The organism is Mesorhizobium sp. 01N446, assembly GCF_056399285.1.
The window spans coordinates 57,672-167,970 of the sequence record NZ_JBFTRA010000005.1 but is presented as its reverse complement, the minus strand read 5'-3'; the positions used below and the strand labels follow the sequence as shown (position 1 = coordinate 167,970).

Sequence of the window (110,299 nt, the reverse complement as noted above, 5' to 3'; positions counted from 1 at the left end):
CTGCCGTCGATGAGGCGGTCAGATCGAACGGCGTCATCAGGTCGCCGTTCTCCGCCAATGCTATCTCTGAAATGCTACTGTTTAAGGCGTCGACACCACCGCCCCCCGAAACCGCCAGCTTGTAATATTCGTATGTGGTGCTGTTCTGGAACTCATAGAAGCGCACTTCCGAGCCGGACCAACCGGTTTCCCCTGCTCGGCCATCCAGGGCGACATAGTTTACGCCGTCGTTTGACCCCAATAGCGTCCACTGCGTGGGCGTATCGGCTGTTGCTGCGACGTTGTTTGAGGCCGCGATCCAATAAGCATTCACAGCCCTGCCTTGTCCCGCAGGAAACTGATACTGGACGAAGCCATTGGCGGAGCTTGTGAGCACGACTTCCTGGGCTATATTGCGATCGAATGCCCTCCACGAGCTGATGCCTGTACCATCATCTGTAACAGTGCCGCTCGGGGCCGTAGCGGATGTCATCGGAGGGATGGCATGGCCGGTACTTGCCGGCGTCAGCGTCGTCGGCGTCGTATTGATTGGGTCGTAGGGACCGTCAAGAAATGTGAAGTCTGCCAGCGACCAACTGGTGTGAGCGGTGCGCGTCAGCACCTTTGGCGGATAGTCCTTGTGGGTGATCCACATCTGATCGGCCGACTGGACGTAGGCAAGCTCGAACAGATCAGCTTCGAGGTACGGGCTCGCCACCTCTACCCCAACATATGCGCCGTAGGCATAAACGCGAATATACTGGTCCCCGAATTCGAGCATATAGGCCTGCTCGGAAGAGAAGATGAACGGCACCCCGCGCGTCTTCTTTGCGGACGTCTTCACCTCAGCGCAGAAATAGGTGCCGCCGCGCTTGCGGATGCCACCATGCGGCAAGGTCACGAAGTTGAGGCACGTCGACAACGCGGCGCGGTAGAGATCGAGCGAGGCACGGGCATGCAGGCGCGGCGACACTTCCCCGCGCACAAAGGTGTCTTGGATCGGGTAGAGCGTCGCCATCAGCGCGGAGCCCTCCAGTCGCCCCGGGCTTGAGCCCAGGACGTCGTAGAGAACCGTCCGCCGCGTTGGATGGCGTGGGCGTTAAAAGCCGCATCCAGCGCCCTGTCGTAGGCGCCGCGAGCGATGTCGATCATTCCGGACTTATGCGTCAGAGGATGAGCAACCTTGATCGCTAGAGCGGCAACGACGACTTCCGTGAATAGCGCATCCCAGTCGTTCGGATCGGTCAGGTTCGCGATGTAGCGGATCACGCGCGGGCTCGACTGATCGGAATAGATGATATCGGCTTCTTGGCGCCAGGAGATCGGCACCCCGTCCGGCTCGCCATTGTGGGTCAAGGGCAGCGGCCGGAGGCAGTCGGCGGGAAGCTCATAGGCCCAGTTAAACGTACAATCGCCGGAACCGGTATCGCTACCGATTACCGATGCGCGCAGGACCGCGAACACCCAGGCATATTTGGTCAGTTCGGCCTCACACGTCAGGTCGAAATGCAGGTTCAGGAGGCGCGCCGCCTTAACGTCCTGATCGAGGCTGTCGATCGGGGCTTCATCGAGAACGGCAAGAGCCATGTTGGCGACATCGAGCGGCGTCGTCGGCATCGCGTCAGGCCTTAGTCGCAGTGATCGTCACATAGCGTGGCTCACGACGCGGACGGCCATGAGAGTCGAAAACCTGCACCGCCGGGTTGGGCACGAGCCGCATGGCGTGCTCACGGAACTGGCGACGGACCGCTTCCTTGCGGGTTTCGGCTGGCTTGCGTTTTCTCATGTGACCCTCGGAAAATTTCGCAAATTGCATGAAACGGTTGGCGCCCAGCGAAGTTGCCGCTTTGTGTCTTGGTGCAGGAGAACCGCCATGGTCATGTCGTTACTGCAGTTCCACAACCTCGCCGCGCGGCGGGGAGACGGGTTACGCCCCGAGTTCCTCAGCGGAAAGCGGTTCAACCCCGTGGGCGTCTGGGAGTTGCCAATAGAAAATTTGGGCGAGGACGCCCCAGAGACGCCTCGCCCAATTGCATTGCAGGAGGTTAAGCCTCGGTCGTCTTCAACGCGATGAACGTCATGTTCTTGACGCTCGACGCCGTGCGGTCCCAGTTCGCCGCCAGTGCCAACTCGGCATCCGTTGCAAACTCGCCGGCAGTGGACGCGTCAAGGAACCGCGTGCCGGGGACGTGCGGGACGAAGTGACGGCGGCCGACCATCTCGGTAACGCCGCCGCCGTGACCCTGACGGGGCTTGCGATCGAATTCGAGCGGGCCGCCTTCTGTGTTGACCGGAAGTTCGTTCCACATGATCGCTTTGTCCTTGAACAGGAACGCGGTGTACACGTTCGTCGCCACGGGGATGTCATCGTCCACGACGCACCGATAGCCCATGTAATACGGGATCAGCGAGCCGCCCTGCTGCGAGGACGGGATAAAGTCGATCAGATCAGCCAGCTTGAGAGCCTTCATCTGCTTCGAATGCATCCAGATGGACTTGAACTTGTCCGCGCGGTCGCCCTGGAGGTAGGCGGCCTCGATGATGTCGGTGTCGACGATGGACGCGCCAGTCGTGCGCACCATGTCGCCGCCATCATTGGCAACGTTGTCGGCGATCACACCCTTGAGGATGTTGATCAACGTGGCCTTGTTGGCGCGCTGCCAATATTCGGTCTGGCGCTGCACGATGATCTTTTGCGGATCGGAGCCGGCGAGGATGCTGGTCAGATCCGGAATACCCCATGCCTGGGCACGCACGTTGCGGGCCGCGACTTCACGCCGCGAACCGATCTTCTTCATCTCGATGCTGTCGGTCGGATCGTCGTTGACGGGTTCCGACGGATCGTTCCCGAGATCCTTCCAGCCGGGCATGTCGACGGAGCGACCGCCGAGGCTCAGCTTGGCGCTGATCGCGGGATCGTTGAAGAGGATGCCGGCCTGGTAGATTTCGAGGGACTGCACGTGTTCCTCGAATGAGTACTGCGCATAGACGGACGGGACGATCGAATCCGCAATGCGGGTATATGCGTCTGCCATTTTATTTCATTCCTTCAAGCAATGCGGAGCGGTGTCGGTCCCCGTCAAAGGGGATGGCTGGACACCCAGAGATCCGGGTTTTCACCGGCCTCGCGGGCAAGCCGCTTCGCGCGATCGGGGTCGCTTTTGACGAGGGCTGAGATTGCCGTCAGATTGCGTTCGCCGGCCGCGTTGCGCTTGAACGGGTTTTCACCCATGTTGACGCCGCCGCCTTCGATCGTGTCTTCCTTGAACATCGCCTCGCCGACCGCATGGAAAGCCCGCGCGATCTGCGGATCGGTCAGAGTGCCGTCAGGCAGAAGGATACCCTTCGCCTTATAGGCGTTGACCAGGCCAAGCTTCTTCAGTGCGCGGTTGGACACTTCGAGCTTCTGTTTGAAGCCGTCGCTGTCAACCGGACCCCAGTCCTTCACGAGTTCGGTGTGGGTGTCCTCGACCGACTTGACGAGAGCAGCCTGCGCCGCCTTCGCCTGTTCGGCCACATAGCCCACATACTTATCGTGATAGGCCTGCGCCACCTTCGGAGTAGCGCCCGCCTCGACAGCCCATTGCTTGGCTGCCGTGGCGAGTTCATCCGAATAGGGGACGTTTTCAGGGAGTCCTTCCGGGCGCTTGAATTCCAGCTTGTCAGGCGATGTCACCGGCCGCATCGTCTCGGGAAGTTTGGAGTTGAATTTCTCCCACTCCTCCGGCGCTGCGTCGGCTGCGGGAACCCGAAGGCTTTCGCCCTGCAATTTCTCGAGTTCCGCATAGGAKGACAGCACCTTCTCGATGCCGCCTTCCGGCTTGGTCCAGCCCTTTGTCTCAGCGAGTTTGCGGTTGCCTTCGGAAAGACCGTCAAACCAACTTTTGCCGGCTTCGGAGGTGGACCCGTTTTCCACCGTCGCCGCTGGCTTCTCCAGGTTGCCCGCCGGTGGATCGACCACCACGGACCCGGCTTCCGCCTGATCTGTCATAAGATGTTCCTTCGATAGAACGGCTCACCCAGCCGCAGGGATCATCAAACGTTGTCGCCCCAGTTCTCCCAGAGCAGCGTGATCGTGCCGGTGATCGCCAGCACGCCGTCCGCATCGATGTCGGTGCCGGTGGCAAACGACAGGTTGAGGTAGAGATCGACCGGCGTTGAAGTGCCGTCGAAGGTAGCAGCGGCGACAACATCGGCGGCCGATGCCGTGGAGAGTGCAGCGGCGGCGCCGTCGAGCGTGCGCGAGGTCACCGCGACGACGTTCTGCATGGTGGTCGCCAGCGTCGCGGCAGACGCGGCAGCGGTGCCAAGGCCCCATGTCAGCGCGGCGTTGTCGTTGATGGTCGATGCCCGGACACCGAGCACGGCAAACTGCATCTTGGCGGTACCGCCCTTGATCCTGATCTTCCCATCGAGGAAATCGAAGATCTTCTGCGAGGCATAGGCCAGCGCATCGGTCACCGGCACCTGCATGGCATTGAAGGTGAACACCGTCTTGAAGCCGCCGCCGTCACCCGTGGTGACAGCCTTTAGGCCGGCAACCGGAGGAGCAAGGCCAGCCGATCGAGCAGCGGCGCGCGAAAGGGTACGCGGAAGTCCACGTGGCATGATGATGATCCTTCGTTCTGGGGAGGGATTGATCGGCTGGACCCGCCGCGGGCAAACTCGCTACGCCTCCAGGCGCGCCGCTCTTTCGAGAGCTATCAATTGCTCATCGGTCAGCGTCAGGAACCGCATGATGTGCTGAACCACTTCGGCCCGAGCATTCGAGAGAGCGCTGTGGAGCTCGAAACCGTGCGGAGACTTGGTGTCTGCCATCCACTGGCCATAGGACGGCCGGCGATAGTAGCCGACCGTCGCCACCAGATCGGCCAGCACCATCTCACCGTCCTGTCCAGAGAAGACTCGGAGGTAGGCCTTCGTCAGCGCGTCCTGTGCTTTGGCAGGCCCGCCGACTTGCTTGGAGTGCGCGAACTGCTTCTCCTTCACTGCTGTGCACCCTGGCCGCCTTGCGGCATCATCTGCTGGAGTTTGTCCAAGAGGCCACTATCCTGAGCCTGCACCGCAGCCGGAATGGTGTCCTTCGCGACGCTTGCAGCGGCAGCAATGCCCGCCATGCCCTTCTGCGCTTGTGCAGCCTTGGCGCGGGCATCCCGCATCGCCTCGACATCCTCCTGTTTGCGGAAGATGCGCTGCGGGCTCCGGCCGGCGCTGTGGATGACGCGGATTGCTTCCTCGCCATCGATCGTGTCCATCACGCTTGGATCGAACTGGGCAACCTGTGCAGCCGCTTGGAGCACTTGCATCGTGTCCTTGGCCTCAGCCGAGCGGCGCAGCACGTCGAGCGGGCTGGTGAAGGTCGGGCGGACTTGCTTGCCGGCCAGGCTCTCGGGCGGCAGGAAGCGGCTGTCCTGATCGTATAGGCCCTTGTCTTCGAGGATGCCGAGTTCGCGATCGAGGTTCGTCGCAAAGCCGGCCTGAATGATCGAGCCCGAGGGACCGAGCAGTGATGCCTTCTCTTCGTTGCGGATCAGCGCTTCAGTAGCCGTCATCTGCGGGTTTTGAACGAGCACCTGAAACAGGTTCACGAACATCATGTCCCGCACTTCGTCGGCCCGCGTCTTCGCATAGTCGAAGGCAAACGTCGGATTGGCGCCGGTGTTGATCGGCACGATCTGCGGCCGACCGTTGTTGTCGATCATCCCCTCGTAATTCTGACCTGGATTGAGCACTGGAATGTAATCCAGGCGCGCAGCCGAAGCCGTCGGCGGATCAGTGATCTGCTGCAGCGCCCGAAGGCCAGAGCGGCGCACGGCGTTCTCTTCCTTCACCGTCACCAGTGCCTCGATCGTCGGCGAGATGCCGTAGGGATCGCTTTCGTATCGGCGCCAGCTGAAGGTCGAAATCGGGAATGTCCGGAACCCGCTTTCCTTCACGATCGCCTGTTCTTCTTCGACCAGGTGGTAGGAGACAAAGGCCGTATCGAGATAGTCGTATCGACCGGCGAGATTGTACATCTTGCGCTCGTCACGAGGCTGGATGCACTGGATAAGCGAGATCTTCGTGTCGCACTTCGTCGGATCGTCGACCAGCGACTTGATCTTGGGTGGCAACTTCTCATAGCCGAGGAGCTGCGCAGCCTGGCGTGCGGTCCGCTCGTACCTACGGTGGAATGTGTCGACGATGCCCCACCGGTTGCGCGACAGATAGCCCTCGACCACCGGGATCGAGGCATAGCGGATCAGTGTCGAGCCAAAGCCTTCCTCAGCATAGAGATACGCCGGTCCGTAGCGAACCACATTGCGTAGGCAGGCTTGAGTGGCCGGCACGAAGTTCGAATTCGCCGAGTAGCGCAGCGAGAACAGGAAGTCGCGCAGATCCTCCGCCCATTCCTTCTCTTCGTCGGTCTCCTCATCATTCATCGCCGCCGTCGATAGGCCATGCCATTTTTCCGACTGGGGAATGATCAGGCTCTCCAGCCCGGCAGCGAGACGATTGGCGGCGCTGTTGATCGTGTTGGCATACACCCGCGAGCCGCGACGCTCTTGACGTTCTGCCTGGCTGTCACGCCCCGTCACGGACGTGCGCCGGCCGCGCCAGACATCAGGGGCGTCAGGGTCGCAGAATTCCGCGACTTGCTCCCACACGGCTTCGTAAGCCGAACGCTCAGTTTCAAGGTCCGACTGGCGGGACAGGATATCGTTGGCGCGGGAATCGCTCATTCAGGTCTTCCGCTTGAGGCGATGGGCAATGCGACGCCAGATTGCCCAGGCGCGGCCAGCACGATCACGGAATGTGCGTTTCATCGCGCCCATGGTCAGACGCCCAACAGCACGCGCTTCTGTCCGACGATATCGGCAGGCGCCAAGTCGGTCTTCACCGTGCCAGCTGTGCCCTGTTGCTGGTTGAGCGCAGCACGGGCCGCATCCTCACGCGCCTTGACATCCTTGTCGTTTACCGTCGGCGGTGGCGGCAGCGGCTTCAGCTCCGGCGGCTTCTGAAATAGGCACATGGTTCCAAGTCTCCCGCGTCCAATCGAATAAAATGAAGTCTTCACCGTTCTTGCCGTATGCCGGCAGGCGGCAGCGTTCCGTGGCGCCGAGGCGAGTGAGCCAGCGCAGGGCCAGGTCATTCGATGCCAAAGCCCGAGCCTCGACCCGCCAGGCGCCCTTTGCAGCGACGTCCGGGCCGAGCACTTCCCAGAAGAATGTCGTGATCCGAGGGACGCAGCGCTTCATGCGCCGAGTGCCCCATGACCAGGCGATCCAGAGACCGGAGCGTAGTTCAGCAGCGCCGAAGGCTGCTTCAGGATTTCCATCGAGTTCGACCACATAGGCCGGCCCCTGCATGGCGTGCAGCGCCAGTGTTGCCGGCGACCAGCCGTCAAGCTGGCAATCGATCTCTGCCCTGTCTTCCGGCCGAAGGTTCGCGGCGATGTAACTCAGGTCGCGGATGGTGCCGCCGATAATGCGGACCGTCACAGCATCCCTGGAGAATTTACGCCGTGAGTGAGTTGCATTTTAGATTTCCTGATGATCAGCTAACCGTCCAACATCCGCTTGGAGAACGTTATGAGCAATATTTCAGAACCGTATGTCGTGATTTATCACGAGACCGAACGTGGGCTTGAATACAACCGGGAAGGATATGACTTGCCGGAGTTGGCAAATACAATCCCCGTCATAGGTGACTTCATTGTAGATCCTGGCATACCGGTCGGGGCTGAACGCGCAGTCGCGAGCAACCATACGGTTTATGAAGTGACCAAGCGCTACTTCAAGCCACAAACTTCAGACAAATACGGCGCGCGAGTAGTCCTTGTCGTGCGGAGTAGAGCCGGGATCGAGGCCGAAACCGATCTGCTCTATCGGTAATCGCCTAGAGGGTCGCTGTGGCGGGCCGACAGCCGTGTCCGTTCCATCGGCTCGATCTCGTCGACGCCATCGAAGGGAGAGCCCTTCGGCTTGCCTGGCTCACGCAAAGCAGGACGCTCTTGAAGCACCATACCGCTGGCGACATCGATCAGCACATAGTTGCCGGTCTCAGGATTGAAGCGTTGGACGCGAGCGCTCATGAATACCTCTTGGAACCATGACGAGTTTCAGTTCCGGTATGCCGCCAATGGATCGGACTGCCCATTGCTGCGCCGAGCGGCGCGGAACTCGGCAGGATCGACTAGAGATTCCCGGATCATCATGACGCCGTAGCGTGTCGCCGACATCAGATCGTCCCGCAGCTTGACGACTTCACCATCCTTGCGGTGGTACAGGCGGAATTCCTCGAACCAGTCGAGCAAGGTGTTGAAGACCCGCAACCGGCCCGACTGCATCCTGTCGAGCATGTCCATCAGACCGGCCTCGACCGAGACGGACTTGTCAGGGTATTGGGCCCAGGTCGGCAGCATGTTCAGGCCGGCTTCGCTGTATTGCTTAGCGAGCGCTACGCCCGCACCTTCCAGTGTGTCCCGCCGCCCGTCTTTCGGCCATGACCAGGGAAGCCATGCGCCCCACGGCTTCAGCGTGATCGCCTGCATTGCTGGTGTCTGTTGCGATGCTCGATGCGCTTTCGTGACATAGATCACGTCGGCTTCAGTATCCCATGCCAATTCGACCGCAGCTGAAGGGTGATCCCATCCGAAATCCAGAGCACCGAGGCGCGGCCAGAAGCGAGGTAGGCGGAACGGCTCGCAAGCGACAAGCTCTTCAGCAACCGGGAAGATGCGGCCAGAGCCAAGTACCGGGATGCCCTTCGCTCTGGCTTCACGCTCATGCTCGGGATAGGCGGCGATGATTTCGGCACGCTGCTCAGCGGTGTAGTGCTCCGCATCGTCGATGGTCATGAAAGTGACGTGGCGGCTCATTTTGAACTTTCTTCGCCCCGGGGAATTAGACTGCCATGGCTCGATACTTTTTCGACATTGGAGATAGCGAGACCGATTCGCCTCCTGGCGACCCTATCGACGTGCACGATGTGCGCGAACAAGGCATGAGGGCGCTGGTAAGATTGATGAATGAGACCAAATTGGACGAAGCTGGTCGCGAATTTTCCTTCAAGATCTGCGACGAAGCTGGGCGGCAATACATGCAGGTTACCGTTAAGCTTGAACGGCTGCATCCCTTTGACCGTCCTTCTTCAGTAACCCATTGACCTCATCAGACGTGAGGAACATCAGCACCACCTCAGACATACCGAGCAACGGCGTGAAGGTAATCATCGTGATGCCGCCCGTGGCGTTCGTGCGCGTCAGGCCTTCGCTGTAGATGTCGGCCGGCGGCTCCTCATCAAACCACACGCCGTCCAGCGTCGGACCCTGCCACTTCTCCCGGCCCTTCTCGTAAGACTTGAAGCCGAGGACGCTCCGGCCGGACTGGACGTCGCCACCACCGCCATGCTTGACCACTATGCTATCGAGCGCGTTGGGTATGCCGCGAGCCAGATAGGTCTCAGCGAACGCATCGCCCGGGATCATGCCGGTTCCCCAAGCGTCTTTCCGCTCAGCCTGGCCGATCAGCATCTTCTGCACTGTGTCGCGGGTGGATTCGCCGGTCAGACCGGCCGCCCACATCGCCACCGGCTTGTCGAAGACCTTGCCCTTCCACCAGTCAGGATATCGCCCCGTCAAGTGCATCGCCCATTCGGCGCCGCCGGCCAGCGTCTTGCCCAACTGGTTGCCGGCCATGAACAGCCGCTCACGATTGGTCGCGCCGGCTTCGTGAAATTGGCGCTGCTTGGAATATGGCCGATAACCGAGAAGCCTATTCCTCGCCTTCCGCCTTTCCCGTTCCTCCAGGAGCTGCGCCAGTTCCTGCTTTTCCGAGTAGCTCAGCGATGCGAGCATCAATCGCCTCTTCCGATACCGTGTTCAGCGTGCCCGCGACGTTCAGGTCCAGCTTCTCGCCATACTTCTTCGGATCCAGCTTGGCCGCTGCCCATTTGCGAGTGTCGACGCGAAGCTTCGAGCGCTGGACGTGCTCGGAGTTGAACGCCTCATAGGTCGACCCGTCAGGATTGGTCTTGGTCGAATAATCTTGTGAGCCGTCGTCGGCGATCTCGATCGTCTCGTCGAAGAGCTCGTCCGCCTGGATCGCGCGGGCGCACGCGTACTGGTCGCGAAACGCTTGGTGGATGGCGAGCCACCGACAGACCGTTGCCTTATCCGGCATATCGTCAGCGAGGCAGATTTTGCGGAGGCTCTTGCCATCGGCCAGCAACTCGCAAATCTTGTCTGCCATCGCCGGCGAATAATCGGTCGGTCGCGCCATCCTGTTACTCGGTCTCGGTCTTGTCGGTCGACGGGTCAACGGGCGGTTCGGCCGCCTGCTTGGTGTCCTTGCCCTTAGCCGGCCTACCGCGCTTCGGCTCTTTCGGTTCAGCGCGAGCGACACCAACAGCACGCTCACCGGCGCTTGCGGTGTTTTCCGGGAAGCCGAAGTCACCCACGGCACTGACAGGACCGCCGCGCACCATGCCAATCAGCACGCCGTCGGCGACCTTCTCAACCCTGCCGAAGCTCACTTGTGGTGCAGCGCCCTCGATCTGCGCTATATTCGAAACGACCTCCTGGCCGTCATCGTTCGGGATAATAGTCGCGTATCTCGTCGACATGCTAAGTCTCCATCGGATTAGGCATTGGGTGCCACACATGGCAAATGCGAAGTACTACGTCTTCAAAGAAGGTGAGCGCTGGAAGGTCCGCTACGACGGGGACGAATACCCGTACGTTTCGAATGTTGCCGCCGTCGTGGCGGCGATCAGAGGTGCGAAAGCAGCCGCGTCGCATGGCCACGACGCTGAGGTTCTAGTCCAAGGCATCGACGGCAAGTGGCGTACCGAATGGCCGAGTGAGTAGAACATCGGCGCATTCGCTTCCCCGGTCCAAGTCGCAACTTGCCCGCCGGGTTCTTTTCAGGAGCGAGCGAATGCCTTTGGCCGCGTGGCCGGGCTTAGCGTTGAAAAGCCGGGGCAAACGCGTCTTAACGGAGGAACATTAGCCCCGGATCAGATGTCCGCCTGGCCGCTGGATAAAACTTCGTCAGGGGTCGGGGTGGCGATCTACCCCTCATCGCCCCGGCTGGTGACTATGAAAGCCCCGCGCAGACAGGCATATCGCCAAATCAGTTGTAGGAATTTAGTCCTTTTTCGCGATCTTTGCAACCGGTCCGGAGGCAACAACCTTGCCTCCGAACATGTCGAGTAACACCCGCACGCTGTTGACGCTCTTGGCCGTCACCATCTGCGCATCCGCACCGGCAAACGCGCCCTCCAGCACGGTGACACCTTCGCCAGCCTTGAGGCGCAGGCCATGTTCGCGCATCTTGTCGAAGACGCCTTTTTCTTCTGCATCGCGGATACCCTTGATGTCCTCGCCAGAGATGGGCACGGGCTTGCCTTCGATGTCGCAGAGCACCCCGTTGCGCACCAGTCCATCACAGCTGTTGAGCGCTCCCCACTTCACATCGTGAGCCGGCGTGAAGACGTAGCCGAGGAACAGCGGGAAGTTCTTCACCAGCCAAGCCTTGGTCCGATGATGCCGGTACTCGTGCCGGTACTGAGGGATGTAGACCGGAATCCCCAGGCGCTGCATCTCGGTGACGGCGCGATATTCGCCGCCGGGCCTCGTCTGAACCGCCAGCCAGGCGGCCAGTTTCGTCTTCGTCTGTGCGTTCAACGTATTTCCTTCCAAGTTTCGCGCCGCGCTGGATCGGTCCGGCGCGGCGCAGATTTTCACGCCACCAGGCGCATCACCTGTCGCTTCTTCTTCGTCTTCCGAAACCAGATCATCCCGAGCGCCCTCCATTCCGGAATTCGCAAGGTCTTTGCTTGCACCCGCGCTTCATCCTCCGCCGTGAGGTAGAGGTCGCCGATTGCTTTCGTTAGATCCTCTGGGTCGAACTTCTGGGACAACTCCTTGTCCGACATGAGGTAGTCAGCCGCCTTGATGTGCAGGGCGGTGATCGGCGCGAGGTGGGCGTTCGCCAGCACTTCCAGAATGGTTCGTGCGCCCATTGAGGTGCGCCGCGTGACCAGCCCCCTGATGGCCTGAACCGCAATGGTATCACCGGCCTTGTAGCGGCCGGAGCCGGGTAGGCACTGCAACACGCGGACACCGGCGCGAGCGCAGACGTTCTGAACGTCGAGTGCGTTCTCTTCCAGCGCTAAGACTGCTGCCTGGTGCAGTTGGAGCGGTGTGATACCGAGGCGCTGCGTGTTCTGCCCTACGAATGCCGCCGCCTGTGCTTGCCTGTCCGGGGCGTCGACGATCATTACCGGGATCAAGTCAATGTGCGGGTTGCTGGCGGCCGCTATCGCCGTGTGCTGGCCGTCGAGCACCTTAAGGATCGTCTGACCGTCATGTTCGGCGTATGCGCAGATCGGCGGTTTGTATTTCGTCCAGCAGAAGTCCTCAATTATAAGGCGGATTTGGCGCTTCCCTCTTTCCCCGATCGTGCGCTGATATTCGTGATCGACATAGAGTGTCGACGGGTCGACACGCTCGCAAATCGGTTCGCCGGTCGACGGCTTTCGCGGCGTGAGGCCGGTGGTGGGGATTGCGGCAATGCGATTGAGCAGTTCCACTGAAGGTATCCTGTTACGCAGCTCAGCCTGAGCGGGGACGCCTCGACATGAGTGCGCGCCCGTTTGGTTGCAGCGCATGGCCTGGACCTCGACCGAGCCGAACAGGCTTTCCCCGACATACCCGGTCTCTGCCCACCGGTCGCCGAAAGATTGGTGAACAAATGCTTGCGAACCGCTCAATTTCGCTTTCCTTCGCGGGACGCTAGATACTCGGCGGGATCGATGTGGCGGACGGGTGAGGCCGCACCGAACGTCCCAAGCTGCGAATCCCGATACTTGCGTTTTCCGTGCGGATCGAAGTTCGCCGCTGCTATGGTGCGGAACCATGTCGGGGCCTTGGCAGCGTTGGCCTGCATCCCTTTGGCCTTCCGGTCTTTCGTCTTCCGATTCTTGGCCGCGCGCTTCTTCTGCTGCCGGGTGCGCTTCGGCACGATCGGCGCCGGGCCGCTCGACAGGATCTTGGTGGAAATCCAGTCAGCCCGCTTTTCGGCTGGCGATATCGGCGAGCCCTCGATGCGATCGGCCGCGCGCCAAGCTTCGGCGTTGGTCGGGAACGGTCCTGCCAACGTTTCGCCGCCAGACACCACTATCCAGCCGCTGCCTGGCGCTTCAACCACGGTCATGGCGCTGCCCGGTGTTGTCATTGGAAAGCGTCAGGGCGCGCGGGAATTCGCGGCGCAGATAATCCACCTCGTCAATGATGCGCCGCATTTCCGACCGGTCGATGTTGCCGGCGGCAATCCACTGCTCGAGGACGGGCTTCATCCTGTCCCAGGTCTTATTCGGCATCTCGACCCAGATCGCGACTACGGCTTCGCGCGCCGCCATGTAGATTTTGCGATGCTGAAGCAAGGCCTGTTCTACGGACCAAGGCAGGCGTTCGGCCCTCTCACGCTTGTTCGGCATCTTCAAACCTCCCGTTCTGGATGTTGAAGTTGATTTTCAGCTTGCAGGGATGGCCCAGCTCATCGAACCGGGTCTTCTTGTGAAAAATCACCGCGTCGGTGCAGCGCTGTCCCTCGTCGAACATCTTCGGGCGATGCACCACCAAGCCTTGGTCAACGCGGTTGTCCCAGTGTTTCGAGCCGGCGATGTCGTCGAGTTCTGGCGGCGTGCCTTTGCGCGGGCCGTCCATCTTCGAAGGGTGCGCAAGGATTTGGACGTGACAGCCCATGTCCTGGGAAAATTTGTATATCGCTGTCAGACAGCGACCGATGTATTCGGTTTCAGTCTCGCGCGCCTCACGCTGACTTTCGAGCCGGTTCCAAGGGTCGAGCTGCACGACCGATGCGCCGTGCCGGACAACCGCGGCCTCTGCCGTTTCGAGCAGCCAGCCGAGCGTTGGCGTTTGCTCTGGGTGCTGCATGAACAGGTAGTGGTCGTTTATCCACTGATCGGAATACCGGATTTCTTCCGGCGACATCTCCCGCTCGAGGCGGCCGGCGTGCAGTGTCCGCAAGATGCGCCGGTAATGCGGCTTGGCGCGCGTTTCAAACGTGGCTGTCGCGATAATCAGACCGTATTTGTCGGCGATGTCAGCCCAGACTTGCGCCATCACCGCCGTTTTGCCGTGGCCTGGGTGCCCGGTGACCACCGACATGGTGCCGGGCGCAAAAAGGATCTTGCCACGCCACGCAGGCATGCGCGGCACTTCCCAAGCCTTGATCGGCGGCAACTCGGGTAGTTCGCCCAAGGTATAGAGGCCTGCCACCGGCCACGGCAACGCGCCCTCCGTCACCAGTTCTTTCAACGGGCCAGGCCCGTCCGCGCGCAACATGTCGTTGGCGTCTTTGATCCCTTCCGGCCAGTCGATGAACCAGAATTTTGCCGCCCCGAGCAGATGCGCCATGTCAGCACGCAACGACAGGCCAGTGTCGTCCATGTCGCCGCACCAGATGAAACGCTTGTGCCTGCCCAGCCCGCGCGTCAAAGCCTGCTCGACATAATCGTAGCCGGCGGGCTCTGCCGGTTTCGGCTCGTCGGTTTCCTTCTTTTCCCTGCCGCCGTTCGGGACCGACAAAATTCGGTCGATCGGCAACCCGGCCTCCACCATCGCCGCGAGGTCCCATTCGCCTTCAACGATGAACACGTCTCCAGGCGGAGCGGCCAAAACACGGTCGAGGTTGAAGAAGCAGAGCTTGCCGCCCTTCTCCCCGATGAAATCTTTCTCCGGGAAGGCGCACGCCTTGTAGTTCACCCGCTTGCCGCCAAGCAGATACGGGAAGAAAACGGCTTCGCTCTTCCGCTCAAGACGCCGAGGGAAGTAGACCGTTCCGGAGGCGGCGCCGAGCAGCTCCAAAGTCGTCTCGCTTATAGCTCTGGTTGTCTTTGCGTAGGCCTTTGCCGCCGCGGACAGCTTGCCCGGAACGAACGCCGCCGTTGAAGCCGCAGTGGTGGCAGAAGTAGGTTGCTCCGTCTCCGTCGATCCTGACAGCAAGGCACTTGTCCTTTTTCTTGCGGCGGTGCGGCGAGCATGACGGGCATGTGGTCCGCTGTTCGCCATCACGCTCTGTGATAAAAATTCCGAGTTCGTTCAGCTCGCGCATCAGTTGCCGACCTGTTGTTTTTCGTCGTCGTAAAGACCGCCCGCGAACCGCCAATAGGTGCCCTCACGCTCAACCGGGTATCCCTGGGCGCGCGCGTCTGTGATCCATGCTGGCAGACGTGGGTTGGTCTTCAGCTTCGGTGTTCGGTGTTGACTAAGAATTCCGCCCAGATAAGCCTTCGGGTCTCTCGCGCCTGCGGCTCTGGTCGCGATGTCGATCAGTTGGCCGAAGTCGCCGCCAAGGTGTTCGCTGATCTGGAACAGCATCCCGCGCGGGACCCCGGCCCTTTGCCAGCCGGGGAGGTCGGAATAGAATCTCTCTTCAGCCGATCCGCGCCAGTCCGGCCCATCCACGCGATCTGGCTTTTTTTCTGCCGATTGGGGTTGATTGGGAACAGTGACGGGGGCAGAAGCCGAAGGCGCGCTGTTCTTCTTTTTCTTGTCTTCAATGCCTTTACTGTCTTCTTGTTTGTCTCGGGGTCGTCTCGCGGTCGTCTCGGCTGGTGTCTCGCCTGCTGTCTCGGATGGCAAGCTGACGCGCTGATAAGTGTCGTAATTACAGATAGTTATGACGCTCTGACCTGTCTCGACAGAGATGCTAATCATCGTCTCGGTTTTTAGCCGCTTCAAAAAGCGGTCCACACTGGACCGGTGCCATTGCCACCGATCGGCCATGAACCGGACTGACGTAGCAAGCTGTCCGCGCTTCAACGAGACCATGCCGTCCTTGACCCGGACCCGCCGCGCCTTCCATGCCGCTTCCCGGATCAACCAGACCCATGCTTCCCTTTCGGTAAACGGTTCGCCCGCAAAAAACCGATGCTCAAAAATGTCCCTAGAGACCGCGAAAACTCCACTGCTCACGGCTTCACCTTTGAGGCGTCGTACCCGTGAACACCGGCCGTCTCGAAGTTGGTCCGCGTGGCAGCGGCGCCATTGATCGCGGCCGACCATTTGGCGGCCGACCAGATCAAGCTATGGATCATGCTTTCTGCGGCAGTCTCTCCGCCAATGTCGTAAGCGCGGGCGAGTTCGCTGGCGATGACCTGATTTGCCCGCTCGTCCAAGCGGTCAAATTCCGTCTGGGGGGACGGAAATGCGATGACCGTCGCTGTCATTTTATGCCAATGCCCTCATGGCAATATCGGGCAGCTCGGGCGGGTACAGGTCCGGGCGCAGGCGCCCGCGATGAACCCCCGTCAGACGCTCAACCGCGATCACCCGCTCGCCTGGGATCTGTTCCCACTGGCTGACGGCCTGGGGCGATATCTTGAGCGCTTCGGCAAGGGCCTTGGCCGTTCCTCCCAGCGCTTCCACGGCCAGCTCCAAGCCGCTCTTTTCGTCGGTGTCATCACTCATCGAGGGGTCACCCGTTTGCTTGATAGGAGGTGACATTTAAAGCACGACTTAACCACAATTTCAAGCACAGCTTGCTTGAATTGATAAAGGCGCGCTTTATGATGCTGGCTGAAAACGGATTTTTGTTTATGTCGCTTGGTACGAAAATAAAGGCTGCGAGGGAGGCCAAGGCCTTTTCTCAAGCCCAGGTCGCCCAAATGCTGCACGTTTCAGTGCAGGCGATTTCCCAATGGGAGAATGACAAGACTATCCCGCGGGCCGATCGCTTGATGCTCTTGGCTGATATGCTCGATATGAGCCTTGCCGGAGAAGGCGACCTTTTGCCCGCGTATGGGATGCCATCTTCCGGGTCGCAATATGTGGCGCCGGTACTGACGCCCACTGAAGTCGCCAATTGGCGGAGCCAGCTCGCGTCGCCGCAACATTCGATAAAGCTTGTGGTCCATTGGAGGCCGACCGGACTGATTTTTGCGACCATGGTCCCTGACGACAGCATGGAGCCGGAGTTCAGGCAGGGCGAATTCGTGATTTTCGACGCTGGCTTGGCACCAGGCCCCGGGGACTATGTGATATTTGTACAAGGCCAAGGCGACGATGCGCTTTTCCGGCGGTTCAAGGCGAACTCTACCGGTCCTACTCTTCACGAGATCGAGATCGGGGACGTATCTAAGTACCCTGCTAATGACTTAGTGCCTCTAAATTCATTCTATCCAACCATCCCGACTTCCAGTTTCCGGTCGGGAGGGGAGATCATCGGTACTATGGTGGAACACCGTCGCTTTCGGCGAAGTAGATAAAGCTGGCTTGATATCAACATCAAGTAGCGCTTGACCAATCGAGTTAAGTCGTGCTTAAATCCGCTTCATCGAACCGATGGAGATGGAAATGGCTACCACTTTACCCGATGCCGAATTGCTTGCCTTGGGCATCGAATTTCGCAACGCCTGGTCCGCAGAGCGCGCCGCCTTCAATGCAGCCGAGATCGCGAGTATCGGGAACAGCACTCCGGAAATCGATAGTGCCCATGACCGGTGCGCCGAGCTGGCCCACCATATGGTCAGCCACCGCGCCCAGACGCTGGAAGGCGTTAAGGCGATGGCTATGGTGTGGGGCTGGCTGCACTACCTGTCATCGAAGCCAGGCGAGTACGAGGGGGCTGAACTCGGGAACACCACCGAAGAGCGGGCATCCTATGCAGTCATGTCCTTCCTGCTGAAGGATGTCGGCGCGTGACCTACTCCGGGTCAAATTTCCGTTTGCGCCGCGCAAGCACGTCCCTTGCGGCGCGTTCGACCGCTTCGGCGTCGTCCGGCGCGGAATCGATGGTTTCGGAAAGGCCTGGGTCGCTCTGGCGACGAGCCTCTCGTTCCACTCGGCGCTCCGCCCGCTCTTCCGTCTTCTTGGCCTCTGTCAGTTCGCGCATGGTGCCGGACATCGCTTGGAAGAACTGGCCCAGTGGCATGTCGACGGTCGGTGTTCCCGGCTTCAGGGCCTCCAGCCTGATTATGATCTGCGGCGGATGCTTCGGCCCTACAAATGACTGCTCCAGGCGCGCCACGATTTCAGCGGTCACGCTTCGCCCCAATTCCAGTGCGGCGTCTTCTAGCCGGAGCTTCAGGGAAGCCGGCATTCGAATGTTTATCTGTGGGTCTTCACGGGCCATCCACCGGATATATAGCACGGTGCTATTGCCGACAATAAAGCACGGTGCTATATTTCGCCATGGTTAATGGAAAGGGAAAGGGCATGAGTCGGGTGGACCCGAAATTTCTGGTGAGACTGCCAGCGGACGTGAAAGCCTTCATCGCATCGCAGGCCGCGCGCAACGGCAGCTCGCAAAACTCTGAAATCGTGCGGTGCATCCGCAATCGTATGGACGAAACGAAAACGGCGACCAGCGAGCCGGCAAGCTCAAACTGATCGCCGTTCCGAAATGAAACCGCCCGGCAAGGCGGCTCCCCAATGTCAATCAACCCTCGTGAGGTTTTCAATGACACGTGCATCACATAGCACCGCAGCGGCGAAAGTTCAAACCCGCCGCGCTTCGGCCAAGCAGCCGCACCCCGCCGACGACCTGTCGTTCATGCACCGGAAAGTGCCCGCCGGCACCGGTATTTGCTACTGGAACGTCGAACACACCGGGCGGTACAGCACCGACTGCGACAAGGGCCACGAGCTGGCGCATGAATACCTCAACTATATCGGCCGGCATCCGACCAACGGAAACGTTACGCTGCTCGGCTGCATCGTCAACGACATGTGCCGCGTGCGGCAGGAAGAACGCCTGCCTTCCCGGAACCATGTGACCGGCCTCGAAATCGGCTTCTTGATGGAGGTCAACCGCTACGTCATGGCGACGATGAAAGTCGTCGTGCAGACCATGGGCCAGGCCGAAGGCGGTGCAGCATGACCGCGACATTGACTACGCCCTTTGACCCTTCGAAGGCCGGGCCGTTCTGCTACGAGGTGGCCGCCTACACCGATGTCATTGGGGGAAACGTCCACGATACGAAATACGCGAAGGAATGCCTTACCATCGACCCCTTCGCCGAACTTGAAAACGGTTGCCTCGTCGTTTGGCAGTTGTGCGGCGGGCATGCCTACATGGAGCGGTGGCGGCGGACCAGAAAGGACCAGAACGGCCGGTTCATCAAGCCCGGCTCGGATTGCGAAGCCTTTGTTATTGGCAGTATCAGCTACACCACGGCTGATATTGGCAAGTCGGTCAACATTCTTGGTCGTGTCGTCGGCGCGGCTAGGGAATTCCCGAGAGAATCGCCCGCCGCATATGTTCGAGGGAAAGGCGGTGCGAAATGAGCGCCGCCACCAAGACCCACATGGACCTGGAAGGCGAAGTTCGAGACGCCGCCTTGGCTGCTCGCCTCGTCCTCGAATGGATCAATAGCCATTTCGAGACACCGGCAGAAAACAGCAACTACCGGGTTCATGAAAGTGACGCGGAACTGCTGGTTTTCGCGGGCCGGATTGCCCTGGAAAAGACCGAGGCAGCGTTGACCAAATGGGAGGCTGTCCATGCCGCAGGAGGCCGAAAATGAGCGCCGACGACGGTTTGGCCCTTTCCAGCAATTTTTGGAAAGCACCGCAATTTCGTAAAAACGGAACGGGTGAGTTCGGGTGAGCGTGCCAGATCCCTTCGAGGACTCGCCCTTGACCCTGAAGGAAGCTTGCCAACTGTTCTTCAGAGGCAGGATCACGCCGGCCACGTTGCGAGCGGAATCGCGCCGTGGCAGGCTTAGCATCATGCGTATAGGCAGGGCGGATTTTGTACTGCCCTCGTCGGTGAGAGGAATGATGACAAAATGCCAAGACCCGCCAAGGGAGCCCGGCTCTACCTCGACCCCAAACGAAAAGAATGGGTCATCCGAGATGTCGGCCAGGTCTTCGAACGCACAGGCTGCGGCGAGTCAGATCGCGCAGGAGCTGAAAAAAGGCTCGGCGAGTACATCGCGGAAAAATTCAAACCAGTCTCCCGGGAAAGTCATCTCGCTCGCCTCTCGGTCGCCGAAGTCCTGACCGCATACGGGCGCGAATATGCGCCACATAAGAAATCGTCCGAGCGCAGCGGTTACGCCATCGCGGCGCTTCTGCCGTTCTGGGGGACGAAGACGCTGGCAGACGTGCGCGGCGAAACATGCCGAGCCTACGCCAAGCAGCGCGGCGAGACGGTCAAGGATGGCACGATCAGGCGCGAACTTGCCGAACTGTCGAAAGCGATCAATCACTGGCACAAAGAGCATGGGCCGCTGGCGTCGGTGCCACTTGTGACGATGCCTGATGTCCCGCCGGCAAGGGACCGCTGCTTACCAGGACCGAAGCCGGGATGTTACTGGCTGGCGCCTTGGGCTGGTATTGCGAGTTCTGGTCTGATGTCGCCACCCGGCGCGTACATACCCGGTGGCGCCGGAATCGGTTCGCCATCAACCGCCATCTGGCGCGTTTCATGTTGCTCGGGCTCTACACGGGATCGCGGCGCGCAGCCATCTTCAACGTCCAATGGATGGCCAATACCACCGGCGGCTGGATCGACATCCAGCGCGGCGTTATGCATCGGCGCGGGGAGGGCGTTGCGGAAACGAAAAAGCGTCAGCCGCCGGTGCGCCTGGGAAAGCGAATCAGCGCACATTTGCGCCGATGGAGGATGCTCGACGATATCGCGCGTGACGAAGCCGCCAGGGAGGCCGGCGCACCCGTATCGGTCTATCTGCATGTCGTCAGCTATATGGGGCGCGGCGTGGCGTCGGTTCGAACGGCTTGGGACATGGCAATTGAGAATGCGTGGCTGGACCCAGCCGTCACCGGCCAGCCGGCGATTACGCCGCATGTGCTGCGCCACACGCGCGCAACTTGGATGATGTTCGCAGGCGTCGACATCTGGGAAGCAGCCGGCGCGCTCGGTATGTCGGCCAAAACGCTCGATAAGATCTATGGCCACCACCACGTAGATTTCCAAAAGAACGCGGCCGAGGTCTAACGCTTCGGCCCCGCCTTAGCCTTGGCTTCATCGTAGAGCCGGCGCAGTTTGCGGGACTCGCTGAGGCACTTGGCTCTATGATCCAAGATAGCCTTTTCCTGTTCGCGCGTCAGGTCAGGTCGACCCAATTCCACCGTGTCAAGGTTGATCGAATCCGCGAGCGTCTTCAGGTCGCGTTCATAGATTTCAAGAGCGGTCAGAGCTGACATATCGTGCCGTTTCTGTGCCGTTTCTGTGCCAAGCGGAGCAAGGGCTTAGCTAAGTTATTGAAAGGATGGTGGGCGTGACAGGGATYGAACCTGTGACCCCTGCAATGTCAATGCAGTGCTCTCCCGCTGAGCTACACGCCCATCCGAAGCCGCGCATACACCATTTTTGGTCCGGCGCGTCAATAGCGAGAAAAAGGAAAGAAGGCGTCGTCTCGCCGCAGCGGCGATGCCTCAGCGGAAGGCGGCTCAGGCCGCCTGCAGCATCTTCTCGACCTCGTTGACGAGATCGCGCAGATGGAAGGGCTTCGACAGCACCTTGGCGTCTTTCGGCGCCTTGGAATCCGGGTTCAGCGCAACGGCGGCGAAACCGGTGATGAACATGACCTTGAGGTCGGGATCGATCTCGGTGGCGCGTCGCGCCAGTTCGATGCCGTCCATCTCCGGCATGACGATATCGGTCAACAGCAGCGAGAACGGCTCCTCGCGCAGCCGCTCATAGGCGCTGGCGCCATTGTCGAAATCGCTGACCTGATATCCGGCGCGTTCCAGCGCCTTGACGAGGAACCGACGCATATCGTCGTCGTCTTCCGCCAGAAGAATGCGTGCCATGATATCCCGTCCGAATCACCCGCCCGAGACTGCCGCCCAGGCAGCCCGTTAACCATCCTGTATATGAGGAGGTGACGGTAAACATCAAGTGAACGCKGCGAAGCATTATCCGCATTCGGCAAGGCGAGGCGCGTGGCGAAATGCTGGACATGCGGCCAGCAAGGTGGCACTTTCATGCGATGATGCATCGGTGTTTTCGGGTTCGTGCAAATTGAAGACGGCAGCCGAGGATTTTTCGGTCGTTCAACCCTTCGAAATCCGATCGGGCGTCGAACAGCGCGTCCCCTTCCTGTTCAATTCACCGCATAGCGGCCGCTACTATCCCGAACGCTTCCTCGCCATGGCGCGGCTCGACCGCAACGCTATCCGCCGCTCGGAGGATTGCTACGTCGACGAGCTGTTCGGCGGCGCGGTGGCGCTCGGCGCGCCGATGCTGGCGGCGAATTTCCCGCGCGCCTATCTCGACGTCAATCGCGAGCCATGGGAACTCGACCCGCGCATGTTCGCCGAGCCGGTGCCGTCCTTCTGCAACATCCGCTCGGCGCGGGTGGCCGGCGGACTTGGCACCGTGCCCAAGCTGGTCGGCGAAGGGCTCGACATCTATTCCGGCCGCCTGCCGCTCGCCGAAGCCGTCGCCCGCATTGAGGCCGTCTACAAGCCCTATCATGAAACGCTGAAGCGGCTTTTGACCAGGACGCACGCCCGTTTCGGCTTTGCCGTGCTGATCGACTGCCATTCGATGCCGGCAAGCATCCGCGTCGGCGACAGCGGCCTGCGGCCGGACTTCATCATCGGCGACCGTTTCGGCATCTCGGCCACCGCTGCCTTGACCGAGACCGCGATCGGCCTGCTGACCGCAATGGGCTATACCGTCGCCCACAACAAGCCCTATGCCGGCGGCTTCATCACCGAACATTATGGCCGTCCGGCACGCCATCTGCATGCGCTGCAGATCGAGGTCAATCGCGGGCTCTACATGAATGAGCGGACGTTCGAGAAGACTGCCGGTTTCGACGCGCTGGCCGACGATCTGACGCGATTTTCGGCGGATCTGATGTCGATGCCCGACCATCACTTCATCGACCTGCCGCTGGCCGCGGAGTGAAATAGCCGGCCCGGGGCGCAGGGGGTAAAAAAAGACCGCATCGTTTGCACGATACGGTCGAAGTCTAGGGAGGAAACGCCCAAGGAGGGCATGGACAGGAAACCCTGTCCGAGGTCGAGGGTATTGTGCGGTGCACAAATGTCAAGCGACGTTCAGGCTTTTTTAATTCAGAGTGATGTGGAAATTGCGTTTCGATGACGCGGATGTGACATTTGGGCAACAAGTGTCGCTGCGAATAAATCGATAAACAGGCTTGTTTTGGCGGGAAAGTGTCGGCAGAGCCCGGTTGGGCACTCGGCAACGCGGGAGAATCAGTTGGACATCAGCATCGATTTCATGCGCCGCATCGCGCAGGCGGCAGCGGCCGAGACCTTGCCGCGCTTTCGTGCCCAGGGTGCCGTCGCCAACAAGGAAAAGGGCAGTTTCGACCCGGTCACGGAAGCCGACCGTGAGACCGAACGCGCCATCCGGGCGCTGATATCGGGTGAGTATCCCGACCATGGCATTCTCGGCGAGGAGCATGGCAGCGAAAACATCTCCAGCCGGCATGTCTGGGTGATCGATCCGATCGACGGTACGCGCGCCTTCATCTCCGGCCTGCCGGTGTGGGGGACGCTGGTCGGGCTGACGGTCGACGGCGACGCGGTTGCCGGCATGATGGCGCAGCCTTTCACCGGCGAGCTGTTCTACGCCAATGCCTCGGGCTCGCACTATGAGGGGCCGGGCGGACCGCGCAAGCTTTCTACCCGCAAGACAACCAGCCTTGCTGACGCAACGCTGTTCACCACCACGCCGGCGCTGTACAAGGGCGAGGCGCGCACGCGCTATGATGCGTTCGAGAAACAAGTGCAGCTCGCCCGCTACGGCGCCGATTGCTATGCCTTCGCCATGATCGCCTCGGGGAGCGTCGACATCGTCGCCGATCCCGGCCTGAAACCTTACGACATCGTCGCGCTGATCCCGATCATCGAGAAGGCGGGCGGCGTCGTCACCACCTTCGATGGCGGACCGGCCGAAAAGGGCGGCGACGTGTTGGCGGCGGCGACGCCGGAGCTTCACGCCGCCGCCATGGCTGCCCTGCGCGGCTGATATTTTCGTTTTCCCTGAGATGTCGCATCAGCGCGATCGGATCGAGCGCTGGAACTCCGCCGGAGTGCGGCCGTAGGCCTGTCTGAAAGACGCGCTGAAATGGCTGTGGCTGGAAAAGCCCAGATCCATGCCCAAAGTCGTCAGATTGTCGTAGCGGCCAAGCAGGTCGAGCGCGCGCGCCAGCCGCAGGCGAAGGTGATAGCGATAGAGCGGCATGGCCTCGACCTGCTGGAACATCTGCGTCAAGTAGACCGGCGAGACGCCGACCTCGGCGGCGATCTCGGCCAGCGTCCAGCGCCGCGACAGGTCCGACGCAAGCACCAGCTTGGCGCGGTCGACCAGCTTTTGCCGCCCGGGGCTGGCGCCCGCGACATGCGAAGTGCGCTCGCCGAGCGAGCGCCGTACCAAGGTTAGCGCCAGCGTCTCGGCCTCCAGCGTTTCGGCGACGCCGCGGCTCAGGCTGTGGCGCAGCAGCGCCACCAGCGCCTGCGCACGGGGATCGATGCGCCGGCGCTGGCGACGAAACCCCAGGAGGCCACCGGCGCGCAACTGCTCTTTCGGCGCCAGCTCGCGCAACTGGCCTTCCTCAATGACGAGGTCGAGGCAGGCGTCGCCGCCCTCGATGGGATGGCTGACCTGGTAAGGCTCGGCCTCGTTGAAGAACAGCAGCTGGTTGGCTTCAGCGACCGCGTCATTGCGGCCGACATGACGCACGAAGACGCCGCGGTAGGGAAACACCAGATGCGTCGCCGACGTGCATTCCTCATCGCTCCTGTGCCGACATTCGCCGCTGCAGACCACATCCCGCACCTTGACGATGCCGGTGTCCAGAAGGAGCTGAACCTTGAATTGCGACATGGCCATTGTGCTCATCCCTCAAACCGGAAAATGATCCCGGCATTGCGATGGGCATTTTACGCACGCAGCCTGTCCAATCCTGTCAGGAGACTTTCTCCGTGAGCTGCTCAGTCCCACGAACGGCGCCTGAATTCCGAATAGGCCTGGCCGCGCGACAGACCGATGTCCTTGAGCTGTTCATCTGTCATTTCCTGCAAGGCAAGCCGGCTTCGGCGCTTCTCCATCTGGCGGGCGATCCATCTCGCTGCCGCGATACACCGGGCGTGCAAGGCCCGCAGGCTCGTTTCGGTGCGGGCTGGCGGCGCCGGGGCCTGGCCAGCCAGGCGTTGTGCCGCTGCGTGATCGGTGCGCATGGCTCAACCCTCGCTCACGCTGGCCGCCGAGGCCCCGGCCTCGTTCAGCGCGGTCGCGCATTCCTCGCAGCAGACTTCGACGGACTTGCCGCCGACCTTGACGCGGATCGGGTTGGCATCGAGCTGGCAGTCGCAGGCGGCGCAGGTTTTCTCGGTCATGATCTCATCTCCATGGCGTTCAATTCGACGCATTGAGATGAGCATTTCGGAGCCGGCACGGGCTGTCAGAATCTTTAGCGGTTTGCGTGCCGCGAGGAGCGGCCGGTCGATCATCCTGACAACGGTGTGTCAGCTATGCCGATCCGTGAAGGAGCCGCGGCGCCGGTCAGGCCGTCGGGTCGTCCGAGCCGGGGATGAAGGCATCGAAGGCAGCGAGGAATTGTTCGCGGTAAAGGTCGACCTCCTGCAGGATTTCGTGCTTGGAGCCGTCGATCATCAGCAGCGAACCGAGCCTCAGGCTTCTGGCGTAGGCCTCGACCGCCCTGGTCGAGACGACCTTGTCGGCGCCGGCGGCGAAGATCAGCACAGGCACCTGGATCCTTGCCATGAAGTCTGGGTCGCTGACCACTTCCGACGCCTTCGCAGCCGCCTGCAGCCAGCGGATCGTCGGACCGCCGAGCGCCATTCGCGGATACTCTTCGTAGATGCGGGTGTTGCGGCGATAGCGCTGCGGATCCGACGTCACCTTGTTGGCTTCGAAAGGCAGCGTGTGTCTGGGCCGAGGACCCCAGGCGGCATAGAGCCGGCCCAGCCCCAAAGCGCAGAGAACCGAACAGACACGGCGGACGGTTCGGATCGAGACCGGCAGGTCAGGCAACGTCAGGAAAGGCGCGATCAGCACCATGCGCCGCACGCGGTTCACCATGGATGGCGCGGCAAGCAGCGCGATCACGGCTCCGGCTGAATGGGCGAGTATGTAATAAGGCCCGCGGCAATCGGGCAGCACGATCTCCTCGAAAAACTGCTCCAGATCGGCCGTGTAGTCGCGGAAGGAGCGGACATAGCCGCGCTGGCGATCGCGGATCAGCCGGTCGGAATCACCCTGGCCGCGCCAGTCGAGCGTGGCGACGCCAAAGCCCCGGGCCGCAAGGTCGCGGATGGTCTCGAAATATTTTTCGATGCACTCGTTGCGGCCGGACAGCAGTACCACGGTGCCCCGCAGCGGACGTGTCGCCGCCGCGAACAGGCCATAGCGGATCTTCTTGCGGTCGCGCGTGATGAAAAAGCCGCCGGTGGCGTTTTCCGGTCGCGGATTGCCCTCGGTTTCGTGGAAAAGCGGCGTGTCGTGGAGAAGGTCCGTCATGCGGCGCTTTGTGCTCGGCGTCTTCGGGTGCCAGTCTGTCGCGGCTGGCCTCGTCAAGGTGATAGACGCCAACGCACCAAAAGCAAAGCAAATCCGGCTTATGCCGGGACTGTAACGGGGAAGGCCGGAAGCCGCTCGAAGGCGTGCTTCCGGCCCCTGTCGATCCGGGAGGAAGGGACGTTAACACCCGGTTCGGCCTCGTTGCGGCGCCTGTGCAAGATCCAGCGCCGCCAATCCTTGATCTTGGGATCACTGTAGCGGCACCCGTCTGAACGCGCGCCGAAGGTCCGGTTCATCTGCCGTTCATCAAGGGGAAGGCGGCGCGGTTTTTTGCCACCCGGCGAAATCTTGAAATGCATTCGGGCGCTCCCCAAATGTGGAATGCGGTCGCCAATGTCGGGACCGCTGGTCTTCCCGAAACGCCGCTTACGGGTTTCGCACCGGCCATACGCAAACCATGTTGCTCAACAGGAGAACACCTCATGCGTCACGTTGATTTTTCCCCGCTTTACCGTTCGACCGTCGGCTTCGACCGTCTGTTCACCATGCTGGATTCGCTTGCGCAGCCCGATGGCGCGCAGACCTATCCGCCCTACAATATAGAGCGCACCGGTGAGGATTCGTACCGGATCTCCATGGCGGTCGCCGGCTTCTCGGACGAGGAAATCTCGATCGAAGCCCACCGCAACGTGCTGACCGTGAAGGGCGAGCGCAAGGACGAGGGTACTGGCGAAGGCTCCGAGCTGCTCTATCGCGGCATTGCCTCCAGGGCTTTCGAGCGCCGCTTCCAGCTTGCCGACCACGTTGAAGTCGTCGGCGCCGCGCTGAAGAACGGCCTGCTCTTCGTCGACCTCAAGCGCAACATTCCCGAGGAACTGAAGCCGCGCAAGATCGCGATCACCTCGGCTCCGGCCAAGGCCAAGCAGATCGAGGCCAAGACCGCTGCGTAATGTAGCCCAGGAATAGAAGTGTCTCCTCCCGAGACGAAAGCGGCGCCGAAAGGCGCCGCTTTTTTGTTGTTCGGGGACCGATTACCCGGCGATCAATTGGCCGAAGCGGTCGACTTCCTCGGCTGACGTGGCGAAGCTGGTGACGAAGCGGTAGAGGAGTTCGTCCTCGCCGACATGGCCGTCAAAGCCATGCGGCTTGTGCCAGTCGTAGAAGGCGGCGCCCGTCGCCTGCAGCCTCTCGGCTTCGGTCTTCTTGATCACCGCGAACACCTCGTTGGCCTGCGGCAGCCAGGCCAGCTTGGCGTGGGCCGAATCCTCGATCGCCGCGGCGAGGCGCGCGGCCATGGCGTTGGCGTGGCGCGCGGTGTCGAGCCACTGGCCGTCCTTGAAATAGGCTTCGAATTGCGCCGCGACGAAGCGCGACTTCGAAAACAGCTGGGCGGCACGCTTGCGCAGGAAGGCCAGTTCCCTGGCGCGGTCGAGGTCGAACAGCACGATCGCCTCGGCGCACCAGCAGCCATTCTTGGTGCCGCCGAAGGACAGGATGTCGACACCACGCTTCCAGGTCATTTCGGCCGGCGTCGTGTCGAGCGCGACCAGCGCATTGGCAAAGCGGGCGCCATCCATGTGCAGCGGCACGGAATGCCGTTTGGCGATGGCCGAAATCGTCTCGATCTCATTCAGGCCGTAGATGGTGCCAACCTCCGTCGACTGGGTGATCGAGACCGCCATTGGCCGTCCCCAGTGGACGATTTCGGGCGCGAAGCGGCCAATGGTCCGCTCCAGATTGTGCGCGTCGATCTTGCCCAGGGCGCCGTCGATGGCATGCAAGCGCGCGCCGGCGGAAAAATACTCGGGTGCGCCGCACTCGTCTTCGATGACATGCGATTCGCGGTGCGCGAATGAGATGCCGCCGGGCTTGTTGAAGGCGGTCAGCGACAGCGCGTTGGCGGCGGTGCCGGTCGCCACGAAGAACACCGCGACCTCACGCTCGAAAATCTCATTGAAGCGCTGGTAGACCGTCTGGTCGAGTGCGCTGTCGCCATAGGCGGTGGCAAAGCCGCCGGCCGCGGCCGACAGGCCGGCAACGATATTGGGATGGGCGCCTGCCCAATTGTCGGAAGCGAAGAACATGCAACTGCCTATGTCTGGGGAAGATCGGGGTTTTGGGGAAATCAGCGCGGAGTTGAACGGTTCCACGCGCCAACCGCAAGGGCCAGGCGCCGGAAAACCGTTAAAGCCAGCCAAGCCGAAGGGGTGGGGATCGGCGACTTAAGCTTACGTTTCCCCTCAACTTCACGTAATTTTATGTCGCTGAAAGCCCAAGTTTTTTGTGAATCGGTCTTGTGTGCGTCGGGGAATTCTGCCATAAAAATTTAGGACAGTAGTGCTGTCTTATTTTGTCGCACAAAATAGGCTGGATTGGCGTAACATATTGGCCTCTCCGGCTGTTGCTGCGAGCGACAGGTGGACGGCCAGACTCTGGCCTGTACGATACCAGATGCGAACCATGCGGAAAGCCGCCTGGTTCGGCAAGGATTTCGCAAGACGTGCCGCAAGGATCAGGGTGAGCCAAGCGCTTGCCGAGGCAAATTAGCGACCGAAGAACTGGCCAGCGCCTGAAGGGCTGGGAATGGAGGATAGGACAATGACGGACATGACGCTCTCTGCGACGAACGGCCAGGCCGCGCAGACGAAAGCGGCTGCCGTCAAAAATACGTCCCGAACCAACACTGGGCGAACCGAGACTGGCCGAACCGACATCGGCCAAACCGCTTTTGCCCCTCGGGGCCTCTACGATCCGCGCAACGAACATGATGCCTGCGGCGTCGGCTTCATCGTCAACATGAAGGGCGTGAAGTCGCACCAGATCGTCAAGGACGGCCTTGCCGTGCTTGAAAACCTGACGCATCGCGGCGCCGTCGGCGCCGACCCGCTGGTCGGCGACGGCGCCGGCGTGCTGGTGCAGCTTCCCGACCAGTTCTTCCGTGAGGAGATGGCCGCCCAGGGCGTCGAACTGCCGCCCGCGGGCCAATATGGCGTCGGACACTGGTTCATGCCGCAGGACGCGGCACTTCGCGCCCATATCGAGGACATCATCGCCGAATCGGCGCAGTCCGAAGGCCTGCCGCTCATCGGCTTCCGCGACGTGCCCGTCGACAATTCATCGCTGTCGAAGGCGCCCGACATCGTCGCGTCCGAGCCGTTCCACCGCCAGGTGTTCATCGGCCGTACGGCTGACATTCCCGATGACGAGGAATACGAGGCCCGGCTCTATCTGCTTCGCAAGGTCATCTCGGGCCGCATCTATGCCGAGAACGACAACAAGGACATCGGCGCCTATTGCGTGTCGCTGTCGGCGCGCACCATCGTCTACAAGGGCATGTTCCTGGCCTATCAGGTCGGCGCCTACTACAAGGACCTCAAGGATTCGCGCTTCGAGACCGCGCTGATTCTTGTCCACCAGCGTTTCTCGACCAACACCTTCCCGTCTTGGAAGCTGGCGCATCCCTACCGCATGGTCGCCCACAATGGCGAGATCAACACGGTGCGCGGCAACAACAACTGGATGGCGGCGCGCCAGGCATCAGTCGATTCCGAACTGTTCGGCAACAACATCTCGAAGCTCTGGCCGATCTCCTATGACGGCCAGTCCGACACGGCGTGCTTCGACAACGCGCTCGAGTTCCTGTTCCAGGGCGGCTACAGCCTCAGCCACGCCATGATGATGCTGATCCCGGAAGCCTGGGCCGGCAACAAGCTCATGGATGCCGACCGCAAGGCTTTCTACGAATACCATGCCGCCCTGATGGAGCCGTGGGACGGGCCGGCGGCGGTCGCCTTCACCGATGGCCGCCAGATCGGCGCCACGCTCGACCGCAACGGCCTGCGCCCGGCACGCTACATCGTCACCGACGATGACCGCGTCATCATGGCTTCCGAGGCCGGTGTGCTGCCGGTGCCGGAGGAGAGGATCGTCAAGAAGTGGCGGCTGCAGCCTGGCCGCATGCTGTTGATCGATCTTGCCAAGGGCCGCATCGTGCCCGACGAGGAGATCAAGTCGGAGATCGCCACCAGGCACCCTTACAAGACCTGGCTCGCCAACACGCAGCTCATCCTGGAAGATCTGAAGCCGGTCGAACCGCGCGCGCTGCGCAAGGATGTCAGCCTGCTCGATCGCCAGCAGGCGTTCGGCTACACCCAGGAAGACACCAAGCTGTTGATGTCGCCGATGGCGACCACCGGCCAGGAAGCCGTCGGTTCGATGGGCACCGACACGCCGATCTCGGCGATGTCGGACAAGTCGAAGCTGCTCTACACCTATTTCAAGCAGAACTTCGCCCAGGTCACCAACCCGCCGATCGACCCGATCCGCGAGGAACTGGTGATGAGCCTGGTGTCCTTCATCGGTCCCAGGCCGAACATCTTCGACCTGGTCGGTAATTCGCGCCGCAAGCGGCTCGAAGTGCGCCAGCCGATCCTGACCAATGGCGATCTGGAAAAGATCCGTTCCATCGGCCACACCGAGGACCGTTTCGACACCAAGACGATCGACATCACCTATGGCTCGAATGAGGGCGCTGCCGGCATGCAGGGCGCCATCGATCGCCTGTGCGAGCGGGCGGAGGCGGCGGTCGCCGGCGGCTACAACATCATCATTCTGTCCGATCGCCAGCTCGGCCCGGACCGCATCGCCATTCCCGCACTGCTGGCGACGGCGGCGGTGCATCATCACCTGATCCGCAAGGGGCTGCGCACCTCGGTCGGCCTGGTCGTGGAATCCGGCGAGCCGCGCGAAGTGCACCATTTCTGCTGCCTTGCCGGCTATGGCGCCGAAGCGATCAACCCCTATCTCGCCTTCGATACGTTGCTCGACATGCACAAGCGCGGCGAGCTGCCGGAAGAGGTCGACGCCTACGAGGTGGTGTCGCGCTACATCAAGTCGATCGGCAAGGGCATCCTCAAGGTGATGTCCAAGATGGGCATCTCGACCTACCAGTCCTATTGCGGCGCGCAGATCTTCGACGCCATCGGGCTGAAGACCGATTTCGTCGAGAAGTATTTCACCGGCACGGCGACGCTGATCGAAGGCGTCGGGCTGGACGAGGTCGCCGGCGAAACCGTCAGCCGCCACACGGACGGTTTCGGCAACGATCCGGTGCTGCGCAACAGCCTCGAAGTCGGCGGCGAATATCTCTTCCGCATGCGCGGCGAGGCGCATATGTGGTCGCCCGACGCGGTCGCCACCTTGCAGCACGCCGTGCGCCAGGGCTCGTGGGAGACGTTCAAGGACTATTCGGCGCAGATCGACAGCGAGACGGCGCGCGCGCAGACCATCCGCGGCCTGTTCAAGATCAGGCTGGCTGAGGACACCGGCCGCAACAAGGTCGCGCTCAGCGACGTCATGCCGGCGGCCGAGATCGTCAAGCGCTTCTCGACCGGGGCGATGTCGTTCGGTTCGATCTCCAGGGAGGCGCACACCACGCTGGCGCGCGCCATGAACCAGATCGGCGGCAAGTCGAACACCGGCGAGGGCGGCGAAGAGGCCGACCGCTATCTGCCGCTGCCCGGCGGCGGCAAGAACCCGGAACGCTCGGCGATCAAGCAGGTCGCCTCGGGTCGGTTCGGCGTGACGGCCGAATACCTCGTCAATTCCGACGTCATGCAGATCAAGGTGGCGCAGGGCGCCAAGCCCGGCGAGGGCGGGCAGTTGCCCGGCCACAAGGTCGACGCGACCATCGCCAAGGTCCGGCATTCGACGCCGGGCGTCGGCCTGATCTCGCCGCCGCCGCATCACGACATCTATTCGATCGAGGATCTGGCGCAGCTGATCTACGATCTGAAGAACGTCAACCCGGCGGCCGACGTGTCGGTCAAGCTGGTGTCGGAAGTCGGTGTCGGCACCGTCGCGGCCGGTGTCGCCAAGGCGCGCGCCGACCACATCACCATCTCGGGCTATGATGGCGGCACCGGCGCCTCGCCGCTGACCTCGCTCAAGCATGCCGGCAGCCCGTGGGAAATGGGCCTGGCCGAGACGCACCAGACGCTGGTGCTGAACGGCCTGCGTTCGCGCGTTGCGCTGCAGGTCGATGGCGGCCTGCGCACCGGGCGCGATGTCATCATCGGTGCGCTGCTCGGCGCCGACGAGTTCGGCTTCTCGACCGCGCCGCTGATCGCAGCGGGCTGCATCATGATGCGCAAGTGCCACCTCAACACCTGTCCGGTTGGCGTCGCCACGCAGGACCCGGTGCTGCGCAAGCGCTTCAAGGGCACGCCCGAGCACGTCATCAACTTCTTCTTCTACGTGGCGGAAGAGGTGAGGGGGCTGCTCGCCGAAATGGGTTACACCCATATCGACCAGATCATCGGCGACAGCGATCTGCTGGAAAAGCGCGACGTGATCCAGCACTGGAAGGCGCGCGGCCTCGACTTCGCGAAGATGTTCTACAAGCCCGATGCGCCGCATGAGGCGGTGCACTGGACCGAACGGCAGAAGCATCCGATCGACGACGTGCTCGACCGCAAGCTGATCGAGCTGGCCAAGCCGGCGCTTGAGGCCAAGCAGCCGGTCAAGATCGAGGTCGACATCCGCAATGTCGACCGTTCGACCGGCGCCATGCTGTCGGGCGAAGTGGCCAGGCGCTTCAAGCACAAGGGCCTGCGCGAGGACACCATCCAGGTGAAGCTGACCGGTACCGCCGGCCAGTCCTTCGGCGCCTTCTTGGCGCGCGGCATCTCGTTCGAACTCGTCGGCGCCGGCAATGACTATGTCGGCAAGGGCCTGTCGGGCGGGCGCATCGTCATCCGGCCGCCGGAAGAGGCCAGGATCGTCGCGGCCGACTCCATCATCGTCGGCAATACGGTGCTCTATGGCGCGACCGAGGGCGAAGCCTATTTCGCCGGTGTAGCCGGCGAGCGTTTCGCGGTGCGCAATTCGGGCGTTGCCGCCGTCGTCGAAGGCGTCGGCGACCATGGCTGCGAATACATGACCGGCGGTGTCGTCGTCGTCATCGGCAAGACCGGCCGCAACTTCGCCGCCGGCATGTCGGGCGGCGTCGCCTATGTGCTGGACGAGGCGGGCGATTTCGCCGAGCGCTGCAACATGGCCATGGTCGAGCTGGAGCCGGTACCGGAAGAAGACGATCTGATGGAAAGGCTGCTGCACCATGGCGGCGATCTCGACCACAAGGGCCGCGTCGACGTGTCCGGCGACATGACCAGCCATGACGAGGAACGGCTCTACCAGCTGATCTCGAACCACGTGCACTATACGGGTTCGGTGCGCGGCCGCGAGATTCTCGACGACTGGGCTACGTTCCGGCCGAAATTCCGCAAGATCATGCCGGTCGAATACCGCCGCGCGCTGATCGAGATGGAACGCATGCGCATGGGCGTCGCGGCCGAATAGATTTTAAGAGAATTGCCGGGGAGCCCAGGCTTCCCGGCCCCCTTCATCGACAGTTTGACCTCGGGCGCAAGGTTGCCATGGCTGCCTCAAGAGGTTAACGGGTGCGGCGAAAACCGCACCATCTGGACAGCAGGAACTGGACTATGGGCAAGGTAACAGGCTTTCTCGAAATCGACCGGCAGGTGCACAAGTACCAGCCGGCCTCCGACCGCATCCGGCACTTCCGCGAGTTCACGCTGCCGATGTCGGACAAGGAGGTCGAGAAACAGGCCGCGCGCTGCATGGATTGCGGCATTCCGTTCTGTCACGGGCCGACGGGCTGCCCGATCCACAACCAGATCCCGGACTGGAACGACCTCGTCTATAACAGGGACTGGGACAACGCGATCCGCAACCTGCATTCGACCAACAATTTCCCGGAGTTCACCGGCCGCATCTGCCCCGCGCCTTGCGAGGAAGCCTGCACGCTGAACCTCGAAGACATTCCGGTCGCCATCAAGACGGTGGAACAGGCAATCGCCGACAAGGCTTACGAGACCGGGCATATCAGGCCCTATCCGCCGGAGAAGAAGACCGGCAAGCGGGTCGCGATCATCGGCTCCGGCCCCGCCGGCATGGCCGCTGCCCAGCAGCTTGGCCGCGCCGGTCATGACGTGCATGTCTATGAGCGCGAGAGCCGCCCGGGCGGGCTGATGCGCTACGGCATTCCCGACTTCAAGATCGAGAAGCACTATATCGATCGGCGCATCGAACAGATGCAGGGTGAAGGCGTGACCTTCCATTGCGGCGTCAATGTCGGCGTCGACAAGCCCGTCGCCGAACTGCTCGCCGAACATGACGCCGTGCTCTATTGCGGTGGCTCGGAAACGCCGCGCGCGGCCAACATTCCGGGCGACGATCTCGGCGGCGTGCATGACGCCATGCCCTATCTGGTGCAGCAGAACCGCCGCGTCGGCGGCGAGCCGATCCAGTCGGTGGCGTGGCCGTCGCACCCGATCATTGCCGGCGGACAGCATGTCGTCGTCATCGGCGGTGGCGATACGGCGTCGGACTGCGTCGGCACCGCCTTCCGCCAGGGCGCGGTGCGCGTCACCCAGCTCGACATCCGCCCGCAGCCGCCGGAAAAGGAAGACAAGCTCGCCGTCTGGCCCTACTGGGCAACCAAGATGCGGACTTCGTCCTCGCAGGCCGAGGGTGCGGAGCGCGAGTTCCAGGTGGCGACGCTCGAATTCATCGGCGAGGACGGCCAGCTGACCGGCGTCAAGTGCTGCGAAGTCGACGACAAGCGCAAGCCGATCGCCGGCACCGAATTCGTCATCCGCGCCGATCTCGCCTTCATCGCCATCGGCTTTGCCGGACCGGCGGCGGAGGGCGTGGCGAAGGAACTCGAGGGCGAGATGAAAATCACCACCGACAGCCGCCGCTCCCGGAATGTCGAGGCCAATGACCGCGACTACAAGACCAGCGTCGACCGGCTCTATGCGGCGGGCGATGTGCGCCGCGGCCAGTCGCTGGTCGTCTGGGCGATCCGCGAAGGCCGCCAGGCGGCGCGCTCGATCGACGAGGCGCTGATGGGCTCAAGCGTCCTTCCCCGCTGAGCCCGTTGGTCTCGGAAGCTCCGCGCGATTAAGGGGTGATTGCCGTCGTCGTGTCGGTCGCGGCGGCCGTCGCCGGCGGCTCGGCCTTTGGCGGCCAGGAGAAATCGTCTGCGCGTCCGGGCGAAGCCTCCGGCGCCTTGCCTTCGATCACCAGTTTTTCACCGGGAAGAGCCGGATCGGCCTCTGCCGGCGGCGCGGCGCCGAGCAGTTCAGTGCCGCCGTCGAGTGCCGGATCGCTGAGCAGCATGGGTGCGGTGCGGTCGATGACGATGGGTGCCGCTGCCGGCGCCGGCGCCTCGACAGGCGCGCCCGCTGGTGCCGTCGCCGGGGCCACGCTGCCGGGCGCGGCCAGGCCCAGGATCTTGGCCAGCGGCTTTTCGGTGTAGAAGGCGAGCTTGCGCTTGCCGGCCTTGGAGACGTTGATGCCGTCATCGGCGCGCAGCCGCACCGGCTGGCCGTTCATGTCGGGGCCGGTGGTGACGAAGGCGCCGTTCTCATCGACGAAGCCGTCCCAGACGTCGACGAATTCGCCACCATGGTTTTCGGCGGCCTGATGGTAGATGTCGTTGAAGGCAAGCATGTCGGAGGTCATCTTCGGCACCCGGAAGGCCGGCATGCCGACCCACAGGAAAGGCACCTTTGCTGTGGCGATGGCCTTGCCGAGTTCGTCGGTGCGGCGCTCATATTCCTTGGTCCAGTTCTCGGACCGGGGTTGCTCGCGCACGTCGCCGACCTTCATCTGCTGGCGGTCGTTGGAACCCAGCATGACGACCACCGCTGCCGGTTTCTCGGTCTCGATCAGCGATTTGATCTGTTCGGGCCAGTTGTAGAAGTCATCGCGCACGAAGCCCGACGAGCCGTTGCTGCGCACGACGATCCTGACGCCGGGATTGTCGGCGAAGGCGGTGTCCAGGCCCTCGGCAAGGCCTGTGGCCATGAAGTCGCCGACCACCAGCACGGTGCGGGCGTCCGGCGTCTTTTCGACCACAGGGATTTCAGGCTGCTCCGGCGGACGCGGGGCGCGTTTTTTCGCCTTGGCCTTCGGTCTTGCCTTCTGGATGTCGAGCGGCGGTTCGACCCGCTCGCTGCGCCGTGGAAACAAGAGGTCGCGCAACGACCAGCCGCGATTTTGCTGCGGCTGCTCCTGCGCCATGGCCGGTGCATGGAAGGCATCGGCGGCGGCGATCGCCAGCAGGACGATCGCCAGAAAAAGGATCGGCGTGCGACGAACAAGGATCGCGATACGCGCGGCCGAAACCAATCACTCCTCCATCCCCTTGCGCCTGGTTCCGCAAACCGGAGCCGGTTTTGCGGCCGGGCGCAAGTTCAAAGTGCCAAGGCGCCGGATATGTGCGCCAAAAAAGCGCCCGGCGCCGTGGCCGGCGCTATTTCTGCCTGAGCCATTTGAGCACTTCCATGCTCGGGTAGCCGTCTTGGGTCAAGCCGACCTTCGCCTGATAGGCCATGATGGCGGTCTTGGAGCCGTCGCCGATCTTGCCGTCGAACTTGCCGTCGTAAAGCCCGTGCTGCGAAAGCCGCTTCTGCAGCTCCTGCCTTTCCTCGAAGGTGAGCTTGGTGAAGGGCCGCTTCCAGTCCTGGACCAGACCGTTGCCACCGGCGATCTCGTCGGCGAGGAGGCCAACCGCCAGGGCATATTTGTCGGCATTGTTGTAGGCCTTGATGACCGAGAAATTCCTGATCATCAGGAAGGCCGGCCCGCCACGGCCGTCCGGCACTTTCAGCGTCGCCTTGTCGGTGAGGTTCTTGAACGGCTTGCCGCTGGCCCTGACGACGCCAAGCGCCTGCCACTGCGCCAGTGTCTTCGATCCGCCCGGCAGCTTGCCAGCCGGTATCGCGACTTCGTAGCCCCAGGTCTTGCCGGCCTGCCAGCCATTCTTCTTCAGCAGATTGGCCGATGTGGCCAGCGCATCGGGGATGGAATTCCAGATGTCGCGCTTGCCGTTGCCGTCCATGTCGACGGCATAGTGCTGGTAACTGGTGGGGATGAACTGGGTCTGGCCCATGGCGCCGGCCCAGGAGCCCATCAGATGGCTTTCGTCGATGTCGCCGGTCTGCAGGATCTTCAGGGCCGCGACCAGCTGGGTGCGGGCATATTTCGACCGCTTCGGGTCGCCATAGCCCAAAGTCGCCAGCGACCGGATGACGTTGCGCATGATGTCGTCGCGCTTGAGGATCTCGCCATAGTTCGATTCCATCGACCAGATGGCCAGCAGAATGTAGCGGTCGACGCCGAACCTCGACTCGATCCTGTCCAGCCACGGCTTCCACTTCTTCGCCATCTGCTGCCCGACGGCGACCGACTGGTCATGCACGCGGTTGTCGAAATAATCCCAGGCGGGCGCGGTGAATTCGGGCTGGGTGCGCGCCTTTTCCAGCACCACCGGATCAGGCTCCTTGATATCCCTGAAAGCCTGGTCGTAGACAGCGCCGGAAACACCGCCGGCGACGGCGGTGGCGCGGAAGCTGGCGACCCATTGCCGGAAACCGGCGTCGGCGAAGGCGGGACCGGCAGGCATCAGCAGAGCGAGCGAGAGGCTGGCGGCCGTCATGACGCTGCTGAAACGTTTTGCGGCATTGCGAACGGACATGTTTTCCTCCTTCTCTGTCTCAGGAAAGACCATTCATCGCCGAACCGGGTTAGGAATTAGTTTACCATAGGCGTCGCCTGGAACGAAAAGACACCTCGATGCTTTAACCGGTGGAAGTTTCCCTCACCCGCCCCCCAGTAATCTTCAATTCCGGCGTGAAAATGTCGCCAGACGGGGATTGCGGAGCCGGGCAGCAAACGGATAATTGAAAGCATGAAGAGAGTTCGCAAGGCAGTTTTCCCGGTCGCCGGTCTCGGCACGCGGTTCCTCCCGGCCACCAAGGCTGTTCCCAAGGAGATGCTGACCGTCGTCGACCGGCCGGTCATCCAGTATGTGGTCGACGAGGCGCGCGAGGCGGGCATCGAGCATTTCATCTTCGTGACCGGCCGCAACAAGGCTGTCATCGAGGATCATTTCGATATCCAGTTCGAGCTCTATGACACGCTGGCCCAGCGCGGCAAGGACGAGCAGCTTGCTCGCCTGCAGCGGCTGCAGCCGGCGCCGGGGCAGACCAGCTTCACCCGCCAGCAGGTGCCGATGGGGCTCGGCCATGCCGTCTGGTGCGCGCGCGAGTTGGTCGGCGACGAGCCGTTCGCGCTGCTCTTGCCCGACATGATCATGCAGTCGGAAAAGAGCTGCATGAAGTCGATGGTCGAGCTCTACGAGGAAACCGGCAACAACATCATCGCCGTGCAGGAATGCGATCCGGCGGAGGCCCATAAATACGGCATCGTCGGCCGTGGCGAGGATACGCATCACGGCTTCCGCATCACCGAGATGGTGGAGAAGCCGAAGACCGGCACCGCACCCTCGAACCTCTACATCAACGGCCGCTACATCCTGCAGCCCGAGATTTTTAAGATCCTCGAAGACCAGGAAAAGGGCGCCGGCAACGAAATCCAGCTGACCGATGCGATGCTGAAGCTGGAAAAGCAGCAGGCCTTCTACGGCTACCACTATCAGGGCCGTACCTTCGATTGCGGTTCGCCGGAAGGTTTCGTCGAGGCCAATGTCGCCTTCGCGCTGTGGCGCAGCGACATGAAGGAGAACATGGCCGGCGTCATCCGCACGCTTCTCGACGAAATGACGCCGTCAGAGCGGCGAGTCGCGGCGTCTTAGCTGGATGGGGCATGCCAGCGCGAGCGGCTGACCACCCTTCCTGTGCAGACAAGTTTCAGCGCTGCACTTTCAGGCCGAGATAGATGCTGTTGGCGGTGTAGTCGCGGCCGGGCAGGTTGCTGGTCAGCTTTTCGGTTCTCACCCTTGTGGTGAGGCCAGCATAACGGTTCAGCCACCAGGTCAGCCCGGTCTCGGCGCTCAAGATCTGGTCATGGCCATCGATGCCGACATAGTCGCGCCAGTCGAGGCCGAGCGCCGCATTCGCGGTAAGGTTGGCGCGGATCTGCCGTTCACCGGTCAAGCGGCCGGAATAGAGGATGTCGCCGCTTTCACCCGCAGTGGTCGTGGTCTCGACGGTGGTCTTGCCAGTCAGGCCGATCGTGGTCCCGCGCTCCGGCGACCATTTGAGGTCGGCGTTGACGGTGGCGCCCGAAATCGCCCCCAGGCTCTTGTCGTCGATCGCTTCCCGCAGCCAGCCGGCCGAGAATTCGCCCGACAGCTTCTCGCCCATGTCGAGCTGCAGGCCGGCGCGAGCGCCGAGGCGCGTCGAGGAACGCTCGAAGCCCTCATTGTCGATGCGCTGATCATAGGCCCTGCGGCCGACCTCGATTTCGGTGAACGGGGTGAGGGCCGGGGAGATTTCGTAACCGGTGCGCAGGGTCGCCGTGTAGAGCGTGTTGTCCTGATCCTTCTGCGACAGCGTGGTGCCGTCCGAAAGCTCGGCGTCGCCATAGAAGTCGTGCGAGACCGCGCCGGTCAGCGTGTACTGCATCTTGCCGATGTGCTTTTCGATGCCGAGGCTGCCGTCGATCGTCTGCCGCAGCGGCTGGGTGCTGACGCCGGCAATGGCGTTGGGCGAGGACGCCGTTTCGGGCACGGCTTCATAGCCGAGCTTGGCGATGGCGCGCAGCTCATTGTCGAGGTCGACATTGAGCTGGCCTTCGATGCGGCCTTGCGCATTGTGAACCCGGTAGCCCGAAACGCTCTCGCGGAACAGGCCATAGCCGTCGATGGTGGCGGAGTTTTCGCGCCAGTCGGAAACCGCGGAAAAGCGCAATGCCGTCTCCGACAGCAGCGCTGATGTGCCGGCGCTGCTCGAATCGCCGTTCGTGGTGGCGGTCATGCCCTGTTCGATCGACGGGCGGATGACGAAGGACCCCCATTTGACGCCGGTGGGCGCAAACGGATCGTCCTCGGCCTTCTTGTTCTGGCCTTCGATGGCGGCGGTGCGCTCGGCGCCGGGGTCGAGCTTCTGCCTGTCGGCGCTGTCGACGGTGAGGGCGCGGCGGTTGGCCGTCTCCTCATCAGTGCCGGTCGTGCCGGCAGCGTCCGTCGTGGAGGCGGTCGTTGAAGCGGTGGTGTCAGCGGTTGCAGCCGTCGTCGTCTTCTTCTTTTTCGACTTGTCGGCCGTCTTGGTGCCCGCTTTGGTCCTGTCCTGATCAGTCGCTTTTTGCGCGGCCGTCGACGGATGGCGGCGCGGCTTGGGTGGCGTCGCATTGTCGGTGGACGTGTCGTCGGTCGCCTGCGGCGGATCGAAAATGCCGCCGGCGGCGGCATCCGTGCCGGTGTCGTCGGGGACGGCGCCGGCACTGGCTGGCAAATAGGTGCGCGGCGGCGTATCGTCCTGCGCGGTGTTGGCCGACTGTTGCTTGCCTTGGGTGGCAAGGGCGAGTTGCCTTGCCTTGCGCTGCTGGTCGGTCAGGATCGCCGATTCGGAAACCTCGCCGCGCAACTCCGTTTCCTGGGCATGGAGAGGTGCCGGGCGCAGCAAAGCGAACACACTGGTCGCCAGCAGCAGGGCGCACACCGCCTTGCCTCGTCGTCCTCTTGATTTTTCTGGCTGGGCCCCGGACATCGCCACCACTGCTTGCGCGGCGCTGTGCGCGCCATACTTACCGAACCGTAAATGGGGATGGTTAACGGAGGGTTGAGGTGGCGCTCATTCGCCCAGTCAAAGTGCCGCTGTTTGCAGGATCGCGTGGGCTGCCCGGGGCCTCCGCCATCCGGGCGCCAGCGCCATTTCTGTTGGACAGGCGGGCGGCAACGCGCTAATCGCATCATCCATGCATGCTAGATCCCTCGATAAGAAGCCCCTGGACAGGCAAGCGTCGATTGATTCGGCACTGAGAACGGTGACAACCGAACAGGCCGGGATCGCCGCCCTTGCCGAAGCGCTCGAGAACGGACTGGCCGCGCCTTTCGCGCAGGCCGTCGACATGATCTCGAAGATCGAAGGCCGGCTGATCGTCACCGGCGTCGGCAAAAGCGGCCATATCGGCTCGAAGATCGCAGCGACGCTGGCCTCCACAGGCACGCCGGCCTTCTTCGTCCATCCCGTCGAGGCCAACCATGGCGATCTCGGCATGATCGCCAAGGACGATGCCATCATCGCCATGTCGTGGTCGGGCGAAAGCCTCGAGCTCAAGGGCATCATTGCCTATTCCAGGCGCTTCTCCATTCCGCTTATCGCCATAACCGCCGGAGAGACATCGGCGCTGGCGCGTGCGGCCGACGTCGTGCTGCTTTTGCCGCGCACCCCGGAGGCCTGCCCGCACGGCCTGGCGCCGACGACATCGACATTGCTGCAACTGGTCATCGGCGATGCGCTGGCGATCGCGTTGCTCGAGGCGCGCGGCTTCACGCCGGACCATTTCCGCACTTTCCATCCCGGCGGCCAGCTTGGCGCCAACCTGACGCTGGTCTCCGAGATCATGCGGGTCGGCGACCAGATTCCGCTGGCGCTTCTCGGCACCAAGATGCCGGAAGCGGTGATGACGCTGTCGCAGAAGAAGGTCGGCTGCGTCCTCATCGTCGACACCAATGGCGAATTGGCCGGGATCATCACCGACGGCGATGTCGCGCGCAACCTGCACCGCCACCTGGCCGACGTCATCGTCGACGAGGTGATGACCCGTAAGCCCAAGACGGTCGATCCGCAGACGCTTGCCGGCACCGCGATCGCGCTGCTCAACGAGCACAATATCGGCGCGCTGGTGGTGACCAAGAACAACGTGCCGCTCGGCGTGGTGCACTTCCATGACCTGCTGCGCATCGGCGCTGCCTAGGTGTGCTGATATTCAGGTGAGGCCGGCCTGCAAATTGCTGATACCTGCGCCTCCCCGCTCTACTGCGACGCAGTAGAGCGGAGCTCACGTACGAAAAGTACGCTCCGCTCCAGTTCTCGTATCAGGCATTTTCGACTCGGCCTGACCTGAATCTCAACACACCTTGTGTGTCGGCGCCCAGGCTGAAAATTCAGACCCGTTCGACCGTCAGTTCCAGGTCGGTATCCGCGGCACTTGTCACCCGCACCTGCGTGCCGGCGGGCAGGTCCGGGCCGGAGACGCGCCATAGCGTATCGCCGAGCTTGATGCGGCCGCGGCCGTCCTTGATCGGCTCGGCAAGCGTCGCCATGCGGCCGACCATCTGAGCGCCGCGCCGGTTGAGCAGCGGCTGGTCGGTCGGCTGGTCGCGTCCGCCCATGAGTTTCTTGCCGACGAAGGCTGAAACCAGCGACAGCGCCAGGAAGGCGAGGACCTGAACCTGCCAGGTCCAGATCGCCGCATCCCAGATCAGCAGCGATACGGCGCCAATGATGAGCGCGGCGATGCCGATCCACAGCATGAAGAAGCCCGGCGCGATGACCTCCACGACCAGCAGCACGAAGCCCAGAACCATCCAGGTCCAAGGGCCGAGTTCGGAAATGATGCGATCGATCATAAGAGTGACCCCCTATGGACCTAGTTGTCGCTCGGCCGCACGACCGGTGGGCGGGCGGCCTGGCGCTGCGCACCGGCCGTGCCTTCGTTGCGGAAGACTTCCTTGGCAATTTCGCCGATGCCGCCGAGCGAGCCGATCAGCGACGACGCCTCGAAAGGCATCAGCACGATCTTGCTGTTGGTGGCCGTGCCGATCTTGCCCAACGCCTCGGTGTATTTCTGGGCGACGAAGTAGTTCAGCGCCTGCACGTCGCCCTTGGAAATCGCTTCCGACACCACCTGGGTCGCGCGGGCCTCGGCCTCGGCCGAACGCTCGCGCGCCTCGGCGTCGCGGAAGGCGGCTTCCTTGCGGCCCTCGGCTTCGAGAATCTGCGACTGCTTGAGGCCCTCGGCGGCCAGGATCTGCGCGCGCTTGTTACGTTCGGCGGTCATCTGGCGGCCCATCGATTCGATGAGGTTGGCCGGCGGATTGATGTCCTTGATCTCGACGCGGGTTATCTTGATGCCCCACGGATGCGCCGCCTCGTCGACGACGCGCAGCAGGCGCTCGTTGATGGCGTCGCGGTTGGACAGGAGCTCGTCGAGGTCCATTGAACCCATGACGGTACGGATGTTGGTCATCGTCAGGTTGAGGATGGCGTTCTGCAGGCCTGCAACCTGGTAGGCTGCCTGTGCCGCATTGAGGATCTGGTAGAAAGCGATGCCGTCGACGCCAACGATGGCGTTGTCGCGGGTGATGATCTCCTGGCTCGGAACGTCGAGCACCTGCTCCATCATGTTCATCTTTGCGCCGATGCGGTCGACGAAAGGCGTGATGATGTTGAGGCCGGGGCTCAGTGTCCTGGTGTAACGGCCAAAACGTTCGACGGTATAGTTGTAGCCTTGCGGAACTGTCTTGATGCCTTTGAACAGCACCAGCACGACAAGCGCGACAAGAACAATGACCGCAATATCGAAACCACTGAAATCCATTTGGCTCTCCCTCAGAAGCTGGCCCTGCGAGCCATTCCCGCGCAGCCGGCTTCACCAAAGACTTAAGTGTGTTTCAGGAGCGTTACAATCAGGTGATGAAGGATTGTTTGTGGGTTTGCACTCACCGGTTGAAGGCGAACAGCTCTGCATCCGTGTCGGCGAGCCCCTTGATCGAAGCCGAAATAATTTCGGAAGCGATGCGCGAGAAGGTGATGCCGTTGCCGCCRTAACCCATGACCGCATGGATCCGCGGGTGCCTGGGGATGGCGCCGATATAGGGCAGGCCGGTGCTGGTCGTGCCGAAGGAACCGGTCCAGGCGAATTCAGGCCTGACGTCGAGTTGCGGAAATATCAGGCCGAGTTTTTCAGCGATGCGCGCAGCCTTGTCGGGGATCAATTCATCGCGCCGCGTCTCGTCGGCAAAATCCTCGTCCTCGCCGCCGCAGATGACCCTGCCGTCGGCCGTCGCCCTGAGGTAGAGATACGGGTCCGACGCTTCCCAGATGAACGCTGGACCCGGCCAGAGCTTTCGCGGCTGCGGGCGCGTCGCGATCGCCCAGGTCGAGATGATCCGGTGGGCGGCGGCCGGCACGATGTCGACCAGTTCATAGCCGGTGGCCAGCACCACATGCCGAGCCGTGATGGTCGGGCCGTCCTTTGTGGCCACGACCACTTCGTCGGCGCTGTCCTCGATCGCCGTCGCTTCGACGGGCGCGTAAAGACGTGCCTTGCGTTCCAGCGCCTTGAGCAGCAGCCCGGCCGTCAGCTTGCGCGGGTCGAGCGCGATGTTGCCATGGCTGAGGATGGCGCCGCCGCGGTCGATACCGAATGTCACCGCCAGCGGCTGCGGCGTCAGATAGGTCGCGGCAATCCCCGCTTGCCGGCGCGCTTCGGCTTCCTCACGCAGTGCCGACGGGCCGAGCAGTGTGCCGGCCAGATAGAGCGACTGGGTGCGGCGCAGGCGGCAGTCGATCGCGAGATCCTCGATGCGGCCGGCGAGATTGGAAACGGCGAGCCGCGAGCGGCGCCAGGCCTGCTGCGCCTTCGTCTTGCCGATCATCTTCGAGAGCGTTGAAAGCGGCTGGTCGATTTCGAACTGGACCAGCGCCGTGGTTGCGGCGGTCGAGCCCTTCAGCGGGCCACGCCGGTCGATGCAGATCACTTCATGGCCGTCCGCCGTCAACGCCTCGGCCATCATCGCGCCGCTGATGCCCATGCCGACGATCAGCACATCGGTCTTGACGTCGCGGGTCAGCGCCGAAGTCGGCACGGCAGGCGCGCGGTAGGCGGACCAGACGGGCCGGCCGGTTCTGAGGTCCAGTTTGCGGGGCATCGAATTCTCCGGAGGTGCGCCTCAACGCCCCGGAGTGATCGTTGTTCCTGATATCAGACCCAACCGGACAGTTCGCGCCGCACCATTGCCTCGATCACCGCCATCCCCTCGGCGCTGTCGTTGAGGCAAGGGATGTGCGCAAAGTTCTTGCCGCCGGCGTGATGGAAAGTCTCGGCCGCTTCCCGGCCGATCTCGTCCAGCGTCTCGATGCAGTCGACGGAAAAGCCGGGATTGACGATGGCGATGGATTTGACGCCGTCCTTGCCCAGTTTCTCCACCGTCTTGTCCGTGTAGGGCTGCAGCCATTCCTGCGCGCCGAAGCGGGACTGGAAGGTGGTTATCAGCCTCTTCTCGTCCCAGCCGAGCCTGTCGCGCAGCAGCCGCGTCGTCTTGAGGCAGTGGCAATGGTAGGGATCACCCTTTTCGAAGTAGGGTCTTGGGATACCGTGGTAGGAGGCGATGACCACTTCCGGCTCGAAATCCAGCGTGGCGAGATTCTGTTCGATCGAACGCGCCAGCGCCTCGATATAGACGGGCTCGTCATAGTAAGGCGGCACACTGCGGATGGCGGGGGCCGCGCGCATTTTCATCAAGGCGCGAAACAGCTGGTCATTGGCGGTTGCCGTCGTCGTCGCGGAGTATTGTGGGTAGAGCGGGAACGAAAGAATGCGGTCGCAGCCCTGCGCGACCAGCCTTTCGGCGACACTCGCGGTCGAAGGATTGCCGTAGCGCATCGCCCAATCGACGACGACATCGGGCAGGTCGCGCAACGCCTCGGCCAGCTTTTCGCCCTGGGCGCGGGTGTAGGTGCGCAGCGGCGACTCGTTCCTTTCCTTGTTCCATATCCGGGCGTAATTGGCGCCGGACTTCTTCGGGCGGGTGGTGAGCACCAGGCCATAGAGGATCGGATACCAGATCGCCCTGTTCAGCTCGATGACGCGCGGATCGGACAGGAATTCCCTGAGATACCGCCACATCGGCTTGAAGTCGGTGCCGTCAGGCGTGCCGAGATTGATCAGCATGACACCAACCTTGCCGGTCTTGACCGGCGGATGCCCGGCCGGCCGGGGGCCGAGGGCCTTCGCGGCTTTGGGATCGACAGCGGTTGTAAGCGTCATAGGGGTTCTCCAGGAGACGCGAACCTAATCATCCTGCCCGGGGTTTCAATGCCGCGTCTGGCCGCACCTTAACGCGTGTTCGGCCGAAAACAGAACACCCGCCCGGTTTCCCTGGCGGGTGTTGGATGGAAGAGGCGAAAGCGCGTTACTTCGGCGGGATGGTCAGCGTTGCGCCCGGCATAAGCCGATGCGGCCTTTGACCCTTGTTGGCCTCATAGATGAGCCTCCATTTGGTCGCGTCGCCATAGGCCTTCTTGGCCAGGTCCCAGTAGGTATCGCCGGTGACGATGACATGGTTGCCCGTCGCCGGTGCTTCGGCCGGCTTTGCCGGTTCCGCGGGCTTGGCGGGTTCCGCCGGCGCCGGTGCGGGAGCAGCCTCGGCCGGTTTTGCCGGAGCAGCGGGAGCAGGCGCCGGGGCAGCGGGTGCCGGCGGCGGAGGTGCCGCCTCCGTCGATATGGCCGGTGGCGTGTTGGCGATATCGCCTGAATTGGCCGGCAATGCGGGCATTGCCGGTGCCGCTTCCGCAGGCTTTGCCGGTTCGGCAGGTTTCGCGGCCTCGGCTGGTTTGGCAGGTTCCGCCGGCGCGGGGGCCGGGGTTGCCTCGGCTGGCTTTGCCGGCTCTGCAGGCTTGGCAGGCTCGGCTGCCGGGGCCGCCGCGACAGTCGCGGCGATCTCGGTGATGCGGCCGTCGAGCTTGGGCGTGTAGGGCCGGTGGGCGCCGAGATAGTCGGCCACGACCTGTTCCAGACCGGGACCGTAGTCGTAGGGGTTCTTGGCCTTTTCGGCGAAGACCTTGTAGCCGTCGCCGCCCTGGCGCACGTAATTGTTGGTGGCGACCAGATAGTCCTTGTCGGGCTTGATCGGCGTCCAGGCGCCGTTCTCCATCACCTCGACGGATTTGACGCGGCCGGCATTGGGTGCGACCGACTTGTCGAAGGCGTATTTGAGGCCAGCAACCTGCGGGAAGCGGCCGGCGCCGTCCTCGATCTGGCTGACGCCGCCTTCCAGACCGGCGACCAGGTCCTTGCCGGAAATCTGGAAGGTCGCCAACGTGTTCTGGAACGGCAGCACGGTCAGCACCTCGCCCATTGTGACGGTGCCCTTGTCGATCGAGGCGCGCAGGCCGCCGCCATTGGAGATGACGATCTCGACGCCCTGTCCCTTGACGCGGTCGAGGATGGCGTCGGAGACGAGGTTGCCCATCGCGCATTCCTTGGTGCGGCAATTCTCGCGGCTGCCGTCGACAACGTCGGTGGTCTCGGCCACTTCCTTGTTCTTCAAAGCCTCGATCGGCGCACCGAGCTCCTTGATGCGGGCCAGCACGGCGGGATCGGGCGTAATCGACTTGTCGAGAAAGATCGGGTCGCCGCTGGCCGACTTGACGACGCCATTGTCGTCGAACACCACCTTGAACTCGCCGAGATATTTCGAATAGGAGGCCGCCTGCACCACCGGCACCTTGTAGCCGTCCGGGTTGTCGACCATCGTCGGGTAGGGGCCTGCCGCCTTCGGATCGGTGTTGGACAACAGCGTATGGCTGTGGCCGCCGACGACCACGTCGATGCCCGGGATCTTGGCGATGATGTCGCGCTCCCTGTTGTAGCCGATATGGGTCACCGCGATGATCTTGTTGACGCCCTGCGCCTTCAGCTTCTCGACTTCCGCGGTGATCGACTTGACGTCGTCGGCGATGGCGATGTTGGGGCCGGGGGAGGCGAGTTCGGGCGTATCGTTGGTGACGGCGCCGACAATGCCGATCTTCTGTCCGCCGACCTCGACGACGATCGACTGCTTGATCTTGCCGGCCGCGCCGGACTTGTCGTTGGGCAGGACATTGGCACTGACGATCGGGAACTTCGCCTTGTCGAGGTAAGGCACCAGCGCGCTCTCGCCGTCGTCGAATTCATGATTGCCGAGCGTCACCGCGTCGGGTTTCATCTGGTTGAGGAATTCCTCCTCCACGGTGCCCTTGTAGGTGGTGTAGAACAGCGATCCCTGGAAGCTGTCGCCCGCATTGAGCAGCAGCACGTTCTGGCCTTCGAGCTTCTTGCGTTCCTGGCCGATCGCCGTGATCAACCGGCCGGCGCCGCCGATGCATTCGCCCTTGGTCTCCTCGTCGGCCGAACAGGTCGATTCGTATTTGTTGTTGCCTTCGATGCGGCTGTGCCAGTCATTGAAATGCAGAATGTTCAATGTGTAGTCGGCAAAGGATGCGCCGGCCGACAGGCCAAGCGTCGATGCTGACAGGGCGGCAATGGCGGCAAGCTTCTTCATCTTCGTCTCCCGGTAGGCTGATCGGAGGCGTTTAACGCCCTTGCTTGACTGGGGTATAACAGCCAGCGTTTCGACCATGTTCCCATCGCGTTCCGGCTGACGCAAGCGGAAATGCCGCCAAGAGTTGCAAGCACAAAAAAGGACGGCGGCCAATCGGCCGCCGTCCTCGATGAGTCCGATGTCGCCGGTTCAGACGCGTCGCGTCAGCACGAAATTCTGGCCGGACGAGCTGGTGCAGTTCAGCTGGCTGGTGGAGATCAGCAGGCAGTTGAAGCTGACCGGCGTCTGGCGGATCAGCGACGTGCCGTTGATCTCGACCGACGTGGCGCCGGTCATGGTATAGCTGCCATCGGCGAGCTTCTGGCCGGTGTCGGTGGCGACGGTCGTGAACTTGCCGCCGGTGAAGGTCGACAGGCCGGTGCCCTTGGCATCGATCCACGAGCCCTCGACGCCTTTCGGCGCGGCCGCCATCGGCGGTGCGTCGGGACCGCTTGTGGTGCAGGCAGCAAGCATCATGGCAAAGGAACCCGCCACGCCCATCGAAAGAACTTTGCGCGCAATAGTCATCTGAAATCCTCTCCAAACGCATCGGCCCAAAAATCGGTTTCGATTTTGGCAGGCACGAGGCGAACGTCCAAAGTGCTGGAACGGGCGGGCGTCCCGCAAGACGCACGCTGCCCCAGGCCGCATCTCTTCAATCGCCCGATTTCCGGGCGATTGCAAGGCAATGGCGCATGGTGCGTAACGTGCTATCGGACGAGGATGTTGCGGAATTGCCACGGATCGCTGCGGTCGAGGTCTTCCGGGAACAGGCCCGGGCGTCTGTCGAGCGGCGTCCAGTCGGTGTAATAGCCTTTGACCGGTCCGAGATAGGGCGATTGCACCTCGAGGCAGCGCTTGTAGTCCATCTCGTCGGCCTCGACGATGCCGGCATCCGGATTTTCGAGCGCCCAGACCATGCCGGCCAGAACCGCAGAGGTAACCTGCATGCCGGTGGCGTTCTGATAGGGCGCCAGCTTGCGCGCCTCGGCGAGCGACAACTGCGAGCCATACCAGTAGGCATTCTTGTCGTGGCCGTAGAGCAGGACGCCGAGCTCGTCGACACCGTCGACCAGTTCGTTCTCGTCGAGCACGTGGTGCACCGGCTGAGGCTTGCCGGCGGCGCCGAACATCTCGTCCAGCGACAGTATCGCGTCGTTTGAGGGATGGTAGGCATAGTGGCAGGTCGGCCGGTACTGGACCTTGCCCTTCTTGGAGCGAACGGTGAAGAAATCGGCGATCGAGATCGCCTCGTTGTGCGTCACGAGCAGGCCGTATTGCGCGCCCGGCGTCGGGCACCAAGAGCGCACGCGCGTGTTGGCGCCGGGCTGCTCCAGATAGATCGCGGCCTTGGAGCCGTGCTTGTGCTTCTTGCCGTTCTTCGGCATCCACTTTTCATGCGTGCCCCAGCCGAGCTCGGCCGGCTGCAAGCCCTCGGAAATGAAGCCCTCGACCGACCAGGTGTTCCAGAACACCTCCATCGGCTTCGGCTTCTTGCTGCGCTGGGTGTCGCGCTCGGCGATGTGGATACCCTTGACGCCAGCCTTCTTCATCAGCTTGGCCCAGCCCTCGCGGTCTTCCTGCGCCGGCTCCGAGAACTCGAGGCCAAGATCAGTGGCGAGGTTGACCAGCGCCTGCTTGAYGAACCACGAGACCATGCCGGGATTGGCGCCGCAGGTGGAGACGGCGGTGGCGCCGCCGGGCTTGTCCTGCTTTTCCTGGATCATCGCCTCGCGCAGCGCATAGTTGGTGCGGCTGGCGTTGTCGGCCTTGGCGTCGAAATAGAAGCCGAGCCACGGCTCGACGACGGTGTCGATGTAGAGCACGCCGAGCTTGCGGCAGAGCCGCATCAGGTCGACCGAGCCGGTATCGACCGACAGGTTGACGCAAAAGCCCTGGCCGCCGCCATTGGTCAAAAGCGGCGTCAGAAGCTTCTTGTAGTTCTTCTCGGTCACCGCTTCCTGGACGAAGGCGATGCCGCGCTCGTCGAGCAGCTTGCGGTCGGTATCGCGTGGGTCGAGGACCGTCATGCGCGACTTGTCGAACTTGAAATGGCGTTCGATGAGCGGCAGCGTTCCCCGTCCGATCGAGCCGAAGCCGATCATCACCACAGGGCCGGTGATCTCACCGTAAACGGGCCAGTTTTCATTCGCCATTTTATCGAGCACTCCTTCAGACATATGCAAAGCCGGGCAAATACCCGCAAAACCCGGGGATTTTCGCCCAGCGGTCATGCGCTACATCACAGATCATTGTCATAAACCAGCGAAAAGCGCCAACCTGTGGCTAGCCGTCGCTCGCCATGTGGTTAAGGACGGCAATCAGCCGATCGCGGTCCGATGTCAGGCCCTTGTAGTCGAGCTGATCGAGATCGAGCGCTTCGAGCTGGGCGGCAAAGGACAATGCGAGCGTCGCCCGATCCGGATGCCGTGCCAGCACGGCGAGGGGATCGAGGTGGATGCGGATGGTGAACAGGATGTCGCGTGAGGACGGCAGCTTGCGCAGCGTCTGACGCTCGACGCGGATGAAGGCGTGCGCCTTGACGTCGCCATCGGGGAAGCGTGTCGGCCGGTTGGTGGCACGGTCGATGCGCTCGACATTGGACAGCGGATGGTAGAGCGCATTGTCGGCCTGGATCGACCAGTTGAAGCGTTCGACCGCTTGGCCCTGCAGGCCGTCGAACATGCGGTTGATCAATGCGGCCGGCCGCGTGCCCGGACCGAAGCCCGGCACGGGCTCATGGATCTGCTGCAGCGGCTTGCCGAATTTTTCGGTGAGCGACCAGGACGAGGGAAAGCACAGCGAGCCGGCGGCGAGCCGCCAGCCGCTGTCGTCGCGGCGCATCAGGATCAGGTCTTCCTGGACCAGCAGCGAGGCCGCGACCAGCGGCGCGTCGGCGAGACCGGAAGGCAAAGCGGGGTGGTTCGTAGCGCCCACCACCTCGATGCCCGCATCGGTGCGGCGGTGTGTGTGCGGAAATCGCTCCGGCAGATGCGCGCCGAGCAAGTCGAGCACTTCCCGCTGGGCGTCCCGCGTGCCGTCCTCCTCGACGAAAACCCGTTCAGGGATTTCGGCATAGAGCCTGCGCTTCTCGGCGAGGTAGGGCAGGAGATGGCCGTCGACCTCGATCCAGTTTGCCGGGTCTAGCGGCTTCAGCCCGATGTTGAACAGCTTCGATGAGCCGTCATAAGGGGTGTGGGTGGGCAGGGCTTCGACCAAGCTCATGCTTCCTTGAAAGCGTCGAAACCGGCGGCGGCCATCCTGGCCACGAATTCGGTGACTTCATAGTCCGCGGCGCCTGCCTTGGCGAAGGGGTCGGCAGCCAGCCTGGCGTCGAGGATCTCACGGGGGCATTGCGCGATGATGATGCCGCCGGTTCGCGGTTTCTTCGGCCCGGAAGCAACGAAAATACCCTCCGCATAGCAGGCCTTCAGCCACTCGATGTGCGCCGCCTGCAATTGATCGATCTCCGTCAGCGGCACTTTGTAATTCAGCGAAACGACGAACATGGCGTTCTCCTGGTTACACCAGCCTTGCGGGAATCAGGCCGCGCAGCGAATTGCCGACAAAGAGCGCCTTGGCCGACTTCAGATCGTCGTAGCTGTAGATTGCTTCTTGCGCTCGGCCTTCATCCAGAAGCTCGGCGCGCAATACGCCAGGCAGCAGGCCGCAATCGAGTCGGGGCGTTGTGAGCACGCCGTCGCCGAAATCGGCGAAGACATTGGTGATGGTGCCTTCGCAGATTTCGCCGCGCTCATTGGCCAGCAGCACCTCGTCGGCCTGGGTGACGAGATATTCGGAACGGGCATGGGTGTAGAGCTGGCGCCGGCTGGTCTTGTGGCGCAACAGCGTATTGCCGGAATCGAGCCGCGTCCGCGCCAGCCGCAGCAGCCAGACCTTGTCGGCGGCGAGCGGTTCGTAGGGCTGTGCCGAGGCCGTCGCGTCGCCGTTGCGCGCCAAGGCGAGCCGTGTGCGCATGGCGTTTCGGGCGCCGTCGACCGCCTTGCCCAGCACGGCGCCTATCGTCTGCGGATCGCAGGCAAAGCCAAGCTCCGCCGCCGAGCCATAGAGGCGCGCAAGGTGGCGATCGAAGCGCAGGAAGCCCGTCTCGGGCTGCCAGCGCATGGTCTCGATCAACTCGAAATCGGCGGTGTCCCCGTCGCGAAGCGGGCTTTGAGCAGACACTCCTGATACTCCTCCTCAGGCGTCGAATCGAAGACGATGCCGCCGCCGACATTGTAGACGGCCTCGCCGCTGGCAAAGAGCGAGATGGTGCGGATCGCCACGGAAAAGCGCATCGTGCCGCCGGGTGCGATCCAGCCAATGGCGCCGCAATAGACGTCGCGCGGCGTGCCCTCCAGATCGTGCAGGATCTCCATGGCGCGGATCTTCGGCGCGCCGGTGATCGAGCCGCAGGGAAAGAGCGCCGCGAAGATCTGGCGGATTCTGAGGCCCGGTAGCAGCTTCGCCCTGACGTCGCTCACCATCTGGTGCACGGTCGGGTAGCTCTCGATGCGGAACAGTTCCGGCACCTCCAGCGTGCCGACCTCGCTGATCAGCGAGATGTCGTTGCGCAGGAGGTCGACGATCATCCGGTTCTCGGCCTGGTTCTTCTCGTCATTGCGCAGGAAGGTCTTCTGCCGCTCGTCCTCGGCCTTGGTCGTGCCACGCGGGGCGGTACCCTTCATCGGATGCGTCTCGATCATCCCGGCGGCGTTGATCTCGAAGAACAGTTCGGGCGAGCGCGACAGCACGATCGGGTCACCCAGCGCGACCAGCGCGCCATACTTCACCGGCTGGCGTTCGGTCAGCGCGTCGAAGGCGGCAAGCGGGTCGCCCGACCATTGCGCATGCACCGGAAAGGTCAGGTTGCCCTGGTAGCAGTCGCCCTGCCTGATATGCTGGTGCAGCCGCGAGAAGCGTTTTTCATAGTCCTCGAACGACCAGGCCGCCCGTGCATCGAAGATCGGGCTGTTCGGGGTTGCCGCATTGCGCGGCGGCACCGCGTCTTCGACCGGGGCATCGAAGACGCCGAGGCAGACCAGCGGCGCGCAGCGCCGACCCGGCAGCAAGGGAGCGAGTTTCGGTTCGAGCAGATAACCGGCCTCGTAGGAGAAATAGCCGGCCAACCATTTGCCGGCGTCGTGCGCGGCCTGCGCGGCCTCCAGCGCGTGTCCGAAATCCCGGGCCTCATGCGCCACGATGATGTCGGCCGGCCGGTCGAACACGAGCTGACGCGCGCTTTCGTCGTTGCGGAAGATGGCGGCGGGCAGGGACATGGGGACCAGGATCGATGAAGCCGTCGATCGCTCTATATGGGGGGCGGCTCGCGTGCAATCGAGGGAACGTCACCTTGCCCCTCAAAGCCGACCTCCTGGCGGCCTGCCGGCAAAACAAAACCGGCGGCGCCATGCGCCGCCAGTCGCAATTTGTCCCGGCTCCGCCGCTCAGGTGTTGCTGGCGGTTCCCGCTGTCGGAAACTGCTTGGCGAACTCCTTCTCGTCGCCGGCGGCGAGCAGCTTGGCTTGCTCGATCCAGCGTTCGCGCGCGATGCGGCCGTCGAAGTTCATCACGTCCTCGATCCGTTTGATGTCGGCGGCGGTCCAGGCGGCGATCTGGGCGAAAGTGGTGACGCCTTGCGCCTTGAGCAGCTTCTCATTGACCGGGCCGATACCGATCAGCCGGCGCAGATTGTCTGATTTGCCCGCCGCAGGCTTGGCTGCTGCTGGTTTGGCTGCCGCCGGAGCGGCCTTCTTGGCGGCTGCCGGCTTGGGCGCGGCCGCGCTTTTGGTTGTCGAAGCGGCGGAGGCCGCGGGTTTGCTCGCGGCGGGCTTGGCGGCCGCCGGCTTCGGTGTCGCCGACTTGGCGGTGGCGGCTTTCGCCGGCGCTGCCTTCGCGGCCGGTTTGGCGGGCGCAGCCTTGGCCGCGGCAGGAGCGGATTTGGCCGCGGCCGGCGTTGACATCAGGGCGGCCGGCGCCGGACTGGCGGCCTTTGCTCCACCCGTCGAAGCCTGTGCGTCGCGCAACTGGCGCTCGAGGTCGGCGCGGGTCTTGCCGCATGCATTGAGTTCGCCGGTCAGCCGGTCGCTGTCGGCGCGCAACCGGTCGCGCTCGCTGCGGGTGCGGTCGAGGTCGCCGCGCAAACTGTCGAGCTCACCACGCAGGCGACCCCAGATGAACCAGCCAACCAAAACGCCTACAAGGAACGCCAGGACCACGTAGAAAAAAGTGCCCATTTTCTCTCTCCAGTCAGATCCGTCTGCCGTGGGTCATGACCTTCGGCGATGGACTACTCGATGATGGTTCCGCGGGTTCGCAGAACAGCCGGCTTCGGTTCGAGCTGTCGGCGATCGGCTTTTCCAGCCCATGGCCAACGGCCGTTGTCGCGTTCGCCTGAGCGTCACGGCCGGCTGAGATTTTCCCTCGCCGATCCGCACAGGCTCCGGCTGAGCTTGGAGCGAAGGCTATCATAGAGCTTGTGGAAAGCTATGGGAAAACTTCCGCCCAGAGTTCTTCAAGAACAAATATTTAGCGCAAGAACAGCGCCGTCCCCACATGCATTCCGGCTAAACTGTTCTTGCAAGTGAGAGGCGTCTCAGCCGTTGAGGGATTCCAGTTCATCGATCAGGCCGCTGATGACGCCGAGCCCGATCTGCCAGAAGGCGGGATCGGTGGCGTCGAGGCCGAAGGGCGCCAGAAGCTGCGAATGATGCTTGGTGCCGCCCGCGCGCAGCATTTCGAAATACTTGTCCTGAAAACCGCGCTCGGCGTTCTGGTAGACGGCGTAGAGCGAGTTCACCAGGCAGTCGCCGAACGCATAGGCGTAGACGTAGAAGGGCGAGTGGATGAAGTGCGGGATGTAGGTCCAGAACACCTCGTAACCCTCGCGCAGCTTGATCGCCGGGCCGAGGCTTTCAGCCTGCACTTCCAGCCAGAACTGACCGAGCCTGTCGGATGTCAGTTCGCCGTTGCGGCGCTCGGCATGCACCTTGCGCTCGAATTCGTAGAAGGCGATCTGGCGCACCACCGTGTTGATCATGTCCTCGACCTTCTGGGCGAGCATGGCCTTGCGCTCGCGCCGGTCGGTGGTCTGCTCGAGCAGCGAGCGGAAGGTCAGCATCTCGCCGAAGACTGAGGCCGTCTCGGCCAGCGTCAGCGGCGTCGAGGCCATCAGCGCACCCTGGCCGGCGGCCAGCACCTGATGCACGCCGTGGCCGAGTTCATGCGCCAGCGTCATCACGTCACGCGGCTTGCCCATGTAGTTGAGCAGCACATAGGGGTGGGCCGATGGCACGGTCGGATGGGCAAAGGCGCCTGGCGACTTGCCCGGGCGCACCGGCGCGTCGATCCAGTTGCGGTCGAAGAAGGTGCGCGCGATCTCGGCCATCTCCGGCGAGAAGCGCTGATAGGCCGACAGTACGGTGTTCCTCGCCTCGTCCCAGCCGATCACCGCTTGCGGCGTCTCCGGCAACGGGGCGTTGCGGTCCCAGTGGTTCATCACCTCCATGCCGAGCCAGCGCGCCTTCATCGCGTAGTAGCGATGCGACAGGCGCGGATAGGCCTCGCGCACCGCGCTGGCGAGCGCATCGACCACGCCGCGCTCGACGCGGTTGGCGAGATGGCGGGAATCGGCGATGTCCTCGAAGCCGCGCCAGCGGTCCGAGATTTCCTTGTCCTTGGCCAGTGTGTTGGTGATCAGGGTGAAGGTGCGCAAATTCTTGCGGAAGGTCGCGGCCAGCGCCTCGGAGGCGCGGCGGCGCACCTCGCCATCAGCATCCTGCAGGCGATTGAGGGCCGGCTCCAGCGTCAACTCCTCGCCGTCGATGTCGAAGCGAAGGTCGGTCATCGTCTCGTCGAACAGACGGTTCCAGGCGCCGCGTCCGGTTATCGACTTCTCATGGAAAAGCTGCTCGACGCGGTCCTCGAGCTGGTAGGGCTTGTCCATCCTGAGGTCGAGCACCCAGGGCCGGTAGTGGCCGAAAGCCGGATCGCCGGCGAGGGCGCTTTCGATCGCCGCGTCATCGATCAGGTTCAGTTCGAGCGCGAAGAACAGGAGATGCGCGCTGGCGTCGGTCATCTTCTCCTGGATGTCGCCATAGAGCTTGGCGCGCTGCGGATCGGCGGTGTTGCCGGCATAGACCAGGCCGGCATAGGAGACGATGCGGCCGATCAGTTCCTCCAGCGCCTCGTAGGCGACCAGCGCCTCGCCCAGTTTGCCGGCGGCGCCGCGTCCGGCCTCGGCGGCGAGCGTGCCCTTCCAGCGGGTCTCGAAGGCGATCGCGTCGGCGGCGGCTTTGGCGATGTCACGCTTCAGTTCCGGGGCTTCCATGCCGGCATAGAGGTCGGCAAGGTTCCATTCCGGCAGATCGCCAAGCTCGGCCGCGCCCTGACCGGACGCCGGTGCCGCAAGCCGCCGACCAAACATCATGCGCATCGACAATACCTTCCGTGAATTATGGGGTCAGAATCAAGCAGCAGAATCAGGGGGAACAGGCAAGCCGGTCAAATCCTAAGGAATTCGTTCACCGGGTTTTTTGAAACCTTATTTAGAACCCTGTGCCAAGATGATCCATGGGGATTTCGGGCGCGGGCAGTTCAAGACAGTCATGACAGGTTCCATACTCATAGTCGATGACGATCCCGTGCAGCGCCGGCTGCTCGAGGCGGCGGTGACGCGGTTCGGCCACACGGCAATCGTCGTTGACGGCGGTGCGGCCGGCCTCGACGTGCTCGATGGGCCCGGTGCCCGCGACATCTGCGTGGTCATCCTCGACCTGGTCATGCCCGGCCTCGATGGCATCGGCGTGCTGAAAGCGATGCGCGAGCGCGAGATCACCGTCCCGGTCATCGTGCAGACCGCCCAGGGCGGCATCGAAACCGTGGTGTCGGCGATGCGCCACGGCGCCTTCGATTTCGTCGTCAAGCCGGCGTCACCCGACAGGCTGCAAGCCTCGATCGCCAATGCGCTCAAGGTCGAGGCGGTCGAGGGCGAGGTCAAGCGCACGTCGCGCAAGCGCGGCGGCCTTTTGACCTTCAAGGATATGATCACCCACAGTTCGGCCATGGACAGGGTGATACGCCTTGGCCAGAAGGCGGCGGCTTCCAACATCCCGATCCTGATCGAAGGCGAATCCGGCGTCGGCAAGGAACTGGTGGCGCGCGCCATCCAGGGCAGCGGTGACCGCCGTTCGAAGCCCTTCGTCACCGTCAATTGCGGCGCCATTCCCGACAATCTGGTCGAATCGATCCTGTTTGGCCATGAGAGGGGCTCGTTCACCGGCGCCACCGACAAGCACACCGGCAAGTTCGTCGAAGCGCATTCGGGCACGCTGTTCCTCGACGAGATCGGCGACCTGCCGCTCGATGTGCAGGTCAAGCTGTTGCGCGCCGTGCAGGAGGGCGAGGTCGATCCGGTCGGCGGACGTTCGACCGTCAAGGTCGACATCAGGCTGATTTCGGCGACGCATCGCAACCTCCTGCAGCAGGTCAAGGACGGCAAGTTCCGCGAGGATTTGTTCTACCGGCTCAATGTCTACCCGATCTTCGTGCCGCCGCTGCGCGACCGCCGCGACGACATTCCGCATCTGGTCACGCATTTCATGGAGAAGGTGGCGCCCGCCGACCCGCGCCATCGCCTGCGCGGCATTTCGGCAGCAGCGCTTGCCGTGCTGCAGGCCTATGACTGGCCGGGCAACATAAGGCAGCTCGAGAACGCCGTCTTCCGCGCCTCGGTGCTGTGTGAAGGCGACGTGCTCGATGTCGATGATTTTCCGCAGATCCGCGCGCAGGTGGAAGGCACCGTCAATCTCGAAACGGACGACGCGGCACCTCGCCTCTCATCGCCTCCGGAGCTCCGCGACGAGGGAGGGGCGGCCGGCGACGCCGCTCCAGCCGCGGAGCCGGATCGGCCGGCTGTGCTTCAGCCCAGATTCGGCACGCTGCGGGCGCTCGACGAACGCGGCAATGTGCGCGCGCTTGCCGATGTCGAACTCGAGATGATCAAGCTCGCCATCGACCACTATAACGGCCAGATGAGCGAAGTCGCGCGCCGCCTAGGCATCGGCCGCTCGACGCTTTACCGCAAGCTCAAGGAATACGGTATCGACCCCGAGACGGGCCGCGTCGACCGCCTCGCGTCCTGAAGCACATCACGTAGAAGCGGATTCACGCGACGCGTTCTAGGTCGTTGTTCCTGCGCGTGTCGCTCCGCCAAAACGAGGCCCCTTTTTCGCGGTATGCCTTCGACGCAAGGCCGGGACCAGCTTGCAATGGCAGGTTTGGCGCTCTATCGAGGTTTCGGCCGGAATATGGCATGCCTGTGGACAGCTCTGTTCACGCATTAAGGCTAACGGTAACAGATCGTGTTCGGGTAAAGCCGGAATCCTGATCTAAACCAGCGGTTTACCAAGAAATCTTGTGAACAATTTTTGACGGGATATCGCCATGGTGTTACCGCATTTCGGCTTCAATAAGCGATGATTAACCATTAGGATCGATATTCGGATGTGAAAACGACACGTCCGTTTGGGCAAATCCGGGGACAAACGGCAGCCTGCAAGGCCTTTTGATTTGAACAGAATCGAACGACTCACAAACGGGCGTCATCATCATCTGAGCGTCTGGCCGAGATGGCTGGCAGCGATGATTGTCGCTTTTGGTTTTGTTGCCGCGGCGGCCACGGGCGCCAGCGCTGAAACGCGTTCGCTGAAGCTCTATCACCTGCACACGCACGAAAAGGCCGAGATCGTCTACAAGCGCAACGGCCGCTACGTTCCCGAGGGTCTGCGCAAGATCAACATCATCCTGCGTGACTGGCGCCGCAATGAGCCGACCAAGATGGATCCGCGCCTCCTTGACCTGGTCTGGGAAGCCTATCGCGAAAGCGGCGCCACCGACTATATCCAGGTCGTGTGCGGCTATCGTTCGCCGGCGACCAATTCGATGCTGCGCAGCCGCAGCCGCGGTGTCGCCGAAAAGAGCCAGCATATGCTCGGCAAGGCGATGGATTTCTACATTCCCGGCGTGCCGCTGAAGAAGCTGCGCAACATCGGCCTGAAGATGCAGGGCGGTGGCGTTGGCTACTATCCGACCTCCGGTTCGCCGTTCGTCCACATGGATGTCGGCAATGTGCGCCACTGGCCCGGCATCAGCCGCCAGGAACTGGTCAGCCTGTTCCCCAACGGCAAGACGCTGCATGTGCCGAGCGACGGCCGGCCGCTGCCCGGCTATGAGCAGGCGCTTGCCTCCTATAAGGCCCGCAAGGGTTCGGGCACGCCCAACATCGAACTGGCCAGCGCCGGCGGCGGCAGCGGCAAGAAATCCGGCGGCTTCCTTTCCGCTTTGTTCGGCGGTGGCGGCGACGACGAAGCCGATGACAGCGCCGATGTCGAGACCGCTTCGGCCGCCCCTGCGCCCAAGCCGAGAGACCTGAAGCCGACCGCGAGCGCCAAGAGCAGCAACCTGCCGGGCATCGCCATCGTGGCGCCCGAGAAGGCGCAGCGCGCCAACATTCCGCAGATTGCCGAGGAGCAGGCTCCGGAACCGGAAAAGGATACGCCGGAGACGATCATCGCCGCGCTGCCGGCCAAGGAGATTCCGCTGCCTGATTTCGCGCCGCGGCCGAAGGTCGACGTCGGCGCGCAGCCTGAGAACGTTCCGTTTGCCATGGCGGATGCGACCGCGACCACCGAGCAGGCCGTGGCGACCGCGCAGGCGCCGGCGAACATGCCGTTCGGCAAGGCTGACCCCGCAGCGCTCGCGGCTGCGGCTGCCGCCGATCCGGCGCAGGTTGCCGTCAACAACATTCCCTTGCCGACATGGCGTCCCGAACGCACGCTGCCGGCGGATCTCGCGCCGCCGCCCAGCAAGGATGTGCTGATGGCGCTGGCGGATACGGCCGAACAGGGCAAGACCGCGACGGATGCGTTCTCGGTGCTGCCCTCGGCACGGCCCGAGCCGGCCAAGCCGGACGCCGTCAAGGCCGTGCTCGAAGAGGCCAACGCGCAGGTCGGCAATGCCGTCGAATACAAGCAGGTCGGCAATGCCGACGAATACAAGGTTGCGTCGCTGGCCGAAGAGCCGCGCTCGGCCTTCAACGACCCGTCAGGTGTCGATGCCGCATCGCCGCGTCAGGCCGTTGCCGCCCGTCCCGCCGGGTCAGATCCGGCCGCCGCGATCGGCGCCGGCGTGAAGACGACCCGCAAGGAAGCCAGGGCCACCGCCCGCGACCAGAAGCCAGGTCCCAGGGCCATGGTGGTCGCCGCCGCGCCCCAGGCGGCCCGTTGGGCGCTGACCAGCGGCGACAAGGTCGCCGCCGTTTCGAGCGCGACGACGGCGCCTGGCTACGCCTACAATATCGTGCACACGCCGCCGAGCGAGGTCTATACGGCCGGCTTCCAGACCGACGCCCAGGCGCCAGACCCCAGCCGCTTCACCGGCAACGCCGTCAAGTTCCTGTCGGTCGCCCGCTTCCAGACGAAGTAACCGGCTGGCCAGATACGACAGAAGCCGCGCGGGGCAACCGGCGCGGCTTTTTGCTTTTCTGGGGATGGCAGATGCGATGCCGCGATCCTGGGGATCACAGGCGGCTGAACTTCTCGTGAGACCGGAACGGCTCCCTCATTTCCGGGTTGGGGTGCGTACGTTCCAACCTGGAGATATTCATGAAGACGATTCTACTGGCGTCAGTTCTGGCATTGGCGGCAGCTTCGGCCGCGATCGCTCCATCACAAGCCGAAACCGTGATCATCAAGAATGGCAAGCATCACTAAAGGACCAGGCTGGTCACGCACTGGGTTCACCACCACAGGATGGTCGAGAAGGTCAGGGTCTGCCACTGACACGATCCGGAACTGCCAGGATCCGGAAAAGCCCGGTCGGCGAGAGTCGGCCGGGCTTTTATGTGCCAGCTGACGCCACCTCTGGTTCCGAGCTTCAGTCAATTTCCAGCGTGGCTGCTTCGCCCCTGGCCAGAAGCCGCGCCGCGTCACGCGCCGGCGGCAGTCCAAAATGGCGCGCATATTCCCGGCTGAACTGGGATGCGCTTTCATAGCCGACGGCAAAGGCGACACGCGTGGCGCTGCCCGGCTCGGCGATCAGCAGATGACGCGCCTCCAGCAGCCGCACCTGTTTCTGATACTGGATCGGGCTCATGGCGGTTGCCGCCTTGAAGTGACGGTGAAACGAAGCGTTGCTCATATGTGCCAGCGCGGCCAGCTCCGATACGTCGATAGGCTCGTTGTAGTGCGATCGTATCCAGGCGGTGGCGCGGCGGATCTGTGACAGGCGGCCGTCGGCACGCGCAAGCTGGCGCAGCTTCGCGCCTTGCGGGCCTTGCAGCAGGCGGAATGCGATCTCGCGTTCGAGCATGGGCGCCAGCACCGGAATTTCGGCCGGGCGGTCGAGCAGCCGCAGCATGCGGCGCCATGCATCGAGCAGTTCGTCATCCAACCGGTTGGTCACGAAGCTATCGCCGTCGACCGCCGGTTTGTGGTCGATAAGCAGGCCGGCAATCAGTTCGATATCGAGGGCGAAGGCGATGGCCATGTAAGGGCGGGCGTTGCTCGCCTCGATCAGCTGGCTGGTGGCGGGCGTCTCCACGGCGTACACGAAATAGCTGCCGGCGCCATAGCGAAGCGTGCGGTCGCCGATCAGCACCGTTTTGGTCCCCTGCAGCACGAACAGCACAGTCGGTTGGCAAAGCTCGGGCAGAGGCGGGGTCGGAACCTCGCTGCGGCCGATGGTGACACGCGGTATGGCCGTTCTGGTGCGCCGCCCATGTGCATGGCGGCCGGCGACCGCGATCAATTCGTGCAGGGCTTCTTCCATGTCCTGAGCATTGCCGATCCATGCACGCCGCGCAACTGGTTGAGAGGATCAGGCAAGAGGGTGCGAGTATTCGGCGCGCGAAATCGGCCGGTGCACGTCATGTCTAGGCCATCAAGAAGGAGATCTGGACATGACGACGAACATGACTGCGCTGGTCACCGGCGCCAACAAGGGTATCGGCCTCGAGACCGCTCGCCGGCTTGCTGCCATGGGGTTCAAGGTATGGCTCGGCGCTCGCGATCCCGAGCGCGGGGAGGCCGCGGCCAAGGCGTTGCGCAATGAGGGGCTCGACGCCGAATGGCTCGCGCTTGATGTCGCCAGCGACGACAGCGTGGCGGCGGCGGCCAGAACCTTGATGGCGCGGGTATCCAGCCTCGACGCACTGGTCAACAATGCCGGCATCGCGCCCGGTTATGTCGACGCACTTGGTCCGGACGGCCGCTACGAACGGCCGCCGAGCCGCGAGGATGTCGCTGACATGAAGGCCACCTATGAGGTCAACGTCTTCGGCCCGGTTCGCGTCACCCAGGCTTTCCTGCCGCTGCTCCTGGCAGCGCCCGCCGCCCGCATCGTCATGGTCAGCAGCTATCTCGGCTCGATCGCGCGTGCCGCCGGCAACAGCCAGTCGCCCAATGTCATGGGTTATGGCAGTTCGAAAACCGCGCTCAATTCCATCACAGTGGCCTTCGCGCGGGAGCTGTCGCCGCGCGGCGTCATGGTCAACGCCGCCGCACCCGGCTACACCGCGACGGACCTCAATGCGCACAGAGGCGGCCGAACGGTGCAGCAGGCAGCCGGGGTCATCGTGCAACTGGCGACGCTGAAGGCCGGTGGACCGACCGGCGGCTATTTCGACGAGAACGGCCCTTTGCCCTGGTGAACGAGGACCCGATTATTTCCGGAGCTGGCTGGCGGCGCGTGCAAGCGCTTCGATCTCGTCCCATTTGCCGGCCTTGACCATGTCGTCGGGCGCGACCCAGGAGCCGCCGACGCAGATGACGTTGGGCAGGCTGAGATAGTCGGCGGCATTCTTGCCGGTGATGCCGCCGGTCGGGCAGAATTTGACGTCGGCGAGCGGCGAGGCGAAGGCCTTCAGCGAGGCGATGCCGCCGGACTGCTCGGCCGGAAAGAATTTCAGGAAGCGCAGGCCCGCCTCGCGCGCGGTCATGATCTCGCCGGGCGTGATGGCGCCGGGCAGCAGCGGAACCTCGCTGTCGGTTGCGGCCGCCAGAAGCTCGCGCGTGATGCCGGGGCTGACGATGAAGCGCGATCCGGCAGCGGCTGCTTCATCGAACTGTTTGCTGTCGAGAATGGTGCCGGCGCCAACGATGGCTTCCTCGACTTCGGCCGCCACGCGACGGATCGCTTCCAGCGCATCGGCGGTGCGCAGCGTGATCTCGATCGCCGGCAGGCCGCCGCGCGCCAGGGCTCGGGCCAAAGGCACCGCGTTGGCGACATCATTGATCTTCAGCACCGGAATGACCGGCTGGCCGTTGAGGAGCGACAGGAGTTTTTCGGTCTTGCTCGGCATCTGTCTCTCCATAGCCTGATGCATGTCGTCCAAAAATGATCTCGGTTTTGGACAACGACATACATAAAACAAAGATCTAAAGCGCGACGCGCTTTAGGGTGATTTCAACCGATTAGCAGACGGGTGTTTGCCTGTCCACGAAACCCGTCGCGTCGCGGTGTCACGCGCCGTCGGCCAGCTTACGGGCTCTTTGCCAACGGGGCTATGACACCGGCCAAAACCCGTTTCGCCTTGAATCGGCTTTTACGAGCGTCTAGTTGCTCTGGCAATGACACTGTCCGCCCCATCCCAGCCCGTCCGCGTCGCCGCGCTCTACCGGTTTGCCCGGCTCGACGCCTTCGAGACGCTGCGCGCGCCGCTAGCCGCCTTCTGCTGCGGGCGCGGCATCAAGGGCACGCTGCTTCTGGCGCATGAAGGCATCAACGGCACCGTCGCCGGCAGTGAGGCCGCGATCGCCGAGCTGATCGACTATATCGAAGCCATCGACGGCCTGGCGGGCCTCGAGGTCAAGTACAGCGCAGCCGCGGACATGCCGTTCCACCGTATGAAGGTACGGCTGAAACGCGAGATCGTCACTATGGGCGTCGAGGACATCGATCCGGTGGCGAGTGCCGGCACCTATGTCGTGCCGGCCGACTGGAACGCGCTGATTTCGCAACCCGACACGATCGTCATCGACACGCGCAATGCCTATGAGGTCTCAATCGGCACCTTCAAGGGCGCGCTCGATCCGGCGACCGCGAGCTTTCGCGAATTCCCAGCCTGGGTGGAAGCGCACCGGTCGGAACTCGAAGGCCGCAAGGTGGCGATGTTCTGCACCGGCGGCATTCGCTGCGAGAAGGCGACCGCCTACGTCAAGTCGCTCGGCTTCGAGGACGTGTTCCATCTCAAGGGCGGCATCCTCAAATATCTCGAAGAGGTGCCGGCCGAACAGAGCCTGTGGCAAGGCGAGTGCTTCGTTTTCGACGAGCGGGTTTCGGTGTCGCATGGTCTCGCCGAGGGTGACGCGCAACTCTGCCGCGCCTGCCGTCATCCGCTGACGGCAAGCGAACTGGTGTCGCCGAAATATGTCGCCGGCATCTCTTGCCCGCATTGTTTCGACGCCCGCACCGACGAGGACCGCCAGCGCTATGCCGAGCGTCAGCGGCAGGTCGAGCTTGCGCAGGCGCGGGGCAAGGGGCCGCATATCGGCTCCTGATCGGGCCAGCGGAACCCCCGGCAAAGCGGCGGCCTGTCATTGCAATGTCAGGTTTCGGGACCTACGTCTTCGGCGTTCGAAACCTGCCCGTTCGGCCGGGCACATGCTGGAGGCACTGAATGTTCGATCCCAAGAAGCTTCTCGACGATCTGCTCGGCTCGCAAATTCCCGGCACCAGCGGCACCGTCCGCGACAAGGCTGGACAAGCGGTGCAGATGGCCAAGGACAATCCGCTGGCCGCCGGCGCGCTTGCGGCAGTGCTGCTTGGAACAGGTGCCGGCCGCGAGGTGACCGGTGCCGCGGTGAAGCTGGGTGGGCTGGCCGCGATCGGCGGCCTCGCCTACAAGGCCTACCAGAACTACAAGGCCGGCAATGCGCCGGAGCAGGCGCGCGCCGACGGCGAACCGGAATTGCTGCCGCCGCCCAAGGACACCGCCTTCCACCCGTCGCAGGCGCCGCAAGGCGAGGACGAATTCACGCTGACCCTGGTGCGGGCAATGATCTCGGCGGCCAAGGCCGACGGCCATGTCGACGAGGAGGAGCGCAAGAAGATCGCCGGCAAGCTCAGCCTTTCGGGGATCGGCTCCGATGCCGAGAAATTCCTGATGGCGGAGCTGGAGCGGCCACTCGACCTCGACACGCTGGTGGCGGAGGCCAAGACCGACGCGCAGAAGCTCGAACTCTATACGGCGTCGCGCCTCACCATCGATCCCGACACGCGCGCCGAGCGCGGCTATCTCGACCTGCTCGCCGGCCGGCTCGGTTTGCCGGACGCGCTGGTCGACCATGTGGAGGCGACAGTTTCGGCGGCCAAGGTGCCAGCCAAAGCAGGGACATCGCCCAACCCGCGCTGGTAGGCCAAAAACGGCACAGGGAGACTTTTTCGGCGTTAACCTTTCGTTAACTCAGGAAGCGCATGATTCTACACAGTCGGATCGGCTTTTCCTCCTCCCAAGCCCGGTTCAGATCAGGGCGGTCGCCAATGACCGCCCTTTTTGTCGGCCCTTGCTGGGGCTTTCTCCGAAAGTCGAGCGTCATTTTCGCGGATATGCTCAAGCAGGTCCGCTTGCCATCGCTGCCGTCATTTGCGATGCCTTTGCCCGAGCCAAATCCTGAAAAATCAGTCGGGGATATCCGCCATGACCGAGCAAAGAACCGCCATCGTGACCGGCGCCGGCACGGGCATCGGCAAGAGCGTCGCCACGGCGCTACTCAAGGCCGGCTGGAACACGGTGTTCTGCGGCCGCCGCAAAGCGGTGCTGGACGCCGCGGTCGCCGAAGCCGGCCGGACCGAGGCCAAGGCCCTGGCGGTCGCTTGCGACATCAGCAAGGCCGGTGAAGTCGACGATCTGTTCGAGACGGTGGCGGAAGCCTTTGGCCGCGTCGACCTGCTCTTCAACAATGCCGGCATGGGCTACAAGTCGACGCCGATCGATGAGATCCCGGTCGAGGTGTGGAACGATATCGTCGGCGTCAATCTCACCGGCTCGTTCCTGTGCGCCCGCGCCGCCTTCGGCGCCATGCGCAAGCAGCGGCCGATGGGTGGGCGCATCATCAACAACGGTTCGGTGTCGGCCTATGCGCCGCGCCCGGGCTCGGTTCCCTATACGGCCACCAAGCATGCCATCACCGGACTGACCAAGACGCTGGCGCTCGACGGCCGTCCCTACGACATCGCCTGCGGCCAGATCGACATAGGCAACGCCCTGACCGACATGGCGCAGCCGATGACCGTCGGCGTGCCGCAGGCCAATGGCTCGATATCAGCCGAAGCGGTGATGGATGTCCAGCACGTCGCCGATGCCGTCGTCCATATGGCCAGCCTGCCGCTCGAGGCCAATGTGCTGTTCATGACGGTGATGGCGACCAAGATGCCGTTCGTCGGGCGCGGGTGAACAGCGGACGCTGGAGGCACCACCGGCCTATTTGCCTGCCAGCGGCACGCCGGGCTTGAAAAGCAGAATGGGTCGGATCTCGTAAACGGCGGTCGGATTGACGCGGCGAAGGTCGCGGGCGATGGCGATGGCCTCGTCCCGCGTGGCGCAGTCGACGACATAGAGGCCGAGCAATTGTTCCTTGGTCTCGGCGAAAGGACCGTCGATGACCACGCCGTCGCCTGGGCCGCGCAGTGTCACGGCATCCTGTGTCGCCCCCAGACGCGCGGACGGTCCAAGCGTGCCTGCCTCATGAAGCTGGGTGTTGATCTTCAGCAGCTCGGCCATCAACGCCGCATCCTCCTGCGGCGTCAGCGCCTTGATCGCATCTTCCACGTGGTAGGCAAGGATTGCATAGAACATCTAGGGCACCCCGGTTCGATCCTGATCTCAGGACCGTAACCATTCCAAACCTGTACGCCCAGTCTTGGCCGCGAGCCTCCGGACGGCTCATGACATCGACATGGCAGCCGGTCGAAAACCATCCGGAAGGGTTCCGGCCTGCTTTGAGGTCTACTTCGCCAGGAACGCCCCGATCCGTTCCAGCGCGCGCAAGATGTTCTCCTCGGAATTGGCGTAGGAGAGCCTGACATAGCCTTCGCCGAGAATGCCGAAATCAGGGCCGCCGATCAGCGCCACGCCGGCCTCGTCGAGCAAAGCGGAGGCGAGCTTCTTGGCCTTCCAGCCGGTCTTCGAGACATTGGGGAAGGCGTAGAACGCGCCCTTGGGGGTGATGCAGGAAATATTGGGCAGGGCGTTCAGGCCCTCGACGACGACCTTCCTGCGGCGGTCGAAAGCGCGCATCATGGTGTCGACGTCGTCCTGCGGGCCGTCGATGGCGGCGATGCCGGCGAACTGGCTCGGCGCGTTGACACAGGACCAGCAATTGACCGCGAGCTTGCGCACCTTGTCGTAGAGATGCGCGCCCTTGTCACCATTCGGCCAGATCGACCAACCCATGCGCCAGCCGGTCATCGCCCAGGTCTTGGACCAGCCATTGAGCACGATCAGCCGGTCGCGTATCTCGGGATAGCCGAGCAGCGAGCAATGCGTCTCGCCGTCATAGGTCATGACGTCGTAGATCTCGTCGGAAAGGATGGCGACATCGGGATGCTTCTCCAGCCCCTTGACCAGCTTTTCGATCTCGGCGCGCGGCGTCACACCGCCGGTCGGGTTGGCCGGCGAGTTGAGGATCAAGAGCCTGGTCTTGGAGGTGATCAGCGCCAGCGTCTCCTCGGCCGAGAAGGCAAAGCCGTTCTCCTCGCGCATCGGCACGGGAATGGGGGCCGCGCCGGTGAACTCGATCATCGAACGGTAGATCGGGAAGCCGGGATCCGGATAGAGGATCTCGGCGCCGGGTTCGCCGAACATCAGGATCGCCGCGAACATGGTCGGCTTGCCGCCGGGCAGGATCATCACGGTCTCGGGCGACACCTCGACGCCGGTGGTGGTCAGCGTGCGCCGCACCACCGCCTCGCGCGTCGCCAGCAGCCCGTTGGCCGGCGTGTAGCCATGGTGGCCGTCGCGCAGCGCCTTGATCGCGGCCTCGACGATGTGCTGCGGCGTCTTGAAGTCGGGCTGGCCGATGCCGAGATTGACGATGTCGCGGCCCTGTTGGGCAAGTGCGGTCGCCCTCGCGAGCACCGCGAAGGCATTTTCCTCGCCGAGACGGTCGAAGGCCGAAATCGTGTGGAGCATTTTTCCCGTCCGTGTGGTTCTTACTGTGGGGTTGCGTTTTTGTGAGCTTCGGCCCGCAAAAGTCAAACGGATTGGAGTCTTCGGTGTCGGAAAATCTCAAAGATTGGCAGCCGCGCCCGCGACCGGAGCGCAAGGCGATCGACGGCCGCTATGTCAGGCTTGAACCGCTGAGCGCCGCAAAACATGGTGACGGGCTCTATGAAGCGTCTTCCGTATCCGATGTCGACGGCCGCTTCGCCTGGCTGCCTGACTATCCGCCGGAAACGCGCGCGGCCTTCCAGCCGTGGCTGGACAAGGTCGAGGCGAGCGAGGACCCGCTCTTCTTTGCCGTCATCGACAAGGCCAGCGGCAAGGTCGCCGGACGTCAGACCCTGATGCGCATCGATCCCGCCTACGGCGTCATCGAGATCGGCAACATCTATTGGGGGCCGCTGATTTCGCGCAAGCCGGGCGCGACCGAAGCGCAGTTCCTGTTCATGAAATACATCTTCGACGAGCTCGGCTACCGCCGCTATGAATGGAAATGCAACAACCGCAACGAGCCGTCGAAGCGGGCCGCCGAACGGTTCGGCTTCAAGTTCGAAGGCATTTTCCGCCAGCACCTCATCGTCAAGGGTGAAAACCGCGACACCGCATGGTATTCGATCATCGACAAGGAATGGCCGGCCCTGCGCAAGGCCTATGTGGCGTGGCTCGATCCGGCCAATTTCGACGGCGACGGCCAGCAGAAGCGGCGGCTCGAGGATTGTCGCGCGGAATTCGGCGCTTAAGTCCGGCTTGGGGCGCATGACAGGAGCTGCCATTGGCGGACACCCACGACCATAGCGGGCATGATCCCGATGGACATGATCACGGGGGCGCCGGCCATGTGCATGGCGCGACCGACAAGAAGCGCGTGCTGATCGCTGCCTGCCTGACGGCGGGCTTCATGGTGGCGGAAGCGCTTGGCGGGCTCTTCACCGGGTCGCTGGCGCTGCTGGCCGATGCCGGCCACATGCTGGCCGACGCCATCGCGCTCGGCCTTGCCTGGTACGCCTTCCATCTTGCCGGGCGGCCGGCGACCGGCCAGCTCACCTACGGCTTCGGCCGCGTCAAGACGCTGGTCGCCTACACCAACGGCATCGCCATCTTCGTCATCGCGCTGTGGATCGTCTACGAGGCCTGGGCCCGTCTGCTGACTCCGGCGCCGGTGCTGGGGGGGCCGATGCTGGTGGTGGCGATCCTTGGCCTGCTGGTGAATATCGGCTCCTTCCTGGTGCTGCATGGCGGCGACCGCGAAAGCCTCAACATGCGCGGCGCCATCCTGCATGTGCTGGGCGACCTGCTCGGCTCGGCGGCGGCGATCGTGGCGGCAGTGGTGATCCTGGCGACCGGCTGGACGCCGATCGACCCGATCCTGTCGGTGCTGGTCTCGCTGCTGATCCTGTCGACGGCCTGTTCGCTGTTGCGCGCCGCCGCCCATGTGCTGCTCGAGGGCGTGCCGCCAACCCTCGACCGCGATCTCATCGCAAGGGACCTGGAAACCACGATCCAGGGCGTGCGCGAAGTACACCACATGCATGTCTGGTCGCTCGATGGCACCAGCAACATGGCGACGCTGCATGCCTGCCTCGATGAGGGCGTCGATGCGTATTGGGCCGTCAGCGCCATCAAGAAGCGGCTTGCCAGCGAGCACGGCATCAGCCATGCCACCGTGGAGCCGGAATTCGGCCAGTGCGCCGACGAGGCCGACGACCACGACCATGAGCATGATGCGGCCCCGCATCACGGCCACTACCACTAGGTTGCGTCCATCGATATCGACCGCCTTGTCCCAGGAGTTCCAAAATCTTGAAAGCCAGCCTGACGAATGCCCGCTGCCCCGGTGCCGCATGATGGACCGCGACACCAGGAATGCCGCCATCGCGGCGCTGTGGATCATGCTGCTGTTCGGCATCGCTGCCTTCTACCTGCCGACCATTATGTTGGCGCTCGGCAGCCTTTCGACGGTGCTCGCCGGCATTTTCGGCATTGTCTTCGTGCTGGCGTTTTTCCTCGTCTTCTGGCTGCGCGCGCGCAGCCAGCGCAAAAATCAGGGCAAGTAAGGGAATTCTGACATGCGTATTCTGATCACCGGCGCCGCGGGCATGGTCGGCCGCAAGCTCATCGCCCGGCTGGCCAAGGACGGCACGCTGCGGGCCGAAAAGATCACCGCGCTCGATCTGCACGACATCGTGCAGCCGCAGGCCCCGGCCATGGATGGCGTCAGCATCAACACCCATACCGGCGATCTTGCCGAGGCGGGTGCCGCCGAGAGCCTGGTCGCGTCGCGCCCCGATGTCGTCTTCCATCTCGCGGGCATCGTGTCGGGCGAGGCAGAGGCGAATTTCGATCTCGGCTACCGCGTCAATCTCGACGGCACGCGCGCCTTGTTCGATGCCATCCGCCTGGCGGACTTTGCGCCGCGCGTCGTCTTCACCTCGTCGATCGCCGTGTTCGGCGCGCCGTTCCCGGATGTCATCCCCGATGACTTCCATCCGACACCGCTGACCTCCTATGGCACGCAGAAGCAGATGAGCGAGGCACTGCTCGCCGACTATTCCAGGCGCGGCTTCTTCGACGGCATCGRCATCCGCCTGCCGACGATCTGCGTGCGGCCGGGCAAGCCGAACAAGGCGGCCTCCGGCTTCTTCTCCGGCATCATCCGCGAGCCGTTGAGCGGGCAAGAGGCGATCCTGCCGGTGCCGCGCTCGGTCGTGCACACTCATGCCAGCCCGCGCTCCGCGGTGAATTTCCTGATCCATGCGGCAAACATCGACAGCACCGCCGTCGGGCCGCGCCGCAATCTGACGATGCCCGGCGTCGCCGTCAGCGTCGGCGAGCAGATCGAGGCGCTGGAGCGCATCGCCGGGCCGAAGACGGTAGACCTGATCCGCGAGGTGCCGGACGAGACGGTCTGGGCGATCGTCAAGGGCTGGCCGACCCGCTTCGAGGCGAAGCGGTCACGGGAACTCGGCTTTACTGCTGAAAAGAGCTTCGACGAGATCATCCGCGCGCATATCGAGGATGAGCTGAATGGTCAGATTCCTGGCTAGGAGTTTGCCATCCCATTTCGATGGGATGTAGAAGGCTCAGACGCTGCCCGTCAAACTCGCCGACAGCAGCAACAATCCGAACAGGAAGACGAAGGCGGCGCCGCCGATCTCGACGATCGAATGGATGCGGTTGCCCATGCGGCCGTCGCCGGCGAAATACACCGCCCAGTTCTTGGCTGTCACGGCAAGCGTCGCCAGCGCCGAGACGGTGATGGCGGTTCCCAGCGACATGGCCAGCACCGACAGCAGGCCGCCGAGCCAGAGCCCGTTGAGCAAGGCGAAGCTCAGCACGATAAGCGCGCCGGAGCAGGGGCGTATGCCGACCGCCGCCACCGCCGACCAGGCGGTGCGCCAGTCGAAACGGTCGCCCGACAGCAGCGCCGGATCGGGCGCATGCGAGTGGCCGCAGGTTTCGCAGACTTCACCTGCCGCGTGATCGTGATGCGCATGGTCATGATGGGCATGATCGTGCGCGCCATGGTCGTGATGGTGGTCATGCGCGGCGTGGTCGTGATGGTCATGCGAGTGGCCATGCGCATGGTCGTGGTCGTCATGCCTATGCAGGGCGTGCGAATGGGCATGTGCCGAATGGCTGTGCGCGGCATGCGAATGGCCGGCATGGGAATGACTGGCGTGAGAGTGGCCGGCATGTGAGTGACCACCATGCGAATGGCCGGCGTGAGCCGCCGACAGGCTGTAGGCCGGCGCCTTGCCGAACAGGCGCAGGATCGACGGACCAAGCTTGCGCCACAGCAGCCAGGCGCCGAACAGGGTGACGAGGGCAAAGCTCATGATCTCCATGAACCAGGCCGCGTCGGTCATCGAGATGGTGGTGCCGCGCAGGACGAAATAGGCGAGCAGCATGACGGCGATCGCCGTCAGGCCCTGCAGCAGGGCCGACACGAAGGACAACAGGATGCCTCGCTTGAGCGCCACTTCATTGGCAACCATGTAGGACGAGATCACCGCCTTGCCGTGGCCGGGGCCGGCGGCATGGAAAATGCCATAGGCGAAGGACAGGCCGATGAGCACCCAGAGCTTGCTGTTGTCCTGGCGCATCGCCTTCATGGCCGTCGCCAGCGCGCGATAGAATTCCTGCTGTCTAAGGTTGATCCACATCAGGATGTGGGCGAACGGGCCGGTGGTGGGCGCCATGCCGTCATTGACGCCGATGCCGAGCGAGGACTGGGCGTGCGCGGCGTTGGCGAAATGCATTGCGGCAAAGGCGAGGGCCAACAGGCCGAATGCCAAACGCAGGGACGGTTTCGTCACCGGCTTCATCCTTCTGGCTGACAGGTCAGTTCGAGCTTTGTGGCAAAGATCTTGCTCATGTCGGTGCCTGTCGGGTCGTTGAAGAAGGCATCCGTCAAGGTCTTCTGGTTTTCCTTGATGGCTTCATCCGGGTCCGGCCGGACCACCTTGCTGGTGCAATTCGACGGCAGGCCTGCAACCGTGATGTTGGAATCCTCGGTGAAGTCGATCGCCGTGTAGAAGGTCGGGTCGTAGACGCCGATGTCGATCGTGCCGGTCAGCTTGATCGGCTCCTTGGGTTCGGACTCGAACAGGATGATCAGCTGGTCGTTGTCGAAATTGGCCATCAGATGCGGAGGCGGCACCATCGTCACGTCCTTGCCGTTCTGCGTGACGAGCTGGAAATAGTTGAATTCGGCAAGAGAGGCATGAACAGTGTCGGCGACCTCCTTCAGCTCCTTGTCGTCAAGCTTCAGGTCGGAGTTCTTGTCGAACTCCATCATCACCGTACTCGAAAACAGGTCGTCGAAGCGCCAGAGATGGCGCAGCGCTTTCACACTTTGGTGATCCGGGGAGAGGATGACGTCGAGGCGTGCCTCGGCGAAGACGTGCGGATGCACGTAAGCGGGACCCGTCGCGGCAAAGGTCGCGGTCAAGGCCGAAGCCAATATGATTGCGTGCCGTTTGAACTGCATTCCCGGTCGCGATTCCCTTGGCTTTGGAGAGAAACCGAAGGTTACCAGAAAGGGGGCGAAATTGGGACCGCCCGTGCGTGTCACCCAAAAGTGCGCAGCGATTTTGGGATCATGACACGCACAACTTCAAAGCGTGTCACCCAAAAGTGCGCAGCCATAGGCAGGTCAGGTGACCTCACGCGTCCTGAACCATTGCACCAGGAAGTCGACGAAAACACGGACCTTGGCCGGCAGATAGCGGCGGTGCGGGTAGACGGCGAAGATGCCGCCGCCCGACAGGATGCGGTCGTCGAGCGCCGTCACCAGCTGGCCGCTCTTGAGATCGGGCGAGGCTATGAAATCCGGCAGGATGCAAAATCCGAGCCCCGACAAGGCCGCGGCCCGCGCCGCCATCGGGCTGTTGACCTCGATCGGGCCTGTCACCGCGACGCTCAGCTGATCGTTGTTGTCGCCCTTGAACGCCCAGTTGTTCAGCCCGCGGCCATTGGTGTCGACGATGCAGGGCATGTGGCCGAGATCCTGCGGCCGCGTCGGCATGCCATGCTTGGCGATCAGTTCGGGCGAGGCGCAGAGTTTCACTGAAAACGGCGCCAGGCGTCTCGCGATCAACGACGAATTCTCCAGGCGCGAGATGCGCACGGCGAGGTCGAAGCCTTCCTCGACCAGGTCGACGAAGCGGTCGTCGAGTTGGATGTCGAGCACGATGTCGGGGTGCTGCTTGGCGAAGTCGATCAGCGACTGGCCGATCGGCGCATCGGCGAAGGTGCGCGGCGCCGACAGTTTGATCCGGCCGCGCACGTCGCCGGAGGATTCGCGCACGGCGTCGGCCAGGCTGTCGACCTCGCGCACGATCTCCGAGGCGCGCCGATAATAGGTGTGGCCGGCCTCGGTCATCGAGAATTGGCGCGTGGTGCGGTTGAGCAGCAGGGCGCCGAGCTCGTCCTCCAGCTCGCGCACATATTTCGACAGCAGCGCCTTGGAACGGCCGATCTTGCGCGCCGCCGCCGAAAAGCCCTCGGCCTCGACGACGTCGATGAAGGCGCGCATGCGGGTCAGTGTGTCCATGGTCAGGCCCTTTGTGCTGCGTCGAGAAGTTTTCGGCCGAGCCGTATCAGGGCAATGTCGCTACCGGAAGGGCCTAACAGCGACAGGCCGAACGGCGCGCCGGCGACGGAACCGATGCGCAAGGTGATCTGCGGAAAGCCGGAGAGGCCGGCGAGGCACAGAAGATGCAGGGCGCGCTCGCGATAGGCCTTGAACTGTTCCGGTGTCGAGTCAACATAGGGCGCCGGGCCCGGCACCGTGGGCAGGACAAGGAAGCCGTCCTTGCCGAGCAGGGCGCTGAGTTCACCACGGAAGGTCAGGCGGCGCACTTTTTCGGCCTGTGTCGTGCGGTCGTCGACGGCGCGGCCAAACCCGAAACGCTCCTCGACGCCGGGGCCAAGGTCGCGCTCGCCGCTGGTGATCCATTCGCCATGCACGCCCCAGGCTTCCCTGGCCTGCAGCCGGCGAAAGCACCAGTAGAGCTCGTCAGGGGAAGAGCTGAAGCTGGTCGTCGATATTGCCGGCGTACCGAAAACCGCGCCCGCCAGCGCCTTCATTCCGGCATATTCGGCAAGTACGGGGCGAGCGACCATCTCGTCCAGCCAGGGGAGCGATATCGGGCGGTCCAGGGAATGCTGATGCGGGTCGCGGCCAAGCAGCAGCTTGCCGACGGTCTCGTAGGTCTCGATGTCGTCGGCGAACCAGCCGAACGTGTCGAAGCTCGGCGCCAGCTTCATGGTGCCATCGAGGGCGATGCGGCCATGCGTGGTGCGCAGCCCGATCAGGCCGCAAAAACTTGCAGGCGCGCGGATCGAGCCGCCGGTGTCGGAGCCGGTGGCGATGTCGGCCAGCCTGCCGGCCACCGCCGATGCCGATCCGGAAGACGAGCCGCCGGTGACGCGGTCGGGTGCCGCCGGGTTCACCGGAAACGGAAAATGCGCGTTCTGGCCGAACAGCGCGAAGGCCAGCTCGTCGGTCTGCGTCTTGCCGACGAAGCGCGCGCCGGCATCGAGAATCGTCTGCACGGGCGGCGCCGTGCGCGAGGCGGCATTGCTTTCGGCGAATTTCCTGGAATTGCCGCAGCCGGTGCGATAGCCGGCGACGTCGTAAATGTCCTTGACGGCCAGCCGCAGGCCGGCGAGCGGGCCGAGTTCGGCATGGGCCACCGGCATCTGGCGAAGATCGAGGAAGGCGTTGTAGGGGCCGTGCGTGCCTGTCATCGTTCGATATCCGGATACGGTTGCACCTACATTGTTCGATGCCGGAAATTTTACAACCTTGGATACGATTTTTATTGATTGTGACGGCAACCAGCCATATATCGCGCTTGCCCAAAGTCGCACGTGCCTGTGGGTGTCCGCCGATCCTCGAATGGTGAGGGAAATCGGTAAGGTAACTGGAGCTAACCCCTCCAGTCGGTCTAGCGGCCAACCGCCAGCCCGAGGACACCTTGAAGCAACGACGGTGCGGGCCTTTCTGGTTCTCTGCCGGTTGTCCAAAGACCGGGGTTACTGAAGAGGCACACCTTCATTGCCGGCAGTGCGGAACGGGGTTCTCCCAATCCAAGCCAAGGCAGACAAAGCGGACCGAAGCCGGGCAAGGCCGAGGTTCATCGCCGCGAGACGGCGTTTCATGGTTCCGGGGTCTCCACCGGCTGGTTCCATGGAATTTCCGTCCCGCCTTTGTTTGACCGCGTGTTCGCGAGGCCGACAGCCCGCGTCCGCACCCTTGTGCGCGCCGAGAGGCGTGATGGAGATATCCGATGGCCACCCAGCGCATCCTCGACTTCCTCGCCACCCGACGTCCGTCCGGCCCCTGCCTCGTCGTCGACCTCGATGTCGTGCGCGACAATTTCCGCGCCTTCGAGAAGGCGCTGCCCGATTCCAAGATCTACTATGCGGTGAAAGCAAACCCGGCGCCGGAAATCCTGCGCCTCCTTGCTGCGATGGGCTCGTCCTTCGACACCGCTTCCGTTGCCGAAGTCGAGATGGCGATGGACGCGGGTGCGCCCGCGGACCGCATCTCCTTCGGCAACACCATCAAGAAGGAGCGTGACATTGCACGCGCCTACCTGCTCGGCATCCGCCTGTTCGCGGTCGATTGCGTCGAGGAGGTCGAGAAGATCGCCCGCGTCGCTCCCGGCGCGCGCGTGTTCTGCCGCGTGCTGACCGACGGCGAAGGCGCAGAATGGCCGCTGTCGCGCAAGTTCGGCTGCGTGCCGGCGATGGCCGTCGACGTGCTGCGCCATGCCAAGGGCCTCGGCCTCGATGCCTATGGCGTGTCGTTCCATGTCGGCTCGCAGCAGACCGACCTGACCGCCTGGGACCGTGCGCTGGCCGACGCCAAGAAGGTGTTCGCCACGCTCGCCGAGGAAGGCATCGTCTTGAAGATGGTCAATATGGGCGGCGGTTTCCCGACGCGCTATCTGCGTGACGTGCCGGCCGCCCAGGCCTATGGCCAGGCGATCTTCTCGGCGCTGCGCAAGCATTTCGGCAATGCCATTCCCGAAACCATCATCGAGCCGGGCCGCGGCATGGTCGGCAATGCCGGCGTCATCAAGTCGGAAGTCGTGCTGATCTCGAAGAAGGCCGACAATGACAATGTGCGCTGGGTGTTCCTCGATATCGGCAAGTTCGGCGGCCTGGCCGAGACGATGGACGAGGCGATCCGCTATCCCTTGGTCACCCGCCATGACGGCTCGGAGACCGCGCCTTGCGTGCTCGCCGGCCCGACCTGTGATTCGGCCGACGTGATGTACGAGAAGACACCCTATCCGCTGCCTCTGTCGCTGACGATCGGCGACGAGGTGCTGATCGAAGGCACCGGCGCCTACACGACCACCTACTCGGCGGTCGCTTTCAACGGCTTCGAGCCTCTCCGATCCTACGTGATCTGACGGTTCTTTATTTGGCGCCTTTTCGGCCAACACTTCGCCCGAAAATGCGCTGAGAACCGATCGGATCATCCGGCGCGGGCGCATGTCGTCCGCCCGGCTTCGCTTGTGGAACAGATCTCCGCTTGCCAGGGATTGCGGAAATGGAAATGTCAGTTGAAATCGTAGCTCATGCGCCGGCCTTCGTTTTGGTCGCCGAAACCGTTGCCGATGTCGCGGCACGCGAAGCCTTGCTCGATCGCGCCATGGGGCCGATGCGGCGGAAAAAATCGTCGGAGAAGCTGCGGCGTGGCCGGCGGCCTTCGGAAGGCCTGGCCTTCGTCGCGCGCGATACGTCGGGCGGCGTCGCCGGCACGGTGCGGCTGTGGGACGTCAGGCTGGGCGAGGGTGGTCCGGCGGCATTGCTGCTTGGCCCGCTCGCCGTCGATCCGTCGCTCAAGAATGCCGGCATCGGCTCGGCGCTGATGCGCCATGCCGTGGCCGAGGCGGCGCGTCTCGGCCACGCGGCGATCCTGCTGGTCGGCGACGCGCCCTATTACGGACGTTTCGGCTTCTCGGCCGACAAGACGGGCAGGCTGGCCATGCCTGGCCCCTATGAACGGCATCGCCTGCTGGCGCTCGAACTGGTGGATGGCGCGCTCGATGGCGTCCACGGCACGCTGAAGGCTTGCGGCCGCAAGCTGAAGGCACAGGCGCCGACGATGGCCGCCTGAGGCATCAACCCGTCACTCCTCAAACAAACGCCGCCCGAAAAGGCGGCGTTTTTCATGATACATGATTTATTGGGTTGCCGGGTGTTCAGCCGATCAACTGGCTGAGCGCCATGGCCACCGTCATATCGCCTTCGACTTTGATCTTGCCGGTCATGAACGCCATGGTCGGGTTCAGGTCGCCGGCGATCAGCGAGTCGAGATCGTCGAGCGAGAGTTTGATGGTGCAGTCGGTGGGGGCATCGGTGTTCGAGACGGTCGCGCCGTCGATGACGATGACGCCGTCGCTGCCGGTGTCGAACTTCACGGAACGATCAAACCCGCTGCTGGCCACGCGCGACTTGATCTTCTCGGCAATCTCCTGAACGCTCACGCTGTTCTCCTGTCTGGTTGCATCTGTCGCGCGACGGCGCTTCGGTTCGACCGAAGCCCATGCTGCCTCTGAGGCGATTACAATCGCTGCCGCATATAGCTTTGGATTGACGTTTACGTCAACGCGAATTGCGACGACTGGTTCCTATCGCCGCACCAGCAATTGGAGCATCAGCGGTCAGTGGGCCGGCGGCGCTTCCGCTTCGGCAGGCTTGGCGGTCTCGGCAGCCACGGTGTCGGAATCCTGCCGGCGGCGCAGCCAGTTGTCGCGGATTTCGTCCTTGCTCAGGAAATTGACCTGATCGACCAGAACCTCATGCACCAAGTTCGCACCGACACGGGCGTTGACGGTGTCGCGGATGGCGGCGCGAAAGGCATCGAGGTCGATCGTGGCCTTCTTGGTGAAGTCGATCTGGGGATTGGCATAGAGGTAGCTGTAGACCTGGTCGGTGATGAGTGCCTCGGCCGGGATAGACAGTTTCTTTATCTGCTCCGGTTCGACAGTGTAGACGAGCTTGGCCAGGAAATAGCCGCCGATCTTGGAGTCGCGGATCAGAGGCACCGAAATGACGTCGGTCTTGACGTAATCCAGGCCGCCCAGCATCGGCTTGGGTTTCTCGCCGACGCCGCGTTCGCCGGCTGCCTGGAACGAATAGAAGACGGCGCCGAGCGTGGCGGCGCAGACCCAGACCGCGATGGCGATGATCTTGATCATTCAGAGCCCGTCGGGATCATGCCCTAGCCTTTCATCCGGCCGAATTCGCCGGCGGAGTAGGTGCCGTCGGTTTCGGCGCGCTGGATGGCACTGCGCAGCAGGCCGGCAACCTCGTTGACGGCGCTCAGATGCGCCAGGATCGCCGCCTCGTTCTTCGCCAGTTTCTGGCGCAGCCGGGTGAGGCCCTCGCGGTGCTGTTCGAGGAACTCGGCTTCGCTGCCGCCCTTCATGGCGCGGGTCAGCTCATAGAGATAGCGGCTCTTGCGGGCGTTCGATGCCTTGAGATCATAGCTGGTGTCGCTGCGGATGCCGGCCGTCTCTTCCTCGACCACCTCCTCGATGCGGCCGATGATGGCGGCAAGGTTTCCGGGCCGCGCGAACGGGATCGGAGCTTCCGACGCGGTGGTGCGCGCCGGCAGGTTGGCGGTGAATTCGGAAGAGTCGGTCATGGTGTTTCCCAGCCTAGATCTTGATGTCTGTTTTTATGGTTGTCTCGTCGCCGGTCATCGACCTGGCGGCCTTGCGCTGCAATTCCTGGACGAGCGAGGTGGACAGACGGGTTTGCTGATCGATCTCGGTCTTTTCCGGTCCGTTTGAGACCGGGCCGATCGGCACCTTGCGCTTGCCGTCCATATAGTGGTCGGCGAGCAGCGACTTGGCGATGCCGATGCCGCCGCGCTCGGCCATCACGTCGGCGACGCGCTCGGCGAGTTGCGACTTCCACATGTCGCCAGCCAGACCCGTGCCGTAGACGCCCTCCGTGTCCTTGGGCAGCATGTTCTGGATGAAGGTCTGCAGGACCATCGCCTCGAATTTCTTGAATTTCCTGGCCGGATCGGCTGTCGCCGCCGCCTTGTCAGCCGTGGCGCGCGACAGGATCGAGCCGGCATCGACGGATGCCGCAGTGTCGACCGAGAACGTGCCGGCGGCACCGCCCGCACGCTTGGTCAGCGCGGCGCGGGCAGCCTCGATATCCATCGGATCGGCAGCTCGGGCGACATCCATAACGATGTCGCTGGGTGGAGAAATCGCCAAGAAAGTCCGCCTTTTGCAGGGTTTCCTTAGCCGGACCATGCCTCAACAAGCTTGTGGCAGGCTTGCCGGTTCGAATTTTGCCGTCGTCCGCGATGCGTGTCCGGCAAAACTGCAAGGGAGCGAGAAACTTGCCGGCACCTTGATCCGTAACTCGCCTAACAGACATCCATGATCGTTCAGGGCTACGATGTGACGTTTACAGGCTTGTTTATCAGTGTAGGCATTTGCCTGTCGCTTGTGATGTCGGCGGCTTGGGCGATTGCCATTCGAAGCGGCAAGTCCGGCTGGGTGGATGCGATCTGGTCGTTTGCGGTGGGCGGCGCCGGCATCGCCATGGCGTTGGTTCCATTGTCCGGCTGGCAGCAGTCGCCGACCAGGCCTGTCATCGTCGCCCTGCTCGCGGCGATCTGGTCGCTCAGGTTAGGCTGGCATATAGTCGCCAGAACCCGGCACGGCGGCGACGACCCGCGTTACGCGCAATTGCGCGGCGAGTGGGGCAGGGATTTCCCACGCCGGCTTTTTCTATTTTTGCAGGTGCAGGCCGGTGCTGCTCTGCTGCTTTCGCTGTCGATCTTTGCCGCGGCCCGCAATCCGATATCGCAATTGCAAATCGGCGATTGGCTGGGTGTTGCCATTCTGGTGGCTGCCATCCTTGGCGAAGGCCTGGCCGATCACCAGCTCGCGCGGTTTCGTCAAGATCCAGCCAACAGGGAAAAGGTCTGCGACGTTGGGCTCTGGGGACTTTCGCGCCATCCCAACTATTTCTTCGAGTGGTTCGGTTGGCTGGCCTATGTCGCGATCGCATTGGACCTCACCGGCGCTTACCCGTGGGGCTGGGTCGCCCTATCGGGCCCGATCTTCATGTACTGGCTCCTGGTTCATGTATCCGGCATCCCGCCGCTCGAAGCGCACATGCTGAAATCGCGTGGCGAAAAATTCCGTGCCTACCAGGCGCGCGTCAATGCGTTCTGGCTGGGGCCGTCCCGCAATATCCCTCCACAGACATCGAAAGGTCGAGTGTCGTGAGTCTCATCGCATCCGCCATACGAACCGTCGAACGCAGCCCGTTTCCGGATTCCGTGACCCGAACGGGCATCGACTTCCTGGTCGGTCGCACGCGCCGTAGCCTCCTGGAGAGCCCCACCACTTACGAGCAGGCCTTCGTTCGCGCCATGGCCGATCATCCGATCGCCGAGCACACGCAAGCCGCCAACGAACAGCACTACGAATTGCCGCCGGCTTTTTTTGGGCTGGTGCTCGGGCCGCTTCGAAAATACTCCTCCTGTCTCTACCGTCGCGGAGACGAAAGCCTGGCGCAGGCCGAGCTGCTGGCGCTGGAGGAAACCGTTGCCCACGCCGATCTCGCCGACGGCCAGGACATCCTCGAACTCGGCTGCGGCTGGGGCTCGCTGACATTGTTCATGGCAGAGCGTTTTCCCGCCGCCAGGATCATGGCGGTCTCCAACTCGGCACCACAAAGGGCGTACATCGAGGCGCAGGCTCGGGAGAGGGGCTTGGCAAACATTCGCGTCACAACGGCCGACATGAACAATTTTCATCCGAACGCCATGTTCGACCGGATCGTTTCGGTCGAGATGTTCGAGCACATGTCGAACTGGCAAAAGCTTCTCGAACGCGTGCATAGCTGGCTGATGCGGGAGGGGCGGCTTTTCATCCATGTCTTCACCCACAAAAGCCGGTCCTACCGGTTCGACCATCGCGACAAGTCCGACTGGATTGCGCAGCACTTCTTCACCGGCGGCATCATGCCGAGCCACGATCTGATCCGGCAATTCTCCGCTCTGTTCGACGTCGAGCAGGAATGGCGGTGGAATGGCCGAAACTACCAGCGCACCGCCAACCAGTGGCTCGCCAATCTGGACGCCAACCTGCCCGAGGTCGATCGCATCCTCGCCGAGGTCTACGGCAAGGAGGCCTTGATCTGGCGACGGCGCTGGCGTCTGTTCTTCCTTGCCACCGCCGGGCTGTTTGGACACAAGAACGGCGAGGAGTGGGGCGTCAGCCACTATCGCCTGCGCGCGGCTACATGAGATTGGAAACGCCGGCCCGATCGGGAATGGTGAGGACGTTCTGGAACGCGGCGAAGGCTTACTTCGCCCATGACGATCCACTCGTGGCCACCGCCAATCTGGTCGCTCTGGTCGTGCTTTGGAACCAGCCGTTCTATCCGCTCTATGTCTACTGGTCCGTGGGCCCCGAAATCGCGCCAACCTTCTACACATTCCTTTCGACGCCGTTCTTCCTGGCGGTTCCGGCAATGGGTCGCGCCAACGGCCGTGCCGGGCGTGCATTGCTGCCGCTCGCCGGAATCGGCAACACGGTGCTTAGTGCCAGGGTATTCGGCGTCGGTTCCGGCGTGGAGATTTTTCTGCTGCCCTGCGTGCTGCTCGGCTTTGTCCTGTTTCGGCCGAGCGAACGTGCCATTGCCATCGCCATAGCGGCGGTCGGCCTGCTGGCCTTTACGGTCCTGCATGGACGCTACGGAGCGCCCGTCCATCTCTATTCGACCGAGGAATATGCGGGTTTTCTGAAGATGAACGCCCTGAGCGCTGGCACGCTTACCGCCTTCATCGGTCTTCTCGTGATGAACCTGATCAGTCCCCCAGCCAAGCGCTGACGACTGCTACGCAGGTCGCGACAAGGCACTTGAGACGAGAAACCCCGCCGTCACCGCGATTGCGGTGAGCACGGTTCCCCAGCAGATATCCGCGATGGTGACCGCGACGGGCCAGTTCTTGAGCGTCGCCTGGTTGGTCAGATCATAGGTGGCGTAGGCGCTTAAGCCGAACACAGCGCCGTTCACCGCCGCGCTCGTCCATGATCCGCTCTGAAAGGCGGGCAGCACCGCGAAATAGACGGCGCCGGCGATGTAGATGACGTAGAAAAGTGCTGCCGCCTTGACGTTGAAATCATCGAGCAGGATCGGCCCCAGCAGCGGCTTGTAAAGCCGACTGCTCATCACCGTCAGCCAGACAGCATCGATGCACAGAAACACGACTGCCGTCGTCACATAGGCGATGCCGTAGGTCTTGATCATGTCTGCTTCCGAAATCCCATTGGCTGTTGATCTCAGCAACGGTTTTCAGCCGCGATAGTTTCGACCGGCCGAAACTCACCCGGCAAGTCGTCCGTAGCTTCGTAAAACGAGTGACAAGGGCGACTGATGAACCGAGTGGCAGTGGCGGCAGGCCTTTTCCTTTTTGTCTCCTTCAGCGGATCGGCGTTTGCCGCATCGGCGCCTGACCCCAGCGGCACATGGAACCGTGGTGACGGTAATGCGAAGGTCCGGATCGCCCCATGCGGTTCGGATATCTGCGCCACAAATGTCTGGATCAAGGACACCAGCGGCGGTGAAGCTGTCGGCGACAAGCTGGTCATGACGCTGAAGCCGAAGTCCGCAGACACGCTGACCGGCAAGGCTTTCGACGCAAAGCGGGCGCTGACCTATGCGATCCAGCTCAAGGTGACCGGGCAGACCCTGGTCACGCGTGGCTGCCTCGTTGGCGGGCTGATTTGCAAATCGGTCAACTGGTCTCGCGCTCGCTGATGACGCCAGCGGCAGGGCTGGTTCCACACGCCTTCATCTGCCGGCAAAATATCCCTTTCGCCAGACTGAAACTCACACCGGATTCTTGCGTATCTACAAATGCCCAGGGGTGCCGCCCGCACCTTACAGACTTGATTCCAAACAAGGATTTTCGATGAACATCGTGCCCATTCACCGTGGCGGCTCCAACGGCAGAAAGAAAATCGCCATCATCGGGTCGGGCATATCGGGTGCCGCCGCCGCGTGGGCATTGCAGCCGAGCGCCGACGTCACTCTCTATGAGGCCTCTGACCGCGCAGGCGGCCATACCGCGACCGTCGACATCGACTATGACGGGACACCGATTTCGGTCGACACGGGCTTCATCGTTTACAACGAACTGGCCTATCCGGATCTGACCGCGCTGTTTTCGCATCTCGGCGTGGCCACGCATGAGAGCGACATGGGCTTTTCACTTTCGCTCGACGGCGGCAAGCTCGAATGGTGCGGTTCGACGCTGCGAACCATATTCGCCCAGAAGCGCAATGTCTTTTCGCCGGGCTTCCTGTGGATGCTGCGGGAAATCCTGCGATTCAACAAGGCTTGCATCGCCGAGCGTGACAGCGGCACGTTGGGCAACGTCTCGATCGGTGATTATCTGCGGACACGGGGTTTCTCCGCGGGCTTTCGCGACAATTATCTCATCCCGATGGCGGCGGCGATCTGGTCGACGCCGCGCGCCAAAATGCTGGATTATCCGGCCGCAAGCTTCATCAGCTTCTTCGAGAACCATCGCCTGATCGACAATGATACGCGGCCGATGTGGCGCACGGTGAGCGGTGGGTCGCGCAATTATCTGCGCAAGCTCCTGGCGCCGCTTGGATCGGCGCTGCGCCTGTCGTCGCCCGTCAAGACAATGGTGCGCGATGTCTTCGGCATTACCGTGTGGGCGGGCGATGAAGCGCCGGAGCGCTTCGACAATGTGGTCATCGCCGGCCACAGCGACCAGGCGCTGGCCATGCTCGGCGATGCATCGAGTGTCGAAGAATCGATCCTTTCAGCCATACCGTATCGTCCCAACCGGGTGGTGCTCCATAGAGACCCCCGCCTGATGCCGAAGCGGCGGGCCGCCTGGGCGGCGTGGAACTATCTGCGCTGCTCCTGCGATCGCGACGAACCGGAAGTATCAGTCACCTACTGGATGAACCGCTTGCAGGGAATCGACGCTGCAAAGCCGTTGTTTGTTTCGCTCAATCCCGTTGTCGAGCCGCGCCCCGAACTGGTGTTCGGCGAATGGACATTCGACCATCCGCAATACGATGCGCGTGCCCTGTCCGCACAAGCCCGTCTCGATGACATACAGGGCGTGCGTGGCACCTATTTTGCCGGCGCCTGGACCGGCCACGGCTTTCATGAAGACGGCTTGCGCTCGGGCCTCGACGCGGCGATCGCGCTCGGCGCGGAGGTGCCGTGGCGGCGATGCGCGGCGACTCTGCCCAGGGCGCTGCTGGCTGCGGAATAAGGCTTCTACCGACGTGGACGAACGGATCACCACCCTGGAGCAGAACGGCCCGCCGCCGCAGGCAGTGGGCGTGCTCTATCCCGGCGAAGTCATGCATGCGCGGCTGAAGCCGTTCGGCCACCGCTTCACCTATCGCGTATTCTCGCTGCTGGTCGATATAGACAGGCTTGCCGAACTCGACCGCATGACATGGCTGTTGCGGGTCAACCGGCCCGGCCTGGCCTCGTTCCATGAGAGCGACCATGTCGAGACACCAGGAGAAACCCTGCGGGCCTTCGCCGACAGGCAGCTTACCGAAGCCGGCATCAAGAAGTCGCCGGCTCGCGTGCTGCTGCTCGCCTATCCCCGCATCTTCGGCTACGTCTTCAATCCGATCTCGGTCTATTTCTGCTACGACGACAACGACGCGCTGATCGCCTTGATTTACGCCGTTCGCAACACGTTCGGCGCCCGGCATATCTATGTGTCGCCGATCCGGCCGGGCGAACTCGGCCCTGCCGGGGTGCGCCAGACGCAAGCCAAGCTCTTCCACGTCTCGCCCTTCATCGGCATGGACACGCGCTATCATTTCCGCATCTTGCCGCCCGGCAGGATGGTCAGGCTTCGCATACATGAGACGGAAGACGGCGCCCCATTGCTCTCGGCCACCTTTATTGGCGCCGCGCGCCCGCTCGCAACGCCGGACCTCGGCGCGTGCCTGATCAGGTTTCCGCTGATGACTTTGAAGATCATGCTTGGCATTCACTGGGAGGCGCTGAAGCTGTGGCTGAAAGGCGCACGCTTTCGTCCGAGTCCTGAAACCCCGAAGGATGCCGAGCCGCAAGCGGATGTTCCCCTGGGGACCTAGACCAGTTCAACGTTTCACGCCGCGAATGTCTTGTGCTCCAATGTAGAAAGCCGACCCGCTGCCCTTTGCGGGACTTGACGAGAACTGGTGTGCCTGTTTGACAACGGGGGGCGAGACATTTGCTGCATGGGATGGGCAAGCGGTGGGCAATCAGTGAAGCGCGTTCTTCGAATGCTTGCCGCTGTGATTGTGGCGTTCGGCCTGGCCGGCTGCACCAGCATTTCCTATTACGCGCAGTCGGTGGAGGGCCATGTGCAGATCATGGCCGCGCGGAAGAACGTCGGAAGGCTCATCCGCGATCCCTCGACGCCCAAGGCATTGCGCGCCAAATTGACGTCGGCCAGCGCCATGCGCCGCTTTGCCACGGAACAACTGGCGCTGCCCGACAACAGCAGCTATCGCAGCTATGTCGACATCGGCCGGGCCGATGTGACCCTTGCGGTTTTTGCCGCGCCGCAATTCTCGCTTACGCCGATAACATGGTGCTTTCCGGTCTTCGGCTGCGTTCCGTACCGGGGTTACTTCTCCCAGAAATCAGCGGCTGAAAACGCCGCCGAACTGCAGCGGCAAGGGCTGGACGTTTATGTATCGGGCGTCACCGCCTACTCCACGCTGGGCTGGTTCAGCGACCCGCTGCTCAGCACCATGCTGCGCCAGGACGACACCTATATCGCCAGCCTTATCTTCCATGAGCTGGCGCATCAGAAGATCTATGTGAACAACGACTCCGCGTTCAACGAGGCTTTCGCGGTCGCCGTCGAAACCAGCGGTGTGAGGAAATGGCTCCGCGCCACCGGCGATCCCGCCGGATTGCGGCGTTACGAAACCGATCGCAAGCGCCGGGCGGATTTTCTCGGACTGATCGCGCAAACGCGCGATGAGTTGCGGCAGGTCTATGGAAGTCCCCGCGCCCCTGCGCAGATGGCGGCTGCCAAGGCGGCCACGATCGACAAGTTGCGGATGCGCTACCGGCAGATGAGGGACAAGCGCTGGGCCGGCTACCGGGGATACGACGCCTGGTTCAATGCCCCGATCAACAACGCAAAGCTCGCCGCGACTGCCGTCTACGGTGAACAGGTTCCGGCATTTCTTCATCTGTTCGATGTGTGTTCCGGCGATTATCCAAGGTTCTACGCTGCCGTTCGACGGATCGCGGATTTGCACGAACCTTCCCGTGCCGAAGCGCTCAAGGCTGCGGATACGTGCAATTGACCTGAGCAAGCACTGGACCCTGCCTCTGCAATGCTCCGATATCGGCGGTAGGCTCTAGGCAGAATTCCTCGTCAACAGTGACGATCCGATATCCGCGTCGAGTGAGAAACGCTCGCAGTGCTCGCCGTCGGTGTTATCGATGAAGCTCTCGATATGTTCGAAGCCGAGCTTCGCCAATATCCGCAGCGACGCGAAATTGCGCGTCGCTGCTTCGGCCGTCACCCGTTCAAGCGCCAGGGTTGCAAAGGCATAGCGCAGGACTTCGCGCGCCGCTTCGCTGCCCAGTCCGTGCCCCCAATGCGCCCGCGCCAGTACAAATCCCAACGCGGCTGAATTGGCGTCGGCCGCGCCGAAGGTCAGGGTTATCGTTCCGATCGCGTCCGATACGCCTGCCAGGTCTATGGACCACTGGATCGCCTTGCCGTCAGCGAAACGCTGACGCGAACGGGCGAACCATCGCTGCCCCGCGCTTATGTCGCCGGGAACGGGATCGCCGGCAAGGGAGGCGGATTCGACATCCGTCGCGCGCGCAAACCATGCCGGGATATCCTGTTCGCTCGGCGCGCGAAGCACGAGCCTTGGTGTCGTGAGCTTGGGAACTGCTTCCATGCAGGCATTTTCGACCCGAGGTGGCGCCAATGCAACGGCGCTGGCAGGCTGCGTCCGCTGACCCCCAATGACTGCCCCTCTTGCGTACGTAACCAGCCATTCAGTGACGATCAGCCCGTGAGGCGCCCGCGAAACAGGGCGGTGCCGTCTGTGAGGCGCGATCTGGAGATGTCCCGGAATCCGGCCTCGGTCATCCATGCGCGATACTGACCTTCCGTGTAGGATTCGCCGTGGCGATAGAGGTTCAGGAAGGTCAGATTGAGAAAGACACCCTCGGGCGGGCCGAGGCGGTCGTCATCGACTACACCCCACCCCGCAATTGCAATCTCGCCTCCTGGTGTGACGCAACGCGCCGCGTTCAGGATCGACCTGCGCGCCTGGTCCGGCGGAAGGACCTGGACGACGGCCTTCAGGATCGCCAGGTCGTGCCGGCCGATGGATGGCGCGACAGTTATGTCCCCTTCTTCGACAACCACGTCATCCGCACCGTATTCCGCCAGGATAGAAGGCGCGACCGCCGCGACTGTCGGCAGTTCCATCAGCGTCGCCGCGATCTGTGGTCGCTGCTCGCGAAGTCCGACGAGAATGGTCCCGGCGCCCCCGCCGATGTCGATCACCGAACGGATCGCAGAGAGGTCGATCTCCCGGGCCAGATGTCGGCCGAAAATCACCCCGCCCGGTGCGAGCATGCGGCTGAAGGCCGCCGCGGACTCAGGCCCCGCTTCGGAAAAGTCGTGCAGTGCGGCCGGCCGGTTCTGGCGCAGCGACTCCGCGGTCAACAGGTCGGCTCCCCACAGTTCGCGCAGGAGCGCATGATCGCCGCCGCGATAGGTCGGCTTGGACGCGTCGAGGAAGGCCGCCGCTTCGGTTCCGTTGCGAAACCGGCCATCCTCGACCTCGAGGAGACCGATGCTGGCGAGCGCGTAAAGGAGCCGCGACAGACGAGCGGGCTCGACCTTGAGCGCGGCCCCAAGGCTGCCGGCAGTCGCGGCATCGCCAGCGAGCCGGGTGAAGATGCCAAGGTCCAGCCCGGCTCGAATCGCCAAAGCGGCGGGCACCGCAGCGATCAGCCTATCGATCCGGTCGGAATCCACCATGTCGCACCCCTCCCACGATCCAGGACCGACCTTGAAGCAGCCCCCACAAGATTAGAGCTTCCGTTCTCCGGAAAGTGAAGACGAAATCATTGCCTTGTGCGGCCGACATGCGCTGCAAAGCTGCCGTTCGCGTCGTGGAGGACTTGTGTTCGCAACGGATTCCGCCGCTATTCCTCGTTCCGCTTCTGCGCGATCAGATCCAGCCTTTCGCGGTCGGAGCGCTCGCGCTCGTCGCGGTTGCGCACGTCCTTGTAGGCGCGCTCGACCATGTTGGTGCGCGCGTTTGCCGTGGCGATCAGGCCGGCCTCCTGCCTGGCGCTTTCCAGGCTCTTCTCCTGGCGCACCACCGCCTGGGCGATGCGGCGGTGATAGAGATCCGGGAACAGGCCGGACAGCGAATTGTCCTGGTCGAAATGGCCGAGCAAATCCCTGGCCTCGGTTTCCGCCGCGTTTGCCGCGGCCAGGAAGGTGGCGTGGCGGGTCTCGTGCAGCGCCGTCAGTTGCTCCTGCACCTTGACCAGTTTCTTCAGGCGTTCCTTGCGTGTGCTCATCTCACCTCGCCAGAGTCAGGTCGACGAAACCGTCGACAAACAGCGACAGCATGGTGCCGAAGGCGAAATAGAAGATGATCATGCCGCCGGCGATGACGAAGGGCTGGGAGATGAAATAGATCGGGATCTGCGGGGTCAGCTTGTTGACGAAGCCGATCGTCAGGTTGACCAGGATGGCATAGGCGACAAACGGGCTGCCGAGGCGGATGACCAGGAAGAAGGTGTCCGACACGGTGTCGGTGATGTCGACGAGTGCGGCCTGCGGGTTGAAGAAGACGTTGACCGGCGCGACCGTATAGGACGCCACCAGGGCGCGCACGATCTCGTGGTCGAAGTCGAAGACGAACAGCATCAGCAGCGCCGAGAACGAGATGATGGCGGCGAGCGCCGCCTGCGGTTCAGGCTCCTCGATCGCCGGCCCGCCCGAGCCGCCATAGCCGATCAGCATGGCGATGGCCGAGCCCATGAAACGCAGCGCTTCCATGTAGAGCCTGGTCATGGCGCCGATCAGCCCGCCGACCAGCAGTTCCGAGATGATCATCGGCACCAGGATCTGCGGGCGCGGATCGACGAAGGGGATGATCCGGTCCCACAGGAAGGCGAGCAGGCCGCCGGTGGCGGCAACCGCCACGAACAGCCTGACCTGCACCGGCACGCGGGCGCTGGAGAGGCCCGGCATCAGCATGAAGCAGGCGCCGATGCGGCAGAAGGCGAGGAACGCCGCGATGACGACGCTCTGCGAGAGAACGCTCACGATATGGTCCCGAGCACCCTGATCTCGACGCCCTTGGCGATTTCGACATGGGAGAGCACCGGCAGCGTGGTGAACAGTCGCTCGATGATCATGCGCACATAGGGGCGGGCGTCGGGTGCAGTGACCAGGACGAAGCGCTCGCCGGCCTCGAGGAACTTCTTGATCGCCTTGGTGGCGTCCTGGCCGAATTCCTCGAGTTGGCGCGGATCGATGTCGAACTCGCGCACCTCGCCCTTGGCGTCGCGCTTGAGGCTTTGATGGAAGGCGAGATCCCAACGGTTGCCGAGACGCAGCACCTTCAGCACGCCACCTTCTGAGAGGTCGCCGCAGATCTGCTGGGCCATGCGGATGCGGACATGCTCGACGATCTGCTCGGTGCGGCGCACATGCGGCGCGATCTCGGCGATGGCCTCGATGATCAGGTGCAGATTGCGGATCGAGACGCGCTCGGCGAGGAGCAGCTTCAGCACCGCCTGCAGGCCGGGATAGGAGATGTGCGTGGTGCAGATCTCGTCGGCCAGCTTGCGATATTCCTGGTCCTGGCGCTCGAGCAGCGCCTTCATGTCCTTGTAGGACAGAAGCTGCGGCAGGTTGTTGCGGATGACTTCCGAGAGATGGGTGAGCAGCACCGACATGTTGTCGGCGAAGGTGTAGTTCTCGCGCTTCAGATCCTCCGCGAAGGTTTCCATGACGGAATAGGCGCGCATGCCGAAGGCCGGCTCGCGGATCTCTTCGCCGGGGATTTCGGGCACGTCGCGGCTGCCGAGCAGCACCATGATCTCGCCGACGCGCATCGAATACTCGGCGACCACCGTGCCGTGCACCTTGATCTGGTAGCTTTTCGGCGGGATGGCGAAATCGTCGGCAACGCGCACTTCCGGTACGACGAAGCCGTATTGCTGGGCGAATTTCTTGCGCATCTTGGCCATGCGGAAGACCAGCTCCTGATGCGAAACCAAAAGCCGGGTCGACAGCTGCTTGCCGATCAAAAGTTCGATCTCGGCGGTGGCGAGCGAAGCCTTGACCGAGTTCTTCTCTTCCTCGGCCTTGGTCGCCTTTTCCTGGGTCTTCAGCGCCTCGGCCTCGGCGAGGACGCGGTTGGCGCGCATCGGGATGATGTAGCCGAGGCCGGCCATGCCGCCGGCCAATGCGAAGAAGGGGAACAGTGGCAGGCCGGGCATCAGGCCCAGCAGCACCAGCAGCGCCGCCGCCACGTAAAGCGCGCGCGGATGGGCGCCGAGCTGGCCGAACACGGCCTGGTTGGTCGAGCCGCGGGTGCCGCCCTTGGAAACCAGCAGGCCGGCGGCGAGCGAGACGATCAGCGCCGGGATCTGGGTGACGAGACCGTCGCCAACCGACAGCTTGATGAACACGTCGGCGGCCTCGCCCATGCCCATGCCGTGCCTGATATAGCCAATGGCAATGCCGCCGACGATGTTGATGGCGGTGATGATGAGGCCGGCAATGGCGTCGCCGCGCACGAATTTCGAGGCACCGTCCATTGAGCCGAAGAAGGAGCTTTCTTCTTCCAGTTCGCGGCGGCGCAATTGCGCGGTCTTGTCGTCGATCATGCCGGCGGAAAGGTCGGCGTCGATCGACATCTGCTTGCCGGGGATGGCGTCGAGGGTGAAGCGGGCGCCGACTTCGGCGATACGCGTTGCGCCCTTGGTGATGACGATGAAGTTCACCACGATCAGGATCATGAAGACGATCAGACCGATGACGAAGTCGCTGGCCATCACCAGCTTGGAGAAGCCGGCGATGACGTAGCCGGCGGCGTGCGTGCCCTCGTTGCCATGCGACAGGATCATGCGGGTGGTGGCGATGTTGAGCGACAGCCGCAGCATCGTGGCGATGAGCAGCACGGTCGGGAACGAGGAGAAATCGAGTGGCCGCTGGATCCACAGCGCCACCATCAGGATCAGCACCGAAAGGGCGATCGAGAAGGCGAGGCCGATGTCGATGAGGAAGGCTGGGATCGGCAGGAACAGCACGGCCAGGATGATGACGATGCCGAGCGCGAAGAAGACGTCGCGGCCGTTCTTGGCCACCGCGCCGGGCTGGATGCTTTCGCTGATCGCCATATAAGTCCTCGAACCATAGACTGCCGCGCATGGGACAGCCCGGCGAGGGTAGCTGGCCAAGCTTGCGCGAGGGTGGGAAAGTGGCCAGATCGACGATCCCGCAAGAAGGAAACCCCATGCTCCTGATCATCGGCACGATCCGCCTACCCGCCGGAAAGCTGGAGGAGGCAAGGCCGGTGATGGAGCGCATGATCTCGGGCAGCCGCGCCGAGGATGGCTGCCTCGAATATTCCTATGCGCGCGACGTGCTCGATGCAGGGCTGATCCGGGTCACAGAGGTGTGGCGCGACAAGGCCGCGCTCGACGCGCATTTTCGCTCGCCGCACATCGCCGAGTGGCGCTCAAGCTGGCCGGCGCTTGGCATCGGCGAGCGCAATCTGGTCCTCTATGAAGCGGGCGAGCCCAAACCGACTTGAGCGGCAGCTGCTCGAGGAGTCTTCAGCCGCCAGCAATCAGTCCCCGTCCGTCGTTGCCACGCCAACCAGCCAGCGCCGGACAATGCGCTCATCCTCGGCGGAAAGCCCGGCGGTCAGCTCGCCTTCCAGTCTTTTCACGCGCTCGCGGCAGGCGCGCAGCAGTGCGCGACCGCTGTCGCTGAGATCGATGTGCTGGATGCGGCCGTGGACGGCATGCGGCTTGCGCACCAGCGAACCGGCCCTTTCGAGATTGGCGACGATGACGCTGAGCGTTTGCGGGGTGAGCAGCGCCAGCCGGGCAAGATCTGCGTTGGAGAGGCCGGGATAGGCGGCAAGCATGGTCAGCGTGGCAAATTGCGGCTGCGTCACGCCGAGATCGCCCAGCGCGCGGTCCATTCTGAGCCGATGCGCGCCGGCGGCCTGGCGCAGGAGATAGCCGAGATAGCCTTCCTCGCCGCGTTTGCCTTCGCCGGGAGCGGGTATCGATGAGTGCGGATCCGGCTTGCGCATAATGTAAGAGCTCTTATATGTTGTTCGTGCACTGATATTAGGACAATACGGAGTCCATGACGATGGGTCATCGAATCTTTCTTGCCGGTGCCTCCGGCGCCATAGGCCAACGGCTGATTCCGCAACTTATGGCCGCCGGCCATCAGGTGACGGGGACGACGCGCAATGCGGACAAGGCCGCGACATTGCGCGCCCTCGGCGCCGAGCCGGCGATCGTCGATGTCTTCGATGCCGAGGCGCTGTCGCGCTCCATGCTTGCCGCCCGGCCTGATATCGTCATCCACCAGCTGACCGACCTGCCGCCAGGGCTGGATCCGAGCCGGATGGGCGAAGCGATTGTGCGCAATGCCCGTATCCGCGACGAGGGCACGCGCAATCTGGTCGCGGCCGCCGTCGCCTCCGGTGTCCGGCGCATGGTGGCGCAAAGCATCGCCTGGGCCTATGCGGCGGGCCCGGAGCCGCATGGCGAAGCCGATCCGCTGGATGGCGGAGCGAGCGGTAATCGCGGCATCAGCGTAGGCGGTGTCATTGCCCTGGAAAAGGCCGTTCTCAACGCGCCATTCGCGGGCATCGTGCTGCGGTACGGTCAGCTCTATGGGCCGGGTACGGGAACCGACACGGCCGCCGGCGCGTCGCCGGTCCATGTCGACGCCGCTGCCTATGCGGCGCTGCTCGCGCTCGACAAGGGCGCGCCCGGCATCTTCAACGTGGCGGAACCCAACCCGGCTGTTTCGACGCAAAAGGCGATCAAGGAACTCGGCTGGCGCGCCGATTTCCGTTTGCCTGCCTGAATTCGGAGACATCGATATGATCGGCAATCAAGCGCGTCTGCGTACCGGCCAATCGCTTATCGCCCTCAGTGCGATCGGGGTTGTGGTCGCGCTGGCGGCAAAATGGATCGGCCCAGGTTTCGTTGGCGTCGCGCCGAGCATGGAAACGCACGCGCACATGGCAAATGCCGATGCGGGCGCCGCCGCCGGGGCACGGCCGAAGACGGTCGTCACGCCGATCTCCTGCGAAAAACTGCCGAACGTGCCGGGCAAGTCGATCACCACGGTGATCGTGGCATTTCCGCCAAACGGTTTTACGCCGCGCCACCGGCATCCGGGCTCGGTCAGCGCCTTCGTCCTGAAGGGCACGCTGCGCTCGCAGCTCGAAGGCGGTCCCGCCGGAACCTACACCCAAGGGCAGACCTGGTTCGAGCCGCCCGGCACGATCCATCTCTTCGCCGAAAATGCCAGCACCACCGAACCCGCCGAATTGCTGGCGACCTTCATCGCCGACGACGATTGCGGGCCGCTGACCATACCGGACTGACGGCAAAAGCCGCTGCCTCTCAATCAGAAGTCATCAGCAGGCGTTGACCTGTCTGCAGGACCAACCGCCGCCATCCGTGTCATGGCAATCTTCGTAGCTGCCGTAACACATGTTCGTTGAATTACGGTACCAGGGATAACCGCCGGGGCAGCAGACATCCTGCTGCGCAAGCTGAAGAAATCCTTCTGTCGGTCGGCTCTGTTCCGCATTGCCACCGGGCAAAAGGGACATCGAGTATGAAATATGCTGCCTAACTGGAATATCTATGCTTGAGCTGCTCATTGCAGACGAACTCAAAAAAATCGTGCAAGCAGCTAACGAAAAAAACCCCCGCGCACTCATATTCTCCTCCTTGAGGGAAATAGTGACGGGCTAAAATACCATTTCTCAGGCATTGCGTCGATTGCGCAGGCGAGCGGGAGCAGGGACATCGCTGCGGGTCCGATGCACCTGTATCGCGGTTGCCATGCTGGATCGCTGGGCGTATCAGCCTTCCACGTTCCCTTGATATCGGCGAGCCGCCAGAGTGCTTTCCAGAAACCAGCCACAAGTCTATGCCCGCCGGCTGCGCGCGGTGCTTCTGAGATCCATTCCGCTGCTCGAGGCGCGCGGCATCGCCGTGGTCATCCTGGCGGGCGTCGTCGGCGTCATGGCGGGCATATTGGTCACCGCGATGAGCCAGATCGTGCAGGATCTGCACGGGCTGTTGTTCGGCGTTCAACCCGGCGGCCGGCTTTCCGGCATGTTCTCGCTCGGCAATCCCATGCAGGCGCTGATACCGGCGGTCGGCGGCGCCCTGCTCGGGTTGACGGTGATCTGGCTGCGGCTGCGGAAATTCCGCACTCCGGTCGATCCGATCGAGGCCAACGCGCTCTATGGCGGGCGCATGTCGCTGACCGATACGTTCATCATCGCCGGCCAGACCATGATCTCCAGCGGCTTCGGCGCCTCGGTCGGTCTCGAAGCCGGCTACACGCAGGTCGGATCCGGCCTGGCCTCGCGGCTGGCGCGCATCTTCCGGCTGCGTCGCAACGATGTCCGCATCCTGGTCGGCTGCGGCGCGGCCGGCGCCATCGCCGCCGCTTTCGACGCGCCGCTGACCGGCGCCTTCTACGGTTTCGAACTGGTCATCGGCATCTACTCGGTCGCCAATGTCGCGCCGGTCATGACGGCGGCGATCTCGGCCTCGTTGACCGCGGAAATGTTCGGCGGCGTGCCGTTTCCGCTCGAGCTTTCAGGGCTGCCGCAACTGACCCCCGGCCAGTACGTGCCGTTCCTGCTGCTCGGTCTGCTGGGCGGTGCGGCCTCGATCGCCATCATGCAACTGGTGACGCTGATCGAACGCGGCTTCAACAAGCTGTCGGTCGATGCCTCGCTGCGCCCCGTCATCGGCGGCGTCATCGTCGGCCTCTTGGGGCTGATCACGCCGCAAGTGCTGTCCAGCGGCCATGGCGCGCTGCACCGCGAATTCGCCATGAACTATGGGCTGACCGTGGTGGCCAGCGTCTTCGTGCTCAAGCTAGCGGCGTCAGCCATCTCGCTTGGTTCGGGTTTTCGCGGCGGCCTGTTCTTCGCCTCGCTGTTCCTCGGGGCGCTGCTCGGCAAGGCATTCGCCGGCGTGATGGCGCTGGTCTCGCCGGCGACCGGCATCGACCCTTCGGTCGCCGCCGTCGTCGGCATGACCTCGCTTGCCGTCGGTGTTGTCGGCGGCCCGCTGACCATGACCTTCCTGGCGCTGGAATCGACCCGCGACCTGACACTCACCGGCGTCGTGCTGGCGGCCTCGATCATGGCGGCGATCCTGGTGCGCGAGACCTTCGGCTATTCCTTCTCGACATGGCGCTTCCATCTGCGCGGCGAGACGATCCGCAGCGCCCACGATGTCGGCTGGATGCGCAGCCTCACCGTCGGCTCGATGATGCGTAAGGACATCAAGACCATCGATGCCTCGACGACGCTGGCGGATTTCCGCAGGCAGATCCCGCTGGGTTCGGCCCAGCGCGTCATCGCCGTCGACCCGGGCGATCAGTATGTCGGCGTGCTGATCGTGGCTGAGCTGCACAGCGACCCCGGCGCCGGCGAGGTGCCGGTGCGCGATCTCGCTCAGTACAAGGATGCCGTCCTGGTGCCGAGCATGAACGTGCAGGCCGCCGCCGAGACGTTCCAGCGCGCCGGCGCCGAGGAACTGGCGGTCGTCGAGGATTTCACCGATCATATCGTGCTCGGCCTGCTGACCGAGGGGCACCTCATGCGGCGCTATGCCGAGGAGCTTGAAAAGGCGCGCCGGGACCTGTCGGGCGAAGGGTAGGGGTTCCTACACGTCCCCTTGTCCATCGGTCGGCGCATGTCTCTCCCGCACCCTTCCGGCCTGCAGGCTGGCCCAGCTTTTGGCGCGGCGCTGGCGCCACGCGTGGCTTGTCATCTGTACAGTGGTACTGTACAGAGTGTTAAGTGCGGTGAGGCGACGGCATGAGCAAGGGGTCGGACAAGGCTTCGGTGAAGACGGGCGACGCACCGGCCGCGACGCATGCTCATCAGGTGCTCGGCATGCGCCTCAAGAGCCTTCGCCTCGCCCGCCGGCTGTCCCTGCGGGAGCTTGCGGAGGCGACCGGGACGAGCGCCAGCTTCATCAGCCAGCTTGAACGCGGTCTCACAGGGGCCAGCACTGCCTCGCTCAACCAGATGGCTTCGGCGCTCGGCGTCAGCGTCGCCATGCTGTTCGAGGAAAGTACCGCGCAAAACCATGGCGTTCTGAGACGCAGCGAGCGGCCGAGCCTGCCGCCCAGCGACGGCTGCCGCAAGATGCTGCTGTCGCGCCCGCCGCTGAGCGACATGGAAGTCTATGTCGGGGAATTCGACATTGGCGGTTCGACCGGACCCGATCGCTACACCCATGGCGACGCGCACGAGATGCTCGTCGTGCTGCGCGGGGTCGTTGAGGTCTCGCTCGGCGAGGCGCGCCACGTGCTCGAGGAGGGTGACAGCATCGAATACACGACCTCGACACCGCATCGCTCAGAAAACATCGGCAGTGGCCGAGCCGAAGTGATGTGGATCATCGCGCCGCCGACCTCGGTGCGCGCCGAACTCGATCAATACACGGCCTGGAAACCGCTCGCTGCCAGGTAGGTCCTATCCAAACGCGGGCATGAATGGGAGAGTTGGTGTGATGTTTAAATCGAGATTTGCAGGCCTTGGCGCCATTCTGGCGCTTGGCGTTGTGGCTGGCGCGGCCTTCGCGCAGGAGAAGCCGGTGGCGGGCGATGTCAAGGAAGGCTCGCTCAAGGGCAAGACCCTGACGCTCGTCTCCTATGGCGGCATCTACCAGGACGGCCAGGCGGCGGCGCTGAAGGAATTCGTCGACAAGTCCGGCGTCAAGCTGCTCAATGACGGCCCGACCGAGATCGCCAAGCTGCAGGCGCAGGTCGAGTCCGGCAATGTCACCTGGGACGTCGTCGACACCGACGACCTGCCGCCATACGTCTATTGCGGCAAGCTGTTCCAGAAGCTCGATCTGACGAAGCTCGACGTCTCGAAAATCCCGGAAGGTCAGGTCGGCGAATGCTCGGTACCGGCGATGAACTACGGCGTCGTGCTGATGTACAACAAGGAGAAATACAAGGACAATCCGCCCAAGAGCTGGGCCGACTTCTTCGATACGGCTAAATTCCCGGGTGTGCGCGGCATCGACGGCTCCGGCAGCCCGACGGGCGGTCTGCTCGAGCAGGCGTTCAAGGTTGCCGGCGGCGACCCGAAGGCGATGACGGTGGCCGATATCGACAAGGCCATCGATGTGGTCCGCAAGCTCGGCCCCGATACCATCTTCTGGAAGACCGGTGCTGAATCGCAGCAGCTGGCGGAATCCGGCGAGGCCGACATGCTGATGATGTGGACCGGCCGCGCCATGACCGCGGTCAAGAACGGCGCCAAATATGCGCCCGCCTGGCAGGATTGGCTGGTGGTGATGGACCAGATGACGATCCCCGTCGGCGTCAAGGATACGGACGCATCCTACGCGCTGCTCAACGCCTATCTCGGCAAGCAGTCGCAGGAAATCCTGGCGGAGAAGACCTCCTACACGCCGATCAACAGCGACGCGAAGCCCAAGGTCGACGATTCCGTCGCCGCCTTCCTGACCAACACGCCTGATCGCCAGAAACAGGGCTACAAGCAGAACTTCAAGTTCTGGGTCCCGAACTTCGCGGTGGCGCAGGAGAAGTGGTCGGCGCTGATGGCCGGCAACTGAACTGGCGAACGAGAGGTAGATCGTGAGCGCGTCCGAGCTTCCGACCCAACCCGCCGCCGATGTGCGGCCGGGACGGGCATGGCGGCCGTTCGCGCTCACGGCGCCGGCGCTGATCCTGCTCGTCGCGGTGATCGGCTATCCGCTGTTCACCATCGCGGTGCGCAGCCTGTCGGAGCCGGAATGGGGCGTGCAGAACTATGTCTGGTTCTTCGGCGCCCCCATCAATCTCACAGTGCTGCAGCGCACTTTCACCATCTCGGCCTGGGTGACGATCGTCTGCGTGATCTGCGCATATCCTTACGCCTATCTGATGACCGCCGTCGGGCCGCGCGTGCGGCTGGTGCTGGTGCTGTGCGTGCTTATCCCGTTCTGGGTGAGCGGGGTGGTGCGCACGCTCTCCTGGGTGATCCTGCTGCAGGATTCAGGCGTCATCAATTCGCTGCTGAGGTCGGCCGGCTTTGACGGCATAAGGCTGATCCGTACCCAGACCGGCGTGGTGATCGGCATGGCGCAGGTGCTTCTGCCCTTCATGATCCTGCCGCTCTATTCGGTGATGAAGGGCATCGACCTGAGGCTGATGCGGGCCGCGCAAAGCCTGGGCGCACGACCTTCACGCGCGTTCTTTACCGTCTACCTGCCGCTGTCGCTGCCCGGCGTCTATGCCGGCGCGATCATCGTGTTCATTCTGGCGCTGGGCTTCTACATCACGCCGGCTTTGCTTGGCGGGCCGCGCTCGACCATGCTGTCGACGCTGGTGCAGACGCAGGTGCTCAGCCTGCTGCAATGGGGCCGCGGCGGCGCCATGGGCGTGGTGCTGCTCGTCACCACGTTCGTGCTTCTGGCGCTCGCGGCACCCGTGATGCGCTCGCGGTACCGGGAAGCGGGGAGACGCTGATGGAGATCAAGCCGCTCACCCGCGTGATCCTCGGCCTCGTCTGCCTGCTGGTGGCGATATGGCTGGTGGCGCCGACGCTGGTCGTCGTGCCGATGTCGTTCAACGAGAACAAGTCGCTGGCCTTTCCGCCGCAAGGTTTCTCCTGGCAGTGGTACCAGAACTTCTTCACCAATCCGGACTGGTCATCGAGCTTCCTCAACTCGCTCAAGGTCGCCTCGGTGGTGGCGGTGCTGGCGACGGTGCTCGGCACGCTCGCGGCCTTCGGCCTCGACCGCATGAAGGCCGGGCCGGCCAATCTGCTGCGCATGCTGATGCTGACGCCGATGGTGGTGCCGGGTGTGGTGCTGGCCATCGGCATCTACGCCGTCTATCTCGACACCCATCTCGTCGGCACGCTGCTGGGCTTCGTGCTTGCCCACACCATCCTGGCACTTCCCTTCGTGCTGATCGCGGTCTCGGCCAGCCTCGAAGTGTTCGACAGGCGCCTCGAGACGGCGGCGGCGAGCCTCGGTGCCGGAGCGCTGACAGCGTTCCGCACGGTGACGCTGCCGCTGATCCTGCCTGGCATCCTGTCCGGCCTGCTCTTCGCCTTCGCCACCTCCTTCGACGAGATCGTCGTGTCGCTGTTCATCACCAACCCCTATCTCAAGACCTTGCCCGTGCAGATATTCTCCTCCATCACCCGCGACGCCGACCCGACCGTTGCCGCCGTCGGCACGATCCTGCTTTTGGCCACAACGATCCTGATCGGCGGCGGCATGCTTCTTCTTGGTCGCGAGCGGAAAGGACGCCAATGAAGCAGGCACAGGAGAGCAAGGGCGCGGCGATCGATCTCGAATCGATCAGCAAGGCCTATGGCGGCTTCAAGGCGCTGGACGGCGTGTCGTTGCGCATCGAGCCCGGCGAGTTCATGACGCTGCTCGGCCCGAGCGGCTCCGGCAAGACCACGACGCTGAATGTCGTGGCCGGCTTCACAGACGTGACCAGCGGCAAGCTGCTGGTCGGCGGCAAGAACGTCGTCGGCGTGCCGGCGCACAAGCGCAACATCGGCGTCGTCTTCCAGCATTACGCGCTGTTCCCGCATATGAGCGTCGGCCGCAACGTCGCCTATCCGCTGACGCTTCGCGGCGTCGACCAGGCAGAGCGAAAGGCGCGCGTGGCAAGGGCGCTCGACATGGTCAAGATGGGCGACTTCGCGCATCGCTATCCCAGCGAGCTGTCGGGCGGCCAGCAGCAGCGCGTGGCGCTGGCCCGCGCCATCGTCTTCGACCCGCCGCTGTTGCTGATGGATGAGCCGCTCGGCGCGCTCGACAAGAAGCTGCGCGAATGGCTGCAGCTCGAGATCAAGCGCATCCACCGCGAGCTCGGCACCACCTTCGTCTATGTGACACACGACCAGGAGGAGGCGCTGGTGCTTTCGGACCGGATCGCCGTGTTCAATCGCGGGCGCATCGAGCAGGTCGGCACCGGTCGCCAGCTCTACGATGAACCGGCGACGCTGTTTGTCGGCCGCTTCATCGGCGATTCCACCGTGCTGCGCGGAGAGGCGCGAAGCGACGGCGCGAGCACGGCGCTGACGATCGCCGGCGAGACGGTGACGGCGCCGCGGCGGATCGTCGGCGAAGCCAGCCCGGTCATGCTGCTGCGTCCCGAAAAGCTCGCCATCCGCCGTCCTGGCCAGAGCGCTGCAGGCACCACCAACCGGTTGCCGGGGACGATCGCGGAAGCCATCTATCTCGGCTCGGGATCGAAATATGAGGTCCGGCTCGCCGACGGCTCCACGGCGATCGTGCGCTCGCCCCTAACCGGCGAGAGCTTTGGCCTTGGCGACAAGGTGGAGCTTTGCTTCGACGGTACCGATGCCAAGCTTCTGGCCGATGACAGCTCGGCCGACGCGACGCTGACCTGATCATCTTTTTGTTTTAACGCAATTCCGGACGGAAAACCGCTCCACACTTTTCCTGGAATTGCTCTACCGGAAGTCATTCCATGCAAGCCAAGCGCAACGGCGACATATCGTTCTGGTATGCGGATCTGGGAGGGGTGCCCGCGCCACGGCCACCCTTGCCCGGCGATATCGAGGCCGATGTCGCGATCGTCGGCGCCGGCTATACCGGCCTGTGGACCGCCTATTATCTGAAGAGGGCCAGGCCCTCGCTGCGCGTCGCGCTGATCGAGCGTGAGTTTGCCGGTTTCGGCGCTTCGGGCCGCAATGGCGGCTGGCTGTCGGGTGGTTTCTCGTGGTCGCGCGAAAAATATCTCAAGACCTCGACCCGGCAAGGTGTCAGCGCCATGCAGGCGGCGATGGCGGGCTGCGTCGACGAGGTGATCCGGGTGGCGGGTGCGGAGGGCATCGATGCCGATATCCGCCGCGTCGACAATCTGACGGTGGCCACCAACCCCGCGCAGCTCGAACGCGCGCGTGAGGAGTGCGAAACGATCCGCGCCTGGGACGTCGATCCGGGCCGCGTCGAGATGCTGGATCAGGCGGCGACGCGGGCACGCATCAACATCCGCAATGTCATGGGCGGCTTCGTCGTCCACGGCCAGGCGCGGGTGCAGCCGGCCAAGCTGGTGCGCGGGCTTGCCGCCGCCGTCGAGCGGCTGGGCGTGCCGATCTACGAACAGACGACGGTGACGGCCATCGCCAAGGGCAGCGTGACCACCGACCGCGGTACGGTGCGGGCTGAAACCATCATCCGTGCGACGGAAGGTTTCACGGCCGGCATTCCGGGCGAGGAGCGGACCTGGCTGGCGCTCAACAGCGCGCAGATCGTCACCGAGCCGCTGTCGGAGGCGCTCTGGCGCCAGATCGGGTGGGAAGGGCATGAACTTCTCGGCAACGCCGCCCACGCCTATTGCTATGCGCAGCGCACGCGCGAGGGGCGCATCACCATGGGTGGGCGCGGCGTGCCCTATCGCTACGGCTCGCGCACCGACGTCAACGGCCAGACACAGCAGGCCACGATCGACCAGCTGCATCAAATCCTGACGACGCTGCTACCGCAGACGGCGAACTGCCGCATCGAGCATGCCTGGTGCGGGGTGCTCGGCGTGCCGCGCGACTGGTGCACGACCGTCGGCCTCGATCCCGCGACCCGTATCGGCTGGGCTGGCGGCTATGTCGGGCTTGGCGTGTCGAGCTCCAATCTTTCCGGGCGCACGCTGGCCGACCTGATCCTCGGCCAGGAGACAGAGCTGACGAAGCTGCCCTGGGTCAACCGCAAGGTCAGGCCGTGGGAGCCGGAGCCGTTCCGCTGGCTTGGCGTGCATTCGATGTACCAGCTTTATCGCATCGCCGACGGGCGCGAGGCGGCTGGGCTTGCGCATACGTCGAAACTGGCCGCGCTCGCCGACAGCATTACGGGCCACTGAAGCGGTTCAGCGTTCGCTGAGCCGCTCCAGCAATTTGTCTTTACGCAATTCCGGACGGAAAACCGCTGGACACTTTTCCTGGAATTGCTTTGTTCATGGAGACCAGTTTGATCGACCTTTCGACCTTCCACGATCTCGCCAAGGCTGACATCGGCGCGTTCTCACCCAAACCCACTTCCGTCGAGGGAGATCAGGTCGAGGCCGTGCGCTCGCTTTTCCAGTCGCCGGACGGGACCGTCGATATCGGCATATGGGAATGCACGCCCGGCCGCTTCACCGCCGACCGCACGGGTTCGTCGGAGATATGCCATATCATTTCGGGGCGGGTGGAGGTGAGCCGCGCCGGAGGAGAGGCGCGCGAACTGGGGCCTGGCGACCTTCTCGTGCTGCCGCAGGGATGGAAGGGCGAATGGCGCATCCGGGAGACCACGCGCAAGCTCTACATGATCCAGTCGGCCGGCTGATCGACTGATATCAGCCAGACATGGTCAGTGCTCGATCGGCCCCTTGGCCATCACCAGCGCTGTGCCGGCGGTGGTTGGACGCTCGATGACGCGACGCACGCGCGGCGGCTCGTGGCCGCTGTGCAGCGCGCGAAGGCGCTCGCCGACCATGGCGTCGGCATGGGTGATGCGGCCATTGTGCCTGACATATTCGAGCCAGGTCGGCGTGTGGTAGTGCTCGATCCATATCATGGGATTTTCGAGATCGCGCGCCAGCGTCCAGTTGCGAGCGCCGTCGCGGCGGCGGATGCGGCCGCGTTCGGCCATGGTGGCGAGGAATTCCGCCTCGTCCTCGTGGCGGATGATGTATTCGATCATGATGGCGATCGGACCGCTGCGCGGCTTCAAATCGAGCGCGAGATGCGGTTCCTTGAAGCGGTTGAGCGGGTCGAGGTTCAGCACCTGCTGCTGTGGCAGCGGCAGCACAAGGCCGATCGCGCCCCCGGCCAGCATGGCGATGGCGGCGGCGATCAGCGCGGTCTCGGCGCCGTGCGCATCGGCGACGACGCCCCAGATCCAGCTGCCCAGCGCGATGCCGCCGAAGGTCGCGGTCTGGTAGACCGACAGCACCCGGCCGACCACCCAGCGCGGCGTCGCCATCTGCACGGTGACGTTGAAGTGCGAGAGCGCGATCACCCAGCAGGCGCCGCCGACCAGCAGGCCGAGCGATGTCTCCCAGGCGTGATGGCTGAACGCGGCATTGAAGGCGCAGACAGCGAAGCCGGCGAAGGCACAGCGCACCATCGTCTCGCTGGAGAGCAACTGCCGCAGCCGCACGCTGATCAGCGCGCCGCCGACGGCGCCGATGCCGAAGGAGCCGAGCATGATGCCGTAGGTCAAGGCATCGCCCTTGACGACGTCGCGCGCGACCAGCGGCAAGAGCGCCAGGACGGCGCCGGCGCTGAAACCGAAGGCCGCGCCCCTGACCAGCACCTTGCCGATATTGGGCGACATGGCGACATAGCGCAGGCCGGCGCCCATGGCCGCCCCCAGCGACTCGCGCGGCAAGGTCGACACCGGCACGTCAGGCTTCCAGCGCGCCATCACGATGATGAGGCCGATATAGCTCACGGCGTTCGCCGCGAAGGCGGCCGCGGCGCCGGCGGCCGCAACGATGATGCCGCCGATCGCCGGACCGACGCTGCGTGTCAGGTTGAAGCCCATGGAGTTCAGCGCAACGGCGGCGGGCACCTTGTTGCGCGGAACCATGTCGCCGACGGACGCCTGCCAGGACGGGCTGTTGAGCGCCGTGCCGCTGTCGATCAGGAAGGTGAAGGCAAGCAGTGTCCAGGGGGTGATCAGGCCATACCAGGTGAACAGGGTCAGAAGCAGCGAAACGACCAGCATGAAGGTCTGCGCGACCAGCATCACCTTGCGCCGGTCGAAGCTGTCGGCGATGGCCCCGGCGACAAGCGCGAACAGCATGATCGGCAGAGTGGTCGAGGCCTGGACCAGGGCGACCTGGTAGGGCGAGGTGGCGATTGTCGTCATCATCCAGGCGGCGCCGACGCCCTGGATCAGGCCACCGAAATTGGAAACCAGACTTGCGGCCCAGACGGCCCGGAAAATACCATGCCGGAACGGCGCCAGCGCCGAAACGCCCTCGCTATCCGGTTTCTCGTCAATCATGGATGGGTTCCTGCCACGACGTGCTGATCCTTGCGGCGATCGGTTTCCCCGCATCGTTTGCCGAAACTATGGCATCGCGCCGCAAAGGGCGAACCTGATGCGCGCAAGATCATGGTCCAACAAGGGGATAGAGGAGGGCCAGCTTTTGCTTGCGAGAGGGCCGGGCTCCTCCGCACGCAGCATGGCTTGCATGATCGCGGTGAAATTGGCCGATAGCTGCAGCCGTTCTGGCGAGCGGTGTCGTTCTGAAGCGGAATGTGCCTTTCCGCGACTTTCTCAGAACCCGTTCTGGATGCGCTCGAAGATCACGTTGGTGAAGGCCGATATCTGGCCGCCGATGAACGGACCCGTGAGCGCCACCACCAGCATGATGGCGACGATCTTCGGCACGAAGGTCAGGGTGATTTCCTGGATCTGCGTCAGCGCCTGAATGAGGGCGATGCCGATGCCGACCGCCATGGCGACCAGCACCACCGGAGCGGACGCTGTCAGCACCGTCCACACCGCGTACTGGACGATGTCGAGGGCGTCGGCCTCATTCATGCGCGCGGTTGGCCTAGCTTGCCGGCTTGATCGACACGCCTGGGCCGACGGGGACTTTGGTGCCGTCCTGCAGCACCGCGATCAGTCCGCTGCTGGCGAGCGTCACCGAAGCCACTATTCCGGTGGTCTTGCCGTCGGCCGACGTGATCGAGCGGCCGATGATCGCATCGGCCTGCGACAGCGCCGAGGACTGCATGATCTGGTCGAGCTTGGTGTTGCTCTGCACCGATTGCTCGACCTGCGAGAAGGTGGCGAGCTGGGCGACGTATTGCGTCGAATCCATCGGCTTGGTCGGATCCTGGTTCTTCATCTCGGCGATCAGAAGCTTCAGGAAGGACTGGTAGTCGACCGCTGTCTTGGAGGTCGGCTTGGTGGTCGAATTGGCGCCAACCGGTATCGTCGTCGTCATGTCCACGGTCATCAGCAGCGTGCTCCCACAGCCAGCGGGCGCGAGGCGCCCGGAACATCGTCATTGCCGCCAAGCGCGCGGCGTTCGAGAGGATAAAGCGAACGGATCGCCTTCAGGGCTTCGTAGATGTGATCCTCGCCGACCATGCGGTCGATCTGCTTCAGCGCGCTGCAGATCTCGGCATCCTCGAAACTGGCGATGAGCAACGGCAGCGAGCGGCGGAACATCTCGCGGGCGTCATCGGCGCCAGCCGGGTTGATCAGCATGACCTGCACGATGAAATAGAGCTGCCTGAGCGGCGTCGATGCCTGGTCTGCCTGGATCACATGGCTTTCGAGCAGGAACTGCACGTCGTTCATCAGTTCGATGGTGACCTTGCGGTCGACGCGGATGACGGCGCCGTTGATGTAGATCTTCTCGTTGGGCTTCAGCGATATCTTCAGCGTGTTGGTCATTGAATGCCGTCGCGGATGATCTGGGACACTTCGATCAGCCCTTCGAAATTGTTGGTGCGGCCCTGGCGGATGTCCTCCGCCTCGCGCAGCAGCCACAGGCCGATGGAAATCAGGTTGGCACGCAATTCCTTGGGAAGCGCGTTGTCGCTGGAGCCAAGATCCTCGACGAAGATTGTCCAGACGCGGTTGGTGAAATTCAGCGCCTCGATCGCCTCCATCGAATCCTGGCCGGCCGCGGCCGCCGCCGACAGCATGTCGATCGAGCGGGTCAGGAGTTCGCGCTCACGGTCCTTGGCGTCCGAGACGGAGGTGCTTTGGACGTCGGCGTAGGAGAATTGATACATCGTCGGCTCTACCGTTCCGCTGGAAGTTGTCAGGTCAGGTACTTCAACAGGCTGAGCTGCTGCAGGCGCGCTGTCAGAGCAAAGGATGTCTCGATATGCTGTGTCAAATCCGCGACTTTGGTCGCGGCCGTGGCCGGGTCGACGGCTTCGAGATCGAGGATATGGCGTTCGAACAGATCGATCTGCGTCTTCATGCGGTCGCTGGCATCGGAGACGCGCTTCTGCACGATGCCGGTCTCCGACTGGACCTGGGCGATGCCGCTCAGCGCCTCGCCGACCAGCGTCTGCGAGTGGCTGACGATGCTGTCCTTGGCCGCCCGGCTGATGTTGGTGGACATCAGGCTGGAGACCATTGCCGCGGCCATGGCGAGCTTCCTGATGCCGTCGCGGTTGGCGCTGGTCGAGGTCTCGGTGGTTTCGTTGAGCGCGATGCGGCTGACGATCTGCTGGTCGGTGGCGTTGGACATGTTGGTCTGCCAGCCGGTGCCGAGGAATTGCGGCGCAACGTAGTTGTTGATGAAATCGTCCATCTGGGCGCCGGTGATGTTCGCCGCGGCCGGATCGCTGGGCGTGAAGCCGAATTTGGCGACGAAGGAGGCGTCGAAGGCGGCCTTGGCCGGTGAACCGGCGGCCGTGAAATCGTTGATCGGCTTGACGTCGGTGTTGGTGCCGGCAAACAGATATTCGCCGTTGACGCTGGTGTTAAGGATCGAAGTAAGCTGCTGGATGGTCGTCTGGCCGGTCGACTGGGTCAGGCTGTTGGAGTTGTCGCCCGACGACGCGGTGGTCAGGGCGGACAGGAAGGTCTGCGCCACGCCGGAGAGCTGGCCGAGCGACGTCTGCGTCGACGCAAGCCTTGCGGTGACCAGCCCGTTCGAATCGACGATCACGTTCAGCCGGTCGAGGTCGCGCGAGAAGGTGACGGACTGGGCGGCGCGTCCGCCCAGTGCCAGGCCGACATCGGCGACCCTGCCGGTCGAGGATTCTTTCGTGGCTTTGACGAGTTCGGCCTGCATGCGCATCTGTTGATAGCGCATGGCGTTGGTGAGGGCGGCCGAAGAGACTGAAGTCATGGATTATCCCACCGCGTTCAAAAGGGCCGCCAGCATGTCGTCGACGGTCTTCATCATCCTGGCTGATGCCTGATAGGTATGTTCGAGGTCGAGCATCAGCGACATTTCCTGGTCGACATTGACGCCGGTCGCGTTGGATAGCGCTTCGGAGCTGCGCTGTGCCAGCGCTTCCTTTGCGTCGGCGGCGGTCGAAGCCTGCTGGCGCATGCCCTGGAGCCAGCCGATCGAATTGGCGGCGTAGTTGGAAACGCTGGACGTTGCCGAAATGCCGGCGGCGGGGTCGAAGGTCATCGGCTGGTCGAGCCGGTCGCCATAGGCAACCAGGAGGCTGGAATAGGAAGCGCCGCCTGTGGTGTTGGCGACATAGGCCGCACCGTTGGCGCCGCCGTCGCGCAGCAATGTCGGATTGCCGCCGGTGCTCGGATTCATCGCCGCATTGATGCTGATCGTGCCGGCCAGGCCATTGATCAGCGTGCCCGCGGCCGGTACCGCCGGCGCGCCGGACCAGGTGAACAGGCCAGCGGCGTTGGGCATCGAGGGCGCGGTCTCGGCAAAGGCCGTGATCAGCCCGCGCGCGGTCTCGTCGAGCTGGCTCTGCATGGTCGAGGCGACGCCGTCACGCAGCTGCAGCAGGCCGGCAAGCTTGCCGCTGGCGGTGGTGTTGCCGCCGCTTCCCGCCGAGACCGGCACATTGTCGATATAGATGGTGTTGCCGGGGGCTCCGGCTGCATAGCCGGCCGATGGCGTGAAGCTCACCGTGCGCGGTATGGTCTCGAACAGCGTGGTGCCGTCACCCGTGGTGATGACCATGTCGTTGTCGCCGCGTGTGAAGGTCGATATCGGAACATAGTCCGCGATCTTCTTCAGCAGCGCGTCGCGCTGGTCGAGCGCGTCGGAAACATCGGTGCCGGAACGGGTTCCGGAAATGACCGCCTGGTTGGCGTCCTGGAACTGGCCGAGCAGTGAGTTGAGGTCCTTGACCGCCGTGTCGATCTGGCCGTCGGTCTGGGTGCGGAAATCCTGAATGGCCTTGGAGCCTTCATTCAGCGAGCGCACGACCTGCTTGGCCGCGTCGATGACGCTGGAGCCAAGGTTCTGGTTGGACGGCGAGGTGGCGTAGAGCTGCAGCGCCTGCTGCAGATTGGCGATGGCCGTCGAGGGCGAGGAGGCGTTGTCGACGCCATTGACCGAAACGTCCAGCTGATCCATGCCGCTGTAGAGCGCGTTCTGGCCGCTATAGGCCGACAAGGCACTGAGATTCTGCCTGAAGAGCAGGTCGTTGGTGACGCGCTGGATATCAACCGAACGCGCGCCGGGCGCCGTGCTGGTGACGACGGCGATGCGGCGCGTGTAGTCCGGATTGGAGGCGTCCGAGACGTTGCGCGTGACAACGCTGGTCTGACGCGCGGTACTCATAAGCGCCGATTGGGCGATGCTCAATGCGGAAGATAACGACATGCTGGTCTTTCACGGGCCTTGCCCGGTTTATCTCTTCAGGTTGACAAGGACGTCCATCAGGTCGGAACCGGTCTGGAAGACTTTCGAGTTGGCAGTGTAGCTGCGCTGCGCCGCGATCATGTCGGTCAATTCCTCGGCGATATCGACGTTGGAATTTTCGAGTGCGCCGGAGATGATCGAACCGGCCTTGCCTTCATTGGCAAAGCCGACACGGATCGCGCCAGACTCGGTGCCTTGCGCGTAGACGTTGCCGGGCAGGGCCTTGAGCTGGTCCGGACTTTGCACATCGGCCAGTGGAATCTTGTAGA

122 protein-coding genes and 1 tRNA gene (2 of these 123 only partly in view) are annotated in these 110,299 nt (G+C 63.3%); 47 read left to right on the top strand and 76 right to left on the bottom strand.

Annotated features, from left to right (window positions below; genetic code table 11):
* From AC1DPX_RS20140 to AC1DPX_RS20100, 9 genes are all read right to left on the bottom strand, one after another.
* On the bottom strand, positions 1-997 hold the start of the coding sequence (locus tag AC1DPX_RS20140) for a phage tail protein (RefSeq protein WP_477239078.1). 1,466 nt of this gene lie to the left of the window's left edge; 997 of the gene's 2,463 nt are visible here — the first part of the coding sequence; the start codon lies at positions 995-997; its stop codon lies off the left edge, out of view.
* Positions 997-1,596, bottom strand: a complete 600-nt coding sequence (locus AC1DPX_RS20135; RefSeq protein WP_477239076.1) for a phage connector family protein — start codon at positions 1,594-1,596, stop codon at positions 997-999. Before AC1DPX_RS20135 ends, AC1DPX_RS20140 begins: the two co-directional genes overlap by 1 nt.
* Before the next feature lie 4 nt (positions 1,597-1,600).
* Positions 1,601-1,765 carry a hypothetical protein gene (locus AC1DPX_RS20130; protein WP_477239074.1) on the bottom strand — a complete coding sequence of 55 codons (165 nt, stop codon included), beginning with the start codon at positions 1,763-1,765 and terminating at the stop codon, positions 1,601-1,603.
* Between the two features lie 259 nt (positions 1,766-2,024).
* Entirely contained in the window at positions 2,025-2,939 is a 915-nt protein-coding gene (locus AC1DPX_RS20125) for a Coat protein (protein WP_477239072.1), read from the bottom strand.
* A gap of 119 nt (positions 2,940-3,058) precedes the next feature.
* Complete coding sequence (locus AC1DPX_RS20120; RefSeq protein ID WP_477239070.1) at positions 3,059-3,970, bottom strand: hypothetical protein; 912 nt, start codon at positions 3,968-3,970, stop codon at positions 3,059-3,061.
* 44 nt (positions 3,971-4,014) lie between these two features.
* The gene (locus tag AC1DPX_RS20115; protein ID WP_477239068.1) at positions 4,015-4,587 is read right to left on the bottom strand and encodes a hypothetical protein; all 573 of its coding nucleotides are present in this window, start codon (positions 4,585-4,587) and stop codon (positions 4,015-4,017) included.
* Positions 4,588-4,647: 60 nt separating this feature from the next.
* Entirely contained in the window at positions 4,648-4,968 is a 321-nt protein-coding gene (locus tag AC1DPX_RS20110) for a Bbp19 family protein (RefSeq protein ID WP_477239066.1), read from the bottom strand.
* Positions 4,965-6,701: a portal protein gene (locus AC1DPX_RS20105; RefSeq protein WP_477239064.1), complete on the bottom strand. Its 1,737-nt coding sequence runs from the start codon at positions 6,699-6,701 to the stop codon at positions 4,965-4,967. The genes AC1DPX_RS20110 and AC1DPX_RS20105 overlap by 4 nt, the downstream gene beginning before the upstream one ends.
* 207 nt (positions 6,702-6,908) lie before the next feature.
* Positions 6,909-7,460, bottom strand: coding sequence for a hypothetical protein (locus tag AC1DPX_RS20100; RefSeq protein WP_477239062.1), 552 nt, complete (start codon positions 7,458-7,460; stop codon positions 6,909-6,911).
* Positions 7,461-7,550: 90 nt separating this feature from the next.
* Here AC1DPX_RS20100 and AC1DPX_RS20095 point away from each other — a divergent pair, with 90 nt between their 5' ends.
* The gene (locus tag AC1DPX_RS20095; protein WP_477239060.1) at positions 7,551-7,853 is read left to right on the top strand and encodes a hypothetical protein; all 303 of its coding nucleotides are present in this window, start codon (positions 7,551-7,553) and stop codon (positions 7,851-7,853) included.
* Here the strand turns inward: AC1DPX_RS20095 and AC1DPX_RS20090 are convergent.
* Positions 7,844-8,053, bottom strand: a complete 210-nt coding sequence (locus AC1DPX_RS20090) for a hypothetical protein (RefSeq protein WP_477239059.1) — start codon at positions 8,051-8,053, stop codon at positions 7,844-7,846. The genes AC1DPX_RS20095 and AC1DPX_RS20090 overlap by 10 nt on opposite strands.
* Before the next feature lie 27 nt (positions 8,054-8,080).
* Entirely contained in the window at positions 8,081-8,839 is a 759-nt protein-coding gene (locus AC1DPX_RS20085) for a phage terminase large subunit family protein (RefSeq protein WP_477239057.1), read from the bottom strand.
* Between the two features lie 35 nt (positions 8,840-8,874).
* On the opposite strand from AC1DPX_RS20085, the gene AC1DPX_RS20080 reads away from it, so the two are divergent.
* Positions 8,875-9,126: a DUF6894 family protein gene (locus tag AC1DPX_RS20080; protein ID WP_477239055.1), complete on the top strand. Its 252-nt coding sequence runs from the start codon at positions 8,875-8,877 to the stop codon at positions 9,124-9,126.
* Here the strand turns inward: AC1DPX_RS20080 and AC1DPX_RS20075 are convergent.
* The 3 genes from AC1DPX_RS20075 to AC1DPX_RS20065 are packed head-to-tail and all read right to left on the bottom strand — an operon-like array spanning position 9,074 to position 10,584.
* Positions 9,074-9,817, bottom strand: a complete 744-nt coding sequence (locus tag AC1DPX_RS20075; RefSeq protein ID WP_477239053.1) for a terminase large subunit domain-containing protein — start codon at positions 9,815-9,817, stop codon at positions 9,074-9,076. The genes AC1DPX_RS20080 and AC1DPX_RS20075 overlap by 53 nt on opposite strands.
* Entirely contained in the window at positions 9,735-10,241 is a 507-nt protein-coding gene (locus AC1DPX_RS20070) for a terminase small subunit-like protein (RefSeq protein ID WP_477239051.1), read from the bottom strand. The genes AC1DPX_RS20075 and AC1DPX_RS20070 overlap by 83 nt, the downstream gene beginning before the upstream one ends.
* Before the next feature lie 4 nt (positions 10,242-10,245).
* Positions 10,246-10,584: a hypothetical protein gene (locus AC1DPX_RS20065; RefSeq protein ID WP_477239049.1), complete on the bottom strand. Its 339-nt coding sequence runs from the start codon at positions 10,582-10,584 to the stop codon at positions 10,246-10,248.
* 37 nt (positions 10,585-10,621) lie between these two features.
* On the opposite strand from AC1DPX_RS20065, the gene AC1DPX_RS20060 reads away from it, so the two are divergent.
* A complete protein-coding gene (locus AC1DPX_RS20060; RefSeq protein ID WP_477239047.1) occupies positions 10,622-10,828 on the top strand; it encodes a DUF2188 domain-containing protein in 207 nt (68 codons plus the stop codon).
* A gap of 279 nt (positions 10,829-11,107) precedes the next feature.
* Here AC1DPX_RS20060 and nusG read toward each other — a convergent pair whose 3' ends face one another.
* The 8 genes from nusG to AC1DPX_RS20020 all read right to left on the bottom strand — a co-directional run bounded on the left by nusG (position 11,108) and on the right by AC1DPX_RS20020 (position 16,459).
* Positions 11,108-11,647: a transcription termination/antitermination protein NusG gene (nusG, locus tag AC1DPX_RS20055; protein WP_477239045.1), complete on the bottom strand. Its 540-nt coding sequence runs from the start codon at positions 11,645-11,647 to the stop codon at positions 11,108-11,110.
* Between the two features lie 56 nt (positions 11,648-11,703).
* Positions 11,704-12,735: a hypothetical protein gene (locus tag AC1DPX_RS20050; RefSeq protein WP_477239043.1), complete on the bottom strand. Its 1,032-nt coding sequence runs from the start codon at positions 12,733-12,735 to the stop codon at positions 11,704-11,706.
* Complete coding sequence (locus tag AC1DPX_RS20045) at positions 12,732-13,178, bottom strand: hypothetical protein (RefSeq protein WP_477239042.1); 447 nt, start codon at positions 13,176-13,178, stop codon at positions 12,732-12,734. The genes AC1DPX_RS20050 and AC1DPX_RS20045 overlap by 4 nt, the downstream gene beginning before the upstream one ends.
* On the bottom strand, positions 13,165-13,461 hold the full coding sequence (locus AC1DPX_RS20040; protein WP_477239040.1) for a hypothetical protein: 297 nt from the start codon (positions 13,459-13,461) through the stop codon (positions 13,165-13,167). Before AC1DPX_RS20040 ends, AC1DPX_RS20045 begins: the two co-directional genes overlap by 14 nt.
* Positions 13,445-14,992 carry an AAA family ATPase gene (locus AC1DPX_RS20035; RefSeq protein ID WP_477239038.1) on the bottom strand — a complete coding sequence of 516 codons (1,548 nt, stop codon included), beginning with the start codon at positions 14,990-14,992 and terminating at the stop codon, positions 13,445-13,447. Before AC1DPX_RS20035 ends, AC1DPX_RS20040 begins: the two co-directional genes overlap by 17 nt.
* A 108-nt stretch (positions 14,993-15,100) precedes the next feature.
* Positions 15,101-15,964 (bottom strand): hypothetical protein, encoded by an 864-nt coding sequence (locus AC1DPX_RS20030; RefSeq protein ID WP_477239036.1) that lies wholly within the window; start codon positions 15,962-15,964, stop codon positions 15,101-15,103.
* A complete protein-coding gene (locus AC1DPX_RS20025; RefSeq protein WP_477239034.1) occupies positions 15,961-16,218 on the bottom strand; it encodes a hypothetical protein in 258 nt (85 codons plus the stop codon). Before AC1DPX_RS20025 ends, AC1DPX_RS20030 begins: the two co-directional genes overlap by 4 nt.
* Position 16,219: 1 nt before the next feature.
* Positions 16,220-16,459: a Cro/CI family transcriptional regulator gene (locus tag AC1DPX_RS20020; RefSeq protein WP_477239032.1), complete on the bottom strand. Its 240-nt coding sequence runs from the start codon at positions 16,457-16,459 to the stop codon at positions 16,220-16,222.
* 29 nt (positions 16,460-16,488) lie between these two features.
* Between AC1DPX_RS20020 and AC1DPX_RS20015 the strand changes: the two genes are divergently transcribed.
* Positions 16,489-17,256 carry a helix-turn-helix domain-containing protein gene (locus AC1DPX_RS20015; RefSeq protein ID WP_477239030.1) on the top strand — a complete coding sequence of 256 codons (768 nt, stop codon included), beginning with the start codon at positions 16,489-16,491 and terminating at the stop codon, positions 17,254-17,256.
* Positions 17,257-17,344: 88 nt separating this feature from the next.
* Positions 17,345-17,692 carry a hypothetical protein gene (locus AC1DPX_RS20010; protein ID WP_477239028.1) on the top strand — a complete coding sequence of 116 codons (348 nt, stop codon included), beginning with the start codon at positions 17,345-17,347 and terminating at the stop codon, positions 17,690-17,692.
* 1 nt (position 17,693) lies between these two features.
* Here the strand turns inward: AC1DPX_RS20010 and AC1DPX_RS20005 are convergent, their stop codons facing one another.
* On the bottom strand, positions 17,694-18,122 hold the full coding sequence (locus AC1DPX_RS20005) for an Arc family DNA-binding protein (RefSeq protein WP_477239026.1): 429 nt from the start codon (positions 18,120-18,122) through the stop codon (positions 17,694-17,696).
* Between the two features lie 83 nt (positions 18,123-18,205).
* On the opposite strand from AC1DPX_RS20005, the gene AC1DPX_RS20000 reads away from it, so the two are divergent.
* The 4 genes from AC1DPX_RS20000 (at position 18,206) to AC1DPX_RS19985 (ending at position 19,515) form a co-directional block, all read left to right on the top strand.
* A complete protein-coding gene (locus tag AC1DPX_RS20000; protein ID WP_477239024.1) occupies positions 18,206-18,379 on the top strand; it encodes an Arc family DNA-binding protein in 174 nt (57 codons plus the stop codon).
* Positions 18,380-18,449: 70 nt separating this feature from the next.
* Entirely contained in the window at positions 18,450-18,869 is a 420-nt protein-coding gene (locus AC1DPX_RS19995; RefSeq protein WP_477239022.1) for a hypothetical protein, read from the top strand.
* The gene (locus tag AC1DPX_RS19990) at positions 18,866-19,276 is read left to right on the top strand and encodes a hypothetical protein (RefSeq protein ID WP_477239020.1); all 411 of its coding nucleotides are present in this window, start codon (positions 18,866-18,868) and stop codon (positions 19,274-19,276) included. Before AC1DPX_RS19995 ends, AC1DPX_RS19990 begins: the two co-directional genes overlap by 4 nt.
* Entirely contained in the window at positions 19,273-19,515 is a 243-nt protein-coding gene (locus tag AC1DPX_RS19985; RefSeq protein ID WP_477239018.1) for a hypothetical protein, read from the top strand. Before AC1DPX_RS19990 ends, AC1DPX_RS19985 begins: the two co-directional genes overlap by 4 nt.
* Positions 19,516-19,884: 369 nt before the next feature.
* Here the strand turns inward: AC1DPX_RS19985 and AC1DPX_RS19980 are convergent, their stop codons facing one another.
* Positions 19,885-20,217, bottom strand: a complete 333-nt coding sequence (locus AC1DPX_RS19980) for a hypothetical protein (RefSeq protein WP_477239016.1) — start codon at positions 20,215-20,217, stop codon at positions 19,885-19,887.
* A gap of 83 nt (positions 20,218-20,300) precedes the next feature.
* Between AC1DPX_RS19980 and AC1DPX_RS19975 the strand changes: the two genes are divergently transcribed.
* On the top strand, positions 20,301-20,951 hold the full coding sequence (locus AC1DPX_RS19975; RefSeq protein WP_477239014.1) for a site-specific integrase: 651 nt from the start codon (positions 20,301-20,303) through the stop codon (positions 20,949-20,951).
* Here the strand turns inward: AC1DPX_RS19975 and AC1DPX_RS19970 are convergent.
* The 3 genes from AC1DPX_RS19970 to cpdR form a co-directional block, all read right to left on the bottom strand.
* Positions 20,948-21,160: a hypothetical protein gene (locus AC1DPX_RS19970; protein ID WP_477239012.1), complete on the bottom strand. Its 213-nt coding sequence runs from the start codon at positions 21,158-21,160 to the stop codon at positions 20,948-20,950. The genes AC1DPX_RS19975 and AC1DPX_RS19970 overlap by 4 nt on opposite strands.
* A gap of 66 nt (positions 21,161-21,226) precedes the next feature.
* Positions 21,227-21,301, bottom strand: a tRNA-Val gene (locus AC1DPX_RS19965).
* A gap of 105 nt (positions 21,302-21,406) precedes the next feature.
* Positions 21,407-21,769 carry a cell cycle two-component system response regulator CpdR gene (cpdR, locus tag AC1DPX_RS19960; protein WP_006199474.1) on the bottom strand — a complete coding sequence of 121 codons (363 nt, stop codon included), beginning with the start codon at positions 21,767-21,769 and terminating at the stop codon, positions 21,407-21,409.
* Between the two features lie 163 nt (positions 21,770-21,932).
* On the opposite strand from cpdR, the gene AC1DPX_RS19955 reads away from it, so the two are divergent.
* Both AC1DPX_RS19955 and hisN read left to right on the top strand, forming a co-directional pair.
* Positions 21,933-22,874 (top strand): N-formylglutamate amidohydrolase, encoded by a 942-nt coding sequence (locus tag AC1DPX_RS19955; protein ID WP_202357987.1) that lies wholly within the window; start codon positions 21,933-21,935, stop codon positions 22,872-22,874.
* A 315-nt stretch (positions 22,875-23,189) separates the two neighbouring features.
* Positions 23,190-23,963 (top strand): histidinol-phosphatase, encoded by a 774-nt coding sequence (hisN, locus tag AC1DPX_RS19950; protein WP_202357988.1) that lies wholly within the window; start codon positions 23,190-23,192, stop codon positions 23,961-23,963.
* A gap of 27 nt (positions 23,964-23,990) precedes the next feature.
* Here the strand turns inward: hisN and AC1DPX_RS19945 are convergent, their stop codons facing one another.
* From AC1DPX_RS19945 to AC1DPX_RS19925, 5 genes are all read right to left on the bottom strand, one after another.
* Complete coding sequence (locus AC1DPX_RS19945; protein WP_202359305.1) at positions 23,991-24,821, bottom strand: helix-turn-helix transcriptional regulator; 831 nt, start codon at positions 24,819-24,821, stop codon at positions 23,991-23,993.
* A 107-nt stretch (positions 24,822-24,928) separates the two neighbouring features.
* A complete protein-coding gene (locus AC1DPX_RS19940; protein WP_202357989.1) occupies positions 24,929-25,174 on the bottom strand; it encodes a DUF1127 domain-containing protein in 246 nt (81 codons plus the stop codon).
* A 3-nt stretch (positions 25,175-25,177) separates the two neighbouring features.
* Entirely contained in the window at positions 25,178-25,333 is a 156-nt protein-coding gene (locus AC1DPX_RS19935; protein ID WP_202357990.1) for a hypothetical protein, read from the bottom strand.
* 166 nt (positions 25,334-25,499) lie between these two features.
* Positions 25,500-26,477, bottom strand: coding sequence for an alpha/beta fold hydrolase (locus AC1DPX_RS19930; RefSeq protein WP_477239010.1), 978 nt, complete (start codon positions 26,475-26,477; stop codon positions 25,500-25,502).
* Between the two features lie 98 nt (positions 26,478-26,575).
* Positions 26,576-26,836 (bottom strand): hypothetical protein, encoded by a 261-nt coding sequence (locus AC1DPX_RS19925; protein WP_202357992.1) that lies wholly within the window; start codon positions 26,834-26,836, stop codon positions 26,576-26,578.
* Between the two features lie 123 nt (positions 26,837-26,959).
* Here AC1DPX_RS19925 and AC1DPX_RS19920 point away from each other — a divergent pair, with 123 nt between their 5' ends.
* Positions 26,960-27,427 carry an Hsp20 family protein gene (locus AC1DPX_RS19920; protein ID WP_013893124.1) on the top strand — a complete coding sequence of 156 codons (468 nt, stop codon included), beginning with the start codon at positions 26,960-26,962 and terminating at the stop codon, positions 27,425-27,427.
* An 81-nt stretch (positions 27,428-27,508) separates the two neighbouring features.
* Here AC1DPX_RS19920 and AC1DPX_RS19915 read toward each other — a convergent pair whose 3' ends face one another.
* Entirely contained in the window at positions 27,509-28,561 is a 1,053-nt protein-coding gene (locus AC1DPX_RS19915; protein WP_477239008.1) for a threonine aldolase family protein, read from the bottom strand.
* A gap of 514 nt (positions 28,562-29,075) precedes the next feature.
* On the opposite strand from AC1DPX_RS19915, the gene gltB reads away from it, so the two are divergent.
* Together gltB and AC1DPX_RS19905 are read left to right on the top strand one after the other, a co-directional pair.
* Positions 29,076-33,836, top strand: coding sequence for a glutamate synthase large subunit (gene gltB / locus AC1DPX_RS19910; protein ID WP_477239006.1), 4,761 nt, complete (start codon positions 29,076-29,078; stop codon positions 33,834-33,836).
* 143 nt (positions 33,837-33,979) lie between these two features.
* Positions 33,980-35,434, top strand: coding sequence for a glutamate synthase subunit beta (locus AC1DPX_RS19905; RefSeq protein WP_477239004.1), 1,455 nt, complete (start codon positions 33,980-33,982; stop codon positions 35,432-35,434).
* A gap of 28 nt (positions 35,435-35,462) precedes the next feature.
* Here the strand turns inward: AC1DPX_RS19905 and AC1DPX_RS19900 are convergent, their stop codons facing one another.
* Positions 35,463-36,695, bottom strand: coding sequence for an SGNH/GDSL hydrolase family protein (locus AC1DPX_RS19900; RefSeq protein WP_477239002.1), 1,233 nt, complete (start codon positions 36,693-36,695; stop codon positions 35,463-35,465).
* Between the two features lie 124 nt (positions 36,696-36,819).
* On the bottom strand, positions 36,820-38,043 hold the full coding sequence (locus tag AC1DPX_RS19895) for a lytic murein transglycosylase (protein WP_477239000.1): 1,224 nt from the start codon (positions 38,041-38,043) through the stop codon (positions 36,820-36,822).
* A gap of 213 nt (positions 38,044-38,256) precedes the next feature.
* Between AC1DPX_RS19895 and galU the strand changes: the two genes are divergently transcribed.
* Positions 38,257-39,162: a UTP--glucose-1-phosphate uridylyltransferase GalU gene (galU, locus tag AC1DPX_RS19890; RefSeq protein WP_477238998.1), complete on the top strand. Its 906-nt coding sequence runs from the start codon at positions 38,257-38,259 to the stop codon at positions 39,160-39,162.
* 55 nt (positions 39,163-39,217) lie between these two features.
* Here galU and AC1DPX_RS19885 read toward each other — a convergent pair whose 3' ends face one another.
* A complete protein-coding gene (locus AC1DPX_RS19885; RefSeq protein WP_477238996.1) occupies positions 39,218-41,017 on the bottom strand; it encodes an outer membrane beta-barrel protein in 1,800 nt (599 codons plus the stop codon).
* A gap of 208 nt (positions 41,018-41,225) precedes the next feature.
* Here AC1DPX_RS19885 and AC1DPX_RS19880 point away from each other — a divergent pair, with 208 nt between their 5' ends.
* On the top strand, positions 41,226-42,227 hold the full coding sequence (locus AC1DPX_RS19880) for a KpsF/GutQ family sugar-phosphate isomerase (protein WP_202357999.1): 1,002 nt from the start codon (positions 41,226-41,228) through the stop codon (positions 42,225-42,227).
* A gap of 190 nt (positions 42,228-42,417) precedes the next feature.
* On the opposite strand, the gene AC1DPX_RS19875 is transcribed toward AC1DPX_RS19880, so the two are convergent.
* The 13 genes from AC1DPX_RS19875 to AC1DPX_RS19815 all read right to left on the bottom strand — a co-directional run bounded on the left by AC1DPX_RS19875 (position 42,418) and on the right by AC1DPX_RS19815 (position 57,052).
* On the bottom strand, positions 42,418-42,882 hold the full coding sequence (locus AC1DPX_RS19875) for an NfeD family protein (RefSeq protein WP_477238994.1): 465 nt from the start codon (positions 42,880-42,882) through the stop codon (positions 42,418-42,420).
* Positions 42,883-42,902: 20 nt separating this feature from the next.
* Positions 42,903-43,853 carry an SPFH domain-containing protein gene (locus AC1DPX_RS19870; protein ID WP_202358001.1) on the bottom strand — a complete coding sequence of 317 codons (951 nt, stop codon included), beginning with the start codon at positions 43,851-43,853 and terminating at the stop codon, positions 42,903-42,905.
* 121 nt (positions 43,854-43,974) lie between these two features.
* Entirely contained in the window at positions 43,975-45,186 is a 1,212-nt protein-coding gene (locus AC1DPX_RS19865) for an NAD(P)/FAD-dependent oxidoreductase (protein ID WP_477238992.1), read from the bottom strand.
* Between the two features lie 53 nt (positions 45,187-45,239).
* The gene (gene hemH, locus AC1DPX_RS19860) at positions 45,240-46,304 is read right to left on the bottom strand and encodes a ferrochelatase (RefSeq protein ID WP_477238990.1); all 1,065 of its coding nucleotides are present in this window, start codon (positions 46,302-46,304) and stop codon (positions 45,240-45,242) included.
* Between the two features lie 145 nt (positions 46,305-46,449).
* A complete protein-coding gene (locus AC1DPX_RS19855; protein WP_477238988.1) occupies positions 46,450-48,579 on the bottom strand; it encodes a 5'-nucleotidase C-terminal domain-containing protein in 2,130 nt (709 codons plus the stop codon).
* Between the two features lie 189 nt (positions 48,580-48,768).
* Positions 48,769-49,146 carry an outer membrane lipoprotein Omp10 gene (omp10, locus tag AC1DPX_RS19850; RefSeq protein ID WP_202358008.1) on the bottom strand — a complete coding sequence of 126 codons (378 nt, stop codon included), beginning with the start codon at positions 49,144-49,146 and terminating at the stop codon, positions 48,769-48,771.
* 182 nt (positions 49,147-49,328) lie between these two features.
* Positions 49,329-50,774: a homospermidine synthase gene (locus tag AC1DPX_RS19845; RefSeq protein WP_477238986.1), complete on the bottom strand. Its 1,446-nt coding sequence runs from the start codon at positions 50,772-50,774 to the stop codon at positions 49,329-49,331.
* A 130-nt stretch (positions 50,775-50,904) separates the two neighbouring features.
* The gene (locus AC1DPX_RS19840) at positions 50,905-51,843 is read right to left on the bottom strand and encodes a heme-dependent oxidative N-demethylase family protein (RefSeq protein ID WP_477238984.1); all 939 of its coding nucleotides are present in this window, start codon (positions 51,841-51,843) and stop codon (positions 50,905-50,907) included.
* Positions 51,840-52,127 (bottom strand): YciI family protein, encoded by a 288-nt coding sequence (locus AC1DPX_RS19835; protein ID WP_477238982.1) that lies wholly within the window; start codon positions 52,125-52,127, stop codon positions 51,840-51,842. Before AC1DPX_RS19835 ends, AC1DPX_RS19840 begins: the two co-directional genes overlap by 4 nt.
* Positions 52,128-52,140: 13 nt before the next feature.
* Positions 52,141-52,803, bottom strand: coding sequence for an aminotransferase class IV family protein (locus AC1DPX_RS19830; RefSeq protein WP_202358012.1), 663 nt, complete (start codon positions 52,801-52,803; stop codon positions 52,141-52,143).
* On the bottom strand, positions 52,752-53,897 hold the full coding sequence (locus AC1DPX_RS19825; protein ID WP_202358013.1) for an aminodeoxychorismate synthase component I: 1,146 nt from the start codon (positions 53,895-53,897) through the stop codon (positions 52,752-52,754). Before AC1DPX_RS19825 ends, AC1DPX_RS19830 begins: the two co-directional genes overlap by 52 nt.
* Positions 53,898-54,065: 168 nt before the next feature.
* Entirely contained in the window at positions 54,066-54,854 is a 789-nt protein-coding gene (locus AC1DPX_RS19820) for a proton-conducting membrane transporter (RefSeq protein ID WP_202358014.1), read from the bottom strand.
* Between the two features lie 359 nt (positions 54,855-55,213).
* Positions 55,214-57,052, bottom strand: coding sequence for a M3 family oligoendopeptidase (locus tag AC1DPX_RS19815; protein WP_477238980.1), 1,839 nt, complete (start codon positions 57,050-57,052; stop codon positions 55,214-55,216).
* A gap of 172 nt (positions 57,053-57,224) precedes the next feature.
* Here AC1DPX_RS19815 and AC1DPX_RS19810 point away from each other — a divergent pair, with 172 nt between their 5' ends.
* On the top strand, positions 57,225-58,760 hold the full coding sequence (locus AC1DPX_RS19810) for a sigma-54-dependent transcriptional regulator (protein ID WP_477238978.1): 1,536 nt from the start codon (positions 57,225-57,227) through the stop codon (positions 58,758-58,760).
* A gap of 499 nt (positions 58,761-59,259) precedes the next feature.
* Positions 59,260-61,101, top strand: a complete 1,842-nt coding sequence (locus AC1DPX_RS19805) for a peptidoglycan L,D-endopeptidase MepK (protein WP_477238976.1) — start codon at positions 59,260-59,262, stop codon at positions 61,099-61,101.
* A 450-nt stretch (positions 61,102-61,551) separates the two neighbouring features.
* On the opposite strand, the gene AC1DPX_RS19800 is transcribed toward AC1DPX_RS19805, so the two are convergent.
* The gene (locus tag AC1DPX_RS19800; RefSeq protein WP_477238974.1) at positions 61,552-62,445 is read right to left on the bottom strand and encodes an AraC family transcriptional regulator; all 894 of its coding nucleotides are present in this window, start codon (positions 62,443-62,445) and stop codon (positions 61,552-61,554) included.
* Positions 62,446-62,575: 130 nt separating this feature from the next.
* Between AC1DPX_RS19800 and AC1DPX_RS19795 the strand changes: the two genes are divergently transcribed.
* Positions 62,576-63,325, top strand: coding sequence for an SDR family NAD(P)-dependent oxidoreductase (locus tag AC1DPX_RS19795; protein WP_477238972.1), 750 nt, complete (start codon positions 62,576-62,578; stop codon positions 63,323-63,325).
* 12 nt (positions 63,326-63,337) lie between these two features.
* Here AC1DPX_RS19795 and AC1DPX_RS19790 read toward each other — a convergent pair whose 3' ends face one another.
* The gene (locus AC1DPX_RS19790; protein ID WP_477238970.1) at positions 63,338-63,976 is read right to left on the bottom strand and encodes a 2-dehydro-3-deoxy-phosphogluconate aldolase; all 639 of its coding nucleotides are present in this window, start codon (positions 63,974-63,976) and stop codon (positions 63,338-63,340) included.
* Between the two features lie 268 nt (positions 63,977-64,244).
* Here AC1DPX_RS19790 and trhO point away from each other — a divergent pair, with 268 nt between their 5' ends.
* The 3 genes from trhO (at position 64,245) to AC1DPX_RS19775 (ending at position 67,069) form a co-directional block, all read left to right on the top strand.
* Entirely contained in the window at positions 64,245-65,174 is a 930-nt protein-coding gene (gene trhO, locus AC1DPX_RS19785) for an oxygen-dependent tRNA uridine(34) hydroxylase TrhO (protein WP_477238968.1), read from the top strand.
* Positions 65,175-65,293: 119 nt separating this feature from the next.
* A complete protein-coding gene (locus AC1DPX_RS19780; protein ID WP_477238966.1) occupies positions 65,294-66,031 on the top strand; it encodes a tellurite resistance TerB family protein in 738 nt (245 codons plus the stop codon).
* Positions 66,032-66,313: 282 nt separating this feature from the next.
* On the top strand, positions 66,314-67,069 hold the full coding sequence (locus tag AC1DPX_RS19775; protein ID WP_477238964.1) for an SDR family oxidoreductase: 756 nt from the start codon (positions 66,314-66,316) through the stop codon (positions 67,067-67,069).
* Positions 67,070-67,096: 27 nt separating this feature from the next.
* Here AC1DPX_RS19775 and AC1DPX_RS19770 read toward each other — a convergent pair whose 3' ends face one another.
* Both AC1DPX_RS19770 and AC1DPX_RS19765 read right to left on the bottom strand, forming a co-directional pair.
* A complete protein-coding gene (locus AC1DPX_RS19770) occupies positions 67,097-67,471 on the bottom strand; it encodes a YciI family protein (RefSeq protein ID WP_202358024.1) in 375 nt (124 codons plus the stop codon).
* Positions 67,472-67,621: 150 nt separating this feature from the next.
* The gene (locus tag AC1DPX_RS19765) at positions 67,622-68,806 is read right to left on the bottom strand and encodes a pyridoxal phosphate-dependent aminotransferase (RefSeq protein WP_202358025.1); all 1,185 of its coding nucleotides are present in this window, start codon (positions 68,804-68,806) and stop codon (positions 67,622-67,624) included.
* An 83-nt stretch (positions 68,807-68,889) separates the two neighbouring features.
* On the opposite strand from AC1DPX_RS19765, the gene AC1DPX_RS19760 reads away from it, so the two are divergent.
* The 4 genes from AC1DPX_RS19760 to denD all read left to right on the top strand — a co-directional run bounded on the left by AC1DPX_RS19760 (position 68,890) and on the right by denD (position 71,880).
* Positions 68,890-69,576: a GNAT family N-acetyltransferase gene (locus AC1DPX_RS19760; protein WP_202358026.1), complete on the top strand. Its 687-nt coding sequence runs from the start codon at positions 68,890-68,892 to the stop codon at positions 69,574-69,576.
* Positions 69,577-69,608: 32 nt separating this feature from the next.
* On the top strand, positions 69,609-70,589 hold the full coding sequence (locus AC1DPX_RS19755; protein ID WP_477238962.1) for a cation diffusion facilitator family transporter: 981 nt from the start codon (positions 69,609-69,611) through the stop codon (positions 70,587-70,589).
* Positions 70,590-70,677: 88 nt separating this feature from the next.
* Positions 70,678-70,890 carry a hypothetical protein gene (locus tag AC1DPX_RS19750; protein ID WP_202358028.1) on the top strand — a complete coding sequence of 71 codons (213 nt, stop codon included), beginning with the start codon at positions 70,678-70,680 and terminating at the stop codon, positions 70,888-70,890.
* Positions 70,891-70,902: 12 nt separating this feature from the next.
* Positions 70,903-71,880 (top strand): D-erythronate dehydrogenase, encoded by a 978-nt coding sequence (denD, locus tag AC1DPX_RS19745; protein WP_477238960.1) that lies wholly within the window; start codon positions 70,903-70,905, stop codon positions 71,878-71,880.
* 36 nt (positions 71,881-71,916) lie between these two features.
* Here the strand turns inward: denD and AC1DPX_RS19740 are convergent, their stop codons facing one another.
* The 4 genes from AC1DPX_RS19740 to AC1DPX_RS19725 all read right to left on the bottom strand — a co-directional run bounded on the left by AC1DPX_RS19740 (position 71,917) and on the right by AC1DPX_RS19725 (position 76,090).
* Positions 71,917-73,161, bottom strand: coding sequence for a nickel/cobalt transporter (locus AC1DPX_RS19740; RefSeq protein WP_477238958.1), 1,245 nt, complete (start codon positions 73,159-73,161; stop codon positions 71,917-71,919).
* The gene (locus AC1DPX_RS19735; RefSeq protein WP_202358031.1) at positions 73,158-73,826 is read right to left on the bottom strand and encodes a DUF1007 family protein; all 669 of its coding nucleotides are present in this window, start codon (positions 73,824-73,826) and stop codon (positions 73,158-73,160) included. Before AC1DPX_RS19735 ends, AC1DPX_RS19740 begins: the two co-directional genes overlap by 4 nt.
* A gap of 165 nt (positions 73,827-73,991) precedes the next feature.
* Positions 73,992-74,891, bottom strand: coding sequence for a LysR family transcriptional regulator (locus tag AC1DPX_RS19730; protein ID WP_202358032.1), 900 nt, complete (start codon positions 74,889-74,891; stop codon positions 73,992-73,994).
* A gap of 2 nt (positions 74,892-74,893) precedes the next feature.
* Positions 74,894-76,090 (bottom strand): amidase, encoded by a 1,197-nt coding sequence (locus AC1DPX_RS19725; protein WP_477238956.1) that lies wholly within the window; start codon positions 76,088-76,090, stop codon positions 74,894-74,896.
* A 542-nt stretch (positions 76,091-76,632) separates the two neighbouring features.
* On the opposite strand from AC1DPX_RS19725, the gene odc2 reads away from it, so the two are divergent.
* A complete protein-coding gene (gene odc2 / locus AC1DPX_RS19720) occupies positions 76,633-77,766 on the top strand; it encodes an ornithine/lysine decarboxylase (RefSeq protein WP_477238954.1) in 1,134 nt (377 codons plus the stop codon).
* A 140-nt stretch (positions 77,767-77,906) separates the two neighbouring features.
* Entirely contained in the window at positions 77,907-78,476 is a 570-nt protein-coding gene (locus AC1DPX_RS19715; protein WP_477238952.1) for a GNAT family N-acetyltransferase, read from the top strand.
* 85 nt (positions 78,477-78,561) lie between these two features.
* Here AC1DPX_RS19715 and AC1DPX_RS19710 read toward each other — a convergent pair whose 3' ends face one another.
* The 4 genes from AC1DPX_RS19710 to AC1DPX_RS19695 form a co-directional block, all read right to left on the bottom strand.
* Complete coding sequence (locus AC1DPX_RS19710) at positions 78,562-78,846, bottom strand: SCP2 sterol-binding domain-containing protein (protein ID WP_013529756.1); 285 nt, start codon at positions 78,844-78,846, stop codon at positions 78,562-78,564.
* A 177-nt stretch (positions 78,847-79,023) separates the two neighbouring features.
* Positions 79,024-79,560 carry a hypothetical protein gene (locus AC1DPX_RS19705; RefSeq protein WP_477238950.1) on the bottom strand — a complete coding sequence of 179 codons (537 nt, stop codon included), beginning with the start codon at positions 79,558-79,560 and terminating at the stop codon, positions 79,024-79,026.
* 23 nt (positions 79,561-79,583) lie between these two features.
* Positions 79,584-80,009, bottom strand: coding sequence for a hypothetical protein (locus AC1DPX_RS19700; RefSeq protein ID WP_202358037.1), 426 nt, complete (start codon positions 80,007-80,009; stop codon positions 79,584-79,586).
* A 13-nt stretch (positions 80,010-80,022) separates the two neighbouring features.
* A complete protein-coding gene (locus tag AC1DPX_RS19695; protein ID WP_202358038.1) occupies positions 80,023-80,634 on the bottom strand; it encodes a rod-binding protein in 612 nt (203 codons plus the stop codon).
* Between the two features lie 129 nt (positions 80,635-80,763).
* On the opposite strand from AC1DPX_RS19695, the gene AC1DPX_RS19690 reads away from it, so the two are divergent.
* Genes AC1DPX_RS19690 through AC1DPX_RS19680 form a run of 3 tightly spaced genes read left to right on the top strand, consistent with a single transcriptional unit; the run spans position 80,764 to position 83,233 of the window.
* Complete coding sequence (locus AC1DPX_RS19690) at positions 80,764-81,621, top strand: DUF1295 domain-containing protein (RefSeq protein ID WP_202358039.1); 858 nt, start codon at positions 80,764-80,766, stop codon at positions 81,619-81,621.
* Positions 81,618-82,646, top strand: a complete 1,029-nt coding sequence (locus tag AC1DPX_RS19685; protein WP_202358040.1) for an SAM-dependent methyltransferase — start codon at positions 81,618-81,620, stop codon at positions 82,644-82,646. The genes AC1DPX_RS19690 and AC1DPX_RS19685 overlap by 4 nt, the downstream gene beginning before the upstream one ends.
* Positions 82,643-83,233 (top strand): hypothetical protein, encoded by a 591-nt coding sequence (locus AC1DPX_RS19680; RefSeq protein ID WP_477238948.1) that lies wholly within the window; start codon positions 82,643-82,645, stop codon positions 83,231-83,233. Before AC1DPX_RS19685 ends, AC1DPX_RS19680 begins: the two co-directional genes overlap by 4 nt.
* A 6-nt stretch (positions 83,234-83,239) precedes the next feature.
* On the opposite strand, the gene AC1DPX_RS19675 is transcribed toward AC1DPX_RS19680, so the two are convergent.
* The gene (locus tag AC1DPX_RS19675; protein WP_202359308.1) at positions 83,240-83,650 is read right to left on the bottom strand and encodes a DUF2177 family protein; all 411 of its coding nucleotides are present in this window, start codon (positions 83,648-83,650) and stop codon (positions 83,240-83,242) included.
* A 129-nt stretch (positions 83,651-83,779) separates the two neighbouring features.
* Here AC1DPX_RS19675 and AC1DPX_RS19670 point away from each other — a divergent pair, with 129 nt between their 5' ends.
* From AC1DPX_RS19670 to AC1DPX_RS19655, 4 genes are all read left to right on the top strand, one after another.
* Positions 83,780-84,163: a DUF2147 domain-containing protein gene (locus AC1DPX_RS19670; RefSeq protein WP_202358042.1), complete on the top strand. Its 384-nt coding sequence runs from the start codon at positions 83,780-83,782 to the stop codon at positions 84,161-84,163.
* A 154-nt stretch (positions 84,164-84,317) separates the two neighbouring features.
* Positions 84,318-85,664, top strand: a complete 1,347-nt coding sequence (locus tag AC1DPX_RS19665) for an NAD(P)/FAD-dependent oxidoreductase (RefSeq protein ID WP_202358043.1) — start codon at positions 84,318-84,320, stop codon at positions 85,662-85,664.
* Between the two features lie 13 nt (positions 85,665-85,677).
* Positions 85,678-86,511 (top strand): DUF1365 domain-containing protein, encoded by an 834-nt coding sequence (locus AC1DPX_RS19660; protein WP_477238947.1) that lies wholly within the window; start codon positions 85,678-85,680, stop codon positions 86,509-86,511.
* A 171-nt stretch (positions 86,512-86,682) separates the two neighbouring features.
* Entirely contained in the window at positions 86,683-87,723 is a 1,041-nt protein-coding gene (locus AC1DPX_RS19655; RefSeq protein WP_202359309.1) for an aminopeptidase, read from the top strand.
* 54 nt (positions 87,724-87,777) lie between these two features.
* On the opposite strand, the gene AC1DPX_RS19650 is transcribed toward AC1DPX_RS19655, so the two are convergent.
* The 5 genes from AC1DPX_RS19650 to flhA form a co-directional block, all read right to left on the bottom strand.
* Positions 87,778-88,296 carry a GNAT family N-acetyltransferase gene (locus AC1DPX_RS19650; RefSeq protein ID WP_477238945.1) on the bottom strand — a complete coding sequence of 173 codons (519 nt, stop codon included), beginning with the start codon at positions 88,294-88,296 and terminating at the stop codon, positions 87,778-87,780.
* A 146-nt stretch (positions 88,297-88,442) separates the two neighbouring features.
* Positions 88,443-89,429 carry a methyltransferase gene (locus AC1DPX_RS19645; protein WP_477238943.1) on the bottom strand — a complete coding sequence of 329 codons (987 nt, stop codon included), beginning with the start codon at positions 89,427-89,429 and terminating at the stop codon, positions 88,443-88,445.
* Positions 89,430-89,596: 167 nt separating this feature from the next.
* Positions 89,597-89,980: a hypothetical protein gene (locus AC1DPX_RS19640; RefSeq protein WP_477238941.1), complete on the bottom strand. Its 384-nt coding sequence runs from the start codon at positions 89,978-89,980 to the stop codon at positions 89,597-89,599.
* Between the two features lies 1 nt (position 89,981).
* Positions 89,982-90,734 (bottom strand): flagellar biosynthetic protein FliR, encoded by a 753-nt coding sequence (gene fliR / locus AC1DPX_RS19635; protein ID WP_202358047.1) that lies wholly within the window; start codon positions 90,732-90,734, stop codon positions 89,982-89,984.
* On the bottom strand, positions 90,731-92,818 hold the full coding sequence (flhA, locus tag AC1DPX_RS19630) for a flagellar biosynthesis protein FlhA (protein ID WP_202358048.1): 2,088 nt from the start codon (positions 92,816-92,818) through the stop codon (positions 90,731-90,733). The genes fliR and flhA overlap by 4 nt, the downstream gene beginning before the upstream one ends.
* Before the next feature lie 116 nt (positions 92,819-92,934).
* On the opposite strand from flhA, the gene AC1DPX_RS19625 reads away from it, so the two are divergent.
* Complete coding sequence (locus AC1DPX_RS19625; protein ID WP_477238939.1) at positions 92,935-93,234, top strand: putative quinol monooxygenase; 300 nt, start codon at positions 92,935-92,937, stop codon at positions 93,232-93,234.
* Positions 93,235-93,270: 36 nt separating this feature from the next.
* Here AC1DPX_RS19625 and AC1DPX_RS19620 read toward each other — a convergent pair whose 3' ends face one another.
* Entirely contained in the window at positions 93,271-93,744 is a 474-nt protein-coding gene (locus AC1DPX_RS19620; protein ID WP_477238937.1) for a MarR family winged helix-turn-helix transcriptional regulator, read from the bottom strand.
* A 62-nt stretch (positions 93,745-93,806) separates the two neighbouring features.
* Between AC1DPX_RS19620 and AC1DPX_RS19615 the strand changes: the two genes are divergently transcribed.
* From AC1DPX_RS19615 to AC1DPX_RS19570, 10 genes are all read left to right on the top strand, one after another.
* Complete coding sequence (locus AC1DPX_RS19615; protein WP_477238935.1) at positions 93,807-94,535, top strand: NAD-dependent epimerase/dehydratase family protein; 729 nt, start codon at positions 93,807-93,809, stop codon at positions 94,533-94,535.
* Positions 94,536-94,551: 16 nt separating this feature from the next.
* Positions 94,552-95,061: a cupin domain-containing protein gene (locus AC1DPX_RS19610; protein ID WP_477238933.1), complete on the top strand. Its 510-nt coding sequence runs from the start codon at positions 94,552-94,554 to the stop codon at positions 95,059-95,061.
* A 526-nt stretch (positions 95,062-95,587) separates the two neighbouring features.
* Positions 95,588-97,369, top strand: a complete 1,782-nt coding sequence (locus tag AC1DPX_RS19605) for a chloride channel protein (RefSeq protein ID WP_477238931.1) — start codon at positions 95,588-95,590, stop codon at positions 97,367-97,369.
* 161 nt (positions 97,370-97,530) lie between these two features.
* Positions 97,531-98,190 (top strand): helix-turn-helix domain-containing protein, encoded by a 660-nt coding sequence (locus tag AC1DPX_RS19600; RefSeq protein ID WP_477238929.1) that lies wholly within the window; start codon positions 97,531-97,533, stop codon positions 98,188-98,190.
* Positions 98,191-98,230: 40 nt separating this feature from the next.
* Positions 98,231-99,307: an extracellular solute-binding protein gene (locus AC1DPX_RS19595; RefSeq protein WP_202358054.1), complete on the top strand. Its 1,077-nt coding sequence runs from the start codon at positions 98,231-98,233 to the stop codon at positions 99,305-99,307.
* A gap of 22 nt (positions 99,308-99,329) precedes the next feature.
* A complete protein-coding gene (locus tag AC1DPX_RS19590; protein WP_477238927.1) occupies positions 99,330-100,202 on the top strand; it encodes an ABC transporter permease in 873 nt (290 codons plus the stop codon).
* Positions 100,202-100,999, top strand: a complete 798-nt coding sequence (locus AC1DPX_RS19585) for an ABC transporter permease (protein WP_477238925.1) — start codon at positions 100,202-100,204, stop codon at positions 100,997-100,999. The genes AC1DPX_RS19590 and AC1DPX_RS19585 overlap by 1 nt, the downstream gene beginning before the upstream one ends.
* Positions 100,996-102,111 (top strand): ABC transporter ATP-binding protein, encoded by a 1,116-nt coding sequence (locus tag AC1DPX_RS19580; RefSeq protein ID WP_477238923.1) that lies wholly within the window; start codon positions 100,996-100,998, stop codon positions 102,109-102,111. The genes AC1DPX_RS19585 and AC1DPX_RS19580 overlap by 4 nt, the downstream gene beginning before the upstream one ends.
* A gap of 80 nt (positions 102,112-102,191) precedes the next feature.
* On the top strand, positions 102,192-103,577 hold the full coding sequence (locus AC1DPX_RS19575; protein ID WP_477238921.1) for an NAD(P)/FAD-dependent oxidoreductase: 1,386 nt from the start codon (positions 102,192-102,194) through the stop codon (positions 103,575-103,577).
* 95 nt (positions 103,578-103,672) lie between these two features.
* Entirely contained in the window at positions 103,673-104,041 is a 369-nt protein-coding gene (locus AC1DPX_RS19570; RefSeq protein WP_477238919.1) for a cupin domain-containing protein, read from the top strand.
* 24 nt (positions 104,042-104,065) lie between these two features.
* Here the strand turns inward: AC1DPX_RS19570 and AC1DPX_RS19565 are convergent, their stop codons facing one another.
* From AC1DPX_RS19565 to AC1DPX_RS19530, 8 genes are all read right to left on the bottom strand, one after another.
* A complete protein-coding gene (locus AC1DPX_RS19565; protein WP_477238917.1) occupies positions 104,066-105,709 on the bottom strand; it encodes an MFS transporter in 1,644 nt (547 codons plus the stop codon).
* 276 nt (positions 105,710-105,985) lie between these two features.
* Positions 105,986-106,252, bottom strand: a complete 267-nt coding sequence (gene fliQ, locus AC1DPX_RS19560; RefSeq protein ID WP_023770466.1) for a flagellar biosynthesis protein FliQ — start codon at positions 106,250-106,252, stop codon at positions 105,986-105,988.
* A gap of 13 nt (positions 106,253-106,265) precedes the next feature.
* The gene (gene flgD, locus AC1DPX_RS19555) at positions 106,266-106,673 is read right to left on the bottom strand and encodes a flagellar hook assembly protein FlgD (RefSeq protein WP_202358061.1); all 408 of its coding nucleotides are present in this window, start codon (positions 106,671-106,673) and stop codon (positions 106,266-106,268) included.
* A complete protein-coding gene (gene flbT / locus AC1DPX_RS19550; RefSeq protein ID WP_202358062.1) occupies positions 106,673-107,116 on the bottom strand; it encodes a flagellar biosynthesis repressor FlbT in 444 nt (147 codons plus the stop codon). The genes flgD and flbT overlap by 1 nt, the downstream gene beginning before the upstream one ends.
* Positions 107,113-107,460 (bottom strand): flagellar biosynthesis regulator FlaF, encoded by a 348-nt coding sequence (gene flaF / locus AC1DPX_RS19545; protein ID WP_010911295.1) that lies wholly within the window; start codon positions 107,458-107,460, stop codon positions 107,113-107,115. Before flaF ends, flbT begins: the two co-directional genes overlap by 4 nt.
* A gap of 29 nt (positions 107,461-107,489) precedes the next feature.
* Positions 107,490-108,533: a flagellar hook-associated family protein gene (locus AC1DPX_RS19540; RefSeq protein WP_477238915.1), complete on the bottom strand. Its 1,044-nt coding sequence runs from the start codon at positions 108,531-108,533 to the stop codon at positions 107,490-107,492.
* A gap of 3 nt (positions 108,534-108,536) precedes the next feature.
* Complete coding sequence (gene flgK / locus AC1DPX_RS19535; protein WP_202358064.1) at positions 108,537-109,991, bottom strand: flagellar hook-associated protein FlgK; 1,455 nt, start codon at positions 109,989-109,991, stop codon at positions 108,537-108,539.
* Positions 109,992-110,018: 27 nt separating this feature from the next.
* Positions 110,019-110,299 carry the 3' portion of a flagellar hook protein FlgE gene (locus AC1DPX_RS19530; RefSeq protein ID WP_477238913.1) on the bottom strand. It continues 976 nt past the right edge of the window, so the window shows 281 of its 1,257 coding nt (coding positions 977-1,257); its start codon lies beyond the right edge, outside the window; the stop codon is at positions 110,019-110,021.

Bases quoted from the DNA above. Each gene is read 5' to 3' on its own strand.
- fliQ (WP_023770466.1), bottom strand. From the start codon at position 106,252: ATGAATGAGGCCGACGCCCTCGACATCGTCCAGTACGCGGTGTGGACG.
- odc2 (WP_477238954.1), top strand. From the start codon at position 76,633: ATGGCCACCCAGCGCATCCTCGACTTCCTCGCCACCCGACGTCCGTCC.
- AC1DPX_RS19990 (WP_477239020.1), top strand. From the start codon at position 18,866: ATGACCGCGACATTGACTACGCCCTTTGACCCTTCGAAGGCCGGGCCG.
- AC1DPX_RS19820 (WP_202358014.1), bottom strand. From the start codon at position 54,854: ATGGGCACTTTTTTCTACGTGGTCCTGGCGTTCCTTGTAGGCGTTTTG.
- AC1DPX_RS19970 (WP_477239012.1), bottom strand. From the start codon at position 21,160: ATGTCAGCTCTGACCGCTCTTGAAATCTATGAACGCGACCTGAAGACG.
- AC1DPX_RS20010 (WP_477239028.1), top strand. From the start codon at position 17,345: ATGGCTACCACTTTACCCGATGCCGAATTGCTTGCCTTGGGCATCGAA.
- AC1DPX_RS19980 (WP_477239016.1), bottom strand. From the start codon at position 20,217: ATGCTCTTTGTGCCAGTGATTGATCGCTTTCGACAGTTCGGCAAGTTC.
- AC1DPX_RS19810 (WP_477238978.1), top strand. From the start codon at position 57,225: ATGACAGGTTCCATACTCATAGTCGATGACGATCCCGTGCAGCGCCGG.
- AC1DPX_RS19935 (WP_202357990.1), bottom strand. From the start codon at position 25,333: ATGACCGAGAAAACCTGCGCCGCCTGCGACTGCCAGCTCGATGCCAAC.
- AC1DPX_RS19825 (WP_202358013.1), bottom strand. From the start codon at position 53,897: ATGTCCCTGCCCGCCGCCATCTTCCGCAACGACGAAAGCGCGCGTCAG.
- AC1DPX_RS19645 (WP_477238943.1), bottom strand. From the start codon at position 89,429: ATGGTGGATTCCGACCGGATCGATAGGCTGATCGCTGCGGTGCCCGCC.
- AC1DPX_RS19570 (WP_477238919.1), top strand. From the start codon at position 103,673: ATGGAGACCAGTTTGATCGACCTTTCGACCTTCCACGATCTCGCCAAG.
- AC1DPX_RS20115 (WP_477239068.1), bottom strand. From the start codon at position 4,587: ATGCCACGTGGACTTCCGCGTACCCTTTCGCGCGCCGCTGCTCGATCG.
- AC1DPX_RS19815 (WP_477238980.1), bottom strand. From the start codon at position 57,052: ATGCGCATGATGTTTGGTCGGCGGCTTGCGGCACCGGCGTCCGGTCAG.
- AC1DPX_RS19945 (WP_202359305.1), bottom strand. From the start codon at position 24,821: ATGTCGCAATTCAAGGTTCAGCTCCTTCTGGACACCGGCATCGTCAAG.
- AC1DPX_RS19670 (WP_202358042.1), top strand. From the start codon at position 83,780: ATGAACCGAGTGGCAGTGGCGGCAGGCCTTTTCCTTTTTGTCTCCTTC.
- AC1DPX_RS20020 (WP_477239032.1), bottom strand. From the start codon at position 16,459: ATGAGTGATGACACCGACGAAAAGAGCGGCTTGGAGCTGGCCGTGGAA.
- flhA (WP_202358048.1), bottom strand. From the start codon at position 92,818: ATGGCGATCAGCGAAAGCATCCAGCCCGGCGCGGTGGCCAAGAACGGC.
- AC1DPX_RS19790 (WP_477238970.1), bottom strand. From the start codon at position 63,976: ATGCCGAGCAAGACCGAAAAACTCCTGTCGCTCCTCAACGGCCAGCCG.
- AC1DPX_RS19805 (WP_477238976.1), top strand. From the start codon at position 59,260: ATGATTGTCGCTTTTGGTTTTGTTGCCGCGGCGGCCACGGGCGCCAGC.
- AC1DPX_RS20025 (WP_477239034.1), bottom strand. From the start codon at position 16,218: ATGACAGCGACGGTCATCGCATTTCCGTCCCCCCAGACGGAATTTGAC.
- AC1DPX_RS20095 (WP_477239060.1), top strand. From the start codon at position 7,551: ATGAGCAATATTTCAGAACCGTATGTCGTGATTTATCACGAGACCGAA.
- AC1DPX_RS20045 (WP_477239042.1), bottom strand. From the start codon at position 13,178: ATGACCGTGGTTGAAGCGCCAGGCAGCGGCTGGATAGTGGTGTCTGGC.
- AC1DPX_RS19750 (WP_202358028.1), top strand. From the start codon at position 70,678: ATGATGGACCGCGACACCAGGAATGCCGCCATCGCGGCGCTGTGGATC.
- AC1DPX_RS20000 (WP_477239024.1), top strand. From the start codon at position 18,206: ATGAGTCGGGTGGACCCGAAATTTCTGGTGAGACTGCCAGCGGACGTG.
- AC1DPX_RS20005 (WP_477239026.1), bottom strand. From the start codon at position 18,122: ATGGCCCGTGAAGACCCACAGATAAACATTCGAATGCCGGCTTCCCTG.
- AC1DPX_RS19765 (WP_202358025.1), bottom strand. From the start codon at position 68,806: ATGCTCCACACGATTTCGGCCTTCGACCGTCTCGGCGAGGAAAATGCC.
- AC1DPX_RS19880 (WP_202357999.1), top strand. From the start codon at position 41,226: ATGCATGCTAGATCCCTCGATAAGAAGCCCCTGGACAGGCAAGCGTCG.
- AC1DPX_RS19795 (WP_477238972.1), top strand. From the start codon at position 62,576: ATGACGACGAACATGACTGCGCTGGTCACCGGCGCCAACAAGGGTATC.
- AC1DPX_RS19730 (WP_202358032.1), bottom strand. From the start codon at position 74,891: ATGGACACACTGACCCGCATGCGCGCCTTCATCGACGTCGTCGAGGCC.
- AC1DPX_RS19800 (WP_477238974.1), bottom strand. From the start codon at position 62,445: ATGGAAGAAGCCCTGCACGAATTGATCGCGGTCGCCGGCCGCCATGCA.
- AC1DPX_RS19840 (WP_477238984.1), bottom strand. From the start codon at position 51,843: ATGAGCTTGGTCGAAGCCCTGCCCACCCACACCCCTTATGACGGCTCA.
- AC1DPX_RS19690 (WP_202358039.1), top strand. From the start codon at position 80,764: ATGATCGTTCAGGGCTACGATGTGACGTTTACAGGCTTGTTTATCAGT.
- AC1DPX_RS19575 (WP_477238921.1), top strand. From the start codon at position 102,192: ATGCAAGCCAAGCGCAACGGCGACATATCGTTCTGGTATGCGGATCTG.
- AC1DPX_RS19655 (WP_202359309.1), top strand. From the start codon at position 86,683: ATGCTTGCCGCTGTGATTGTGGCGTTCGGCCTGGCCGGCTGCACCAGC.
- AC1DPX_RS20070 (WP_477239051.1), bottom strand. From the start codon at position 10,241: ATGGCGCGACCGACCGATTATTCGCCGGCGATGGCAGACAAGATTTGC.
- AC1DPX_RS20085 (WP_477239057.1), bottom strand. From the start codon at position 8,839: ATGAGCCGCCACGTCACTTTCATGACCATCGACGATGCGGAGCACTAC.
- AC1DPX_RS20080 (WP_477239055.1), top strand. From the start codon at position 8,875: ATGGCTCGATACTTTTTCGACATTGGAGATAGCGAGACCGATTCGCCT.
- AC1DPX_RS19940 (WP_202357989.1), bottom strand. From the start codon at position 25,174: ATGCGCACCGATCACGCAGCGGCACAACGCCTGGCTGGCCAGGCCCCG.
- AC1DPX_RS19620 (WP_477238937.1), bottom strand. From the start codon at position 93,744: ATGCGCAAGCCGGATCCGCACTCATCGATACCCGCTCCCGGCGAAGGC.
- AC1DPX_RS20065 (WP_477239049.1), bottom strand. From the start codon at position 10,584: ATGTCGACGAGATACGCGACTATTATCCCGAACGATGACGGCCAGGAG.
- AC1DPX_RS19585 (WP_477238925.1), top strand. From the start codon at position 100,202: ATGGAGATCAAGCCGCTCACCCGCGTGATCCTCGGCCTCGTCTGCCTG.
- galU (WP_477238998.1), top strand. From the start codon at position 38,257: ATGAAGAGAGTTCGCAAGGCAGTTTTCCCGGTCGCCGGTCTCGGCACG.
- AC1DPX_RS19985 (WP_477239018.1), top strand. From the start codon at position 19,273: ATGAGCGCCGCCACCAAGACCCACATGGACCTGGAAGGCGAAGTTCGA.
- cpdR (WP_006199474.1), bottom strand. From the start codon at position 21,769: ATGGCACGCATTCTTCTGGCGGAAGACGACGACGATATGCGTCGGTTC.
- AC1DPX_RS20130 (WP_477239074.1), bottom strand. From the start codon at position 1,765: ATGAGAAAACGCAAGCCAGCCGAAACCCGCAAGGAAGCGGTCCGTCGC.
- AC1DPX_RS19930 (WP_477239010.1), bottom strand. From the start codon at position 26,477: ATGACGGACCTTCTCCACGACACGCCGCTTTTCCACGAAACCGAGGGC.
- flgD (WP_202358061.1), bottom strand. From the start codon at position 106,673: ATGACCGTGGACATGACGACGACGATACCGGTTGGCGCCAATTCGACC.
- flaF (WP_010911295.1), bottom strand. From the start codon at position 107,460: ATGTATCAATTCTCCTACGCCGACGTCCAAAGCACCTCCGTCTCGGAC.
- AC1DPX_RS19705 (WP_477238950.1), bottom strand. From the start codon at position 79,560: ATGATCAAGATCATCGCCATCGCGGTCTGGGTCTGCGCCGCCACGCTC.
- flbT (WP_202358062.1), bottom strand. From the start codon at position 107,116: ATGACCAACACGCTGAAGATATCGCTGAAGCCCAACGAGAAGATCTAC.
- omp10 (WP_202358008.1), bottom strand. From the start codon at position 49,146: ATGACTATTGCGCGCAAAGTTCTTTCGATGGGCGTGGCGGGTTCCTTT.
- AC1DPX_RS20060 (WP_477239047.1), top strand. From the start codon at position 10,622: ATGGCAAATGCGAAGTACTACGTCTTCAAAGAAGGTGAGCGCTGGAAG.
- AC1DPX_RS19640 (WP_477238941.1), bottom strand. From the start codon at position 89,980: ATGAGCACACGCAAGGAACGCCTGAAGAAACTGGTCAAGGTGCAGGAG.
- AC1DPX_RS19770 (WP_202358024.1), bottom strand. From the start codon at position 67,471: ATGTTCTATGCAATCCTTGCCTACCACGTGGAAGATGCGATCAAGGCG.
- AC1DPX_RS20135 (WP_477239076.1), bottom strand. From the start codon at position 1,596: ATGCCGACGACGCCGCTCGATGTCGCCAACATGGCTCTTGCCGTTCTC.
- AC1DPX_RS19885 (WP_477238996.1), bottom strand. From the start codon at position 41,017: ATGTCCGGGGCCCAGCCAGAAAAATCAAGAGGACGACGAGGCAAGGCG.
- AC1DPX_RS19855 (WP_477238988.1), bottom strand. From the start codon at position 48,579: ATGAAGAAGCTTGCCGCCATTGCCGCCCTGTCAGCATCGACGCTTGGC.
- AC1DPX_RS19735 (WP_202358031.1), bottom strand. From the start codon at position 73,826: ATGCAGTTCAAACGGCACGCAATCATATTGGCTTCGGCCTTGACCGCG.
- AC1DPX_RS19875 (WP_477238994.1), bottom strand. From the start codon at position 42,882: ATGATCGATCGCATCATTTCCGAACTCGGCCCTTGGACCTGGATGGTT.
- AC1DPX_RS20075 (WP_477239053.1), bottom strand. From the start codon at position 9,817: ATGCTCGCATCGCTGAGCTACTCGGAAAAGCAGGAACTGGCGCAGCTC.
- hemH (WP_477238990.1), bottom strand. From the start codon at position 46,304: ATGACGCTTACAACCGCTGTCGATCCCAAAGCCGCGAAGGCCCTCGGC.
- AC1DPX_RS19610 (WP_477238933.1), top strand. From the start codon at position 94,552: ATGATCGGCAATCAAGCGCGTCTGCGTACCGGCCAATCGCTTATCGCC.
- AC1DPX_RS19680 (WP_477238948.1), top strand. From the start codon at position 82,643: ATGAGATTGGAAACGCCGGCCCGATCGGGAATGGTGAGGACGTTCTGG.
- AC1DPX_RS19835 (WP_477238982.1), bottom strand. From the start codon at position 52,127: ATGTTCGTCGTTTCGCTGAATTACAAAGTGCCGCTGACGGAGATCGAT.
- AC1DPX_RS19565 (WP_477238917.1), bottom strand. From the start codon at position 105,709: ATGATTGACGAGAAACCGGATAGCGAGGGCGTTTCGGCGCTGGCGCCG.
- AC1DPX_RS19715 (WP_477238952.1), top strand. From the start codon at position 77,907: ATGGAAATGTCAGTTGAAATCGTAGCTCATGCGCCGGCCTTCGTTTTG.
- AC1DPX_RS19775 (WP_477238964.1), top strand. From the start codon at position 66,314: ATGACCGAGCAAAGAACCGCCATCGTGACCGGCGCCGGCACGGGCATC.
- AC1DPX_RS19995 (WP_477239022.1), top strand. From the start codon at position 18,450: ATGACACGTGCATCACATAGCACCGCAGCGGCGAAAGTTCAAACCCGC.
- AC1DPX_RS20090 (WP_477239059.1), bottom strand. From the start codon at position 8,053: ATGAGCGCTCGCGTCCAACGCTTCAATCCTGAGACCGGCAACTATGTG.
- AC1DPX_RS20040 (WP_477239040.1), bottom strand. From the start codon at position 13,461: ATGCCGAACAAGCGTGAGAGGGCCGAACGCCTGCCTTGGTCCGTAGAA.
- AC1DPX_RS19895 (WP_477239000.1), bottom strand. From the start codon at position 38,043: ATGTCCGTTCGCAATGCCGCAAAACGTTTCAGCAGCGTCATGACGGCC.
- AC1DPX_RS19665 (WP_202358043.1), top strand. From the start codon at position 84,318: ATGAACATCGTGCCCATTCACCGTGGCGGCTCCAACGGCAGAAAGAAA.
- AC1DPX_RS19625 (WP_477238939.1), top strand. From the start codon at position 92,935: ATGCTCCTGATCATCGGCACGATCCGCCTACCCGCCGGAAAGCTGGAG.
- AC1DPX_RS19870 (WP_202358001.1), bottom strand. From the start codon at position 43,853: ATGGATTTCAGTGGTTTCGATATTGCGGTCATTGTTCTTGTCGCGCTT.
- AC1DPX_RS20105 (WP_477239064.1), bottom strand. From the start codon at position 6,701: ATGAGCGATTCCCGCGCCAACGATATCCTGTCCCGCCAGTCGGACCTT.
- AC1DPX_RS19975 (WP_477239014.1), top strand. From the start codon at position 20,301: ATGTTACTGGCTGGCGCCTTGGGCTGGTATTGCGAGTTCTGGTCTGAT.
- AC1DPX_RS19700 (WP_202358037.1), bottom strand. From the start codon at position 80,009: ATGACCGACTCTTCCGAATTCACCGCCAACCTGCCGGCGCGCACCACC.
- AC1DPX_RS19740 (WP_477238958.1), bottom strand. From the start codon at position 73,161: ATGAAGCCGGTGACGAAACCGTCCCTGCGTTTGGCATTCGGCCTGTTG.
- AC1DPX_RS19580 (WP_477238923.1), top strand. From the start codon at position 100,996: ATGAAGCAGGCACAGGAGAGCAAGGGCGCGGCGATCGATCTCGAATCG.
- trhO (WP_477238968.1), top strand. From the start codon at position 64,245: ATGACACTGTCCGCCCCATCCCAGCCCGTCCGCGTCGCCGCGCTCTAC.
- AC1DPX_RS19540 (WP_477238915.1), bottom strand. From the start codon at position 108,533: ATGACTTCAGTCTCTTCGGCCGCCCTCACCAACGCCATGCGCTATCAA.
- AC1DPX_RS19600 (WP_477238929.1), top strand. From the start codon at position 97,531: ATGAGCAAGGGGTCGGACAAGGCTTCGGTGAAGACGGGCGACGCACCG.
- AC1DPX_RS19725 (WP_477238956.1), bottom strand. From the start codon at position 76,090: ATGACAGGCACGCACGGCCCCTACAACGCCTTCCTCGATCTTCGCCAG.
- AC1DPX_RS19905 (WP_477239004.1), top strand. From the start codon at position 33,980: ATGGGCAAGGTAACAGGCTTTCTCGAAATCGACCGGCAGGTGCACAAG.
- gltB (WP_477239006.1), top strand. From the start codon at position 29,076: ATGACGGACATGACGCTCTCTGCGACGAACGGCCAGGCCGCGCAGACG.
- AC1DPX_RS19915 (WP_477239008.1), bottom strand. From the start codon at position 28,561: ATGTTCTTCGCTTCCGACAATTGGGCAGGCGCCCATCCCAATATCGTT.
- AC1DPX_RS19595 (WP_202358054.1), top strand. From the start codon at position 98,231: ATGTTTAAATCGAGATTTGCAGGCCTTGGCGCCATTCTGGCGCTTGGC.
- AC1DPX_RS19695 (WP_202358038.1), bottom strand. From the start codon at position 80,634: ATGGTCCGGCTAAGGAAACCCTGCAAAAGGCGGACTTTCTTGGCGATT.
- AC1DPX_RS19920 (WP_013893124.1), top strand. From the start codon at position 26,960: ATGCGTCACGTTGATTTTTCCCCGCTTTACCGTTCGACCGTCGGCTTC.
- AC1DPX_RS19925 (WP_202357992.1), bottom strand. From the start codon at position 26,836: ATGCATTTCAAGATTTCGCCGGGTGGCAAAAAACCGCGCCGCCTTCCC.
- flgK (WP_202358064.1), bottom strand. From the start codon at position 109,991: ATGTCGTTATCTTCCGCATTGAGCATCGCCCAATCGGCGCTTATGAGT.
- AC1DPX_RS19780 (WP_477238966.1), top strand. From the start codon at position 65,294: ATGTTCGATCCCAAGAAGCTTCTCGACGATCTGCTCGGCTCGCAAATT.
- AC1DPX_RS19615 (WP_477238935.1), top strand. From the start codon at position 93,807: ATGGGTCATCGAATCTTTCTTGCCGGTGCCTCCGGCGCCATAGGCCAA.